Here is an 85,176-nt window from a genome sequence, read left to right on the forward strand (position 1 = left end):
CAACAACAACCAGCGCCGATCCGCCTTCAAATCCGACCAATCGATCAGGATGATCGGCTCCACGCCGGGCCCCACCAGAAGACCACACAAGACCCGATAATTTGCTGGCGCGCATGGCACGGGCTCCTCGGGTAGTTTGGTGACTTCCGAAGAGATACAAGCCGTGCCCTGCGCGTACTTCAGGCGCAGTTTTATCTAAACAATACCTCGCAATTCGCTGAAAATAAACAGATCATCAGAACAATTTGAGGGGAAACCTCAGACCAGGACCTCAACTCATCCACAGATTCTGCTGACGAACCAAAAAAGACGGCCGCGAATGCGGCCGTCTTTTTTCGAACCGAAGTCCGATTGCAGCTGGTCGCTTACAGCGAGCCTTCGATGGTCCAGCCTTCGAACCACAGCGAGGTGGCGTCCGGATCGACCGCGCCCATGTAGTCGGTCGCGTCGAGATACTCGGGATCAGCGCTCAGATCAGCATAGGTACCCATGAGGGCCACGAAATCGATCGGCCCGGCAAGCGAGGCCTCGGCGGCACCCGGAACATAGTTGTCGTCCAGCGCAGGGTCGACCGTAGCCACTCCCATGAGCGTGAGGGCGAAACCCGTCTCGCTCACGGTTTCGGTCTCTCCGTTGTAGCCACCGATACCATTGAGCCCGCAATCAAGAATCGAATCCTCGACGACCAAATGCGTGTTCTGCTCGCCCTGCGCGTCTCCGCCGTTGACGAAGATGCACGCCTGATAGATCGTGCTATCGAGGTCTGCGGTCAGAATCGAGTTGAACACGTAGCCGCCCGTACCCGCTTTGAAGTTGAAAAGCGCGGGTGGTGACGATTCGCCCGATTTGGCGACAAAGGTGGCATTCAGGATCGTCGGCTGAGACAAAAATGCGTCAGAGCCGAAGGTGTCTGCCTCAATCAGCGTCCCGAACGTGTCCGGGGTGTTCTGAACAACCAAGACGTACTGGAGGTTGCCAGAGAACCCTTCGTCCCAGTCGACCGAGTCGTCCAGATTGTTGGTCAGTACGACGTGCTTCATGTTGACGGTGCCACCGAAGAATTCGATGCCGTCATCCGAGTTGGAGTTGACTTGCACGTAGTCGACTTCGGTGCCGGCACCTACACCGACCAGCGAAATGCCGTTGATTTCGTCGCCCGGAGCGAATTCATAACCACCCTCGGTCACGACGACGTACTTCAGCACACCGCTGCTGTCGTCCGCATCGTAGCCAGCCGCGAAGCCGGATTCGCCTTCGGCGTCGATGTTGCAAGCCGAGTCGGCCGCGGTCGGACATTCATTGTGCGGCGCATAGCCGTGAAGAATCAGGCCGCCCCACTCACCCGAACCGGTGTCGTCAGCGTCGTCAGAGCTGAACACGATCGGCGCGTCGGCAGTACCTTCGGCCATGATCTTGGAGCCACGCGTGATCAGCAGATTGGCAAAGGTGCCCTTCTTGCCCTTGATCGCAGTGCCGGCATCGATCGTCAGCGTGACATCCGCCACAGCTACGCCACTGGCGAGTTCGCCCTGCGTCGCAGACATCTCACGGTTGCCGTTGCCGACCGTCACGCGGTCTTCGAGGTACCAAACGATATTGCTGCTCAGCGTGCGGTCTTCCATGATCGTCGACGGAAGGGCACAGACATCGTTGCCGTCGTCGTCCTTGTTCTTCGCCGAGGCCCATTCCGGGCAGTTCTCGGAGACGGCCACATCGCCGCCGTCGGTGTCACCACCACCACCATTGGTGTCGCCCTCGATCAGAATCGACGTTTCGTCACCGTCGGAGCAACCGTAAAGAGCACCCAGGGCGCTCGCCATCGCTGTAATCAGCACAAGCTTCTTGAAAGTCATAACCACTCCGTAAGTCTCAATAGGTTGTTTCTGTCTGAAACGAACTGCGCCTTGGCTCAGAAATTCCAGTCGAATCCGGCTTCCAGCTCCATGCCCTTGTCATAGCTCTGGAAGACCTTTCCTCCCTGCGTGAATTCGACTTCCGAATCCAGCAGATTTTTTACCTTCGCCTTCAGCGCGAAGTCCGCGGTCACGTCGAACTTGTAGTTCACGTCGAGCGCCAGCCGGGGTTCCTCGATGACGTCCGGACGGCCGGACACGCCGACGTCGACGATGTTGTCGCCGCTCTGGTTGAGCAGCAGCGTCAGCTGCTGACGGGTCGGCAGGTCGTCGTAACCGAGAACCACGTTGAGGGTGTAGTCCGGCTGGCCCTGCAACTTGCGCTTCTCGCCGGTCGCCAGGGTCACCTCGGAATCGATATAGCTGCCGTTGAAGGCAATGAAGAACGTCCGGTCATAACGTTCGTCGAAGCTGAAGTCCTTGCGCAGGTCCAGCTCGATGCCGTACAGCTCCGCGGAATCCGCATTGCTGAAGGTTCGCGAATTTCCAGCGGTCCCTGAAGCAGGTTGCACGACGCGCTCAATGGGGTCCTTCAGGTCCTTGTAGAACAGGGCCACGCTGAGGCTCTCGGTATCCGAGAAGTAGCGCTCCCAACGAAGGTCGACGTTGACGACCTCCGACAACTTGAGGTTCGGGTTGCCGCGAACGCGGAAATCGAATTCCTTGTCGTAGAACACCGCGTTCGAGGTTTCCTTGAAGTCCGGACGCGACACGGTCTTGGACACCGCGAAACGCAGCTGTTGCTCTTCCGACACGAACCAGTTGAATGAGAAGCTCGGCAGGAATACGCCTTCGTCGATCTTCGAGCTCACCGGTCCCCGGTCCCCCGCCAGTTCGAAGGTATCGGTGGTCTGCGTGTAGTCCTCGTAGCGCCCGCCCACAACAATCTGATAGCTGTCCAGAAACATCAGGTCATACGACAGATAGGCGCTGTCGAGATCCATTTCCGCTTCGTAGCTGTCGCTGGGTTGAGTCTTGTCCTGAAAGGCGAAACCCGTCCCGGAATCGCCGGTGATGTTGTCCACCGTCAGCACTTCGCTGACCAGGAGGTTGGGCGCGTTGTCGTCCACACCGGACTGCAGGCCGCCGTCGTAACCGTAGCTTTCCGAATCCGCATCACGTTCACGGCGGATTACCTGGACGCCGAACTGAATCTTCGAGCTGCCAAAGCTGTTGGAGTCGAAGGCGTATTCAAGGTCTGAGGAAACGTCGACGTTGTCGTCGACCAGATCGTCGTAACGACGCAGCAGGTTGGGAACCTGCAGATTGTAGATACCATCGCCCTCGCGAAGGTCGAATCGGACTTCGCGGCGGTCCGGCGCGTAACGCCGCGCCTGGGAACCGGTCACCTGCCAGTCCGCGACCAACTTGCCGGAGTCGCCGATCACGTGCTCGCCGGAGAACTGCTGCGACAGGAACTGCCGCTCGGTCCAGTCGATCGTGTACCGATACGATTGGAAATTCGAATCGCCGTCCAGGCCCTGCGAGACGCGCGTCTTGCTCTCTGTAACTCGCGATACCAGGCTGTTGGACTGGTAGGTATTGCTGCCCATGTTCAGGCCGAGGGCCAGCAAGGCACTTGCATCGATGTTGTTGCTGGCTTCCTCGAAGGTAAAGTCGTCGAACACTTCGCCGCTGCCTGCGGTGTAGGTGCGCGACACACCCGATTCCTTCTGACTCCAGCCATTGCGATAGTTGCCGGCCGCGAAGAACCCGAACTCATTGCCGTCGAAATCGAAGACATCACCGTAGTTCAGACCCAGCGACACCTTGGGCGTTGCGGTCGTGGTATCGAGGTCGAGATTGTCCTTGAGCAGCAGACCGCCGATCTGACGCAGCTCCGTCTCGGTGCTGTTCGAGTAATAGTCGTCATATTTCAGAACTTCGGCGATGCCCGGCACAGCCGCCGGAACGTCTCGCGAACCATCATCCCAGCCCAGGAAATCGAGATCGCTGCGGCTCGGATCCGAGGCCACGTCATCGCCTGTGAGACCAGGCACATAGCCGAGGGACAGCGAAACTTTGCCGGTGCGCTCCAGCGGGAAGGTACGCGTGTTGATCACCAGGTTGCCGCCGGTGGACTCGCCCGGCATGCTCGCGACGAAGGTTTTCTTGACGTCGAGCTGGCTGACCATGTTGGTCGGGAACAGATCCAGCGGTACGGTGCGCTTCGAAGGATCGGTACTCGGCAGCGTCGAACCATTGAGTGTCGTCGTGATATAGCGCCCGCCCAGACCGCGGATGAAGACGTACTTGTCGTCCTGAATCGTCACACTCGGCACGCGTACCACCGAGGCGGCCACGTCGGTATCACCGAAACGCGCCAGTTCCTCGATGCCGATCGTATCGATCACATTGACGGCGAAGCGCTCGCTTTCCTCGAAGGCGTTCGGCTGCAGTTTGGCGGTGACGACGATTTCCTCAAGCGAGGCGTCCTGCGAACCCGAAGTGCGGCCACCCAGGCGAATGTTCTCGTTCCTGGACACGCCGCTGACCACGCGCACGTCTTCCGCCATCGGCGCGGCGAAACCGTCGTGATTGATTTCAAGCTCATAGACGCCGCGCGGCAGCTCAAGACTGTAGCGACCATCGGTGTCGGTGGTGGCCGTGGCGCCAGTGCCGCGAACCGTGATCGTGGCGCCGGCCAGGGGCACGCCGTTGTTGGTAATGCGACCGCCCAGCGATCCCCTGGGGGCCTTGGCCGTCTCGACCGCAGTCTCCGCGCCGAAATAGGGCTCCACGGAAACCTGCGCCTCGGCACCGGGCTTCAGCGCGACGTTGATGTCAACGTACTGACCCTTGGCCGAGTTGAAGCGGATGGTCTGGACCGGTGTGCCCTGGTCCGAGAACACGACACTGTGCGAACCGGCCGCCAGATCGAACATGACCGAACCGTCGGCGCCAATTTCTGCTCGCGCTTCGCCGTCCAGCACCGCGGTCAGGCCGCTGGCCGGCTTGCCATCCTGGAACGCATAGATAACCAGCTCATCCTGCGCGATCGCAACCACGGCGTGACAGGAAATCGCTGCCGCCGCGATGTGCTTCAACCCGAATCTTCTCATTTAGACCTCTGGAAATCCGCAAGCAATGGCCGCACAACCCAAAAGTGATGCGATCGAACCAGGCGGGGGATCATTCCGAGCCGCGCCGTCGCGCCGGGTCCTTGGCGCGTCGAAGTCATGCGGTCTCGACGTCTGGTTGCGCGACGTGGCGCAATACCGAACGGTCTTTCGGTGTGGCGCTGTGGCGCCGATGACCGAAAATTGTTTCGAAACGAGTGACCCCCGATGTCGCATTCAGATGAAGTGCGTCGTTCCGTCAACGCGACTTGCGGACAAGGCTTTCGTCCCCAAGCACTCCAAATTCATGGCTGCGCAGGCTAGAGGTGTTCGATGACAGGATGGTTACGAAACGATGACGAATCGACGTCACGGCGCCGCATGGCTCGGGCGATCCGGTCGTGGTGTCAACGGAAATCAGGCCGCAGTGAAATCGCCGGGCGTCCTGCGCCGGCTCGCAACTGTCACAACAGTGAAACCTTTGGTGTGCGGCCGGCGGCGATGGCCGCTAGATCGTCCGCGTTCCGGAGTCCGGAGTACCGAAAGGCAGCGCCCGCAGTCCGCTGCGGAAACGACGCGCGTTCTGCACATAGTGCTGTGCGGACATGGCAATGGCCGCCTTTTCCTCAGCCGTGAGCGCGCGCACTACCTTGGCCGGCGCTCCCACGACCAGAGAGCCGTCGGGAATTTCCTTGCCTTCGGTGACCAGGGCCCTGGCGCCAATCAGACAATGACGTCCGATACGGGCGCCGTTGAGTATCGTGGCCTGCAAACCGATCAGACTGTCGTCGCCGACGGTGCAGCCATGGAGCATCGCCAGATGACCGACGGTCACGTTCCGCCCGATTCGAAGCTTCACACCGGCATCGGTATGCAAGACCGCACCATCCTGGATATTGCTGCCCTCGCCGATCTCGATATCGTCACAGTCACCGCGCAACACCGCGTTGAACCAGACGCTGCTGTTTCGGGCCAAGGCGACGCGACCGATCACGGTCGCGTTGTCGGCTAGCCATACGCTGTCGTCGGCAAGACTTGGGCTGTGTCCCTCGAATTCGTAGATCAAGTGTTGCTCCGCACAGGCTTCCATCAATGAATCCAAGCATACCGCAGCTGAACCGGAATGCCGCGCGCCCGGCTGCACCAGACGCCACAGCGAATAGGCCGCCAGGCCCAGGACCAGGACCAGCGCAATTGCGATCAGGCCTCCGAATCGATGGGTAAGGTCCCGCTCCAGCGCCTCTTTGCTGTCCATCGTCTCGTCGGCCCCGAGCGCCGCCAACGCCGCGCCGCAAAGAAACCGATCATCAGCTAGACAAAGCCATATGCGGCGTAGCCCGCCGTTGCGGCGACCCGGAAGACGCCGCGGGCGGGATGCAGGAACAGGCTGACTTCGCGCCGGCTCGGTGTTTCGGTGCGCCTCTAGCGCAGGACCAACGCGGCCACGGGACTCGATCGCAGCAGGCTGGCCGTGGTGCTGCCGATGATCAGCTGACGGATGCGCGAATGTCCGTAGGCACCCATCACCAGCAGATCCAGATCCTGCTCTCGCAGATAGTCGATGATCGCGACTTCCGGCTCGCCGCTCAGAATCCGGACAGTCGGATCGAAGCGCTGCAGCGCGGCTTTCGCCCACTCCAGGGCTTCGCCGGCTTCCGAATTGCCGTGGCTCACGTTCACCAGATGACAGCTCAGACCGCTCAGCAAGGGACTCATCGCAAGCTTGTCGACCATCTTGCGGCCGGTCTGGCTGCCATCGAAGGCGATCAGGAAGCTGCGCGGCTCGCGGAAGGCCTCGGCGGCGACCAGCACCGGCTGTTGTACGGCGCGAATCGCGCGTTCCAAGGTGTGGTCGAGATGGACTTTGCCCGGCGTGTCGAGGTGGTAGTGCTGACCCAGTACGAACAGACGCGTCTGCGCCTGCACATCGAGCAGAGTATCGACCAGGGCGCCATGCCGCTGGCGCAGGTCCACGGCGGTGACTCCGGCGGCGGCAACCCGTGTGCGCGCGCCTTCCAGTAACTGACGGCCATGTTCCTGTGCCAGACGGCTGCGCTGTTCGTCCAGTTCGCTCAGTTGGGACAGCAGCGCTTCGCTGGCGCCCAGGCCAATGCTGCCGCTGAAATCCATGACCGGCGCGTGCTCGGGATGCCGATCCAGCACGTGCAGGAGTTCCACCGGAATCTCCAGCCGCAGCGCGGCCCAGGCCGCGAGATCACAGACACTCGGGGTGTAGGCGGCTCCATCCACACAGGCTCTGAGCTTTTGCATTGTCATCTCCTCAGTGCTCGATCAGCCGTTCGACGGCGTCGGGCTTGTCATGGGTCGCAAATCGGTCGACCAGGGTGAGGCTGGCCTCGTCCAGACCCAGTACTTCCACCTGGGTTCCCTCGCGACGGTACTTGAGCACGACCTTGTCGAGCGCGGCAACCGCCGAGATGTCCCAGAAGTGCGCGCGGCTCACGTCGATACACACGCGTTCAATGACTTCCTTGAAATCGAAACTCGACACGAAGCGCTCCGAGGAGGCGAAGAACACCTGTCCCACCACGCGATAACTGCGCTGCCGCCCCTCGTCTTCGGTCGCGGAATCCACACGCAGTACCCGACCGACCTTGTGCGCAAAGAACAGGCCGCTGAGCAACACTCCCACGAGCACGCCGCGCGCCAGGTCGTGGGTGGCGACCACCACCACCACGGTGGCGAACATCACGATGCTGGAGCTGGCCGGGTGGCTGCGCAGGTTCTTCAGCGAGTCCCAGTTGAAGGTGCCGATCGAGACCATGATCATCACCGCCACCAGCGCCGCCATCGGAATCTGACTGACCCAGGGCCCCAGGAACACCACCATGATCAGCAGCACCACACCGGCGACCAGGGTCGACAGGCGGCCGCGGCCACCGGATTTCACGTTGATCACGGACTGCCCGATCATGGCGCAACCCGCCATGCCGCCCAGCAGTCCCGAAGCGATGTTGGCGACCCCCTGCCCCGCGCATTCGCGATTCTTGTTGCTGTTGGTGTCGGTGAAGTCGTCGACGATAGACGCCGTCATCATCGATTCCAGCAGGCCGACCACCGCCAGCGTCGCCGAGTACGGCAGGATGATGGAGAGGGTCTCCAGCGTCAGTGGCACGTCCGGCAGCAGGAACACCGGCAGGCTGTCGGGAAGCTCGCCCATGTCGCCGACGGTATGGATGTCCAGGCCCAGCAGCATCGACACCGCCGTGAGCACCACGATGCAGATCAGCGGCGACGGGATCGAGCGTGTCAGCAGCGGAAACAGGTAGATGATCGCCAGTCCGGCCGCGACCATCGGATAGACGATCCAGCTCACGTGGATCAGCTCGGGCAGCTGCGCCATGAAGATCAGAATGGCCAGCGCGTTGACGAAGCCGGTGATTACCGAGCGCGATACGAAACGCATCAGGCCGCCGAGCTTCAGAGCACCGGCCACGATCTGCAGCAGACCGGTCAACAGCGTGGCCGCGAGCAGGTATTGCAGCCCGTGCTCCTTGACCAGGCCCACCATCAACAACGCCATCGCGCCGGTCGCTGCCGAGATCATGCCGGGACGACCGCCGGCGAAGGCGATGACCACGGCGATCGAGAACGAGGCATAGAGACCGACCTTGGGGTCGACACCGGCGATGATCGAAAACGCGATCGCTTCGGGAATCAGGGCCAGGGCAACGACAAGCCCGGCAAGCACATCGCCGCGCAGATTGGACAGCCAGGTTTGACGCAGGGAACGGATCAGCATGAGTACACGCAGCGGTTCAGCCGGAAGGCCGCTCGCAGCGATGCGGGCTGACGGATTATCCGGCGGGAATTGGATCGGAAGACCAGCGTTGCAAGGATGACGCCGGGTCGGAGCGGCGCGAGTATACCGGCTCAGTCGCGCCCGGCCGAACGCTGCTCACGCAGCTGCGCCTGCTCGACCATCGTTAGGGCCACCTGGTTGCGAACGTAGAGCGGCTCCAGTGCATCGGCGCTTTGTGCCGTGCCGTTGCGCAAAGCGGCTTCGGCCACCCGCAAGGCGGCCGCGGCATCGGGCAATGCGTTCACGTCCACTGAACTCAGATACTCGCCAAATCGAGTGGCCAGGGCGCCCTCGGCTGCGGTGTATCCGCTCCCGGCGCCCCGAACCGAACCCGCGGGCAACGGCGCTTGTCGTGGGTCACATACGATCGGCGCCTGCGTCTCCAGCGCCAGGTCGTCCTCACCACGCTCGAACATGGCGAAATAGACTTCGCCCATGCGCGCATCGATCGACACCGCCAGCGGTCCGTCCGCACCCCGATCGAAAGCCTGTTGCGCGATCAGCAGCAGCGAACTGACGGCCACCACCGGTCGCTCCAATGCCAGCGCCAATCCCTTGACGATGCCGACGCCGATGCGCACACCGGCGAAACTGCCAGGGCCGACACCGCAGGCGAACAGCTCGATCTCGGCCGGACGAATGCCTGCCTCGGTCAGCACCTCGTCGAGCATCGGCAACAGCACTTGGGTATGTCCTCGCCCGACCACTTCGAAGCGCGCATGAACCTGTCCGTTCCGGCTCACGGCCACGGAACAGGCTTCGGTGGCGGTATCGATCGCAAGAATATTCATGGCGCCAGTGTCCTGAGCCAGTCCTGAGCTTCCTGCGAGCTGTTCACCCGGGTCATCGGTGGCAGACTGTCGAGCACCGTCCGACCATAACCGCGCGTACGCAGGCGTGGATCGCCCAGCACCAGCAGGCCGAGATCGGTCTGATCACGGATCAGGCGCCCGCTGCCCTGTCGCAGCGCCACGATCGCTGCGGGCAGCTGCAATTGCATGAACGGCTGACCACCGGACTGACGCAGGGCATTGATCCGCGCATCGAACACCGGATCGCCCGGCGCCGCGAACGGCAGGCGGTCGATCGCCACCAGGCGCAGGGCAGAACCGCGCACATCCACGCCTTCCCAGAAACTGGCGGCGCCCACCAGCACGGCGCGCCCCGATTCCGAGAAGCCCTCCAACAAGGTGGCGCGGTCGTTCTCGCCCTGCACGAACAAGGGGAAGCAGGTCTCGCGCTGCAGGCGCTGCGCCACCCGCTTGAGCGCGCGATGGCTCGTGCACAGCACGAAGGCTCCGCCCTGGGAGGCTTCGAGCAGGGGCAGCAAGGTGTCGACGAAGGCGTCGGTGAATGTGGGGTCGTTCGGGTCCGGCAAACCCTGCGGCAGCCACATGCGCGATTGCCGTGCGTAATCGAACGGGCTTTCCAGCTGCACTTTCTCGGCGTCGTCGAGCCCCAGCGTCCCGGTGAAATGCGAGAAATCGCCGCCGGCAGCGAGTGTCGCCGAGGTATAGACCCAGGACGTGGCCTGGGCCGAAACGGCCGTGGCATATCGGGATTCCACGCGAATCGGCGTGGTGTGTAGCGCCCCGCCATTATTCAGCGGCTCCACCCAACGCACGCTGTCGTTCTCGCGCTGGTCCAGAAACTCGGCGAGCCGGCGCTGTGCGTCGGCCGTGCGGTCGCGCGCCGCAGCCACGCCCTGGGCGCGATCCGCAATCAAATCGAGTGCGACGAACAGTTGCGCCAGCGCCTCCTCGACCTGGACCAGCGCCTCGCCGGCACCGCCTACGCGCCGGTAGGCCGCCGCCGTGGTGCGCGCCGATACGTTCAGGAATACGCGCTCCAGCGCCACCGCCGCGTCGGTCACCGCGGCGGTGGCGTCGGCCGCGTCCGGCACGTCGCCCAGCTCCGAGAGTTCGCGCGCGGTATCGCGCGACAGGTCCAGCAGTTGTCGCGTCGACAGACGCGAACCAAAGAAGCGCAGCGCCAATTCGGGAACCTGATGCGCTTCGTCGACGATGACCGCGTCGGCGCCCGGCAGGATCTGCCCAAAGCCCTCCTGCTTGAGCACGAAATCGGCGAACAGCAGATGATGGTTGACCACGACCACGTCGGCCGACGCGGCGTTGCGGCGCGCGTGCACCACATGACAGCGCTCGAAATCCGGACAACGCGCGCCGAGGCAGTTTTCCACGGTGGAGGTGATGCGCGGTACCAGCGGATCGGCCTCGTCGCCGAATCCGAGTTCGGCGATTTCGCCGCTGCTGGTCGCGGACAGCCATTGCCGGACACGCATCAGGCGTTCGATCTCCGCGCCATTGCGGGCATCGTTCAGGGCCCGCTTGCTGCGGTAGATACAGGCGTAGTTGCCGCGCCCCTTGAGCAGCGCGCGCCGCACCGGTACGCCCAGCGCCTCCGCGACGCGTGGCAGGTCACGATGAAACAGCTGGTCCTGCAGGTTCTTGGTGCCTGTCGAAATCACCACGCGGCGTCCGGCCAGCAGGGCTGGAACCAGATAGGCGAAAGTCTTGCCGGTACCGGTTCCGGCCTCGACCACCAGCGTGCCGCCGCGATCCAGGGTGCGTGCCACGGCACCGGCCATGGCGACCTGAGCCGGACGCGCGGAAAAACCTTCGATGGCCGCCGCCAGCGCGCCGGCTTCGGCGAACGCCTGGACCGCCCGCTGCTCCAGAGGCACGGCATCACGCCCGTTCACGACAGCCCCGGCGTCGCCGCTGTGGTCCGCGGTGTCGATGGAGCCGCCTTTCAGGACGACGGCAGCATGCGCGCGATTTCACCGGCCTTGGCCCGTGCGGCGCTGGCGCCACCGGCGTCACCCAGCTGTTCCCGGGCCGCAGCGATCACTTGCCACAGGTCCTGGTCGATGTAGGGATTGCCGCGTGAGTAGGCACTGGCGCGCTGGGCCGTGGCCTCGGCGTCCTGCGCCTGGTCCTGGGCCAGCTGGGTCTTCGCCAGCTCCAGCCAGACGAACGGATTGCGCGGTTCGATGCGGCGTGCCCGGTCCAGCGTGGCGGCGGCGACATCGCCATTGCCGGCATCGCGCTGTGCCTGCGCCTGCTGGATCAAGGCCATCACCGCCGGGCCGCTGACTTCGGTGGCACTGCGCGGGAAATTCTGTACCGGCGGCTGCGCGGGCTGCTGCGGAAGCTCGACGCCGCCCTCGCTGCCCGGCTCGGGCGGCCAGCTTGGGTAGACCGGCGCGTTGGGATCGTCCGGACGCGGTTGCGGCCAGTCCTGGCGTGGCTGCCGCGTCGTGGTGCAGGCCGCGAGCCCGCACAGCAGCAGGCTGATCAGCGGCCAATACAGGCCGCGTCGGTAAGTTCGACTCATCTGAATATGTCTCGAAACCACTGTAGCGCTCCAGGCCGGTAGGCATTGGCGCAGGGGGCGTAGTCTTCCGGCGAATAATCCGCGACGAAGGGTACCGCAATCGGATTCATGCAGCCCTCGTCGGCACGCAAACCGCTCTGCGGTTCGACCAGCACGGTCTCGACCTTGGACGGCGGCAGCGGATCGAAGCTGGACACGCGCAGATCGCTCATCACCTGTGACCAGATCGGCAAGGCGCCGCTGCTGCCGGACAGGCCGGTGGATTTGTTGTCGTCGCGCCCCACCCAGATCACCGTGGCGCGGTCGCCGCCGTAGCCGGCGAACCAGGCATCACGGTAATCGTCGGTGGTGCCGCTCTTGCCGGCCAGCCGCGTCGCGGGCGAAATCACGTTGTAGGCACTGGCGCCGGTGCCGAAGATCATCACCTGCTCCATCGCCCAGTTGAGCAGGAACACCGGCGCATCCGGCAGCGCGGTCTTGCCGCGCAGCGGATAGCGATTGAGCGGCTCGCCGTCGACCGTGGTCACATCTCGAATCGCCGTCAGCGGGTACTGATAACCACCGTTGCCGATCGTGGCATACATCTGCGCCACGTCGATCGCCGGAATCTCCGCCGCGCCGAGCATGATCGACGGCAGCGGCGTCATCGTACCGGGATAGCCCGCAGCCTCGAACATCCTGGCCACCTTGTCCACACCGATGTCGAGGCCCACCTTCACCGTGGCGAGGTTGTAGCTCTTGGCGAGTCCGAGATACAGCGGAAACACGCCGTGCAGCTCATGATCGTAATTCTGCGGCGTCCAGATGGAGCCATTCGGCAGCTTCAGCGACACCGGCTGCTCGTCCACCGGCGTCAGCAGGTTGTAGCGCCCGGGTTCGGACAGCGCCGCCAGGTAGACAAAGGGTTTGGCCAGAGAGCCGATCGGACGGCGTGCGTCCAGCGCACGATTGAATCCGGCATAGTGCGAATAGCGCCCGCCGACCAGGGCCTGCACCTCTCCGCCTTCCAGGCTCACGACCACACCAGCGCCCTGCAGCGAGTCTTCAACCATCTTGCGGCTCGTTTCGATCCGGTCCAGCCCTTCAGTCATGCGTCTTTCCAGGGATTCCTGGGCGCGCGGGTCCAGTGTGGTGAAGATGCGCAGACCTTCGCTGAGCAGATCCTCGTCCTGATAGTCACGACGCAGTTGTCGCTTCACCAGCTCGATGAACGCAGGGAAACGCTCGACGCCGCCCTTGACGCCGGTAACGCCCAAGGGCTTTTCCAGACCAGTCTGGTATTCGGCCTCGTCGATGTAGCCCGCATCGCGGAACAGGTGCAGCACCAGCGCGCGACGCGCCTTGGCCCGTTCCGGATTGCGCCGCGGGTTGTAGTACGAAGCGCCCTTGGCGAGTCCGATCAGCAGCGCGATCTCGTGCGACTGCAACTCCGACAGTGGCTTGTTGAAATAGAAGCGGCTGGCCAGGCCGAAGCCGTGAATCGCACGGTCGCCGTCCTGCCCCAGAAAAATCTCGTTGAGATAGGCCTCCAGAATCTGATCCTTGCTGTAGTGCGCCTCCAGCAATAGCGACATCAGGGCCTCATTGGCCTTGCGCGCCCAGGTCTGATCCAGCGTCAGAAAGAAATTGCGCACCAACTGCTGAGTGATGGTGCTGCCCCCCTGCACCACCCGCCCTGCACGCAGGTTGGCGAGCGCGGCGCGACTGATGCCGCGAATCGAGATGCCGTGATGTTGGTAGAAATGCTGGTCCTCGACCAGCACCAGACCCTTGGGCAGCAGTTCCGGCACATCCGCGATCCTGACCAGTACACGATCTTCGCCGTGCGCCGGATGGATGCTGCCGATCAGCAGGGGATCGAGGCGCGCGATCACGCGCGGACTCGGCGCGCCGGGCTCCAGGATTTCGCTGATCGAGTGGCCCGAAAACCGGACGGAAAGACGGGACGAAGGCTGCGCGCCATCCCAGAAGCGAAAGGCGCGCGTGACCAGATCGATGGTCGAACCGGACACCGAGAATGTTCCGGGGCCGGCGGCGTCCGAGACAGGACGGTAACCGAGACGCCCCAACTCTCGCTGCAGCATCGCCGCGTCCACCCGCAGGCCGGGATACAGCTCCAGCGGCGCGGCGTAGACCTGTGCCGGCAAGGCCCAGCGTGCGCCGGCGAAGCGTGTCCGCACCACATGATCGAGCTGAACCAGATAGTAGGAGAACGCCGCGAGCGCAGCGCACAGGGCGAGAACAAAAGCGATCAGAAAGCCGCGGCGAACGCGAAACCAGCCGCGAAGCGGGGACCGGGATGAGGATTTGCGCATGGGTGCGCAATGATAATGAAATTGGCTCGCAGCCGCGCAGTCAGCGGCGGAGTTGGGCCTGTGTACTTCGGCGTCACCGCTGCCTTCCTGCTCAACAACTGGAACGCGGGACGCCAGCAACAGCATCGCGCCCTGGAATACCCGTAAGGCTTCGCGCAGGATCTGGCCAGTGATCGCCAGCCACTCGAACAGCTGCTTCCGAGCCTGGATACCAGGCTGAAGGCGTTGGACAGCTTGATTTTCGCTCCAGACGAGCCAACTCCATGAACGCCGGAGCAAGCCTTCGACGTCTTTCGCTACATCGTCGCGAATGTGGTCACGGTTCCCACACGAGGCACCCACGAAACGCTGCGCAACAGCGGCAGCCTGTCGCTGATCAGCGACTACGCGCTACGTGCAACGCTGGTGGAGTACTACGAGCAGCTTTCGCGGGCCGAAAACAAGGTCGACCTGCTGCAGGACTGGACCTTGAACCGGGTGATGCCGTTCGCCGATCCCGAAGCGATGTCCGGCCCAGGCTTGCGCAATCTGGCGCTGTCCCGGTCCTTGCTGCAACAGCAGCGCGGTGCCTATCGCGAACTGCTCGACGCGAACCGGCACACCGCCGATGCGGTCGCAGCCGCGCTGCCCAAGTCGCAGCGCTCAGCCGACACCGAACACCAGGAGTAGTTGCGCAAAGCCGGCCATGCAGCCGAGCGCGGCACCGACCAGGATCAGCTTCATCTCGTCTTCCTTGAAGCACGGCCGCAGCAGGTCCTGAAACTCCTCGGCCGGAAGCTGCTGCATGCGCCCCTGAATCAAGGAGCCGACCACGGCCGCGCGTTCGTGCGCGAACGCGTCATTGTTGAACGGCAGCGAGGCCTCGGCCAGCGCCTTGTCGCCAACCGATTCGCGAATCTCGGCGAAACGGCTCGGCCCCAGCGTGGTCTGGACCAGCAGTTTCATGGTGCCGCTGAGCGCACCGGCCACGCCGTCCACCAGCGGACGCATGTGGCGTCGCACGATCGCGGCAGTACGTTCCGATTGCGGCCCCTGCAGCATTGATTCGATCAGGCGGCGCAGCGTGACGATGTCCTCGACCATGATCCGGCAGAACGATTCGGAGACCGCGTCCTGGCGCTTGAGGAACAGTCCCTGGATGCGCAGGGGCCCGAGCCGGATCGGATTGAGCGGACGGAAGATCAGGTTCAGCGCGATCCAGTTGGTGGCGTAGCCCACCACCACGCCGCCGATCGGCAGGGTCCACCACACCGGAAACAGGAACCACTGCAACATCTGCAACAAGCCGAAAAAGCCACCAAAAAACCAACCGGAATGAACCAGAAAGCGGAACTCGGTCTGACCGCACTCCCAGAACACGCGGTTGAGCAGTTCCTTGTTCTTTTCAAGGTGATCCTCGACCAGGGTTTTCACATCCACCAGATGGTCGACATTGAGCGCAATGTCCTGCATCAGGTCGTCGATCAGGTGTGGCAGTTTGGCGCGCACGCGCACCCGCGTCATGCGACGCAGCGGGTCCGGCAGATTCGACCACAGCACCGGATGGTGCGCGATCATCATTTCATCGGTCCAGGCGTCCAGCAGCGGATCGACTTCCTCGATGATGTGCTCGGCGACCAGTCGCGGATCCATGACCTCGATGATCTCACGCATCGAGATCAGCTTGCTCAGGATCGACTGTACCGCCAGACCCGCCATGCGCCGCGCCTTGGACGGGATGATGCCCTGCCAGCCGAGCGGCAGCGGCCCGATATGCACGCCCCAGAAATCCAGCGGGTAAAAGGTCATGCGCACCGCGAGCCAGTTGGTCGACCAGCCCACGAAGGCCGCGACGAACGGAATCGAGATGATCTTCAACCCGTCCTGATGCGCCAATACCGCGTCGACGATGCTCATGCGCGCGCGACCGCCCGGGCACAGGCGTCGTTAGTGCCGGCACCTGCGCCAAAGTGTCTACACCGACCCTCCCCCATCTCACGCCTCCCGGATTCGCCCGTCATCGTCGGCCCCAGGGCCGACCTTAGCCTAATCGCTCGATGCCGCGCAGGTAAGGCTTGAGCGCGTCCGGCACGGCAATGCTGCCATCCGCGTTCTGGTAGTTCTCGAGGATCGCGACCAGCGTACGCCCGACCGCCAGACCGGAGCCATTGAGCGTATGCACCAGCTCCGGCTTGCGCGTGTCCGGATGGCGGTAGCGAGCAAGCATGCGCCGTGCCTGGAAGTCCTCGCAGTTCGAACACGAGGAAATCTCGCGGTAGCGCTGCTGTGACGGCAACCAGACCTCGAGGTCGTAGGTCTTGGCGGCAGCGGCGCCCATGTCGCCGGCGCACAGTGCCAGCACGCGATACGGCAGTTCCAGCAACTGAAGGACCTTTTCTGCATGTGCCGTCAGGGCTTCCAGAGCTTCGTAGGAGTCCTCCGGCCGCGTGATGTGCACCAGTTCGACCTTCTCGAACTGGTGCATACGGATCAGCCCGCGCGTGTCGCGGCCCGCCGAACCGGCTTCCGAACGGAAGCAGGGCGTATGCGCGACCATGCGCCGCGGCAATTCATCGGGGTCCAGAATCTCGTCGCGGCACAGATTCGTCACCGGCACTTCGGCGGTGGGGATCAGATACCAGTCGGACTCCGCGTCGAGCTTGAACAAATCCTCGCCGAACTTCGGCAGCTGCCCGGTGCCACGCAGCGAAGCCGCGTTGACGATATACGGCACATAGACTTCCTCGTAGGCATGCTCGTCCACGTGCAGATCCAGCATGAACTGGATCAGCGCACGATGCAGCCGCGCCAGATCACGCTTGAGCACCGCAAAACGGCTGCCCGTGAGCTTGGCCGCCACCTCGAAATCGAGCTGTCCCAGTGCCTCGCCGAGATCGGCATGGTTGCGAACCTCGAAATCAAACTCGCGCGGCGTGCCCCAGCGACGCACTTCGACGTTATCGTCCTCGCGGGTGCCGTCCGGCACGCTTTCGTGCGGCAGGTTCGGCAGCGCCATCACGAACTGCTCGATTTCGGCCTGCACGGCTTCGAGCGCGGACGCATTCGATTCGAGCTTGCCCTTGATCTGATCGACCGCCGCCAGCAGCGGCGTGATGTCCTCACCCCGGCCCTTGGCCTGGCCGATCGACTTGGACCGGGCATTGCGCTCGCTTTGCAGAGCTTCGGTTTCGATCTGCAACAGCTTGCGCCGTGATTCCAGGTCGGCGAAACCCGCCAGATCGAATTCGAAACCGCGGCGCGCCAGTCGCGCGCGGACCGTCTCGGGATCGCTACGCAGCAGTTTGGGATCCAGCATCGGAAAAGCTCTTCGGGCGTCAGAAAAGGACGCGCATTGTAGACGTTGAAACCGCCTTCACGCTTTCGCTCAACGCGCGATCCACAACCGCAGGCCATGCACGCTGGCCAGACCCAGCACCGTGGCCGCCAGCGAGCCCAGCACGTGAACGCCGATCAAAAGCATCGCGGCGCCGAACTGCTGGCGCAGCAACAGGCTGGTGGATTCGGCTGAGAAAGTGGAGAAAGTCGTCAGCCCGCCGAGGAATCCGGTGGTGATCATCAGCCGCGCCTCGGGTGACAGGCTGTGCAGTATCGGCAGCAGGCCCATTGCCACGCCCATCAAATAACCACCGATCAGGTTGGCCGCAAGCGTCCCCAGCGGCAGGGTGGCGATGATCGGGTTGAGCCACAGGCTCAGCGACCAGCGCAGACAGGCGCCCAGTGCGGCGCCGATGCCCACCACGAAAAATCCGAACAGGCTCACTTGGATTCCGGTCCTTTGCGCAGTTGCGCGAGTCGTTCGCCAATCTTGATTTCCAGGCCACGTGTCACCGGCTGGTAATACACCGTGCCCTCGATGCGTTCCGGCAGAAAGCTCTGCCCGGCGGCGACGGCGCCGGCCTCGTCGTGATCGTAACGGTAGCCCTTGCCGTAGCCGAGCCCCTTCATCAGTTTGGTCGGCGCATTGCGGATGTGCATCGGCACTTCCAGGCTGCCGTGCCGGTTCACATCATCGCGCGCGGCCTTGAACGCCGTATAGACCGCATTGGACTTGGGTGCCACCGCGAGATACACCGCGACCTGCGCCAGCGCCAGATCGCCTTCCGGCGAACCCAGGCGCTCGTACGCGTCCCAGGCCTGAAGACACATTGGCAGCGCGCGCGGATCGGCCAGGCCGATGTCTTCGACCGCCATGCGCGTCAACCGGCGTGCGAGATAGCCGGCGTCCGCGCCGCCGTCGAGCATGCGCGAGAACCAGTACAGCGCGGCATCGGGATTGGAGCCGCGCACTGACTTATGCAGCGCCGAAATCTGATCGTAGAAATTGTCGCCGCCCTTGTCGAAGCGACGCATGCCGCGCCCCAGCAGACGGTCGAGCGCGGCCTCGTCCGCACCACCGCCGGCACGCAGCCATTCGCCCACGGTTTCCAGCAGCACCAGCGAGCGCCGCGCGTCGCCGTCGGCGAGTTCGACAATGCGGCTCAGCCAGTCCTCGGGCACCTCCAGGCCGCCGAGACCCCGCTCCGCATCGTCGAGTGCACGCTGCAGGAGTCCGCGCAGATCCTCGGACGACAGGGTGTTGAGCACGAACACACGACCGCGCGACAACAAGGCGCTATTGAGTTCAAACGAAGGGTTTTCCGTGGTCGCACCGATCAGGATCAGGGTGCCGTCTTCGACATACGGCAGCAACGCATCCTGCTGGCTCTTGTTGAAGCGATGGATTTCGTCGATGAACAGCACGGTACGCATCGGCGGCTGCGCCTGGCGCGCCAGCTGCGCCTTGGCCACGGCCTCACGGATGTCCTTGACGCCCGCCATCACAGCAGACAGCGTCAGGAACTGCGCATCCACGTGGCGCGCGACCACGCGCGCGAGCGTGGTCTTGCCGGTGCCGGGAGGGCCCCACAGGATCATCGACGGCGGCCGCCCGGCTTCCAGCAGCGCCCGCAGCGGCGCCGCTTTTCCGACCAGATGCGCCTGTCCGACAATCTCGTCCAGGCTGCGCGGGCGCATCCGTTCCGCCAGCGGCGCGGCGTCGAGCGTCGCGGCACTCACCGCGCTGCCATGCGTGGGCCTGGGGGGCGAGGTTTCCAGTTCGAGGGCCATCGCGAAAGTTTACGCGCTGTTCCCGCGACGATCAGCGTTCCTGCGAAGCCTCGCCAAACTCGCTCAGCCGGCGTCGACGAGCTCCGCGTCGGCCGGCGGCGTGAACTGGAACTGCGCGGCGTCGATCGTCTGGTTGACGCTCAGATCGGTGAAGCGCACATCGGTCTGGCCGCCGAGCTGATCATGGAAACGCATGCGCACCGGCGCACCCTTGCGCAGCCACAGCTCGATCGATTTGAAATCGCTGTCGGTCTGAGTCGGCAGCAGCCGCACGTTTTGCAGGCCGTCACTGCGTCCGCCATCCTCGATCGTGAAGCTGTCCGACAGGCTGGCGCGCTGCGCCAGCAGTGCCGCCGGGGTTCCGCTCAGGGCCGCCTCGGCGGGACGGCGCGTGACCTGCGCCAAGTCCGGGTCGTAGACCCAGATCGATTCACCGTCACAGACCATGAGTTGCTCATACGGTGTGTCGTAGGTCCATCGGAATTTTCCGGGGCGCGACAGCGCCATGCTGCCGCTGGAACGTTGCAGCACTTCGCCCGAATCGTCGGTCTGCACCTGTTCGTAGTTGGCACTGAAGGTGCGCACGTCCTCGACGAAGCTGCGCAAGGCGCTTTCGGCCTCACTCGCATGAACCGGCGCGGCACCAAACATCAGGCTCAGCAACACACCCAGCGTGGACAGCAATTTTCTATTCAAGGAGAAGCTCCGGAACATCGAAATGGGCGCGATCATCGGATGCGGTACTGAACCGCCTATGAACCCGGTCCCTCAGCGGGGCGACCGCTCCAGCAGTCGATCAAGGTCCTCGGCCAGGGCGCGCTGGATTTTTTCGCCATAGCCACTGTAGACGTAACGAATCACGCCCTGTTGATCTATGACGAAGCTGAACGGTATTCGGTTGACACCGTACTGCGTGCCGAGCGCACCGTGCGGGTCCGAAGTGAGCATCAGATCGACATCGCTGAGCCGGGTCTTGAGTTCCGCGAACACTTCGGAGGACTGCGCGAAATTGATCGAGGCGATGACCAGACGGTCACGCCCTACGCTGCGCTGAACGCGCTCCAGAAGTTTCATTTCATCGAAACAGGGCGCACACCAGCTGGCCCAGAAACTGACGATGACGACGCGGCCGCGAAACTCCGCCAACTCGCGCATCTGCCCGTTCACGTCCACACCGAGCATCGGCGGCGGCGTATCGCCGGGCAGCAGCATTGCACGCGCCGGCGTCGCCGACAGGATCAGAACAAGAAAGACAATTGGGCCCGCCAGGCCGAGCAGTAGCCGCCTCAACGCTCGCCTGCTCCCGGCACCAGAATTTCCCGATTGCCGCCGGGCCCGCTGGGACCGACCACGCCGGAGGCTTCCATCTGCTCGATCATGCGGGCCGCGCGGTTGTAGCCGATCTTGAGGCGGCGCTGTACCCAGGATGTGGAGGCCTTGCCGGTTTCGATGACCAGGGCCACGGCCTGGTCGTAGAGCGGATCCTGCTCGGCATCCTCGGTCTCGGCACCGGTACCGGCATCGGGCTCGCCGGACACCACCGCCTCGATGTAGTCCGGTTCGCCGACCTGACGCAGGTAGGCGGCCACCTTGTGGACCTCATGGTCGTCGACGAAAGCGCCGTGCACGCGATTGATGCGGCTGGAACCCACCGGGCGATACAACATGTCGCCGTGACCCAGCAAGGTTTCGGCGCCCATTTCATCGAGAATCGTGCGTGAATCCACGCGCGAGGCCACCTGGAACGCCACGCGCGACGGGATATTGGCCTTGATCAGGCCGGTGATGACGTCGACGCTGGGGCGCTGGGTCGCAACGATCAAATGAATACCGGCGGCACGCGCCTTCTGCGCGATACGGGCGATCAGCTCTTCGACCTTCTTGCCGACGACCATCATCATGTCCGCAAGCTCGTCGATGATGACCACGATCGCCGGCACCGCGTCCAGATACACCGGTTCCGGCGTTTCGCCGTCCTCGAACAGATCCATGTCCGGCTTGGGCGCCAAGGGGTCGATCAGCGGCTTGCCGGCGGCCACCGCGTCCGCGATCTTGCGATTCAGGCCGGCCAGATTGCGCACCCCGATTTGCGTCATCAGACGGTAGCGGCGTTCCATTTCGCCGACACACCAGCGCAGCGCATTGGCGGCATCCTTCATGTCAGTCACGACCGGCGTCAGCAGATGCGGAATGCCTTCGTAGACCGACAGCTCCAACATCTTCGGGTCGATCAGGATCAGGCGCACCTGATCGGCCGTGGCCCGATACAGGATCGACAGAATCATCACGTTGATCGCCACCGACTTGCCGGCACCGGTGGTGCCGGCCACCATCAAATGCGGCATCTTCGCCAGATCGATCACGACCGGATGGCCCGCGATGTCCTTGCCCAGCGCCAACGTGACCGGTGAAGCCGAATTCTGATACGCCGGCCCGGATAGGATTTCAGAAAGCTGCACCATATCCCGGTGGTGGTTCGGGATTTCCAGGCCGATGACGGACTTGCCTTCGACCACCTCGATCACACGCACGCTGGCCACGGACAGCGCACGCGCAAGATCCTTGGACAGATTCGTGACCTGGGAGCCCTTGACGCCCGGTGCCGGCTGCAATTCGAAACGCGTCACTACCGGCCCCGGCTGTGCTGCGACCACGGTGGCGGTGACACCGAAGTCGGCCAGATGCTGCTCCACGTCACGCGAAATGCGCTCCAGATCAACCCCGCTGAAACCCTGCACCGACGGTCGCGGCGCATCGAGCATCGAAAGCGGCGGCAGCGGATCACCGGTAAACGGCGGCACCTCCACCTCGGCTTCCTCGGTGATCGGCAGACTCAGCTGCATTTCGGCCGCGGCGTTGGGAGCCTTGCGCCGCTTCTTCAGTTCGCGTTGCAAGGACGGCGAACTTTCGACCGGCGCCTCCGGACGTGCGCCGTTGGCGAGTGGCGGCGGCGACAGACTGAGCTCGCGTCGGTCCACGGCGAGCTTCGCGGAGTCCCGCGCCTTGTCACGTGCGGCGGCCGCCTCGGACCGGCGCCGGCGCCAGGACTGCCAGCCATTGAGCAGCACTTCACCCACACGGTCGAACAACATCAGCCAGGAGAACGTCAGCGCGATCGGCAGCGACGCGGCCAGCAAGGTCAGCAACAGCAGGCTCGCGCCGACCGTGCTCAATACGCCGACCAGCGTGTCCGCCAGCATCTGGCCGCTGATGCCGCCGCTGCCCTGCGGCACCCAATTGGGTGAGGCCCCCACGTGCTGCGCGAACAAGGCCGCGGTGCAGGCCACGGTCACGATGGCGGCGACGCCCCGCAGCGCCGCCGGTAGCCGGGCGATGAGTGGGTTGCGCAGGCTGCGGTAGGCATTGAGCCCCAGCGCAAAGACCAGCGCCGGCACCAGATAGGCCACATAGCCCAGCAGCGACAGCAGTACGTCGGCGATCCAGGCTCCGGTCACGCCAATCAGGTTATGGATGCGGCCGCCGTCACCACTCGACGACCAGCCGGGATCGCCCGGGCTGTAGCTGAACAGCGCGACCAGCAAAAATACGGACAGACCCAGCGCCGTGGCGAACAAGGCCTCGTGCAGCAGGCGTTCGATCCAGCCGGGCCCGGTATCTACGGCCTGAGATTTGGGCTTTGGCACAGAAACTGCGGAATTACGATACGTGGATGAATCAGTCGTGCAAGTATATCAGTGCGTCCGCCTGAGCCGGCTCAGGCGCGGGCCGACCTCGTACTTGAATAATTGCACCGGAACCCTCATCAATGAGGCAGGTCTACAGGAGCATACGAGGCTCCGGGGGTCCGCAGCATGCCAAACGAAATCCGCCATTTCATTCTCACGCCTGCCGGTACGGTGCGCGAGTTCTCGCCCGACGAGGCCGCCCAGGTCGCGACCGGCAGTGATACGCTGCCCGAATTCGCCAAGCACCGCCTGCGCTACCTGCAGGTCACCGTCGAAAGCGACAACGGCGCGGAAATTCGCGTGCAAACCGCCGGCGCCTGCATCGAATTCGACGAAACCGGGCGTATCGCCTCGGCCGATGCCCCGGAGAGCGCGGACGAACGCCTCAGCAAGTTCGAATATGACACCTGCATTCAATGGGCCTTGCGCGAAATTCCGGCGACTGCCATCACATTTCACTAGACGGAAATCACCGTTTTGCCGCAGCCTGAATCCATGAAGCTGCGGCATGTCTCCTCGATCAGTTCGGTTTCCGCCGAAGCCTGGGATCGCCAGTTCGATCCGGACTATCCGTTTACCCGGCACGCCTTTCTGGCGGCGTTGGAGCGTCACGGCTGCGTGGGCGCTGGAACGGGCTGGGAACCCTGCCATCTGCTGGCGGAAACCGAGGCCGGCCAACTGCTTGGTGCGGTCCCGCTGTACCTGAAAACCCATTCCTACGGTGAGTTCGTATTCGATTTCAGCTGGGCCAATGCCAGTCATCAGCTCGGCAAGCCGTACTACCCGAAACTGGTCAGCACGATCCCGTTTACGCCGGTCTGCGGCCCGCGGTTGGGCACGAGCGCAGCGGGTGTGCAATCGGCACTGGGCGAAGCCCTGCTGAACACCACGCGGGACAACAGGCTGTCGTCCACGCATCTGCTGTTTCTGGATGAAGCCGCGGCTTCATCCCTGGAAGATCAGGATTTCCTGACGCGCCTCGACGTGCAGTTCCAGTGGTGCAATCGAGACTATGCCGACTTCGCCGGGTTTCTCGGCGGTCTGTCCAGCGACAAGCGCAAGAAGCTCCAACGCGAGCGTCGCCGCATTCGCGAAGCCGGCCTGCACTTCCGGCATTGCCGGGGCGAAGACCTCAGCGAATCGGACTGGCATGACATCTACGCGCTTTATGCCAATACCTATGCCGAGCGTGGACAAAGCCCCTATCTGAGCCTGGATTTCTTTCTCGACTACGGCCGGACCGCCCATTCCCCGATGCGGGTATTGAGTGCACATGACGGCGAGCGACGCGTGGCCGCGGCCATCTGCCTGCACGGTGGCGACACGCTCTACGGCCGCAATTGGGGCGCACGAGGCTACTACCACAGCCTGCATTTCGAGACTTGCTACTATCAAGGCATCGAGTTCTGCATCCGCGAAGGCCTGTCGCGTTTCGACGCCGGTGTTCAGGGGGCGCACAAGCTGGCACGCGGCTTCGACCCGGTGACCACCCGCTCCGCGCACCATCTACAGGATCCGCGGCTGCACTCCGCAGTGGCGGCATTCTTGCAGCGGGAACGCGAAGCGGTGGAAGCCGAGCGCTGGGATCTGCTCGAACACAGCGCGTTTCGCGCCGCCGAGCAGGAGCGACAGCGAAGCACCGACGCATGACCACCGACAACCCCATCCGTCTGCACTGGCTGGACCCGCGCAACCCGCGGCAGGCGTTCCCGCCGCCGGGAAGCGCCATGCGCGACCCCAACGGCCTGCTTGCGATCGGCGGTGATCTCTCGGTCACGCGCATGGTCCGGGCGTATTCCCAGGGCATCTTTCCCTGGTACAACCCGGATGAGCCGATACTCTGGTGGTGCCCCGACCCACGCGCGGTGCTCGAACCCTCCGCCTTCCGGATATCCCGCAGCTTCGCCAAGACACTGCGTCGCGGCGATTTCGCCGTTACGCTGAATCATTGCCCGGCGCAGGTTCTGGACGCCTGCGCCGGCCCGCGCCGTGGCAGTCGCGGCACCTGGCTGGGGCCGGACATGCGCAGCGCCTATCTGGAGTTGCACGAGACCGGCTTCTGCCAGAGCATCGAAGTGTGGCGCCACGGCCGGCTCATCGGCGGGCTTTACGGAGTTTCGATCGGTCGCGCGTTCTTCGGCGAATCGATGTTTTCACGCGAGCCGGACGCCTCGAAGATCGCCCTCGCCTTTCTGTGTCGCCAGCTCCAGGACTGGCGCTATGAATTGATCGATTGCCAGATCAGTTCGGAACACCTGCAAAGTCTCGGCGCCGTCGATATCTCGCGCGAACGGTTTCTCGCGATGTTGCGTCAAGCGGTCGGCGTTCCCGGCAGGACCGGCAAGTGGCGCTTCGAGATTCCAGTGCCCGCGAGCCGCGAGCACCGCCCGGAGGGACCGTGACCGACGCCCGCATCCGGCTCTACCTGGGCACCGACCATGCCTGCGGCTATCTCGACACCCGCACCGCGCGCAGCCTGTTCATCGACCCGAAGCTGCCGCTGGATGCCCGGCGCTACGCGATGTTCCTGGATCTGGGATTCCGACGCAGCGGCGATTACGTCTACCGGCCGCATTGCCAGGGTTGCAGCGCCTGCATGCCAGCGCGGGTTCCGGTTCGGGAATTTGCCCCCGATCGCGCGCAACGGCGCTGCCTGCGGTCCAATCGCGCCGTCGACGTCACGACCGGCGACGACCTGGATGACGAACACTTCGCGCTGTACCGCCGCTATCTCGCCGCACGTCATCCCGGCGGCGGCATGGACGCCGATGACCGTGAAGCGTTTCGCAGCTTCCTGGGTTGCCGCTGGCAGCAGCCGCAGATCTGGGCGTTTCGTGAGCATGGCCGCCTGCTTGCCGGCGCCGTGGTCGACGTGCTGCCGCATGGCCTGTCGGCGGTTTACACCTATTTCGACCCTGAGCTGCGGCCACGCGGCCTCGGCACTTTCGCCGTGCTGACCGAGATTGCCAAGGCGCGTGAATCCGGTCTGGACTACGTTTATCTGGGCTATTGGGTGCCCGGCAGCGAGACCATGGACTACAAGCGACGCTTCAGGCCATTGGAGGTTCTCGAAAACGGCCATTGGTCACGAATTGCCGAATGCTGAGCGAATGCCGATAATGGCGCGCTTTTTTTCGAAACCCGAAGGCTCCATGCCCAAAGAAGATCATATTGAAATGGAAGGTACGGTCCTTGAGACCCTGCCCAACACCACGTTCCGTGTAAAGCTCGAGAATGGTCACGTCGTGACCGCTCACATCTCCGGCCGCATGCGCAAGCATTACATCCGCATACTCAGAGGCGACAAGGTCAAGCTGGAAATGACCCCCTACGACCTCAGCAAGGCCCGCATTACCTACCGGGACAAATAAGCGTCCCGGTGTTGTCGCCGCCTTCATCGTCAGAATGCGGCTGCTTCGATTCCCAAACTGCATGACTGCGACCGTCCCGAACGACGTTCGCGGTTTTGTCGTGTCCGTTGTCCGGATTCATGTCGGACACATTGGGGAGGCGGCCCGGAACCAAAGCGTCAATCGGTGGGCGGGTATGGATTCCACGTCCCCGCTGCGCGCGCGCCGGAAGGGCGACTTTGCCAGTCGCCTCGGCGAACGCGAAAAAAAGCGGCCCGAAGGCCGCTGTGATGATCAAGCTTGCTGAACACCCGATCAGGCGATCTCAAGCTGCGCAATCTGCTCGCGACTTTCGATCTCGAAGCTCAAGGCATCGTCAGTCACGCTGACCACAACCCGGCCGCCACCGGAGAGCTTGCCGAACAACAGCTCTTCGGCCAGCGGTCGCTTGATGTTTTCCTGTATGACCCGCGCCATCGGCCGCGCACCCATCTTGATGTCGAAGCCGTTGTCGGCCAGCCAGATGCGGGCATCCTCGTCCACCGTCAGGCGAACAGCCTTGGACCCCAGCTGTTCCTCGAGTTGCAGCAGGAACTTGTCGACCACCCGGAACACCGCTTCCTTGGGCAGCGCGGCGAACGGCACGATCGCATCCAGTCGGTTGCGGAATTCCGGCGTAAAGGCCTTGCGGATGATTTCCATGGCGTCGCTGGTGTTGTCCTGCTCCGAGAAACCGATCGAACGCCGCGCCACCTGTTCCGCGCCGGCATTGGTCGTCATGATCAGGATGACGTTGCGGAAATCCACGTGGCGTCCGTTGTTGTCCGTCAGCGTGCCGTGATCCATGACCTGCAACAACAGATTGAACACATCCGGATGCGCCTTCTCGACCTCGTCGAGCAATACCACGGCGTGCGGATGCTTGAGCACCTGGTCGGTCAGCAAACCGCCTTGGTCGAATCCGACGTAACCCGGAGGCGCACCGATCAGGCGCGAGATGGTGTGCCGCTCCATGTACTCGGACATGTCGAAGCGGATCATCTCGATACCGAGCAGTGAAGCCAGCTGGCGCGTGACTTCGGTCTTGCCGACACCGGTAGGGCCGGCCAACAGGAACGAACCGATCGGCTTGTCCGGATTGCCGAGGCCGGAGCGCGACATCTTGATGCTCGAAGTCAGCGCGTTGACGGCGTCGTCCTGCCCGTAGATCACGAGCTTGAGGTCGCGTTCCAGCGAGGCCAGACGATCACGATCGGAGCTGGTCACCGCCTTCGGCGGGATTCGCGCGATGCGCGCCACGGTGTCCTCGATGTCCTTGACCTGCACGGTCTTGCGCTTGCGGCCTTCCGGCAGCAGGCGCAGGCGTGCCGCAGCCTCGTCGATGATGTCGATGGCCTTGTCCGGCAGGTGCCGGTCGGTGATGTGCCGAGCCGACAGCTGAACCGCCGCTTCCAGCGCCGGGCGCGTGAAATGCACCTGGTGATGTTCTTCGAACCGTTCCTTGAGCCCTTCGAGAATCTTGATGGTGTCGGTGACGGACGGCTCGACCACGTCGATCTTCTGGAAGCGCCGCGCCAGGGCGCGGTCCTTCTCGAACACGCCGCGGTATTCCTGGTAGGTGGTCGAACCGATGCAGCGCAGTTCGCCGGAGGACAGCAGCGGCTTGAGCAGGTTGGAGGCATCCATGACGCCGCCACTGGCGGCGCCGGCACCGATGATGGTGTGGATTTCGTCGATGAACAGGATCGCGCCCTTGCGCTCGCCCAGCTCGGCGAGCACGCCCTTCAGGCGCTTCTCGAAATCACCGCGGTATTTGGTGCCGGCGATCAGCGAGCCGAGGTCGAGGCTGTAGACCACACCGCCCTTGAGCAGATCCGGCACGCGGTTCTGTGTGATCAGCCAGGCCAGACCCTCGGCGATGGCGGTCTTGCCGACACCGGCCTCGCCGACCAGCAGCGGATTGTTCTTGCGCCGCCGGCACAGCGTCTGCATGACGCGCTCGATTTCCAGCTCGCGCCCGATCAGCGGGTCGATCTTGCCCTTCTTGGCGCGCTCGTTGAGGTTGGTGGCGAACTGCTCCAAGGCGGGCTGCTCGCCGCCGGCGGCCGCTTCCTTGTCGGCGGACTCCCCGGACTGCGGGGCTTCGTTCTCGCCCGAGACCTTGGAAATACCGTGCGAGATGTAATTGACCACGTCGAGGCGCGATACCCCCTGCTCACCGAGCAGATAGACCGCCTGCGTGTCCTTCTCGCTGAAGATCGCGACCAGGACGTTGAGCGTGGAGACCTGCTTCTTGCCGGCCGACTGCACGTGGTAGATCGCGCGCTGCAGAACGCGCTGGAACGACAGCGTGGGCTGAACGTCGCGTTCCTCGCCGTCAGCCACCTTTTGCACGTTCTGGCGAATGTAGTCACGCAGACCCTGCTCCAGCGCTTCGAGATCGGCGCCCGAGGCGCCCAGCACCTCGTTGACATTGGCATCGGAGAGCAGCGCCAGCAGCAGGTGCTCGACCGTCAACAGATCGTGACCGTCTCCACGCGCCGACAGGAAGGCGGCGTCCAAGGCTTTCTGCAATTCATCGCTCAACATCAGGCTTTCTCCATCACGGTCAGCAACGGGTGCTGGTTCTGGCGGGCGAAGCTGTTGACCTGGGCCACTTTGGTCTCCGCTATTTCCGACGGGAAGATGCCCGCCACTCCACGGCCCTGCGTGTGTACCTGCAGCATGATTTGTACCGCTTTTTCATGTGCATGGTGAAAGAACTTCTGCAGAACCAGTACAACGAACTCCATGGGGGTGAAGTCATCGTTGACCACGATGACCTTGTACATCGGAGGCTGCTGCAGGCGAGGCTTGGCCTCGTCAGTGACGACATCGAGCAGACCTTCGCGTTGGTTCTCGGACATGGCTCCATCATAGCCGGCCCTCGGACAGTCTCAAGCCCCGTCCGCGGGATATTCAAGAAATGCGGCCAGGACGACACCATGGCCCGCCGGAATCGCACCGTCGATCGGGGGGAGAACGGCGCTGTCCACCATATTGGGTCGCCGCGCGCGGAATGCAATCCCAAGGCGCGCGGCCGCCGCGGCCGCTATTTGGTCTTGAACACGAACACGCCGTCCCAGTCGACGGGCGGCGGCGTCACGCGTAGCTGCCGCACCCGATCCAGGTACAGACCATACAATCTGCGCTCCGGTTCCCGCCTTGCAAGTTCGAGCCAGGCGGCCTCGGCCTGATTCCAGCGGGCGCCACGATAGGCCTGCAAGGCACCACGATGTCGCGCCAGCGACTCCCGCACGGAACTGCTCAGTTCCTCCTTGGGGCCCAAGGGTTCGAAGATCGTCACCGGGCGTTCCTTGCCCTTGACGCGCACGCAATCGAGCTCGCGCATCGCCCAATCGGACGGCAGCGCCTCACGCGTGATCTCGCTGATGATGATCGGCACGCCGTAGACCTTGGTCAGGCCCTCCAGACGCGAGGCGAGGTTCACCGGATCGCCCATCACGGTATAAGCCACCCGGAATTCGGAACCCATGTTGCCGACGCGCATGTCGCCACTGCCGATGCCGATGCCGATCCGGATCGCGGGCCAGCCGCGCGCCTCGAACTGCGGATTGAGCGCTTGCACCGCCGCCACCATGTCCAGGGCTGCACGGACTGCGTTCAGGGCGTGCGACTCGTCCGGCAACGGCGCGCCCCAGAACGCCATGATCGCGTCACCCATGTACTTGTCGATCGTGCCGCGATACTGCTGGATGCAGCGGGTCTGCGGCGTCAGGAACTGGTTCATCATGTCCGACAGCGATCTTGCGTCCAGTCGTTCCGAGATCGAGGTGAAATCCCGCACATCGGAAAACAGCACGGTCATATCGCGGATGTCGCCCTCCATCGACACCACCTGCGGCCGCGCCGCCATTTCCTCGACCAGTTGCGGCGGCACGTATTGCCCGAACAGCCGGGAAATCTCGCGCTTGCCGCGCGATTCCACGAAATAGCCGAACAGCTGCTGGGCCAGGAACAGAAACAGCGTGAACACCACCGGCACGCCCATCGGCAGGATCGCGCCGAGCTGCCAGGCCAGCAGGGCACCACCGACGACCGCCAGCGCCACCCCGGCGGCGAGTCCGGCACCCGCCAGCGGTGACAGGCGTGGAAACAGCAGGCCGATCAGCAACGCGATCAGCGCCAGCTCCACCACTTCCAGCCCCAGGTAATAGGACGGTTTCTTGCGGATCTGGCCCTCCAGCATGCCGGCAATCAGATTGGCGTGGATTTCCACGCCCGGAAATGCACGCGCCACCGGCGTGACCCGCAGGTCGAGCAGGCCCGGCGCCGTCGTGCCGAGCAATACGATGGCGTCCCGAAGCACGCCCGGCTCGACACTTCGGCGCAGGACATCGGTCGCCGAGACATAGGGAAACGAGCGATATCCACCGCGATACGGAACCCAGGCGGCGACCTGCTCGTCCACCGGAATCTCCAGCGGGCCGAGTTCAACGGCTTCCAGATTCAGCGAGCGGCGCTTTGCCGGGGGGTCGAACAGCAGCGAAACCGGAGCGCCGCCCAAGGCGGCACGGGTCACGCTGAGCGCCAGCGACGGATAGACCCGACCCTGATAGGCCTGCACCAAGGGCACGCGGCGGTACACGCCGTCGTCGTCCACCAGCGGGTTTTCGAAGAATCCGCCGAGGCCCGAAGGCGCTTGCAAGCCCTGGAGGTTGCCCGTAAACCCGTGCGGCGCGACGTAGTCCACGGCGTCCTCGACGGCAAACAGCGGTGGCCCCAGAACGCCCTGTTCCGGCGCTTCGTCCGATTTCACGGATTGCTTGAAGACGAAACCCATGACCACTGCGCGATCGCTCAGCGCCTCGGCGAACCGGCGATCATGATCGATCTGCGCCGAGACCGCCGCGCTCGCGGCCGCGAAACCCGGCAGACGGCCGACAGCACTGTCGCTGAGCCGAGACAGTAGCCGCGACGGTGACTGCCCGTCCGGCTCCGGAAACGTCATGTCCAGCCCGAGTACGCGAATGTTGTAGTCGTCAAACAGGCGGTCGACCAGGTCGGCCAGCAGATCGCGGGGCCACGGCCATTGGCCTTCGGCGGCCAGGCTCTTTTCATCGAGATCGACGATCACGATCGGGGCCTGGGATTGCGCCTGGGCCGGCAGGCGCATGCGGGCGTCGTAGGTGAAGGTCTCGATCCGGTCGAGCAGGCGCCAGCGCAGCTGGCCTGCGCTGTGCAGTGCGAACAATGTGAACACGGCCGCGCCAATCGCGAGCCGCACTATCGAACGCTGCATGATGCCCCGCCTCCCCCGTGATCCCCAACAGTCATTGTAGTGGTGCTGCGTACGGCCACCATGTTCGAGACTGGCGGCGAGCCGATCACAGACGAACACCAAGTCTTTCAACCGGATACAATTTCTGTCGTCACCGGGCTACGCGGCGTCACGGTCGCAAGGTATCATCGCGCGACATGAGCAGGGGACTCCCACCGATTATCGATCGCGGCCTGGCCGTGCTGCCGGCTGCGGTCAGCGCCGTACTCGCACTGGTGCTCGGCGTACAGCTGGCACATCTGGTGTGGGCGTTTGTTCCGGTGCCGACATGGACGCCGCCGCCAGTCACCGTTGACCGCAAGGATTCCGCGTCCAAGACCGTCGACCTCGACCTGATCGTCAGTGCCGCTCTGTTTGGCCGCTACGAAGTGCCCAAGACCCGTGCCGCAATCGAGGATGCGCCGGACACGCGCCTCAACCTAAAGCTCATCGGCATACTGGCGAACACCGATACCCATGGATCGCGCGCGCTGATCGAGAGCAGCGACGGCCAGGAAAAACCGTATGCGATCAACGATGACATTGATCGCGGCGTGTCCTTGCAGGCGATTTTCCCGGACCGGGTGATCCTGTCGCGGGCCGGTCAGCTGGAAACCCTGCGCCTCGACAAGGACAAGCCCAGCGCCGCCACCGACAGCCGCTACCTGCCCGGCCAGAGCGGCGGTGACAATGCCGTGGACGTCGCCGAACTGACCCAGATTCGCGAAACCCTGCTGGCCGATCCCAGTCGCGCCCAGGAATTCATCCGCGTGGTGCCGGCCAACGTGGGCGGCAACCAGCGTGGCTACCGCATCTATCCGGGGCGTAACCGCTCGCTGTTTTCGGCCGCCGGACTGCGCCCCGGCGACCTGGTCACGGCCGTCAACGGCGTAGAATTGAACGATCCGGCGCGAGCCTTGCAACTGCTGGGTGAACTGAGCCAGGCCACGAGCGTGAACCTTTCGGTGGAACGTGGCGGTCAACTCCAGAACTACACTCTAAGTATTAACTGACATGCTCGTCCGATCCCCTCGCCTGCGCCTGATCGCGCTGTTCGCCCTGACGCTCTCGTTCTCGGCCCACGCACAGAACGAAGTCACGCTCAACCTCAAGGACGCCGACATCAACACGCTGATCGCGACGGTCAGCGATGTCACCGACCGCAACTTCATCATCGATCCGCGCGTCAAGGCCAAGGTGACCGTGATCTCGTCGACGCCGATGTCGCCGGAATCGGTCTATGAGACCTTCCTCGCGGTGCTGCAGGTTCATGGTTTTGCAGCGATTCCGGCTGGCGACACGATCAAGATCGTGCCCGAAACCAGTGCGCGCCAGGACGGCGGCACCGGCACGCGGTCGATCCCCGGCGATGAGATCGTGACGCGCGTGATGTCGGTGGAGAACGTGCCGGCCGCACAGCTCGTGCCGATCCTGCGGCCGCTGGTGCCGCAATGGGGGCACCTCGCCGCGTACACGCCGTCGAACATGCTGATCATCGCCGACCGTGCCGCCAACGTGACGCGCATGGAGCGCATCATCGCAGAGATCGATCGCAGCGGCGATCAGGAAATCGAGATGATCAAGCTGCGCCATGCCGCGGCTGCCGAGGTGGTACGCATACTCAGCACGCTGGCGCAGCAGAACAAGCAGCAGGATCCGACCACCAACCCGGCCACAATCATCGCGGACGAACGCTCCAACGCGGTGCTGGTTGGCGGCGACAAGTCCGAGCGCCAGAAATACATCGAGATCATCCGCAGCCTGGATGTGGAGCTGGCCGACGACGGCGCGACCCAGGTCATCTACCTGAGCTATGCCTCGGCCGAGAATCTCGCGCCGATTCTGGAAGGCTATGCGGAACAGGCTGACCAGGCGCAGAGCGCGGCGCAAGGCGGTGCGGCGCAGGGCGGCGGCCGCGGCGTGGGCTCGCGCATCATCGCCGACCCGGATACCAATGCCCTGGTCGTCACCGCCAATCCCAAGACCATGCGCCAGATCCGCAGCGTGGTGGCACAGCTCGACATCAGACGTTCGCAGGTCATGGTCGAGTCGATCATCGCCGAGGTCAGCGCCAACAAGACTGGACAGCTTGGCCTCGACTGGGTGGTCTACAACCCCGATAACATCGCCGCCGCCGGCATATTCTCCTCAAGCACGCAAAGCGCCCTGAACTCGGCCTCGCAGGCTGCAACCGCCGGCGCCGATACCGAGGATCTCGCCGGCGCCGCGCTGAGCCTGCTCGGTGAAGGCGCCACCGCCTTTCTCGGCAAGATCAACAGCAGCGGAACCAGCTTCGGCGCCGTCCTGCACGCGCTGCAGGGGGACGGCGACACCAACATCCTGTCGGCACCGACGCTGTTGACGATGGACAACGAGGAAGCCGAGATCTCGGTGGGCCAGGAAGTCCCGTTCCTCACTGGCCAGTATTCAAGCACCGGCACCAGCAGCGGCATCAACGGCGCGGTCAATCCGTTTCAGACGGTCGAACGCAAGGATGTGGGTCTGACACTGGGCGTGACACCGCAGATCAACGTGGGCGATTCGGTCAAACTCAAGCTCAACCTCGAAATTTCCAGCCTGTCGGCCAGCGGCAGCTCGCTGACGCAGATCACCAACAAGCGCACCGTGACCAACACCGTTTCGGTGCAAAGTGGGCAGATGCTGGTTCTGGGTGGCTTGATCGACGACAACGTCACCGATTCGCAGTCTGCGGTGCCGTTCCTCAGCAAGATTCCGCTGCTGGGCAATCTGTTCAAGTACCGCTCGGTGGAAACCACCAAGCGCAATCTGATGGTGTTCCTGCGCCCGGTGATCCTGCGCAAGCGCGGTGAGGCGGATTACTACACCGCGCGCAAGTACAACGGTGTACGCGACGCACAGTTGCAGCAGGCCGGCCAGGGCGACGTGCCGCTGGTCGGTGGTCCCAAGCCGGTTCTGTTGCCGATCGAGCAGTATCTGCGCGACAACACCGCGCCGGACTTCCCGGACGAAGCGGCGGACGATCCGCGCGCGGGGAAGCCGGCCGAAACCGTGGCGCCCGGCAGCGTTGAAGGCGAATAAGCGGCTTTATGATGCTTGAACAGGAAGCACTGCGCCGGCCGAGTTATGCGTTCGCCAAGCGCCACGGCATCGTCGTGGCCGGCGTCGTCGACGAGCATGTCGAAATCGTGTGCCGGCGTGGTGTCGGGCTTGAATCCGTGCTGGAAGTGCAGCGCTTTCTGTCCCGTCCGGTCAAACCCAAGACCGTGGATGACGAGGAGTTCGACCGCTTCCTGCAGCGTACCTACGAGGAAAGTCGCGGCGCCGCCTCGGAACTGATGGAAGGCCTGGGCGACGAGGAAGACCCGGATCTGAATTCGCTGGCACAGGTGCTGACCGAATCGCAGGATCTGCTGGAGTCGCAGGACGATGCGCCGATCATCAAGTTCATCAACGGACTGCTGATCGAGGGAATCAAGGAGAACGCCTCCGACATTCACATCGAAAGCTTCGAATCGCAGTTGATGGTGCGTTTCCGCGTGGACGGCGTGCTGCGCGAAGTGATGACGCCGCCCAAGAGCCTGGCGCCGCGCATCGTCTCGCGCATCAAGATCATGGCCAAGCTCGACATCGCCGAAAAGCGCCTGCCACAGGATGGCCGCATCTCGCGCTCGGTGGCGGGACGCAAGGTCGACGTGCGCGTCTCGACGATCCCCACGGGTCAGCACAACGAACGCGTGGTGATGCGTATTCTCGACAAGCAGGCCGGCCGCATCGACCTGGAGCACCTCGGCCTGGAACCGCAACAGACCGCCGCGCTACGCCGCATCATCCAGCGCCCCTACGGGATCATGCTGGTCACCGGGCCGACCGGCTCCGGCAAGAGCACCACACTCTACGCCGCGCTGCAGGTGCTCAACGATCGCAGCCGCAACATCATGACGGTCGAGGATCCGATCGAATACAACATCGACGGTATCGGTCAGACTCAGGTCAACACCAAGGTCGACATGACCTTCGCGCGCGGTCTGCGCGCGATCCTGCGTCAGGATCCTGATGTGGTGATGATCGGCGAAATCCGCGACCTGGAGACCGCGCAGATCGCGGTGCAGGCTTCGCTGACCGGCCATCTGGTAATGTCCACACTGCATACCAATACCGCGATCGGCGCGATTTCGCGGCTGCGCGACATGGGCGTGGAACCGTTCCTGCTGTCCACCTCGCTGATCGGTCTGATGGCGCAGCGCCTGGTGCGCTCGCTGTGCCCGCACTGCAAGCAGTCCTACGAAGCCGATGCGGTCGAACGCGAGCAGCTCGCGATCCAGCATGCCGAGCCGGTGGTTCTTTATCGCGATGTCGGCTGTCCACAATGCCGCCATACCGGTTTCCAGGGACGTTCCGGCATCCACGAAATCATCGAGATCGACAGCACGCTGGAGTCGATGGTGCACGACAACAGTTCCGAGCAGATCATGGAAACGCACGCGCGCAAGTCCAGCCCCGGCATCATGCAGTCCGGGCGCAACAAGGTACTGGCCGGCGTAACCACCCTGCGCGAAGTGCTGCGCGTCACCTCGGAAGACTGATGGCTTCGCTGGTGAGTCGACAGGCGTCAGGCGTCAGGCGCGAAACGAACGTGCGACGATAAAATGGCCGCCTTCGAATACAGCGCGCTCAATGCCAAGGGCCGCCAGGAAAAGGGGCTGATCGAAGGCGATACCGCGCGTCAGGTTCGCGAGATGCTGCGCACGCGCGGCTTGATGCCGACCGAGATCAAGCAGGTCGCGGAGATCCGCAATGAGGATCGCAAGCTGTTTTCGCGCAAGGGCGCCAGCCTGTCGGCCAGCGAACTGTCGTTGTTCACACGTCAGCTGGCCACCCTGACACGCTCCGGGCTGCCGCTGGACGAGGCGCTCACCGCCGTTGGCGAACAATCCGAAGGCAAGAGCATCAAGCGCGTCACCCTCGGCGTACGCGCCAGCGTGGTCGAAGGTTCCAGCCTGGCGCGTGCGCTGGCCGAATTTCCTGGCGCGTTTCCGCCACTGTTTCGCGCGACCGTGGAAGCGGGCGAGCAATCCGGCAAACTCGACAATGTGCTCGAACGCCTCTCGGACTATGTCGAAGGCCGGCAGGAGTTGCAGCAGAAACTGGTCGTTGCCGCGATCTATCCGGCGGTGCTGGTGTCGGCATCCTTGCTGATCGTCTCCGCCTTGCTCGCCTACGTGGTTCCGCAGGTGGTCAGCGTGTTCGAAAGCAACGGCAGCCAGCTCCCGTTCCTGACGCGCATGCTGATCGCGATCTCCGACTTCATCCGCGATTACTGGCCGCTGCTGATCGCGCTCGCGGTCGGCATTCCCTGGGGCATTCGCGCGGCGCTCAAGCGCGAGCCGATCCGCCGGCGCTGGGACCGCCAGCTGCTGCGACTACCCTTGATCGGCCGCGTGGTTCGCACCAATCAGACAGCCCGCTTTACACGCACGCTCGGCATCCTCACCAATTCCGGCGTGCCGATACTTGACGGCCTGCAGATCGGCGCCCAGGTGGTGACCCACCTGCCGATGCGTGACGCCATCGATAGCGCTGCGCGACGTGTACGCGAAGGCAGCAGCCTGTCGAAATCCCTGTCGGAGAGTCGCTTGTTTCCGCCGATCTCCTTGCACCTGATCGCCAGCGGCGAGCAATCCGGCAAGCTCGACGACATGTTGGAACGCGCGGCGGAGAACCAGGAACGCGAACTCAATGCACTGATCAACGGCTTGATGGGGGCCCTGCCCCCATTGCTGGTGCTGCTGCTGGGCGCCATGGTGCTGATGATCGTGCTCGGCATTCTGCAGCCGATATTCGAGTCCTACGACCTGCTGGGTGCCTGATGTTCTTGCGCAGCACACGCATACGGCTGGCAGGATTCGAAACCCGTGCCTTGTGCCTCGACGCTCCGCCAGAGCGCCCTCGCCTGCTGTGCCTGCACGGCTGGGGGGATTCGGCAGACGCCTACAAGCCGCTGTTTTCGGCCATCGAGGGCGAGTTTTCGGCCGTCGCTCTCGACGCACCGGGTCATGGCGAAGCCTCGTCGGAGCGCGGCGGCGCACGGCTGCCCCAATGGATCGACCTGTGCCGCGCGGCCATCGGACACTACGAACAAGCCGCAGCACTGATACTGATCGGCCAGAGTTTCGGGGCGCGCGCCGTCCTGACCGCGCTCGCCGGCGACGCGGCGGCTCGTCGCCGCGTCGCGCGCGTCATCGCCATTGCCCCGGCACCGCTGCGACTTCCGCCCTGGCAACGGGTGTTCGTACGCAATCGGGCGCTGGCCGACGGCCTTGCCTCCCTGTCCGCCGACAGCAGCCCCGAACAGGCGATTGCTGCCGTGGTGGAACGCCATCGGCGCACCAGCTTTCACGCACCGGAGTCCCTGTCCGCCAGCGTTTTCGAGGACTACGCACGCCATGTCAGCATCGAACGCGCAGCCCGCTCGGTCGACGAACTCCGACAAATCGGGGAGGAGCTGCAGCAGCCGCTGTCGCTCGCGGAACTGAGCGTTCCGGTCGATATCGTCTGGGGACGCCAGGACCGGCTGGCGCCGCTGTCCGGCGCCCAGGACTATCTGGCCATGCTTCCGCATGCCCAACTTGAAGTGATCGACGACTGCGGACATCACGCGCACATCGAGGCGCCGCAGCGAATCGCGGCACTGCTGCGTCGCGCCGGATCAAGCGGCGATCAGGGATAGACGCGACGCACGCGCTGCGTCAGACCACAAAACAGCTCGTAGGACAGCGTCCCCGCGCGGTCGGCGAGTGCTTCGACCGGCAGGCCCTCGCCCCATAACAGCACCGAATCGCCGACGCGGGTCTGCGGGATCGCGGACACGTCGATCGTCACCATGTCCATCGAGACCCGCCCCACCATCGGCGCGCTCTGTCCGTGCACCTGAAATGGCGTGCCGTTCGGCAGACAGCGGAGCACGCCATCGGCATAGCCGACCGTGACCACGGCGATGCGCATGTCGCGCTCACAGTGGTAGATCGCGCCGTACCCGATCGGTTCACCAGCGCGGCAGTCCCGCAATGCGAGCACGCGCGACTCCAGGCGCATCGCCGGTCGCAGCCCCAGCTCGGCCCCGGTCCGGCCGGACAGCGGGCTCGCGCCATAGAGCAGCAGGCCGGGCCGGACCCAGTCGGCACGCGCCTGCGGCCAGGCGACAAGCCCCGCCGAATTGGCGATCGTGCGGGCACCTGGACGGTCCGCCAAGACGGCGTCGAAACAATCGATCTGCGCCTGGGTGGCCGCGCTGTCGGTTTCGTCGGCACGGGCGAGATGCGTCATCCAGCCACACAGCTGCCAGTCGCGCCGCGCCAGTATCCGTTCGTGAACGGCGGCTACTTTCTCGGGTTCGAAACCGAGCCGATGCATCCCGGTATCGATCTTGATCCACAAGCGCGCTCTCGCGCCACGCGGCAGCTGCTCCAACAGTGCGAGCTGCCAGTCATCGTGGACCACGATCTGCAGTTCGTGATGCAGGCACAGGCGCAGCTCTTCCAGCGACAACACGCCTTCGAGTACGACGATCGGCGCGTAGACACGCGCCTCGCGCAAACGCAGGGCCTCTTCGAGACAGGCCACAGCGAAGGCATCCGCCTCCCAGGGGTGGCGCCCGGCAAAATCGCTCTCGGAGCGCAGATCACGCAAGGCACGCGCCACCTGCACGGCGCCGTGTCCATAGGCGTCGGCCTTGATCACGGCCATCACACGGGAATCAGGCGTCCATTGACGTATCCGCGTCAGATTGTGGCGGATCGCGTCGAGGTCAATGCTGGCGGTGACGCGTGGAATCATCGGATCAGTGATCAGACACTGAAACTGTCGTAGCCTTGCGCCAGATTTTCAAAGCGCGTGTACTTGCCGATGAACGCGCACTTCACCGTACCGGTTGGGCCGTTGCGCTGCTTGGCGATGATGATCTCGGCGATATTGTCGTCCGCGCCCAGATCCTCGCCGGTCTTGCGCTTGTAGTAACCGTCGCGATAGATGAACAGAATCATGTCGGCGTCCTGCTCGATCGAACCCGACTCGCGAAGGTCGGACATGATCGGCCGCTTGTTCTCGCGCTTTTCGACTTCACGCGAGAGCTGCGACAAGGCCAGGATCGGGACATTAAGTTCCTTGGCCAAAGCTTTGAGATTACGTGATATTTCTGAAATCTCGTTGGTCCGGTTATCGCGTGAGCTGGGCACCTGCATCAGCTGAATGTAATCAATGACGATCAGGCCGATGTCATGCCGGTTCTTGAGGCGGCGTGCGCGTGCGCGCAGTTCCAGCGGAGACAGCGCGCCGGTTTCGTCGATGTACAGCGGTGCCTCGCGAATGTCGACGCCACCCTGCACCAGCCAGTCCCATTCGTGATCCTCGAGCTGGCCGGAACGCAGGCGTGTCTGGTCGAGGCGGCAGTGCGAGGCGAGCACACGCATCGCAAGCTGCTCGGCGCTCATTTCCATGCTGAACACGGCCGCGGGCTTCTTCAGCTTGATCGCGGCGTGCTCAGCGATATTCATCGCGAAACTGGTCTTGCCCATGCCGGGACGGCCGGCAATGATGATCAGGTCGCTGTTGCCGAAACCGTTGGTGCGCCGGTCCAGGTCGGTCAGTCCGGCCGACAGGCCGGCCAAGCTGCCAGGGCTGTTGCGCGAAGCCTCGACCTTGGCTTCGATGCGCGGCACCAGATCACCGATCGCGGTGTATTCGACACGGCCGCGCGCACCACGCTCGCGAATCGCGAAAACCTTCTGTTCCGCTACGTCGATCAATTCGCTCGGCGTACGGCCGTTGGGTCTGAAGCCGATGTCGGCAATATCGGTACCGGTTGCGATCAGGCTGCGCAGCACCGAACGTTCACGCACGATGTCTGCGTAGGCCACCACATTGGCCGCGCTCGGCGTGTCATTCGCCAAGGCGCCGAGGTAGGCCAGGCCGCCAGCCGCCTCCAACTGCTCCAGCGCACGCAGGTGCTCCGACAGCGTGACGAAGTCGCAGGGCTTGGCGTTGTTGAGCAGACTGATCATCGCGCGGAAGATCAGGCGGTGATCCTCGCGATAGAAATCGTCCTCGGAGACACGATCGGCCAGCTCGAACCACGAGCGGTTGTCGAGCATCAGGCCGCCGAGCACCGACTGCTCGGCCTCGATCGAATGGGGAGGTTGTTTCGGGGCTTGCGCCATGCTCGAAGTGTACTCGCTGGGGCCGGATTCGGGCGTCACCCCGGAATGCAAAACGCCGCGGATCTCCGCGGCGTTTTGGGTATGGAGCCCTGATGTTGCCGGGCTCGTACGCGTGGATCTCAAGCCTTGGCTTCGACCACGATCACCTTGACGCTGGTCTCGACTTCACTGTGCAGGTGCACCGCGACGTCGTATTCACCGATATTGCGAATCGGGCCTTCGCCCATGTCGATCTCGACACGCTCGATCTCGGCTCCGGCCGCCTTGGCGGCATCTGAGATTTCGTTCGGACCGACCGAGCCGTACAGCTTGCCCTCATCGCCGGCACGCATCGCGATCGTCAGCTCGAGGCCGGCGATCTTCTCGGCACGCAGTTTGGCGGCATTCACCGACTCCTGCGCGTTCTTCATCAACTCCGCCTTGCGTGCTTCGTAGACCTCAAGATTGGCATTGGTCGCCGGCAGCGCCTTGCCCTTCGGCAGCAGGAAGTTGCGGCCATAGCCCGGGCGCACCTTGACGGTGTCGCCCAGATCGCCGAGGTGCTTGATCTTCTCCAGAAGGATGACTTCCATTATCAGTCTCCCTTACTGGTGCTTGTCGGTGTACGGCAGCAACGACAGGAAACGCGCGCGCTTGATCGCGGTTGCGAGCTGACGCTGATAACGTGCCTTGGTGCCGGTGATGCGGGCCGGAACGATCTTGCCGTTCTCACCCACGAACTGCTTGAGCGTGGCGAGATCCTTGTAGTCGATCTCCTCGATGCCTTCGGCAGTGAACTTGCAGCTTTTCTTGCGGCGAAAGAAGCGTGCCATGCTCAGGCCTCCGTCTCGGTTTCAGTGGTGGTTTCGGTATCCGAATCGGAATCCGAAGACGAATCGTCATTCGAATTGTCGGACTCGTCCGAACGCGAGGCGCGCTCCGGCTTCTTGTCTTCTTCCGGGTTCTTGAACAGCGGGGACTGCACCGAGACCGCTTGATCCTTGCGCGTCACCAGACGGCGGATCACCGCGTCATTGAACTTGAAGGCGCCTTCCAGCTCTTCCAGAACGGCGCCGGAGCACTCCACGTTCATCAGGAAGTAGTGGGCCTTGTGCAGATTCGCGATCGGGTAGGCCAACTGGCGACGGCCCCAGTCTTCGAGACGGTGGACCTTGCCACCGTCGGCTTCGACCATCCCCTTGTAACGCTCGATCATGGCGGACACCTGCTCGGACTGATCCGGGTGCACCATGACCACGATTTCGTAATGCCTCATCGGGTCTCCAATTTGTGGATACGCAGCCGTTGAACTGCGTAGTCCCCCGCAGCGCGGTGGGACAAAAGCCAATCGGCCGGACGACCGATCGGGCGCGCGATTCTAGGGCCTGAAGCCTTGCAGCACAAGTATTTGCGCGAGTATTTTCGGACCACAGCGACCCATCAGCGGAAGTAGACGCAACATTGTCGCGTCGAAATCAGCTCCAGCGCCTCGGTTTCAGCTTCGGCGACTTCGACCGGGCGCATCGATTCGGCCAGATCGGCCACCAGACCAGCCACCCGATCCTCGATGTCGAACGACTGGCTGACGAGCTGGAACGCACGCAGGTGCGCATAGGCCTGGATCGTGTCCCGCGGCAGCATCTCGCCGTTGAGATAAGCCGCACCGACCTGCCACAGTGCATTGGCACTACCGCCGCGCCGGGCCTGCAGCAGCCACGCCGCCTGCTGTTCGCGCAATGCGAAGGTGTTGGCGCGCTGCGTGGCATCGCACATTTCAAGCTCGCGCTCGCGGCAGATATTGCCCGGCGGCAGCTGAAACACCATCGATTCCTGGGCCTCCAGGGAACCGGAATCGGCGGCCAGGCTCATCCATTCGTAGTACCGGTTGCGTGCCTCGGCCGGTACACCGCGACAGCGTTCATAGCGTCGTCGCAGCTCGGCCGCCATGCGGTCCGGATTCTCGACTGAAATACCGTCCAGACGACGCGTCTGATACATGGTCTGAATCACCGCATCGAGCGCCTCGGGCGCCGTCTGTATACGGCGACATTCCTTCAGCGCCAGACCGAGCTGGTAGGCCGCATCGGCGTCTCCGCCCTCGGCGGCTTCGGTCCGCTCGCGAATGAATGCTTGCAGTGGCCCAGTCGGCAACTGTGATCGCCGATCCACGATCAGGCGACGCAGGCGTGGTCCCCAACGCGCTGCGGGCGCGGGTTCGACGGGCACATCGGTCGTAGGCTCAGGCACGGCGTCCGGTGCCTCGGGCCCGATACGCCCCGCCTCCACAGATCGCTCCTGCTGCGATGCGGTACGGCTCGCATCGAGCCGGGTCTGGCTCCACCACCAGAGCAGGCAGCTCAGCAGTGCCAGGCCGGCTCCGGCGGCGACCCAGCGGATGTTCATCGCGTCTGGCGCTGCCTCACGGATTCGAACAGACAGATACCGGCGGCGACCGATACGTTCAGGCTTTCGATCTGGCCCTGCATCGGGATTTTTGCGAGCCGATCACAGTTTTCGCGTGTGAGTCGGCGCAGGCCCTCGCCTTCCGAACCCATCACCAGCACAGTCGGTCCGGTCAGATCGACGTCATAGAGCGATTCGGTGGCCTCACCGGCCAAGCCGGTGATCCAATACCCCAATTCCTGTAGTCGTTTCATCGAGCGCACGATGTTTGTGACCGCGACCACCGGCACACGTTCCGCCGCGCCCGCCGCCACTTTGCGTGCGGCTGGCGTCAGGCTGGCCGCCCGGTCCTTCGGAATGACCACGGCCGTGACGCCGGCCGCTTCGCTGGTCCGCAGACAGGCGCCGAGGTTGTGGGGGTCCTGAATGCCATCGAGTATGAGCACCAGCCGGTCCGGCGTCGCCGGCACCTCCAATGCCTCCTCGCCGCTGATGGAAGCGGCCGGCACCATCGCCAACACGCCCTGATGCCTCAGCCCCGGCGCCAACACATCAAGGTCCGAGCGTGAACGCGCGCGGACTGGAACCGACCTGGCGGCCGCGACCTTGCTGATCTGCGCCGCGCGCTCGCCACTACGGCTGTCGCTGATGTAAACCTCCAACGGCAGAACCTCGCTTTCCAGCGCTGCGAGAACGGCGTGCCAGCCGCCGATGTAGGTCGTATTGCTCAAAGGTACTCCATGGATGGATGCATCGATCGGGACGAAGTTCGGACAGCACCGCGATTGTCCGACGCGCCGCCGCACTCGCCAAGCAAAAAGGCGCCGGAACGGATTCCGGCGCCTTTCTGGCGGACTGGAGACTCGCCCGCGATCAACCGCCCAGGTACGGCGGCGGCGTCCAGGCCTCGGATTCGCGTCCCTCGATGACAGGCTTGATCACGATGTCCACGCGACGGTTGCGTGCTTCCTTGACGTTGTCGCCGGTGCGAACCAGCGGTTCACGCTCGCCGCGCCCTTCTTCGCGAATGCGTGCAGCGCTGACGCCCATCTGCGCGAAGTAGTTGCCCACGGCAGCGGCACGCTGCACCGACAGACTCTGGTTGTATTCGGCCGAACCGCTGGTATCGGTGTGTCCGACCACGTGAATCACGGTCGAATCGTAGCTTTGCAGCACGCTCGCGATCTTGCCGTAGGTCTGCAGCGCGGCCGGAGTCAGCTCGGCCTTGTTGAACTCGAATGAAATGTCGCTGGCGACTCCGACACGCAAGGAGCCGTCCGACATTTCACTGATATGCAGTTCATCGCGCGCGGCTTCCTTGGCGAGTTGCTGCTCCATCTCGGCGCGCTGCTTGTCCATGTAGTTGCCCACCGCACCGCCGGCGATGGCGCCGACCGCCGCCCCCACCCAGGGCGCCCCGCGCGCACCACTGACCGAATTGCCGAGCACCGCGCCGGCCACGGCGCCAACACCGGTACCGATGTTGCGGCTACGGTTGGGGTTGTCGGTGGCGCAGGCTGCCAGAGAAATGATGGCGACACCCGCTACGGCTGCCTTGAGGCTCGCGGTCTTCGTTTTCATCTTCATTTACCACTCCTTTTGGACGACCGCCGACGCTTCTTGCCGGCGTGTTCGCGCGAATTGTTGGGTGCTTTCGTGAATGGCTTCTGAACGCTTCGGGGCTGGCTGTGTTCGGGTTCCAGATCGATCTTGCGCTCGTCCAGGCTGACACGAACGACTTTGACCCGAATCGCGTCGCCCAGTGCGTACACCCGACCATTGCGTTCGCCAACCATGCGCATGCGCTTGGGGTCGAACTGGTAATAGTCGTTGTACAGCGTGGACACGTGCACCAGACCCTCGACGTAGAGATCCTTCAATTCCACAAACGCGCCAAAGCTGGTTACGCCGACAATCACGCCGTCAAAAACCTCGCCGACGCGATCGCGCATGTATTCGCACTTGAGCCACAGCGTCACATCGCGCGTCGCCTCATCGGCACGACGCTCGGTCATCGCGCAATGTGCACCCAGGGCTTCGAGCTGTTCCTGGTCGTAGGCGAAGGTCTTTTTCGCCTCGCGCCGGATCGCATGCTTGAGTGCGCGGTGCAGCACCAGATCCGGATAACGGCGGATCGGCGAGGTGAAATGCGCATATTCCTCCAGCGCGAGGCCAAAATGGCCATCGTTGCTCGGCGAATACCGAGCCTGCATCATCGAGCGCAGCAACATGCTCTGCGCCATGGACTGGTCATCGCGCCCCGGCAGCTGTGCCGCGACGGCCGCGTAGTCCTTGGGCGTCGGCGTTTCGCCACCACCGAGCTTGAGGCCGCGCGCCGCGAGGAACTCGCGCAACACCTTGACCTTCTCGACATCCGGCGTGGCGTGGACGCGAAACAGGCTGGGCCGCTTGTGCTTGACGACATAGCGTGCGGCCTGCACGTTCGCCGCGATCATGCACTCCTCGATGATGCGATGGGCGCGGTTGCGCTGCACCGGCACGATCTTCTCGATCTTGCGATTTTCGCCGAAACGGATCTTGGTCTCGGTGGTTTCGAAATCCATCGCGCCGCGCTTTTCGCGTGCGCTGAAAAACGCGCCGAACAAGGCGTCCAGATCCTGAAGCTGTGGCACCACGGCCTTGCGCGCCTGCGCCTCGGGCCCGTCCGGATTTTCCAGTATCGAATAGACCTCGTCGTAGGTGAGTCGCGCATGGGATCGCATCACACCCTCGTAGAAACGCGCCCGCGTCACCTCCCCGGCCTTGTTGATGCGCATCTCGCAGACCATGCACAACCGCTCGACATCAGGATTGAGCGAGCACACGCCGTTGGACAACGCCTCGGGCAGCATCGGGATCACGCGTTCCGGGAAGTACACCGAATTGCCGCGCTCGCGCGCCTCCACGTCCAGGGCCGAGCCCATCGGGACATAGGCATCGACATCGGCGATCGCGACCCACAGCGTCCAACCATTGCGCAGCGGTCCGCGCATCGGCTTGCAGTACACGGCATCATCGAAGTCGCGGGCATCGGCGCCGTCGATCGTGACCAGCGGCAGATCCCTCAAGTCGACGCGCCCCTGAGCCTGCTGCGCGCTGAGCTTCTGCGGCACTTTTGCCGCCTCCCGCTCGACCGCCTCCGGCCAGACATGCGGCAGACCATGCGCACGAATCGCGGCTTCGATTTCCATACCCGGCGCCAGATGATCGCCCAATACCTCGACGACCCGGCCAACCGGCAGACTGCGCGCGCCGGGATGAACCTCGATCGCCGCGACCACCATCTGCCCCTCGCGTGCGCCGTTGCGGCCTTTCTCGGGAATCAGGATGTCGTGATGGATGCGTGGATTGTCCGGGCTGACATGCGCCACGCCATGCTCGACGATGTAGCGTCCGACCACGGTCTGATTGGCGCGTTCGAGCACATCGACCAGAACGCCTTCGCGTCGCCCGCGGGCGTCCTCGCCATTGACACGCACCAGAACGCGGTCGCCCGACATCAGGCTGCGCATTTCGCGCGGCGACATGAAGACATCCTCGCCTCCTTCGTCCGGCGTGAGAAAGCCATAGCCGTCACGGTGCGCGATGACGCGTCCCGGTACCAGGCTCATGTGGCTGACTACACCGAAGGCGCCGCGGCGGTTCTGCGCCAGGCTGCCGTCGCGGACCATCGCACCGAGGCGGTGACGAAAGGCCTCGAAGTCGTCTCGGCTGCCCAGGCCGATGCAACTCGCCAATTCGTCGGCCTTGAGCGGCCCGTCCTGCGATTCGAGGACTTCGAGGATGTATCGTCGGCTTGGCGTCGGATTTTCGTAGCGTTGACGTTCCCGCTCGTATTCCGGGTCCAGCTTGCGCCAGTCTTGGCGTCGTTTGTTGCTGTTCGTGGGATGTTCCTTTTTCTGAAGCATTAAATGATTGACAAAGCCTGGCGCCGCCGATAGATTTGCGCGCCTCTTGCCGAGGTGGCGGAATTGGTAGACGCACTAGTTTCAGGTACTAGCGGGTAACACCGTGGAGGTTCGAGTCCTCTCCTCGGCACCAAATTAAGAATTTTGATGCATTGCGTTGCGACACCAAAAGCCCCGACTCGTTCGGGGTTTTTTGGTGTCCCCAAGGTTCTTGATGGCTAGCGCCGACGCAAAGCCGTTGCTCACTCCGGGTAAAACCTCACCGCCCATGCCGGCCTGATGCGCCGAACGCAGCCAGTCTGGCGCGCGTCGAATGCCAGGCGATCACTTGCCGCACCCGAAGCCGCACATGGGCGCTTCATTGTAACTTACCCGGCGCGGTTTCCCGCGCCTTGATCGCTTTGACTTGCAAACCTCAGGCGACCTCCAGACCGCTCGGTCTCGCCCCTGAGATCGGGTCATGGCCTTGTGAGGACGCTGGGGAGTCAACGAGGCCGCAACACCACAGCGAACAAGCCACCGCTATGACCGGCTTGCTGACCGGACGTCGGACGATGCGCGGAGGCGTGTATGGTGGGTCGTGTTGGATTCGAACCAACGACCTACTGGTTAAAAGCCAGCTGCTCTACCGACTGAGCTAACGACCCTGAAAACTGATTGATACGGCCGGACGGCGGCGCGGGGCGGGATCATACCCGATGAGTCCCTGCATCGGAACCCGTCAAGCCCGAGCGACGTAGCGGGTCGGGTCGGCAATGCCGGCGGCTTCGAACCCCTCGCGTCGCAGCCGGCAGGAATCGCAGCGTCCACAGGCGGCGCCGCTGCCGTCAGCTTGATAGCAGGAGACCGTCATCGCATAGTCAAGCCCCAGCTGCGTGCCGAGCTTGATGATCTCGTCCTTGCCCAGGTCGATCAGGGGTGCGTGGACACGCATCCCCTGCCCTTCGACGCCCGCCTTGGTCGCGACCGTGGCCAGACGCTCGAAGGCATCGATAAACTCCGGTCGGCAGTCCGGGTAACCGGAATAGTCCACCGCATTGACGCCGACGAATATGTCGTGCGCTTCCAGCACCTCGGCCCAACCCAGCGCCAGTGACAGAAACAGGGTATTGCGAGCCGGAACGTAGGTCGATGGAATTCCAGTCGACGGTGCCTCCGGAACGACCTGACTCAGATCGGTCAGCGAGGAACCTCCGATGCCGGCCAGATTCACATCCATCACCCGATGCTGGACAGCACCGAGGGCGGCGGCGACCCGGGCCGCAGCCTCAATCTCTGCGAGGTGCCGCTGCCCATACGACACCGACAATGCGTGACACTCGAATCCGGCATCGCGCGCCGCCGCCAGAACCGTGGCGGAATCAAGTCCGCCGGACAGCAGAATGACCGCAGGCTTCCTCATTTTCCGGCGACGTCTCCCCACAATTGCTTGTGCATTTGTACCTGCATGCGCACCGGCAAGCGGTCCGCAACGATCCAGTCCGCAAGCTCGCGCGGGCTGACTTGCTGATGACTGGGTGAAAACAGAATTTCGCAGCGCCCGACGAGACCGAGGCTGTCGACGCGGCAGCGCGCCCAATCGTAGTCATTACGGCTGCAGATCACGAACTTCACCTGATCGTGTGCCGTGAGGTCTTCGAAGTGATCCCAAAGCATTCGCTGGGACTCGCCGGAATCGGGTGTCTTGATGTCGACGATGCGCGCGACGCGGCGGTCGATGCCGGTGACGTCAAGCGCGCCGCTGGTTTCCAGTGAGACCGTCAGGCCGGCGTCGCAAAGCCTTTGCAGCAGCTCACGGCAATTGCGCTGTGCCAGCGGCTCACCGCCGGTGACGCAGACATGCCGCACACCATAGTCGCGGGTTTGATCGACGATTTCGTCAAGACTCTTCCAGTGTCCGCCGTGAAACGCGTAGGCGGTGTCGCAATACTGGCAACGTAGAGGGCAACCGGTAAGCCGCACGAAAACGCTTGGCAGACCCACATAGGTGGATTCACCTTGCAATGAGACGAAAATCTCGGTGATCTTGAGCCGCGCGGCCTGAGCTGCGGGCGCGGCGAGGAGGGTCGCGGTCGATGTTGCCGTCACTTCATCCCTGCTGCAGTCGCTGACGCGCGAGTCCGGCGGCCGTGGAATCGGGATATTCGCGCGTCACGCGTTCGAGCGTCGCTCGACCGGCGGCGGTCTGCTTCAACTCAAGCTGCGAGAACCCGAGCTTGAGCAAAGCGTCCGGCGCGCGCTCCGAGCGCGGAAAGCGGCTCAGCAAATCCCGGTAGCTGCCAAGTGCGGCATTGTAGTCGCGCTTGAAATAATTGGCCTCACCCATCCAGTACAGCGCATCGTCTGCCATCGGGCCTTGCGGCCAGTTGGCAAGCTGGTTCTGGAAGCCGAGCAGAGCGTCATCGAACTTGCCGCCACGCAGCAGTTCGAATGCCTTCAGATAGGCTTGTTGCTCACCCGGTGACGGTGTTCCGCCAGACGCGCCGGATGAGGAGGAGGACGCACCCGGCGATCCGCCGGGTGCGAAGCCCCCACCCCCGCTCTCGATTTTTTGCAGACGACCATCGAGATCGGTGTACAGCTTTTGCTGCTGCTGCTTCATGCGGTCAAGCTGATACTGCAACTGCTCGACCTGGCCGCGCAGATCGCGCAGTTCGTCGGACACGTTGACGCCATTGCCGCTCTGGGCAAGACGTGTCATTGCATCGACGCGCCGCGAGACGTCGGTGAGCTTGGTCTCGACCGATTGAAGCCGTCGTTCCTCGGGAGACAGATTGTCAGGGCTGCCGTTTATCGGTCCGCCAAAATCCGCGCAGCCTGCCAGTGACAGCGCGACGACCAGCAGGCTCGGTGTAATAAAGGATCGAATCAGCAGCATATTAACCTGTCTCCCTCAGGACGGGCGCTTGGAAAGCGCCGGATTGCCTTACGGATAAACGATTACGGATAAACGATTTCGACGCGACGGTTCTGAGTCCAGGCGGACTCGTCATGTCCCAGCGCAACCGGACGCTCCTCACCATAGCTGACGACGCTGATCTGCTGCGGCGACACGCCACGCAGTTCCAGCGCCTGCGCTACGGCAGAAGAACGACGCTCACCAAGTCCGACATTGTACTCGCGCGTGCCGCGCTCGTCGGTATGCCCTTCAAGCCGGACGCGGGTGTTCGGATTGGCGGTCAGGTACTTGGCGTGATTGGCGATGATCGTCTGGGATTCGGCGCCGAGATCAGCACTGTCGAACTCGAAGTAGATGAGGGTCTGGGAGATATCGGGACCGTTCATCGAGCTGTCGACCGGCCGACCGATCGGGCTGTCATAACCCGAGTTTCCGGAGGTACTCATTCCGGTGTCGGCGGGCGCGGTGGCGTCCGAAGACAGCTTCTTGCCGGAACTGGCGCAACCGGTGAGCACGGCCCCTGACAGCAGCACGGACACAACCAGCAGTTTCGTATTCATGGGACACAACTCCTTGCAGGACACAAAAACAAAGTGGCGCGTTTTATGGTGTGAAGGGAGACCATGCCGGTTCGCGCACATCACCGGCCTGTCTCAAACGCTGTCGGATACGCCCGTCGGCTGAAACTGTCGCCAGTTCCGCCCCCGAACGTCCCTGTGTTGCATAGATGATGACCTGACCGTTCGGCGCAAAGCTCGGACTCTCGTCCAGCGGCCCATTGCTGAGCACGCGCATGTCACGGGTCGCCAGATCCAGCAAGGCGATACGGTAACCACCACTGTTATTGACCAGGGCGAGACTCTTGCCGTCCGGCGAGAATTTCGCGTCCAGATTCTGCTTGCCTTCGAAGCTCAGGCGCACCGGCGTACCGCCGGTCGCCGGCACCTTGTAGATCTGTGCGGAGCCGCCGCGGTCGGACGTGAACACCAGGGTGCTGCCGTCCGGCGACCAGTCCGGCTCCGTGTCGATGCCCCAGTGGTCGGTGATCTGGGTCTTCTGCCCGGTCGCGAGATCGACCACGAAAATGTCGGGATTGCGCTCATACGACAGCGCGACCGCCAGCTTGCGCCCGTCCGGCGACCATGCTGGCGCGCCGTTGATCCCCTTTTCAGACAGCACCTTGCGGGCCTTGCCGCTCAGACGGTCCTGCACATAGATGCCGGAACGACCGTTTTCGAACGACACGTAGGCGAGTTGCTTCTTGTCCGGCGACCAAGCCGGCGACATGATCGTTTCGCGCGAAGTCAGCACCGGCTGCGGGTTGTAGCCGTCGGCATCCGCCACCAGCAGCTGATAGGTGCGGTTCTTGCCCGATCCGGCAGCCGTGATGTAGGCCACCTGCGTATTGAAATAGCCGCGAAATCCGGTGAGCTGCTCGTAGATCTTGTCGGCAATCGTATGCGCGGTGTAGCGCAGCGCACGCGGATCGCGCACCGGCGCCATCTGCTCGTTGAGCGTGGTCTTGGCACCAAACACGTCCAGCAGCGCGAAGCGCGCACCGTAGCCGCCGAGCGCGTTCGTCAGCGTACCGACCACGAGTTGCTCGGTGCCCAGGCTGCGCCAGTTGCGGAAATCGACCAGCGCCGGATCATTGGGTCGCTCCAGCATGTCGCGCCGCGCCAATGGCTCGAACAGGCCGGTGCGCGACAGGTCCGATTCGATGATCTGCGCCACATCCACCGGCACGTCCGGTCCGGACTGGAACGGCACCACGGCAATCGGCGTGGCGCGGATGTCACCACCGCTGATCGTGAATTCAAGCTGTGCCCCGACCTGCGGAATGAAACTCAGGGCGAGCAGAAGGACGGCGATTCGTTGTGCGTTTCGAATTTTCATTACGGCTCGAAGGTCGTGATCAACTCTCGTTCAAAGGCGCTGGGCTCACTCGGAAGTGGCAGCGGGCTCGATTTAAGATAGGCGTTTACGACCGACTGATCGATCAGGGCACTGCCGCAACTTTCCAGGACTCTCGCGCTGGTGACGGTCCCGTCTGGTAACAGATTGACCTGAACCCTGCATGAGAAATCCTGCCCGCCGGTGGCGGAGCGCTGCCAGTTGGGCCGCACCTTGGCGATGATTCTTGCGGCCCAGTCTCTCTGCGCGGAGGTGCGTGCACGGTCGGCTTCCTCGGCCAGCATCTGCTGGCGGAAGCGTTCCTCCTCAGCCTTGCGACGCGCCTCCTCGGCCGCCTTGCGGCGAGCTTCGGCTTCAGCCTTGCGCCTGGCTTCTGCTTCCGCCTTGCGCTTGGCTTCGGCCTGACGTTTGGCTTCCGCTTCGGCCTCCGCCTTACGCTTGGTCTCTTCTTCCGCCTTGCGCTTGGCCTCTTCCTCGGCCTTGCGCTGCGCTTCGGCCTCCGCCTGGCGCTTCGCCTCGGCCGCTGCTTCGGCCTTGCGCTGAGCTTCAGCCTCGGCCTTGCGCTGCTGCTCAGCGCGCCGCTTGGCTTCTTCCTGCGCGCGCGCCTTGTCGCGGGCCTCATCCTGCTTGCGGCGCTCGGCCTCGGCACGTTCGCGAGCTTCGTCGGCGGCCTGCTGGCGACGTTGCTGTTCGGCAATCGCCTTGCGCGCCTGTTCCGCCTCGGCACGTTTCTGAATCTCAGGATCCGGCTTTTCAGGTTCGGGTTCGACCTCCGGTTCTTCAAGCTGCGTCGGCTGCGGCGCTCCGGTGCGGTCGTCAATCAGAACGGCCTCGATCACGGGGAGAGCCTCGACCTTCTTCGACATGAACGGCAGGCCGAAAAACATCAGCAGCAACAGCGCAACATGCAATGCGCCGGCGATCAGCAAGTGTCGCGTGGAGATCATGACGAAAGCGTGATTACCGGGCTCAGTTGCGCGGCTTCGGATCAGGCGCGTCGGTGACGAATCCGATTTTTGACGCACCAGCGGCCTGCAGCAGACCCATGCCGCGCGCCACACTCTCGTAGTCCGCTCGCGCGTCGGCGCGCACCAGAATCATCGTTTCGGGCTTGTTGCGAAGCACCGCGCCTACACGATTCATCACCTCGTCCTCGGCCAGCGCCTGATCCCGGCCTTCACCGACGTCCAGAAAGAATTCACCCTTGCCATTGACGTACAGACTCACCGGCTCGTCGTTCTGCTGGATCGATTCGGCCGTGACCTTGGGCAGCTCCACTTCGATCCCCGGCGTGAGCAAGGGCGCGGTGACCATGAAAATGATCAGCAGCACCAGCATGACGTCGATATAGGGGACCACATTGATCTCATGCGACAGCTTGCGCTTGCGCAGCAGGCTCGGAACGGCGGCGCTCATTTCGCCGAGCCCCCGCCGCGCAGACCGCGCTCGAGGATACCGGTGAGCTCCTCGGCAAAAGTGGCGAAGCGCAAGGTGATGCGTTCAACCTGGGTGCTGAAGGCATTGTAGGCGACCACGGCCGGAATCGCCGCGAACAGGCCGGCGGCGGTGGCGATCAGCGCTTCGGCAATACCCGGCGCGACCATGGCGATCGAAGCCTGCTTGACGTTACCGATGGCGATGAATGCACTCATGATGCCCCAGACGGTGCCGAACAGACCGACGTAGGGGCTGACCGAGCCGATCGTGGCGAGCATTGGCAGACCGGATTCGAGCCGCTCGATTTCGCGGATCTGAGCCACCCGCAGCGAACGCTCGATCGAACTGACCGCGTCGGACGGGTCCACGCCGGGATTCTGGCGCTGGCGCAGGAATTCCTCGTAGCCCGCCTGAAACACCGCGGACATTCCACTTTCCGCCTTGTCGCGCCGCACCGCCTCGTGCAGGTCGTTGAGATTGCCGCCGGACCAGAAGCGTTCTTCGAAACGATCGGCGTTCTTGCGCGTGCGGCTCAGCAGAGCCCGCTTGCCGATGATCATCGCCCACGATAGCACCGATGCGATCAGCAGGACCAGCAACACAAACTTAGCCAGGACCGTGGCCTGCCCAATGAGATAGGGAATGGACAGCTGCGCGTTCAAGACTTCTCTCCTTGTAACAACTCAGGCGGTATCGCCCGTGGCCGGAACGTGTGGGTGTCGACGCACGCGATCTTGACGAGCGCGTCGCAGAGAACCTGCTCAGCGCCAGCACGTTGGATTCTCTGGTTGAAGGCAAGCGTCACACGCCCCATTCCGCCGATCTCGGTGTGGATGTCGAGTTCGTCATCGAGGCGTGCGGGCTTCTGGAAGCGCAACTCCATTCGCGCCACCGTAAAAGCGAAGCCTGCTTTCTCAAGTAGATACTGCTGTGAAAAGCCGAGCGCGCGCAACCACTCAGTGCGTCCGCGTTCGAACCAGCGCAGATAATTGGCGTGATAGACCACGCCGCTCAGATCGGTGTCTTCGTAGTACACGCGGACACGCCACGTCGACGGAATCACGTCCACTTCCCCTTTTTCTGATCGCGTGAGCGTGGTGAAGCAAAGGCTGTTCCGTGACGAACCGGCAATGGCGGCGCAGTATAGATTCGCTCTCTGACTGATGGCTGAATGCCAACGCGAAACTGTCGTGATTTCTGAAACAAGATGTCAGACTTCCGGTGGAAACAGTTCCGACGGCACCGGAGTCCTCGGCTTGAGCCCGAAATGGGTATAGGCGATGGAGCCGGCAATGCGTCCGCGTGGTGTTCGCATGAGGTAACCCTGCTGGATCAGGAAGGGTTCGATCACGTCCTCGACCGTGTCCCGCGACTCGCCGATCGCGGCGGCCAATGAATCGACGCCGGCCGGACCGCCCTCGAAGCGCTCGATCAGCGTCATCAGCAGCTTGCGGTCCATGACGTCGAAGCCGTGGGAATCGACGTCGAGCATGTCCATCGCATCATGCGCCACCGGTGCCGTGATGTCGCCATCCGCGCGCACCTGCGCGAAATCCCGGACGCGGCGCAGCAGGCGATTGGCGATCCGCGGCGTGCCCCGTGCACGACGCGCGATTTCCAATGCGCCCGCTGCGTCGATCGGAACATCCAGGATGCCGCCGGAACGGCGGACGATGGAGGTGAGATCTTCGATCGAATAGAACTGCAGGCGCTGGACGATGCCGAAACGGTCGCGCAGCGGGCTGGTGAGGCTGCCGGCACGCGTAGTGGCTCCCACCAGCGTGAAGGACGGCAGATCGAGCCGGATCGAACGCGCCGCCGGTCCCTCCCCGATCATGATGTCGAGCTGGCAGTCCTCCATCGCCGGATACAGCACTTCCTCGATGACCGGGCTCAATCGGTGGATTTCGTCGACGAACAAGACGTCGCGCGGTTCGAGATTGGTCAACAGCGCGGCGAGATCACCGGGACGCTCCAGAACCGGGCCGGAGGTCTGGCGCAGATTGACGCCGAGTTCCTCCGCCAGGATGTGTGCGAGCGTGGTCTTGCCGAGGCCTGGTGGGCCGTAGATCAGCACATGATCCAGCGCCTCGTTACGACGACGCGCAGCCTCCACGAAAATCTGCATCTGTTCGCGGACCACCGGCTGACCGACATAGTCCGCCAGCCGTTTGGGGCGGATCTGATGCTCGATGCCGGCCTCGTCTCCGGCGGCGTTCGGCGAGATGAAGCGGTCTTCGCTCATCGGACCGCGCGCTTGAGCGCTTCGCGAATGATCTGTTCAGCCGTCATGTCGTCCTTGTACACCGAATCGGTGAGTTTCTGCGCCTCCGGCACGCGGTAACCCAAGGCCAACAATGCACCGCGAGCCTCCTGCAGCGGCGAAGCGTAGGAGCCGGCCGCCGCCGAATCCGCGGCGGTGCCGCCCGCCGCGTCGCGATCACGCATTTCCACCAGCAGACGTTCACCGGTCTTCTTGCCGATACCGGGGACTTTCACGAGCTTGGCGGCATCGCCGGCATGCACACAGTTCCAGAATTCGTCGACGCTGATGCCTGACAGAATCGCCAGGCCGATTTTCGGGCCCACGCCCGAAATCCGGATCAACTGCCGAAACAGACTCTTCTCGTTCTCGCTGCCGAAACCGTAGAGCAGTTGGGCATCCTCGCGCACCACGAAATGCGTGTGCAGGCTGACACGTTCGCCGACCGGCGGCAATTTGAAGAACGTGGACATCGGCGCTTCCAACTCGTAGCCGATGCCGCCCACATCGATCAGCAATGACGGCGGCTGCTTGGCGGCCAGTACGCCGGTAATTCGCCCGATCATCGACGCCTCCATCGCAAGGCCGGCGAATCCACCGGCATGTGTTTCTGTGTGGCACTGACGTGGGCATGACACAGAGCCACCGCAAGCGCGTCCGACGCATCCTCCGCCGGCGACTCGTCGAGGTTCAGCAACACACGAACCATATGCTGAACCTGAACCTTCTCCGCGCGACCACGGCCCACGATCGCACGCTTGATCTCGGCCGGCGCGTACTCGGACACTTCCAGCCCCTGCATGCCGAGCGCGCAGACCGCGGCGCCGCGCGCCTGTCCCAGCGTCAGCGCGGACTGCACGTTGCGGTTGACGAAGACCTGCTCGACGGCGGCCTGATCCGGTTGGTGTTCGAGCAGCAATGCGGAGAGTTCACGAAAGATCAGAGTCAGACGTCGCGGCAGCGGGCCATCGCCGCAGCGAATCACCCCATGCGCCAAATGCCGTGTCCGCGGACCGTCGGTCAGGATCAGACCGTAGCCGGTCAGGCGCGATCCGGGATCGATTCCGAGTATCCGCGCCATCGAGCGCGGGGCTCAGGCCGCGTCGAGCAAGCTGTCCGGCAGCTGCGCGTTGCTGTAGACCTCCTGCACGTCGTCAAGCTCTTCGAGGCGGTCGAGCAATTTCATCAAAGTTTCAGCGTTCTCGCCTTCGCCGACTTCGATCATCGTCGCCGGCCGCATCGTCACGTCCGCTTGCTGGGGCTCCATTCCGGCCGCCTGCAAGGCGTTCTTGACCGCTTCGAACTGTTCGGGCTGGCTCAGCACCTCGGTCCAGCCACCTTCGCTGAGCACGTCCTCGGCACCGGCTTCGATGGCCAGCTCCAGAATCTGCTCCTCGACTTCGGGACGCGCTGCGGTCTCGAAACCGATCACCCCGAGCTTGCTGAATAGGTAGGCCACGGAGCCGTCCGATCCCAGATTCCCGCCGAACTTGTTGAAGGCGTGGCGGACTTCGGCCACGGTGCGGGTCCGGTTGTCGGTCATGCAGTCGACCATGATGGCGACACCGCCCGGACCGTAGCCCTCGTAGCGAATTTCCTCGAGCTGGTCGGCGCCCGCTTCGCCACTGCCGCGCTTGATGGCGCGTTCGATGGTGTCCTTGGTCATGTTGGCGGCCAGCGCCTTGTCCAGTGCCAGACGCAGGCGTGGATTGGTGCCCGCATCGCCACCGCCGGCACGCGCGGCGACCGTGATTTCACGAATCAACTTGGTGAAAATCTTACCGCGCTTCTTGTCCTGGGCGTTCTTGCGGTGCTGAATGTTCGCCCATTTGCTGTGGCCGGCCATGCAATCTACGATCCGATTGAGTACGTAATTTGAGAAGGTTCTGGGCCGGTCCGGAACCGCCCGATTGTTGGCGCATTCTAACAAGAAGCGGCCCGCCGACGTGGTGGACGCTGCGCCTCCGGGACGGATCGGCGACGCCCGAAAACGAGACGGGCGGGTGCGCAAGCACGCACCCACCCGTCCACTTCGGGACCGCGTCGTAGCCTGCGCCTTAAAACTCCAGCCGCAAACCGGCGATGATGCTGTCGTCCACCTTGTCTTCGCCGGCGTCGTCGAGTTCGAAGCGAATCTCGCGATAGCCGACGAACAGGGCGGCGTCACGAATCACTTCATAGTCGATCATCACGCCGAACTCGGTGTTCTGGTCGAAGTCGCCAAAGCTGATGATTTTTGGGGCATACCAACCATAGGCGGTGAGGCCGAGGCGGTTGAAGTTCGGAACACGAATCTCGACCTTGCCGCCGAGATCGATCGCACCGCCGGAACCGCCGTCGAAATCGGCGGCGACCGCGCGCACCCCGAGGCCGGCGTTGACATCCGCGTTCCGGGCGCCGGCGTCGCCGGTCACGAGCAGGCCGGCGTGCGCCTGCTTGAGTCCGACATCACGATCGTCGCTGTAGAGAAAGCCGAGGTCATAGGCGGCGTTGGCACGCCCACTGCGCAGCGGACCGCCGAGGGCTGCGCTGACACTGTCGCTGCCCAAGGAAAGGTCCAGGGTTTCGGCTGCAGCCATGCCGGGAACGAACATCAAGCACGCCGCGCTCAGGGCAAGCGAGACAATCCGGGCTTGGGCTGCGAATGTCACTGTCGAAGCTTTGGAGTACATAGGCATCACTTTTTCTTGTTGATGCCGTGGATCGCGCGTCCGTCGACGGTGAGCACGGCTTCGTGAAAGGTTTCGGCCAAGGTCGGATGCGCGTGCATCGTCAGCGCCACGTCTTCGGTGGTCGCCGCGTATTCGAGCGCCAGCACCGACTCGGCGATCATCTCCGACACATACGGTCCGACCATGTGCACGCCGAGTATGCGATCGGTCTTCACATCCGAAATCACCTTGACGAAACCCACGGCCTGTTCGAGCGCCTTGGCGCGGCCACTGGCCGCAAAGCTGCTGACGCCGGTCTTGATCTCAAAACCTTCTTCCTTGGCCTGCTTCTCGCTCTTGCCAACCCAGGCGACTTCAGGGGTGGTGTAGATGACCGACGGCACCGCATTGTAGTTCACCGTCGCCGCGTGACCGGCCAGACGCTCGGCCAGCACCACGCCTTCCTCGATACCCTTGTGCGCGAGCATCGCGCCACCGATGACGTCGCCGACCGCGTAAACACCATCGACGCTGGTCTTGTAGTTGGAATCGACCTCGACGAAACCGCGATCGGTAAGCTTCACGCCCAGTTCCTGAGCGCCGAGCTTGTCGGTGAACGGGCGACGTCCCACCGCAACGATCAGCTTGTCGAACTGCATGGTTTCGGTCTTGCCGTCGAGCTCGTATTCCACCGCCACGCCTTTCTTGTCGGCCTTGGCCGAGGCGACCTTGGCACCGAGCTTGATGTCCAGGCCCTGCTTCTTGTAGTGCTTGAGCGCTTCCTTGGCGACCTGCTCATCAACCATCGGCAGGAAGTTCGGCAGCGCTTCGAGGATCGTGACCTCGGCGCCCAGACGCGACCACACGCTGCCGAGTTCCACACCGATCACACCGGCGCCGATCACGCCCAGCTTGCCGGGAACCGCATCGAACTCGAGCGCGCCCCAGGAATCGACGATCTTGTCGTTGTCGAAGGCCGCGATCTTCTTGAGTTCCACGGGCGCCGAACCGGTGGCGATGACCACGTTCTTCGCCGTCAGCGTTTCGGTCTTGCCGTCATGCGCGGTGAATTCGACCTTGCCGTCACCGAGCATCTTGCCCCAGCCTTCGTAGCCGACCACGCCGGCGCCCTTGAACAACATCTTGATGCCGCTGGTCAGCGAGCGCGAGACGGTGGTCTTGCGCTTCTGCATCTGTGCCAGGTCGAGCTTCGCGCCTTCCACCGTGATGCCGTGCGCCGCGAATTCATGCTGGGCGCGGTGGTACAGCTCCGAGGATTCGAGCAGCGCCTTGGACGGAATACAGCCGGCGTTGAGGCAGGTGCCCCCGAACGCCGGCGATCCGTCATGGTTCAGCCAGGCGTCGACACAGGCGACTTTCATGCCGAGCTGTCCGGCACGAATGGCGCAGGGGTATCCGGCGGGGCCACCGCCGATGACGATCAGATCGTAGGTCTCGCTCATGGTCGAGTCATTTTCCTGAGGGGCGGCGCAGACGCCGCCGGTGAATGGGGGACGGCTCGAATACGACCCGTTTCGCCGACAGTCACCGGTGCGAGGCGCGCTGCCCGCACTTCACTGCACCGATGTTTCTGTCGACTTGCGGCGTTCATACCTGAAGCAGCAAACGGCCCGGATCTTCCAGAAGTTCCTTGATCGTACGCAGGAACAGCACTGCTTCGCGGCCATCGATGATGCGATGGTCGTAGCTCAGTGCCAGATACATCATCGGGCGCACCACGATCTCGCCGTCGACGACCATCGGTCGCTGTTGGATGCCATGCATGCCCAGAATCGCGCTCTGCGGCGGATTCAGAATCGGCGTCGACAGCAGGGAACCGAACACGCCGCCATTGGTGATCGAGAACGTGCCGCCGGTCAGATCCTCCATCGTCAGCTTGTTGTCCTTGGCGCGCTGGCCGTATTCGCCGATCGCGGTTTCAACCTCAGCGAAGGACAAGGCGTCCGCGTCACGAAGAATCGGAACCACCAGACCCCGCGGCGAGGACACGGCGATGCCGATGTCATAGTAGCCGTGGTAGACCACGTCGGTGCCGTCGATCGAGGCGTTGACCAGCGGAAAGCGCTTGAGCGCCTCGATCGTCGCCTTGACGAAGAAGGACATGAATCCGAGCTTCACGCCATGCGATTTCTCGAACTCACCCTTGAACTTGGCACGCAGTTCGGAGACGCCCTGAAGATCGACCTCGTTGAAGGTCGTCAGCATCGCCGCAGTCTGCTGGGCCTGGACCAGGCGTTCGGCAATACGCTGACGGATGCGCGTCATCGGCACGCGCTGCTCTTCACGCCCGCCGCTGGCGGCCGGTTTGCTCACGCTGGGCGTCGACGGCTTGGGGGCTTCGGCCTTGGCAGGCCTGGCGCCCGATTCGAGATAGCTTTCGACATCGCCCTTGGTCAGACGGCCGCCCTTGCCACTGCCTTCGATCTGATCGGCGGACAGGCCATGTTCTGCCAGCATCTTGCGGACCGCCGGGCTCTGAGACTCATCCGCTTCGGTTTCAGGGGCCGCGGTCTTCGGGGCCGGCTCGGGGGCGGGCTCTGATTTCGGCTCGGCGCTGGCGGCCGGCTTCTCCTCGGCACCGCCACCCTCGCCTTCGGCCAGAATCGCGATGATGTCGCCTGCCTTGACCGTGGCGCCGGCCTCGATCCGGATTTCCTTGAGCACGCCGTCCGCGACAGCGGGAACTTCCAGCATGACCTTGTCGGTCTCGAGATCGACAAGGTTGTCATCGCGACGAACCTTGTCTCCAGCCTTCTTGTGCCAGGTGGCGACAGTCGCCTCGCTGACGGATTCAGGGAGGTTAGGGACTTTAACCTCTGTGCTCATTTCTATTCCTTGTCAATTGGTTGTGTAACGCGCTCAAAGCTACTGTGACTTATCCGCCCTTCAACACTTCGCCACCATAGAGTCCGGCCTCGACCACGGCCGCCTGCTCGGCGTTGTGCACGCGCAGATACCCGGAGGCGGTGCTCGCCGAGCCCTTGCGGGTGGCGTACTTCATTCGGTGCCGATCACCCAGCGGCACCTGCATGCGGTGCTTGATCTGATACCAGGCTCCCTGATTCTCGGGTTCTTCCTGACACCACACGATCTCCTCGGCATTCGGATATTTGGCGATCTGCTCGGCATAGGCCTGGCGCGGGAACGGGTAGATCTGTTCGATGCGGACGATCGCCACGTCGTCGGACTTGTTCTCAGCACGCTTCTGGTACAGGTCGTAGTAGACCTTGCCGCTGCAGAACACGACGCGCTTGACCTTGTCGGCATCCAGATCGCCGACTTCCGGGATCACCGTCTTGAAGCTGCCGCTGGTGATGTCCTCCAGCGCGGACACCGAAAGCTTGTGGCGCAGCAGCGACTTCGGCGTCATCACGATCAGCGGCATGCGCAGACTGCGCTTCATCTGACGTCGGATCATGTGAAAGAACTGCGCGGGCGTGGACGGCACGCAGACCTGCATGTTGTCCCCGGCGCAGAGTTGCAGATAGCGTTCCAGTCGACCGGATGAATGTTCCGGGCCCTGGCCTTCGTAGCCGTGCGGGAGAAACATGACCAGGCCGCAGAGGCGACCCCACTTCGCGTAGCCGGACGCGATGAACTGGTCGACCACGACTTGAGCGCCGTTGCCGAAATCACCGAACTGCGCTTCCCAGATCACCAGGCTGTCCGGATCCGTGGTGCTGAAGCCGTACTCGAAGCCGAGCACACCTTCTTCCGACAGCAGCGTGTCATTGACGACGAAGGCGCTCTTCTCGGGTACCAGATGGCGCAGCGGCGTGATGCTCTGACCGGTCTTGCTGTCATGCACCGTGGTATGACGATGAAAGAAGGTGCCGCGCCGCGAGTCCTGGCCACACAGACGCACCGAGAAACCCTCATTGACCAGCAGCGCGTAGGCGGTGTTCTCCGCAAAGCCCCAGTCCATCGGCTGCTCACCGGCGGCCATCTTGGCGCGATCGCTCCAGATCTTGGCCACGCGCGGGTGCAGTTCGAAACCTTCGGGCAGGGTCAGCAGCTTGTCCCAGAGCGAACGGATGGTTTCGAGGCTGCCGGCGGTCTCGGCCGGCGTCTCCCAGGTGCCCTGGAGGTAGTTGCTCCAGTTCACGGTGTACTTGTTGCCAACCAGGCCCAGTGTGGTCCGCGCGATGTTCTCGCCCTTGTCGAGGCCGTCGCGGTAGGCCTGAACCATGGCGTCGCCGTCGTCGGCCGTGATCGTGCCTTCCTCGACGAGCTTCTTCGCATACAGCGTCATCGTGGTGGGCTGCTTGCGGATCGCGTTGTACATCAGCGGCTGCGTCACCGCCGGCTCGTCGGCCTCGTTGTGGCCATGGCGCCGGTAGCAGCACAGATCGATGAGCACGTCCTTGTTGAATTCGTTGCGGAATTCCATCGCCAGCCGCGTGACGAACACCACGGCTTCGGGATCGTCTCCGTTGACATGGAACACCGGCGCCTCAAGCATCTTGGCGAGATCGGTGCAATAACGTGAGGTTCTCGATTCGTGGCCGTCACGGGCCTCGATCGGATTCGGCGTGGTGAAGCCGATCTGATTGTTGACGATGATGTGCACCGTGCCGCCGGTGGAGTAGCCCTTGGCGTGCGACAGCTGCATCGTCTCCATGACCACACCCTGTCCGGCAAATGCCGCGTCACCGTGAATCAGCAGCGGCACCACGCGCTCGCCGCGCTCGTCGTTGCGCCGGATCTGACGCGCTTTGACCGAACCTTCGACGACCGGATTCACGATCTCGAGATGCGAGGGATTGAACGCGAGAACCAGATGCAGGCGCTTGCCGAGAATTTCCACGTCGGTCGAGAAGCCCATGTGGTACTTCACGTCGCCGGCCTTCTTCAGATCCTCGGCCTTGTACTTGCCTTCGAACTCCGCGAACAGGTCCTTCGGCGACTTGCCGAGGATGTTGACCAGCACATTGAGACGGCCGCGATGAGCCATGCCGATGACGATGTCCTCGACGTCGCGCTCGGCGCAGACGCGCATGATCTCGTCCATCGCCGGAATCAGCGAATCGCCACCTTCCAGCGAGAATCGCTTCTGCCCGACATACTTGGTATGCAGGTAGCGTTCGATGCCTTCTGCGGCGACCAGTTGCTTGAGCAGGTCCCGCTTGCGCTCGACGCTCGGCCGCTGCTGAAATGCGTTGCCTTCCAGGTGCTTCTGAATCCACCGCTTCTCGGTGGTTTCCGTGATGTACATGTATTCCGCGCCGATCGTGTCGGTATACACCGACTTGACGATGCGGATGATCTCCCGCAGCGGCAACTGATCGGCTGCGGCCAGGGTTCCGGTATTGAACACCGTGTCCATGTCGGCTTCGGTGAGGCCGTGGAACGCCGGATCGAGATCGGGAATGCTCGGCAACGCAGCAATGCCCAGCGGATCCAGTCGGGCGGCCTGATGACCGCGCATGCGGTAGTAGTTGATCAGGCGAAGGACCGCGCCCTGCTTTTCGAAGGCCTCGGCCGAGGCGCCACCAACCTCGGCGATGTGCGAGCCCGGCCGGCGATCGCGCGCCAAGCGCTCGAACTTGGCGACAATTTCGCTGTGCGGCTGTTCCGCGACAAGCTCCCCGCCCTGAATCCCGCGAAAATACGCGCGCCAGTGCGGCTCCACCGAGCCCGGATCTTCAAGGTATTGCTCGTAATACCCCTCGACATAGGCAGCATTCCCGCCGCTGATCGAGGATGTATCGACGAAGGTTTGATATTTGCTGCCACTCATGGGCTGTCAGGTCCTTGACTCCGTCATCGCTGGAGTCGTTCGTTACTGGCCGGAGGCTTGCGCCGGCGGGGTGTCGAGTTTCGAGGCTACGTCTTTCAGGTAGCTCCTGAAATCGTCCGCCAGTTCCGGGTGCTTCAAGGCATATTCGACGTTGGCCTTGAGATAGCCGAGCTTGCTGCCGCAGTCATAGCGCGTACCTTCGAATTCGTAGGCCAGCACCGTCTGCTCCTGGATCATCATGCTGATCGCGTCGGTCAACTGAATCTCGCCGCCGGCGCCGCGCGGGGTGCGCTCCAGCAGCTTGAAGATGCGCGGCGTGAGAATGTACCGCCCGACCACGCCCAGGTTCGACGGCGCGTCTTCGGGTTTCGGCTTTTCGACGATGCGACGAATCTCGCCCAGACCCGGCCCGACCGGCTGCACGTCGACCACGCCGTAGGCGCTGATTTCTTCCTTGGGCACGCGCTGCGTGGCGATCACGCTGGTGCCGTATTCCTGATAGACCCGCTGCATCTGCGCCAGGCAGGGGCGCAGGCGACCGTCGATCAGGTCGTCAGCAAGAATCACCGAGAAATCCTCGTCGCCGACAGCCGGCCATGCGCACAGCACGGCATGGCCCAATCCCAGGGCCTCGGCCTGACGGATGAAGATGCAGGTAATGCCGGGTGGCAGGATTTCGTGAACCACCTCAAGCAGCTTGGTCTTGCCGCGATTCTCCAACTCCGTTTCGAGTTCGTAGGCCTTGTCGAAGTGATCCATGATGGAGTTCTTCGAACGACCGGTGATGAACACGAGTTCTTCGGCACCGGCGCTGATCGCTTCCTGGACGGCGTACTGGATCAGCGGCTTGTCCACCACCGGAAGCATTTCCTTGGCGCTGGCCTTGGTGGCCGGCAGAAAGCGTGTGCCAAGTCCTGCAACGGGAAATACCGCCTTGCGTATGCGCATCGAGTCGTCCTCTAAGGGTTAGTGGGCGAAGAAGTGAAATCGCGATAATTCAGCACGATAGTCTAACGCAGCCCCGCTTGAAGATGGCCGAGCACATGAACCTCGCCCGCATTCCGTCCCAACAGGCCGTACTCGATCCCGGCCTCGCCTTCGGCCCATTTCAGCGTGGCTTTGCCTGGCAGAAAGATCGGCCGCTTGAATTCGATGTCCACGCTGCGGGTGGCCTGCGCGCAGGCGCGTTCAAGCTCGGCGCAGCACCGTGCCTGCGTCCACATTCCGTGTGCGATGGCACGTTTGAAGCCGAACAGTTTGGCGCTGAGCGCATGCAGGTGGATCGGGTTGTAGTCGCCGGCGACTTTCGCATAGCGACGGCCGGTGTCTTCGGCGATGTCGATCGTCAATGCGTTCTGGCTTTCAACCAGACTTGCCGGCGCACCCGGCGGTTTGCGGAAGCCGCCTCCGTTCTTTTCCTTGATGCGGTGCAGGATCGTCATGGTCGAACGCCAGACCGGCGCTTCGTCGTCCTTGCCGCGACATTCCGTATTGACGTCAATCTCCAGCCCCATCTTGACGCGGCGCAGCTGCCCCACGTCAACCGAGAAACCGAGCGTTTCAAGGGCCTCGATCGGACGCAATTGCTCAATCGAGTTGCGCAGATGCACCATGCCCAGCAAGGGAATCGGGAAACCCTTGCGATTCATCACCTGCAGATGAATCGGCGCAACCAGCACCTGCGGATAGCTGACCGGCAAGTGGGAGGTGGAGTCGAAACCGCAGACCGTCCGGTAGGCTGCCAAGGCGCGTGGATTCACGGAGACCCCGTCGATCCGCGTCGCGAGATCGGGCACCGGGGTGGACTCGTCGGGACGTCGGCGCACGGTCGTGAGCGCGGCGATCATCGCGGGAGCGACGGCCGGCATCGTCTGAAGCTGAGTGGTCATTGCGAAAACTCGCGAAGGATTGGAAATCGTGGATTCCGCTATTGCAGCACTTGGTCGATGACCAGGTCAACGCGATCGCCCGAAGATGAGGCATCGATCGTTTTTTGCGCCTGCAGATCACCCGGCCCCGGGATCGCGTCACCGTCTTCGGAGAGGCGCGCGGTCAGCACCCAGCGATCGAATTGCGAAAGACGCGCCGACGGGATCATCGCCATCGAATCATCGAGCCGCACCTCGACCGGCCAGTGATCGACGGCCAGACGTTGCACCGCCAGGGGCATCGGCGGCCCCGACTCGGCCTTGGCGAACACGAACAGCTTCATGCCCTGCGCGCGCTCGCGCAATTCCGGCGACAGTTCGATCCGCAGATTGACACCGACCGTTTCGGCCGGGTTCGGCCGCGCGCCATCCGCCCGGGCGGAGGCCGTTGAATTCACCGGCTCGTCCGGCGACAGGGGGGCGGCTTGTTCATCACGAGCTTCGACCTGGGCCAGCCGCTGACGCAGCGATTCGCGTACGTCATCGGGCAGCTCGGGCTGCGCCAGCAGACGCCGCCAGTACACGGCAGCGTTGTCGTTGTCGCCGGCCTGCAAGGCGGCCAGGCCGGCATAGAACAAGGCCTTGCCCTGCTCGGGTGCGATGTCCAGCGCCTGGTCCAGCAGCATGCGCGGGCGGCCACTCCAGGCATTCCCGTTCGACAGCGCGACGGCTTCAGCCTCATCGGTCAGCCAGTCGGCCGACTGCTTGTTCGAAAGGCGGTTGGCCTGCGCAAACGCCTGCGCGGACGCGGCGTAGCGCTGCATCGTCCCATAGCTGCGCCCCAGCAGAGCATAGCCTTCCGCGTCCGGAGACTGCTGCATGCGCGTGGCCAGGCTTGCCACCAGATCGTCGATCTGCTGTGGAGACGCCGCAACCTCCGGTCCGCCGCCGACCTCCAGCCCGATCGAGCGCCATTGTCCGCCCAGGGCGTAACCACCCAAGCCCAGCGCCGGAAGCAGCACGAGCACCAGCCAGGCCGGCCCCAGGCCGCCGCGGTCCTGAGCAGCCTTTGCCGCAGGTTCGGGCGAAGGGGCGGCCGGCGATTCGGCGTCGTCAAGCAGCCGCCGCCCGAGTTCGGCCTTGGCATTGTCGAATTCATCGGCCGCAAGCGTTCCCGAGGCATGCTCCAGCTCCAGCTCGGACAGGCGTTGCCGGTACATCGCGATATTGGCGCCAGCGCGATCGACACCGGCGTCCTCCGGTGCCGGGCGCCACCACGGCCGCGTGACCACGGCGGCGGTGGCAAACGCCAGAAACGTCAGTAACAACCAGATCACGGATTCTCTCTTTCCAGAAGTCGACGCAGACGCTCCTGATCCGGAGCCGAGGGTTCGCTTTTGGCGGTACGTCGCCCGCTTCGCCAGGCGATGAATGCCGCCAGCAGCAGAATCAGGAACGGCCCGACCCAAAGCACAATCGTCTTGCGTTCCAGCGGCGGCTTGTACAGGACGAAGTCGCCGTAGCGATCCGACATGTAGTCCAGAATCTCCTGGTCGCTACGACCGGCCTCGATCTGCGTCCGGACCTGTTCGCGAAGGTCGTTGGCGAGATCCGCGTTGGATTCGGCAATGCTCTGGTTCTGGCAGACCAGACAGCGCAACTGATGCACCAGCGATTGGTAGCGCGCTTGCTGTTCCGGGTCCAAAGCCCAGGCCGAGCTCATCGCGCCCATCCAGAGCCCCGCAATCATCGCGGCGGAAAGGCCCATGCGGGTCATGGGCGGACCCCCAGGCGGGGCGCCACTTCGGTCTGCCAGTCGTGCACGGTCATGGGTCCGATCTGTTTGTAGACGATGCTGCCAGCAGCGTCGATCACGAAGGTTTCCGGAACGCCGTAGACGCCCCAGTCGAGTCCGGCGACCCCTTCGACATCCTGAGCAATCTCGCTGAACGGGTTGCCGTGGCGCGCCAGCCAGCGCTGCGCATCCGCGCGCGAATCCTTGTAGTTGATGCCGACGATGTTCACGTCACTTCTCGCTGAGAGTTGCATCATCAGCGGATGTTCTTCCAGGCAGGGGCGACACCAGCTCGCCCAGTAGTTGATGAGCAACGGACGTCCGCGCAGCGCCGCATCGTCGATCGTCCGCGAACCGTCGAGGCTGGGGAGCGAGAACGCCGGCATCGGCTTGCCGACCAGCGGCGAAGGCACCTTGCGCGGATCAAGCTCCAGACCCACGGCGAGAAAGCCCACCAGGACCAAGACCAGCGCGATCGGTATGAGATATCTCATCGGGGCTTATGCACGCGCTCCGGCGAGCGCTGCCACGGCCTTGCGCTGTGCCGCGCTGACCGTGCGATAGCGACGGTCCGCAATCGCCAGCAGCCCCCCAATCGCCATCAGACTGGCGCCGCCCCAGACCAGCCGCATCATCGGCTTGTAGTAGAGGCGCAAGGCCCACTCGCCGCTGGGATCGTCGGTCAGAGGCTCGCCCAGAGAAGCGTACAGATCGCGAATCGGGCTGTGATCGACATCGGCATCGGTCATTACATTGCGCTGGACGCGGTACAGGCGCTTTTCCGGATGCAGGACCGCGATCTCGCGATCATTGCGCGAGATCCGGATGGTGCCGGTATCGGCGACATAGTTCGGTCCCTGCGACTCGACCACGCCATCGAAGCGGAACCGATAGCCGGACAGCTCGGTTTCCTCACCGGGGCCGAGACGCACGTCACGCTCCAGACTGTAGCTCGACACGATCGTCACGCCGAGCACAAAAACGCCAAGCCCGACATGCGCCAGGCTCATCCCCCATATGGCGGGCGTGATACTGGAAATGCCGTGACCGCTGCGTGCGCGCCGCCAGATTTCATGGACCGCGCCGAGCATCGCCCATACGGCCAGGCCGGTGCCCAGGCAGGCGCCGAGACTGGCGCGGTCATAGACGGCCCAGGGCAGCAAGGCGCCTACCACCAGCGCCGCCACCGCGATACCCCGCAAGCGCCGCACACTTTCGCGCCAATCCCCGCGCTTCCATGGCACCACCGCAGCCAGCCCCACCAGGAACGCGAGTGGCAAGGTCAACGGCGCAAACACCGCATTGAAATAGGGCGGACCGACCGAAACCTTGCCCGCGTTGAGCGCATCGGCGAACAGCGGATACAGCGTACCGATAAAGACTGCGGCGGCGGCGGCGGTCAGAAACACGTTGTTGAGCAGCAGAAATCCCTCGCGCGAATACATGCGCATCGGCGCGTCCGTGGTCAGCTTCGGTGCCCGCCAGGCATACAGCAGCAGGGCGCTGCCGATCAGCAGCGTCATGAAACCCAGGATGAACACGCCGCGAGCCGGATCGCTGGCGAAGGCGTGAACCGACACCAGTACGCCGGAACGGACCAGGAAGGTACCGAGCAATGACAGCGCGAAGGCCAGGATCGCCAGCAGCACGGTCCAGCTCTTGAACAGGCCGCGCTTCTCGGTGACCGCCAGCGAATGGATCAAGGCCGTTCCGACCAGCCATGGCATGAACGAGGCATTCTCCACCGGATCCCAGAACCACCAGCCGCCCCAGCCCAGCTCGTGATAGGCCCACCACGAGCCCAGCGTGATCCCGATGGTCAGGCACAGCCAGGCGGCAGTGGTCCACGGACGCGTCCAACGCGCCCAGGCAGTGTCGAGCCGTCCGGTGACCAAGGCGGCGATGGCGAATGCAAACGCCACCGAGAATCCGACATAGCCGAGATAAAGCATCGGCGGGTGGAAGACCAATCCGGGGTCCTGCAGCAGCGGGTTGAGGTCCCTGCCCTCGACCGCCGCCGGAAACAGGCGTTCGAACGGGTTCGAAGTGAACAGGATGAACAGCATGAACGCGGTGCTCACGGCACCGAGTGTCGCCAGGACGATCGCCGCGACATCCGCCGGCAGGCGATGGTGGTAGCGCGCCACAGCAAGCGTCCAGCCCGACAGCATCAGCATCCACAGCATCAGGGAGCCTTCGTGCGCGCCCCACACGGCGGCAAGCCGATACATCAACGGAAGCTCGGAATGGGAGTTCTGCGCGACGTAGACCACGCTGAAGTCATTGGCATAGAACGCCCAGCTCAGACACAGGTAAGACAGCAGAACCAGGGCGAACTGCGCATGCGCTGCCGAAGTGGCGGAGGCGATCGCGCGACGATCGCCGCGAATCAGGCCGTAGCTTGGCAACAGGGCCTGAACCAGCGCCACGATCAAGGCGAAGATCAGGGCGCCATGCCCCAGTTCGGGAATCACGAACGCCCCCCCATCACGGGCCCGCTCGCGGCGGTAACCGGCTTGAACGGCGCGCAGGAATGACCAGTCTCGGTTTTCAGGGATTCGGCGAGATCCGGCGGCATGTAGTTTTCGTCGTGCTTGGCGAGCACCTGCGCTGCGACAAAATGCCCGTCCGCGCCCAGCTTTCCGGTGGTGACCACGCCCTGCCCTTCACGAAACAGATCCGGAAGTATGCCTTCGTAGCTGACCGGAATCTGGTGGCTGCAGTCCGCCAGCGTGAACAGCACCTGTAATCCTTCGTCGCCACGCTTGACACTGCCGGTTTCCACCAGACCACCCAAACGTATCGTCGCGCCCTCGGGGACGCTGCCCTCGGCAAGATCGCTGGGCGTGTAGAAGTACATCATGTTGGCGCGGAACGCGCTGAAAGCCAGCGTCGCGGCGATCGCCACCCCGGCGACCAGCGCCGCGATCCACACCATGCGTTGTTGTCGTCGCGTCATTGCTCCTCAGCCTCCTCGTTCAGCTCGCGAATGATGCGGCGCCGCCGCGCACCGGGCGTCAGCAGGTTCCAGACAAACACCAAAGCGGTGATCCCGAAACTGCCCCACACGTACAGCGCATAACCGCCCATCGCCCAGAATCCAGCGTCGCCCTCAGTCACCGGACATCTCCGGCAAGGACACGAAGCGCTCGCGAACCCAGCGCGTGCCACGTTCCCGCCACAACAGTTCGGCCTGGATACGACGCAGTATCGTCCACCCGAAAAACAACATGAATCCCAGTGTCATGGACAACAGCGGCCAGGCCATGTTCGCCGAAATCGACGGCTTGCCGATTTTCGACACCGTCGAGCCCTGATGCAGGCTGTTCCACCACTCCACGGAATAGTGGACGATCGGCACATTGATCACGCCGACGATCGCCAGCAGCCCGGCTGCGCGGGCCGCCGCGCGCGAATCGGCGACCGCCTGCTGCAGCCCGATCACGCCGAGATATAAAAACAGGAGCACGAGTTCGGATGTGAGACGCGCATCCCAGGCCCAGTATGCGCCCCACATCGGCTTGCCCCAGAGCATTCCGGTCATCAGGGCCAGAGCGGTGAAACTGGCGCCCACCGGCGCGATCGCGACCACCGCGCATTCGGCGATCTTCATCCGCCAGATCACGGCGACGATCGCCGCCAGCGCCATTGCGGTATATCCGAACAACGACAGCCAGGCGGCCGGCACATGCACATAAATGATGCGGAAGGCGTCACCCTGCTGGTAATCCGCCGGCGCCAGCCACAGGCCGCCGACCACCCCGTACAACAGCAAGGGGATCGCGGCCGCGAGTACCCACGGCGACAGTCGTTCCGCGAGCGCGAAAAAGCTCGGCGGCGATGCAAGGCGATGGAACCAGACCCAGTTCATTCGTAGGCGTTACGTAGCGCGGCGGCCGCAGCGAGCGGCAACACACAGATCGAAAGCATCAGGATTGCAGCAAGAAAGTATAACGAAGCGTCGATCGGAAGGCCGCTTTGCGCGACCCGCACCGCGCCGGCGCCAAATATCAGCACCGGTACCGCCAGGGGCAGGATCAGAATCGGCAGCAGGATGCCGGCGCGCGGCAGGGCCACCGTCGCCGCCGCACCAAAGCCACAGATCAGGGCCAGGCTCGGCGAACCCAGCAACAAGCCCAGGAACAAGGCCCAGCTCGCGTCATGCGAAAGCTGAAAGGCCCCGGCGATCAGCGGCGAAATCAGGACCAAGGGCAGCCCACTGACCAGCCAGTGCGCAGCCAGTTTGAATCCGACGGCCACCGCCAGCGGCGCCGGCGCCAGCACCAGTTGCTCCAGCGTGCCGTCGTCGAGATCGTCGCGGAACAGTCGGTCGCCGCCAAGCAGCAGCGCCAACAATGCGGCGACCCACAGCACCGTGGAGCCAAACTGACGCAGCATCGGACTGCCTGGATCGGCTCCCAGCGCGAACAGGGTGATCACGATGCCGTAGAACACCAGCGGCTGCGCCCATTCCGTCTGGCGGCGAAACGTCAGTCGCAACTCGCGCTGAAAGATGGCGAAGGCCGCGTTCATTTACAGATCGATGATCCGGTGCGGTGCGACGCGGTCCGGCAAGGCCTGATGCGTCGTCAGGATCGCAGCACCGCCGCGGGCTTCGTGTGCGGCCAGCAGATCGGCGACCAGCGGCAAGGCTTCGACATCCAGGCCGGCCAGCGGTTCGTCGATCAGCCACAGCCGCGCAGGCGACACGATCAGGCGTGCGATGGCCGCGCGACGCTTCTGCCCGGTCGACAGCAAGCGGCTTGGCCGGCTGCGGCTGCGGCCGACCAGGCCCATGCGTTTGAGCGCATCGGCCACGCCCGTATCCGGCAGGTCATTGAGCTTGCACCAGAAGCCGAGGTTCTCCTCGGCACTGAGGCCCGGATTGAGTCCGTTCCGGTGTCCGACCCAGACCAGTGTCGCCAGCCGTTCGACCCCGCCCAGGGCTGGCGCGCGCACCCCGGCCAGGGTTTCGAGCAGGCTGGTCTTGCCGGCACCGTTACGCCCCCGCAGCAACAGACGCTCCCCGGCGACGAGCTTCAGGCTCAGCTGCTCGATCAACACACGGTCGCCTCGCGCAACCGACAGGTCACGGGCGTACAGGAGGATGTGGGGTTCCGGGCCGGACATGATGCCGCGATCAGCCGTCCGAGCGGCAAGGCCGCTTCGATACCGCGACGCATGCTGTCGAGCGTGTCGCTGCATGATCAGGCGCGGAGTCTGGTGCCCGAGGCCGGACTCGAACCGGCACGACCTTGCGGCCACAGGATTTTAAGTCCCGTGCGTCTACCGATTTCGCCACTCGGGCAGACCCTCTGACAGACACTACTGAATAGCCGGTCCGACCGGTGTCAGAATAACCGCTGACCGCAGACCTGTCGCTCAAGCCTTGGGCCAGCCGACATGCAATGGAGGCTAGGGCGGGAATCGAACCCACGTACGCGGCTTTGCAGGCCGCTGCATGACCACTCTGCCACCTAGCCGCACGTTGCAATGAACATCGGCCCCATAAGCCAAAAAACCCCGCGATTACGCGAGGTTCAGGCAAAACTGGAGCGGGAAACGAGATTCGAACTCGCGACCTCAACCTTGGCAAGGTTGCGCTCTACCAGCTGAGCTATTCCCGCAAAACGGACGCGCATTGTAGCGTTCGGCGAACCGCTGTCAAGCAGTATCCGCCCCGCCGAGCCGCTTGATAATGCGGCGCTTCTGTCAGGCCGCAGCGGAGACCTCAGGAAGCATCCTTCATCATCGGCCAGGCGGCGCGCAGGTACACCAGCATCGACCAGATCGTCAGCGCCGCCGCGACCCAGAGCAAACCCAGGCCGATCGTGTAGATCGGAATGCCGAAAAACGGGGTGCCCCACAACAGCATGCCAATCGCCGTCATCTGGAAGCCAGTTTTCCACTTGCCGATCCAGTTCACCGCGACGCTGGTGCGTGAACCCAGCTCGGCCATCCATTCACGCAGCGCCGATACCGTGATTTCGCGACCGATGATCACCGCACAAAGAAACATCAGTTCTCCACCCGGCCGCTCGTGCAGCAATACGATCAGGCTTACCGCGACCAGCAGCTTGTCGGCGACCGGATCGAGGAAAGCACCGAACTTGGAGGTCTGACCCCAGCGCCGCGCCAGCCAGCCGTCCAGCCAGTCGGTGATGCCGGCCAGGGCGAACACCACGGTGGCCCAGTGTCCGCGCTGCGGCAGATCGGTCAGAAAAAGACCGAACACGATCGGAATGGCTGCGACTCGGGCGATCGTCAGCGCCAATGGCAGATTGATATTCATTCAGACGGAGGCCAGTTGAAGTCACCAGCGTAGTCTAAAGTGACTGGCGCAGGAACGGACCCGAGTGTCGACTGCGACAAACCGCTTTCAATGGAAATGCGCATAGATTCGTTCGGCGAGGCGGCGGCTCAAGCCATCGACGCGCGCCAGGTCGTCCACGCCCGCGCCCTTGATCTGCGAGAGACCTCCGAAAGCCTGCAACAAGGCGCGACGACGCGACGGCCCGAGCCCCTCGATGGTTTCCAGCCCCGAGGTCGTACGGGCTTTCTCGCGCCGGCCGCGATGTCCGGTGATCGCGAATCGATGAGCCTCGTCGCGAATGCGCTGAATCAGATGCAGCGCCGGCGAGTCCGGCGCCAGACGCAGCGGCGATTCGCGCTCGGGCAGCAACAGTTCCTCCAGACCCGGCCGACGCGTCGGCCCCTTGGCAATGGCGACGACCCGCAGGTTCACGAAGTCCACTTCTTCCAGCGCTTCCAGCGCGGCGCTCAACTGCCCTCGTCCTCCGTCGATGAACAGCACATCGGGCGCCTGAACCTCACCGCGCTTGACGCGTGCGAATCGCCGCAGCACCGCCTGCCGGATGGCCGCGTAGTCGTCGCCGGGGGTAATGCCGTCGATATTGAACTTCCGGTAGGCCGACTTGAGCGGCCCTTCTTCGTTGAAGACCACGCAGGAGGCCACAGCCAGTTCCCCACGCGTGTGGCTGATATCGAAGCATTCGAGCCGGCGTGGGACCCCATCGAGATCCAGTGCGTCCCGCATTTCGAGCAGGCGCTGATCCATGCTGGCGGCCTCCGCCAAATAGGCGGACAGCGCCTGCTCCGCGGTTTGCAAGGCCATCGCCATCAACCGCTGTTTGGCGCCACGTTGCGGTTCGCTGACACGTACCCGACGTTTCGCGCGCGCGCTGAGCGCTTCTTCGAGCCCGAGCTCGTCGTCCACCGCGTGGCTGATCAGAATCTCGGGCGGAATCGGGGGTTCGCTGTAGTGCTGGCTGATGAAGCTGTCGATCAGCTCGACGGCGTCGGTGCCCTGCGGATGTTTTGGGAAGAAGCTGCGGTGCCCGAGATTGACGCCATCGCGCACCGTCACCACCACCAGGCAGGCATGTGCGGCATGCGGCACACAGGCGACGACGTCGATGTCGGCCGCGCCGCCGGTAATCGCACGGTTTTCGCGCACACGCTTGAGTGCGCCCAGCTGATCGCGCAGACGCGCCGCGTGCTCGAACTCCTGCGTTTCGGCGGCCCGCACCATCTCGGCTCCGAGCTCACGGACCAGCTCGTCGCTCTTGCCTTCGAGCAGGCGCATGCCGTTGCGCACATCACGGGCGTAGTCCTCGGGCGAGATCAGGCCCACGCACGGCGCCGAGCAGCGCTGAATCTGGTGTTGCAGGCAGGGCCGCGTGCGATGTGCGAAGTAGCTGTCGCGGCACGGTCGCAGGTGAAACAGCTTTTGCAGCGTCGCCAAGGTGTCCTTGACGCTGCCGGCACTGGGAAATGGTCCCAGATAGCGGTCCTTGCCGACCTTGCTGCCGCGGTAGTAACTGATCCGCGGGTACTCGTGGTCGGAAAAGCGCAGATACGGGTAGCTCTTGTCGTCGCGGTAGACGACGTTGTATCGCGGACCTTGCGACTTGATGAGGTTCGATTCGAGCAGCAGCGCTTCGTCCTCGGTCCCGGTGACGGTGACTTCGACGTGATGGATCTGGTCCACCATGGCCTCAATGCGAGGATCGCCCGAGGCGCGCAGGAAATAGCTGGAAACCCGCTTCTTGAGGTTGCGCGCCTTGCCCACATACAACAGCTCGCCGGCCGCGTCGTACATTCTGTAGACGCCCGGGCGAGCAGTGAGTTGGGAGAGAAACGCTTTCGGATCGAAGGCGCCGGTCGACGCGGTCATCTGCCTAGGATAGTCGTGCGCCGACGTGCAATCTACGCCTCGGATGCGCGCCGTTGCCGCTGGCTTCGAATCATCCGGTGGCAACGGCGGTATTGACGTCGTCGAGAATGCCGTAGCGCATTGCCACCCGAATCAGTTCCACATCGTTGTTGACGCCGAGCTTCTCGAACAGCCGAGATCGATAGGTGCTCACCGTCTTGGGCGACAGACACAGACGATCCGAAATCTCCTGGGTCGAGTAGCCGCGCGTGAACATCAGCATCACCTGCATTTCACGCTGCGACAGCCGGTCGAACGGGGAGCCACCGCTTCCGCCCTTGACCAGGGCCGCGGCCAGATTGCCGGCCACGGAGGCGGCGACATAGTGACCACCCTGCGAAACCCGCCGGATCGCGGTAACCACTTCGTCCGCCGCCGCATCCTTGCTGAGGTAACCTGCCGCACCGATCGACAGCAGGCGGCTCGGATAGGGTTCGTCGATATGCATGGTGACGGCGATCACCTTGATCTCCGGCGCCCGCTGCAACAGCCGGCGCGTCGCTTCGAGTCCGCCGATTCCTGGCATGTTAATGTCCATCAGGACTATCGCAGGCCGATGGTTGCGCGCCAGTTCCAGCGCCTCCTCACCCGAGGAGGCCTCTGCGACCACGACAATGTCGGGGTGGGCCTCAAGCACGTGACGCAGTCCAGCGCGCACGAGTCGGTGATCGTCCACCAACATCACGGTTATCAGCGATGCCCCCGATCGATCACGTGGGAACACGCGATGCAAAATGTCATCCTTCATCGCTATGTTGATCCTTTCCCCAAACGGAAAGTCGTCTTGAACCGCAAGCTCGCCCTTCTGGCTGCCTATGCCGCCTTCGGACTGACCTCGGCCTGTGCTGACGGGCTCCGCCCTGAACCCCTGCACTCGACGAATACGATCAACATCCCGGTTAATCGCCAGTCTCCATTCTACGCTGAAGATCGCCGTCGTTTGTCGGCTGTGAAGCGCCGTACACCAGTTGTTCACGCCAAAAACGTCATTTTGTTTGTCGGCGACGGTATGGGCATCCCCACGATCACGGCCGCGCGTATCCGTGCTGGACAACTGGCCGGCGGCAACGGTGAAGACCATTCCTTGTCGTTCGAAGCGTTCCCATCCCTGGGTCTGATCAAAACCTACGAAGTCAATCAGCAGACCGCGGACTCCGCCGGCACCGCCACCGCGATGATCACCGGGGCCAAGACCAAGGCCGGAATGCTCAGCGTGGCGCCGGATGTGGAACTGGGTGATCCCCACGCCTGCACGCCACAGCATGCGTTGACCACGCTGTTCGAAGTCGCCGAGCAGGCGGGCCTTGCGACAGGCCTGGTTACCACCGCGCGACTGACGCACGCCACACCGGCGGCGATGTATGCGCACAGTCCGCACCGCAACTGGGAAAACGACAGCCAGGTGCCACAGGGCAGCAATTGCCGCGACATCGCGCGCCAGCTGGTCGAGTTCGCGCCGGGCGACGGGCTGGATGTCGCGCTGGGCGGCGGTCGCGCGCAATTCCTGCCGCAAACGGTCGGAGGCAAGCGCTTGGACGGTCGCGACCTCGAAGCACAATGGCGCCAGCGCTATGGTTCTGACGGACAGGTGGTGAACGATGCGGAAACGCTCAAGGCAAGCGCAGTCACACGCTCATCCCATCTGCTGGGTTTGTTCACGGCATCGCATGTGCCCTACGTGGAGGATCGGCCGCCCACGGTACCGAGCCTGGTGGACATGACCGAAGCTGCGATCTTGCGTCTGCAGGCAAACGACAAGGGCTTCGTGTTGATGGTCGAAGCCGGTCGGATCGATCACGCGCACCACGCCGGCAATGCATATCGCGCACTCGCGGAAGCCATCGAATTGTCCGCTGCGGTCGAACGTGCGCTGGCAATGACGGACCCGGCCGACACGCTGATACTCGTGACGGCCGACCACAGCCACACGCTGATGATCACCGGCTATCCCACACGCGGGAACCCGATCCTCGGCAAAGTGGTGTCGAACGATGCTCACGGCAATCCGCGAACGGAGCCGTCGCTGGCGCTGGATGGCAAGCCATACACCACCTTGTCCTACGTCAACGGCAACGGCTACGCCGAGCACCGCTCGCCGGATGCGGACGACGAACCCGAAGACGAGGTGATTCTGGCGGCCAGCGGCCGCCGGCTCGGCCTCGATGTCGACACCGAAGCTCCGGACTATCATCAGGAAGCCTTGGTGCCGCTGCGCGCCGAAACCCACGGCGGAGAGGATGTCGCGGTGTTTGCGACCGGTCCGGGCGCCGCCTGGATCCACGGAGTGCAGGAGCAGAGCTATCTGTTTCAGGTGATGGCGACGGCACTGGGATTCGAACTGCCGGAACCTCTGCCGGCGAATTCGACACCTTAGGAATCGCCAACGAAAAAGGCCCGGAAAGTTTCCGGGCCTTTTTCTTCCAATTGAGTACGGAACTCAGTGGAACTGCTCTTCCTCGGTGGAGCCGGTCAGCGCCGTGACCGAGGACGTGCCGCCCTGAATCACGGTGGTGACGTCGTCGAAATAACCGGCGCCAACTTCCTGCTGGTGCGATACGAAGGTATAGCCCTTGTCGCGCGCCGCGAACTCCGGCTCCTGCACCATGTTCACGTAGTGCTTCATGCCTTCGCCGCGCGCGTAGTTGTACGCCAGCTCGAAGGTGTTGTACCAGTTGGTGTGGATACCGGCCAGGGTGATGAACTGGAACTTGTAGCCCATCTCCGAGAGCTTGTCCTGGAACACCGCGATGGTCTTGTCGTCGAGGTTCTTCTTCCAGTTGAAGCTGGGCGAGCAGTTGTAGGCCAGCAGCTGGCCGGGGTTTTCCTTGCGCACCGCATCGGCGAATTCCTTGGCGAAACCGAGGTCCGGCGTGCCGGTCTCGCACCACACCAAGTCCGCATACGGCGCATAGGCGACACCCCGCGAGATCGCCTGCTCCAGACCGTTCTTGACGCGGTAGAAGCCTTCGTTGGTACGCTCGCCGAGCAGGAACGGCGCATCGTTCGGATCGTGATCCGAGGTCAGCAGATTGGCCGCTTCGGCGTCAGTACGCGCCAGCACGATCGACGGCACACCAAGCACGTCGGCCGCCAGGCGGGCCGCCAGCAACTTCTGTACGGCTTCGCCGGTCGGCACCAGCACCTTGCCGCCCATGTGACCGCACTTCTTCACCGCGGCCAGCTGATCCTCGAAGTGCACGCCCGCGGCACCGGCCTGGATCATGTTCTTCATCAGCTCATAGCCGTTGAGCACACCACCGAAACCGGCTTCGCCATCGGCGACGATCGGCAGGAAGAAGTCCTTGGCGTCCTCGTCCTTGATCTTGCCGTCACAGATGCCCTTCCACTGAATCTCGTCAGCGCGCTGGAAGGTGTTGTTGATGCGGCGAACCATCGTCGGCACGGAGTTGTACGCATACAGCGACTGGTCCGGGTACATGGTTTCAGAGGTGTTGCCGTCCGCGGCGACCTGCCAACCGGACAGATACACGGCTTCCAGGCCGGCCTTGGCCTGCTGCATCGCCTGCCCTGCGGTGATCGCGCCGAATGAATTGACATAGCCCTTCTTGGCCGTGCCGTTGACGAGTTCCCAAAGCTTCTCGGCGCCACGCTTGGCCAGGGTGTATTCGGTTTTCAGGCTACCGCGCAGGCGAACCACGTCCGCTGCGGTGTAACCACGCTTGACACCTTTCCAGCGGGGATTGGTCGCCCAATCCTGCTCCAGGGCCTTGATCTGCTCGTCGCGGGAATTACTCATATTAAAGAAGAACCTCTGTCAGTCAAAAAAATCCGGGTGGAAAGTCATCACTCAAGTATTCGGGAGCATTCCTTGACCGTGGATGACACGGCCGCGGCTGCCCCACTCGTTTTGAATCGCGTAACTGGCACGCGAAAAGCCGTCAAACAGCGTCGCAGAGACGACCGTACTGCTGGATTGAATTCAATGGTCTGACGGCACTTGAACTCGAATGCCGTGGTGGTGCCCAGCGGTGCCGTCAAATTGAGCAGGCCTGCGCGGCCCGCAGGCTGGCGCTGACTGAATGGAACGGCCTCTGGCCTGGAGTTGCATGCCAGACTCGAAACAAAGTCGAACCCGGGACGGGTCGGATCAGCTGATTTCGTTTCGGGGCGCAACTCGCCCATCCGCAGACTCCGTACTCAATCGTAGGGGGCGCGAATATACCGAAGCGGTCTCTACGACGCAATGCAACATAGCTACGACGAGGGGCGGAGCCGGCGCTGCGCAAACGCCCGAAAGCCTGTCAGCTCGGCGTCGGACGCAAACTGAAATTCTCAGTCGGTGTGGATCGCCTTGTCCGAAACCACGATCCCGTCCTGGTCCGCGTATAGCCAGGCGCCCGGCGAAAAGCTGACGTTGGCAAATGTCAGCACGCGATCCCGTTGCGCGCCGTGTAAGCCTTTTTCACTCTTTCGCGGATGCAGGCCCAGCGCCTTGATCCCCAGATCGCACTGCTCCAGTTCGCTCGAATCACGGACGCAGCCAAACACCACGATGCCCGCCCAACCATTCTTGACACCGAGCACGCCGAGGTTGCCGCCGACCAGCGCGCAACGGTCCGACCCTCCGCCGTCGACCACCAGCACGCGGCCCTCGCCCGGCTCTGCAAGCATCGCCCGGACCTCGGCGTTGTCCTCGAAGACTTTCAGCGTGGCGACCGGCCCGTGAAAGGCGATGCGTCCACCGAAATCCGCAAACACTGGCTGACAGACCTGCGCCTCGGGATGCGCATCGGATAGATCGGTGGTGGCAAAGCTCATAGATAGTTCCTGTATTGGTTCTTGGAAAGAATGGGTATCGCGATCCAGTAAAGGGTGATGCCGGCAAATGCTGCAAGCGTCCATCCCGGCAGCGATACACCGATGAATTGGGCATCGATGATTGCGCAGTTGCCATCGCCGCTGAGCACTGTGGTCACCACCTGCTTGAGTGGCAACACATCCATCAGATAATCCAGCGTCGGACCGCAGGCTGGCACCTGGTCCGGTGGCAGCCCCTGCAACCAGACATGTCGCGCGGCGATACCGGCGCCTGCCAGTGACGTGAGCATGCCCAGAACCGAATAGAAACCCCGTGCGCCGCCTCCACGTGGGGCGTGCACGGCCGCCACGAAAAACACCAGTCCGGTCGCGATCATCGCAACGCGCTGAAAGATGCACATCGGACAGGGTTCCAGGCCTTGGTAGACCTGCAGGTACAGCGCGAAAGCCATGGCCGCGGCACACACGACGAAGCCGAGTAATGCCAGCCTACGGTAGGGAATCGTCATCGGGCGCCGTGTCGATCGAACAGTGAAGAGAAGTCGCCACGCAATGTAGCGGCCGACGCACGCAGTCGCAATGCGGCTTGCAAGGCCGTGACGGTCTGTGCTCCCCTTTGGCGATCAGGGAGACCAGAACATGGACAAGAGATGACCCATCTCGAATGGCCGGACTACGTCACGATCGCGGTTTATTTTCTGATCACGGCCGCGATCGGATTTTCCGTCAGTCGCCGCAAGACCACATCCGAGGATCTGTTTCTGGCAGGGCGCTCGCTGGGGCCGGCGGCGGTCGGCTTTTCGCTGTTTGCCTCGAACATCTCATCGGACACCCTGGTCGGACTGCCCGGCGCCGCCTATCAGACCGGGATTTCTGCAGCCAATTACGAATGGATGGCGGGCCTGGTCCTGATCTTCGCCGTGTTCCTCGTACTGCCTGCCCTGATGCGCTCCAAGGCGCAGACGATGCCGGAGCTGATGGGTGCCCGCTTCGACCGGCGGATGCGTCTGTATCTGTCGGCGATCACGCTGTTCCTGTCGATCGTGCTCGATACGGCGGGCACGCTCTACGCAGGGAGCCTCATCACCACGACCTTCCTGCCTCATCTGAACATGACCGAGGTGTGCTACGCGATCGCCCTGTTCGCGGCCGTGTACACCGCCGCGGGCGGTCTGCGCGCAGTGGTGTACACCGACTTCATGCAGGCCATCGTGCTGCTGTTCGGGTCAGGCTGTCTGGCCTACATCGTGTTCGGCAAGTTCGACTTCTCGTGGGCCAAGGTCACCGCCGAAATTCCGGGTGACAAGCTGTCGCTGATCCGCCCGATCGACGATCCCGGCGTGCCCTGGTTGGGGCTGGTCACCGGCCTTCCGATCGTAGGCTTCTACTACTGGACGATGAATCAGTACGTCATCCAGCGAGTCTTCGGTGCCCGCGACCTCAGGACCGCCGGCCGCGCCTCGCTGATCGCTGCAACTCTGAAGTTGCTGCCGTTGTTCCTGATGGTTCTGCCTGGCGCGATGGCGATCAAGCTTCTGCCCGATCTTGAACACGCCGATCAGGTGTTCCCACGCATGGTGGCGGAGTTCACGCCGACAGGTCTCACCGGGCTGATTGTCGCCGGCATCATCGCCGCACTGATGTCCACCTGCTCATCCACGCTCAATTCCTCAGCGACACTGATCACGCTGGACTTCGTCCAGCCGCACAAACCGCAGTGGTCCAGCGAAAAACTGGCCTGGTTCGGTCGTATCACCACCATCGTCGTGGCCCTGATCGCCGCCACCTGGGCGCCGATGATCCAGCATTTCTCGGGACTGTGGGCCTACCTGCAGCAGATTTTCGCGTTCGTGGCCTCGCCGCTGGTGGCGGTGTTCCTGTACGGACTGCTGTCGACCCGGCTGGGTTCCAGGGCGGCGTTCCGTGGCCTGGTCAGCGGACACGTTTTCAGCGCCCTGCTGTTCATCCCGTTTCTCAAGGATTGGGTTCCGATCCACTTCACCATCGTCGGCGGCGTGATCTTCGCCGCGACCGTCCTGCTGACGGCGATGTGGGCGTGGATTCTCGGTGATGCGGATCGTCCGGCACCCGGCGATGCACACATTGCCGTGTTCGCGCGACAGGGCCTGGAGCGGATCACTATGGACGTGAAGATCGGCGCCTTCACCATCATCGCGGTGATCGCGGTGATCCTGTACCTGTTTCGATAGGCGCCAAAGCCGTCCGCCCGGAATCACCGGCACCCGCTTCACAGAGGATTCAGTGCGCGCCTGCACACTGCGGATCATCGAATGATCCATATGAGAGGAGCGGCGCTATGAAAACGATCATGGCGGCCAGCGGGATGATTCTGATGCTGTCATCGGGCCTTTGGCTGTCGGCCTGCAACACCATTCAGGGTGCCGGTGAGGATCTGGAAGCCGGCGCGGAAACCGTGCAGGAATGCGCCAATGAAGACGGTGACGGGTGCGACAAGTAAGCAGGCAAGCACCTCGATGAAAAAGGCCGGAACGCGAAGTTCCGGCCTTTTTCATGACCGCAGCCATCAGGCCGCGACGACGGGAATCTTGCCGATCATCGCTTGCCACTTCTTCGGACCGGTCTGGTGCACCGACTCTCCGCTGGAATCCACCGCCACGGTGACGGGCATGTCTTCCACCTCGAACTCGTAGATCGCCTCCATGCCGAGGTCCTCGAAGCCGACCACCCTGGCCGACTTGATCGCCTTGGACACCAGATAGGCCGCACCACCGACCGCCATCAGATAGGCGCTCTTGTGCTTGCGGATCGCCTCGATCGCGACCGGGCCGCGTTCTGCCTTGCCGACCATCGAAATCAGGCCGGTCTGCGCCAGCATCATTTCGGTGAACTTGTCCATGCGCGTCGCCGTGGTCGGGCCGGCCGGGCCGACAGCCTCGCTGCGCACCGGGTCGACCGGCCCCACGTAGTAGATCACACGATTGCGGAAATCCACCGGCAGCGATTCGTCCTTGGCCAGCATGTCCTGAATGCGCTTGTGCGCGGCATCGCGGCCGGTCAGCATCTTGCCGTTGAGCAGCAGAATCTGGCCTGGCGTCCAGCTGGCGACCTGCTCGGGCGTCAGGGCATCCAGATTCACGCGTGTGGCGACCTCGGTGTTGGCTTCCCAGGTCACCTGCGGCCAGTCTTCCAGCTTCGGCGTCGGCAGCACGGCCGGACCGGTACCGTCCAGATGGAAATGCACGTGGCGCGTCGCCGCGCAGTTCGGGATCATCGCCACCGGCAGGTTCGCCGCGTGGGTCGGGTAATCCAGCACTTTTACATCCACCACCGTGGTCAGGCCTCCGAGCCCCTGTGCACCGATGCCCAGCGCATTGACCTTCTCGTAGAGTTCCAGACGCAGTTCCTCAGCCCGATTCGCAGGCCCGCGCTCGATCAGCTCCGAGATGTCCACTGGCGCCATCAGCGATTCCTTGGCCAGCAGCATCGCCTTTTCCGGCGTGCCACCGATGCCGATGCCGAGGATTCCGGGCGGGCACCAGCCGGCGCCCATGGTCGGCAGCATCTTGAGCACCCAGTCCACGACCGAATCCGAAGGATTGAGCATCACCATCTTCGACTTCGCCTCGGAGCCGCCGCCCTTGGCCGCGCAGATCACTTCGAGCTCGTCGCCGGGCACGATCTCGTAATGGATCACCGCCGGCGTGTTGTCCTTGGTATTGCTGCGCCTGCCGGCCGGGTCGGCCAGCACCGAGGCACGCAGCTTGTTGTCCGGATCGTTGTAGGCGCGGCGCACGCCCTCGTTGACCATGTCCTCGACCGACAGCGTCGACTCCCAGCGCAGGTTCATGCCCACTTTCAGAAACACCGTGGCGATGCCGGTGTCCTGGCAGATCGGCCGGCGGCCTTCGGCGCTCATGCGTGAGTTCGTCAGGATCTGGGCGATCGCATCCTTCGCCGCAGGATTCTGTTCGCGCTCATAGGCGCTGCCGAGCGCCTGGATGTAGTCGAGCGGGTGGTAGTAGCTGATGTACTGGAACGCGTCAGCAATGGACGCGATGAAATCTTCCTGGCGGATCGTGGTCATGTTCGGCTAGGTGTCTGTCGTCGGAAAAAGCGCGCAAATGCTACTACCACATTCATCGGAGCGCGACGCACGCCGTTTTGCGCCGTCGGCCAAC

At 63.4% G+C, this 85,176-nt stretch carries 78 protein-coding genes and 5 tRNA genes; 16 read left to right on the forward strand and 67 right to left on the reverse strand.

Annotated elements, in window-relative coordinates; all coding sequences use genetic code 11:
* Positions 1 to 365: 365 nt before the first annotated feature.
* The 9 genes from RM530_RS13165 to mrcB all read right to left on the reverse strand — a co-directional run bounded on the left by RM530_RS13165 (position 366) and on the right by mrcB (position 14,467).
* On the reverse strand, positions 366 to 1,853 hold the full coding sequence (locus RM530_RS13165; protein WP_311365711.1) for a hypothetical protein: 1,488 nt from the start codon (positions 1,851 to 1,853) through the stop codon (positions 366 to 368).
* 56 nt (positions 1,854 to 1,909) lie between these two features.
* Positions 1,910 to 4,975, reverse strand: coding sequence for a TonB-dependent receptor (locus RM530_RS13170; protein ID WP_311365712.1), 3,066 nt, complete (start codon positions 4,973 to 4,975; stop codon positions 1,910 to 1,912).
* A gap of 505 nt (positions 4,976 to 5,480) precedes the next feature.
* On the reverse strand, positions 5,481 to 6,062 hold the full coding sequence (locus RM530_RS13175; protein ID WP_349256243.1) for a gamma carbonic anhydrase family protein: 582 nt from the start codon (positions 6,060 to 6,062) through the stop codon (positions 5,481 to 5,483).
* A gap of 332 nt (positions 6,063 to 6,394) precedes the next feature.
* Complete coding sequence (locus tag RM530_RS13180; RefSeq protein ID WP_311365713.1) at positions 6,395 to 7,243, reverse strand: universal stress protein; 849 nt, start codon at positions 7,241 to 7,243, stop codon at positions 6,395 to 6,397.
* Between the two features lie 10 nt (positions 7,244 to 7,253).
* Positions 7,254 to 8,735, reverse strand: coding sequence for a SulP family inorganic anion transporter (locus RM530_RS13185; protein WP_349256241.1), 1,482 nt, complete (start codon positions 8,733 to 8,735; stop codon positions 7,254 to 7,256).
* A gap of 131 nt (positions 8,736 to 8,866) precedes the next feature.
* On the reverse strand, positions 8,867 to 9,586 hold the full coding sequence (gene tsaB, locus RM530_RS13190; protein WP_311365715.1) for a tRNA (adenosine(37)-N6)-threonylcarbamoyltransferase complex dimerization subunit type 1 TsaB: 720 nt from the start codon (positions 9,584 to 9,586) through the stop codon (positions 8,867 to 8,869).
* Positions 9,583 to 11,517, reverse strand: coding sequence for a DNA repair helicase YoaA (yoaA, locus tag RM530_RS13195; RefSeq protein ID WP_311365716.1), 1,935 nt, complete (start codon positions 11,515 to 11,517; stop codon positions 9,583 to 9,585). The genes tsaB and yoaA overlap by 4 nt, the downstream gene beginning before the upstream one ends.
* A gap of 50 nt (positions 11,518 to 11,567) precedes the next feature.
* Positions 11,568 to 12,152, reverse strand: a complete 585-nt coding sequence (locus RM530_RS13200; RefSeq protein WP_311365717.1) for a tetratricopeptide repeat protein — start codon at positions 12,150 to 12,152, stop codon at positions 11,568 to 11,570.
* Positions 12,149 to 14,467, reverse strand: a complete 2,319-nt coding sequence (gene mrcB / locus RM530_RS13205; RefSeq protein WP_311365718.1) for a penicillin-binding protein 1B — start codon at positions 14,465 to 14,467, stop codon at positions 12,149 to 12,151. Before mrcB ends, RM530_RS13200 begins: the two co-directional genes overlap by 4 nt.
* Before the next feature lie 15 nt (positions 14,468 to 14,482).
* On the opposite strand from mrcB, the gene RM530_RS13210 reads away from it, so the two are divergent.
* Both RM530_RS13210 and RM530_RS13215 read left to right on the forward strand, forming a co-directional pair.
* On the forward strand, positions 14,483 to 14,614 hold the full coding sequence (locus RM530_RS13210; protein WP_311365719.1) for a hypothetical protein: 132 nt from the start codon (positions 14,483 to 14,485) through the stop codon (positions 14,612 to 14,614).
* Between the two features lie 165 nt (positions 14,615 to 14,779).
* Positions 14,780 to 15,136 (forward strand): hypothetical protein, encoded by a 357-nt coding sequence (locus tag RM530_RS13215; RefSeq protein ID WP_311365720.1) that lies wholly within the window; start codon positions 14,780 to 14,782, stop codon positions 15,134 to 15,136.
* Here the strand turns inward: RM530_RS13215 and RM530_RS13220 are convergent.
* The 7 genes from RM530_RS13220 to RM530_RS13250 form a co-directional block, all read right to left on the reverse strand.
* Positions 15,110 to 16,363, reverse strand: a complete 1,254-nt coding sequence (locus RM530_RS13220; protein WP_311365721.1) for a DUF445 domain-containing protein — start codon at positions 16,361 to 16,363, stop codon at positions 15,110 to 15,112. The genes RM530_RS13215 and RM530_RS13220 overlap by 27 nt on opposite strands.
* Positions 16,364 to 16,487: 124 nt before the next feature.
* The gene (gene serS / locus RM530_RS13225) at positions 16,488 to 17,762 is read right to left on the reverse strand and encodes a serine--tRNA ligase (protein ID WP_311365722.1); all 1,275 of its coding nucleotides are present in this window, start codon (positions 17,760 to 17,762) and stop codon (positions 16,488 to 16,490) included.
* A 69-nt stretch (positions 17,763 to 17,831) separates the two neighbouring features.
* Positions 17,832 to 18,227, reverse strand: a complete 396-nt coding sequence (gene crcB, locus RM530_RS13230; RefSeq protein ID WP_311365723.1) for a fluoride efflux transporter CrcB — start codon at positions 18,225 to 18,227, stop codon at positions 17,832 to 17,834.
* On the reverse strand, positions 18,224 to 19,480 hold the full coding sequence (locus tag RM530_RS13235) for a replication-associated recombination protein A (RefSeq protein ID WP_311365793.1): 1,257 nt from the start codon (positions 19,478 to 19,480) through the stop codon (positions 18,224 to 18,226). The genes crcB and RM530_RS13235 overlap by 4 nt, the downstream gene beginning before the upstream one ends.
* 156 nt (positions 19,481 to 19,636) lie before the next feature.
* Positions 19,637 to 20,269: an outer membrane lipoprotein periplasmic chaperone LolA gene (lolA, locus tag RM530_RS13240; protein WP_311365724.1), complete on the reverse strand. Its 633-nt coding sequence runs from the start codon at positions 20,267 to 20,269 to the stop codon at positions 19,637 to 19,639.
* Between the two features lie 72 nt (positions 20,270 to 20,341).
* A complete protein-coding gene (locus RM530_RS13245) occupies positions 20,342 to 20,785 on the reverse strand; it encodes a TlpA family protein disulfide reductase (RefSeq protein ID WP_311365725.1) in 444 nt (147 codons plus the stop codon).
* A 74-nt stretch (positions 20,786 to 20,859) separates the two neighbouring features.
* Entirely contained in the window at positions 20,860 to 23,217 is a 2,358-nt protein-coding gene (locus tag RM530_RS13250; protein ID WP_311365726.1) for a DNA translocase FtsK, read from the reverse strand.
* A 168-nt stretch (positions 23,218 to 23,385) separates the two neighbouring features.
* Here RM530_RS13250 and RM530_RS13255 point away from each other — a divergent pair, with 168 nt between their 5' ends.
* The 5 genes from RM530_RS13255 to infA are packed head-to-tail and all read left to right on the forward strand — an operon-like array spanning position 23,386 to position 26,630.
* The gene (locus tag RM530_RS13255) at positions 23,386 to 23,721 is read left to right on the forward strand and encodes a hypothetical protein (RefSeq protein WP_311365727.1); all 336 of its coding nucleotides are present in this window, start codon (positions 23,386 to 23,388) and stop codon (positions 23,719 to 23,721) included.
* A 33-nt stretch (positions 23,722 to 23,754) separates the two neighbouring features.
* Positions 23,755 to 24,909: a GNAT family N-acetyltransferase gene (locus tag RM530_RS13260; protein ID WP_311365728.1), complete on the forward strand. Its 1,155-nt coding sequence runs from the start codon at positions 23,755 to 23,757 to the stop codon at positions 24,907 to 24,909.
* Entirely contained in the window at positions 24,906 to 25,661 is a 756-nt protein-coding gene (aat, locus tag RM530_RS13265) for a leucyl/phenylalanyl-tRNA--protein transferase (RefSeq protein ID WP_311365729.1), read from the forward strand. The genes RM530_RS13260 and aat overlap by 4 nt, the downstream gene beginning before the upstream one ends.
* Complete coding sequence (locus RM530_RS13270; protein ID WP_311365730.1) at positions 25,658 to 26,365, forward strand: arginyltransferase; 708 nt, start codon at positions 25,658 to 25,660, stop codon at positions 26,363 to 26,365. Before aat ends, RM530_RS13270 begins: the two co-directional genes overlap by 4 nt.
* A 46-nt stretch (positions 26,366 to 26,411) precedes the next feature.
* On the forward strand, positions 26,412 to 26,630 hold the full coding sequence (gene infA / locus RM530_RS13275; RefSeq protein WP_311365731.1) for a translation initiation factor IF-1: 219 nt from the start codon (positions 26,412 to 26,414) through the stop codon (positions 26,628 to 26,630).
* 294 nt (positions 26,631 to 26,924) lie between these two features.
* On the opposite strand, the gene clpA is transcribed toward infA, so the two are convergent.
* From clpA to RM530_RS13290, 3 genes are all read right to left on the reverse strand, one after another.
* Positions 26,925 to 29,198 (reverse strand): ATP-dependent Clp protease ATP-binding subunit ClpA, encoded by a 2,274-nt coding sequence (gene clpA, locus RM530_RS13280; RefSeq protein ID WP_311365732.1) that lies wholly within the window; start codon positions 29,196 to 29,198, stop codon positions 26,925 to 26,927.
* A complete protein-coding gene (gene clpS / locus RM530_RS13285; protein ID WP_311365733.1) occupies positions 29,198 to 29,515 on the reverse strand; it encodes an ATP-dependent Clp protease adapter ClpS in 318 nt (105 codons plus the stop codon). The genes clpA and clpS overlap by 1 nt, the downstream gene beginning before the upstream one ends.
* A 185-nt stretch (positions 29,516 to 29,700) precedes the next feature.
* Entirely contained in the window at positions 29,701 to 31,911 is a 2,211-nt protein-coding gene (locus RM530_RS13290; RefSeq protein WP_311365734.1) for a CHASE2 domain-containing protein, read from the reverse strand.
* A gap of 176 nt (positions 31,912 to 32,087) precedes the next feature.
* Here RM530_RS13290 and gspC point away from each other — a divergent pair, with 176 nt between their 5' ends.
* From gspC to RM530_RS13315, 5 genes are all read left to right on the forward strand, one after another.
* A complete protein-coding gene (gspC, locus tag RM530_RS13295) occupies positions 32,088 to 32,942 on the forward strand; it encodes a type II secretion system protein GspC (protein WP_311365735.1) in 855 nt (284 codons plus the stop codon).
* A gap of 1 nt (position 32,943) precedes the next feature.
* Entirely contained in the window at positions 32,944 to 34,989 is a 2,046-nt protein-coding gene (gspD, locus tag RM530_RS13300) for a type II secretion system secretin GspD (protein WP_311365736.1), read from the forward strand.
* An 11-nt stretch (positions 34,990 to 35,000) separates the two neighbouring features.
* On the forward strand, positions 35,001 to 36,494 hold the full coding sequence (gene gspE, locus RM530_RS13305; protein WP_311365737.1) for a type II secretion system ATPase GspE: 1,494 nt from the start codon (positions 35,001 to 35,003) through the stop codon (positions 36,492 to 36,494).
* A gap of 63 nt (positions 36,495 to 36,557) precedes the next feature.
* Positions 36,558 to 37,778, forward strand: a complete 1,221-nt coding sequence (gene gspF / locus RM530_RS13310) for a type II secretion system inner membrane protein GspF (protein WP_311365738.1) — start codon at positions 36,558 to 36,560, stop codon at positions 37,776 to 37,778.
* The gene (locus tag RM530_RS13315; protein ID WP_311365739.1) at positions 37,778 to 38,638 is read left to right on the forward strand and encodes an alpha/beta fold hydrolase; all 861 of its coding nucleotides are present in this window, start codon (positions 37,778 to 37,780) and stop codon (positions 38,636 to 38,638) included. The genes gspF and RM530_RS13315 overlap by 1 nt, the downstream gene beginning before the upstream one ends.
* On the opposite strand, the gene alr is transcribed toward RM530_RS13315, so the two are convergent.
* From alr to rnr, 9 genes are all read right to left on the reverse strand, one after another.
* Positions 38,629 to 39,744 carry an alanine racemase gene (alr, locus tag RM530_RS13320; protein ID WP_311365740.1) on the reverse strand — a complete coding sequence of 372 codons (1,116 nt, stop codon included), beginning with the start codon at positions 39,742 to 39,744 and terminating at the stop codon, positions 38,629 to 38,631. The genes RM530_RS13315 and alr overlap by 10 nt on opposite strands.
* An 11-nt stretch (positions 39,745 to 39,755) precedes the next feature.
* Positions 39,756 to 41,123 (reverse strand): replicative DNA helicase, encoded by a 1,368-nt coding sequence (gene dnaB / locus RM530_RS13325; RefSeq protein WP_311365741.1) that lies wholly within the window; start codon positions 41,121 to 41,123, stop codon positions 39,756 to 39,758.
* A 119-nt stretch (positions 41,124 to 41,242) separates the two neighbouring features.
* Positions 41,243 to 41,695: a 50S ribosomal protein L9 gene (gene rplI, locus RM530_RS13330; protein ID WP_311365743.1), complete on the reverse strand. Its 453-nt coding sequence runs from the start codon at positions 41,693 to 41,695 to the stop codon at positions 41,243 to 41,245.
* A gap of 12 nt (positions 41,696 to 41,707) precedes the next feature.
* A complete protein-coding gene (rpsR, locus tag RM530_RS13335) occupies positions 41,708 to 41,935 on the reverse strand; it encodes a 30S ribosomal protein S18 (RefSeq protein ID WP_311365745.1) in 228 nt (75 codons plus the stop codon).
* Between the two features lie 2 nt (positions 41,936 to 41,937).
* Positions 41,938 to 42,378, reverse strand: a complete 441-nt coding sequence (gene rpsF, locus RM530_RS13340; protein ID WP_311365746.1) for a 30S ribosomal protein S6 — start codon at positions 42,376 to 42,378, stop codon at positions 41,938 to 41,940.
* A 164-nt stretch (positions 42,379 to 42,542) separates the two neighbouring features.
* Entirely contained in the window at positions 42,543 to 43,505 is a 963-nt protein-coding gene (locus tag RM530_RS13345) for an SEL1-like repeat protein (RefSeq protein WP_311365747.1), read from the reverse strand.
* On the reverse strand, positions 43,502 to 44,236 hold the full coding sequence (gene rlmB / locus RM530_RS13350) for a 23S rRNA (guanosine(2251)-2'-O)-methyltransferase RlmB (protein WP_311365748.1): 735 nt from the start codon (positions 44,234 to 44,236) through the stop codon (positions 43,502 to 43,504). Before rlmB ends, RM530_RS13345 begins: the two co-directional genes overlap by 4 nt.
* A 142-nt stretch (positions 44,237 to 44,378) precedes the next feature.
* Positions 44,379 to 45,092, reverse strand: a complete 714-nt coding sequence (locus RM530_RS13355; protein WP_311365749.1) for a YiaD family glycine zipper/OmpA-like lipoprotein — start codon at positions 45,090 to 45,092, stop codon at positions 44,379 to 44,381.
* Complete coding sequence (gene rnr / locus RM530_RS13360; protein WP_311365750.1) at positions 45,089 to 47,413, reverse strand: ribonuclease R; 2,325 nt, start codon at positions 47,411 to 47,413, stop codon at positions 45,089 to 45,091. The genes RM530_RS13355 and rnr overlap by 4 nt, the downstream gene beginning before the upstream one ends.
* Positions 47,414 to 47,461: 48 nt before the next feature.
* Here rnr and RM530_RS13365 point away from each other — a divergent pair.
* Positions 47,462 to 47,546 (forward strand) — tRNA-Leu (locus tag RM530_RS13365).
* A 438-nt stretch (positions 47,547 to 47,984) separates the two neighbouring features.
* Here the strand turns inward: RM530_RS13365 and RM530_RS13370 are convergent.
* From RM530_RS13370 to RM530_RS18760, 35 genes are all read right to left on the reverse strand, one after another.
* A tRNA-Lys gene (locus RM530_RS13370) sits at positions 47,985 to 48,060 on the reverse strand.
* A 74-nt stretch (positions 48,061 to 48,134) separates the two neighbouring features.
* Positions 48,135 to 48,815, reverse strand: coding sequence for a 7-cyano-7-deazaguanine synthase QueC (gene queC, locus RM530_RS13375; RefSeq protein ID WP_311365751.1), 681 nt, complete (start codon positions 48,813 to 48,815; stop codon positions 48,135 to 48,137).
* Entirely contained in the window at positions 48,812 to 49,501 is a 690-nt protein-coding gene (gene queE, locus RM530_RS13380; protein ID WP_311365752.1) for a 7-carboxy-7-deazaguanine synthase QueE, read from the reverse strand. The genes queC and queE overlap by 4 nt, the downstream gene beginning before the upstream one ends.
* Before the next feature lies 1 nt (position 49,502).
* Complete coding sequence (gene ybgF / locus RM530_RS13385) at positions 49,503 to 50,291, reverse strand: tol-pal system protein YbgF (RefSeq protein ID WP_311365753.1); 789 nt, start codon at positions 50,289 to 50,291, stop codon at positions 49,503 to 49,505.
* A 62-nt stretch (positions 50,292 to 50,353) separates the two neighbouring features.
* Positions 50,354 to 50,872, reverse strand: coding sequence for a peptidoglycan-associated lipoprotein Pal (gene pal / locus RM530_RS13390; protein ID WP_311365755.1), 519 nt, complete (start codon positions 50,870 to 50,872; stop codon positions 50,354 to 50,356).
* A gap of 43 nt (positions 50,873 to 50,915) precedes the next feature.
* Complete coding sequence (tolB, locus tag RM530_RS13395; protein ID WP_311365756.1) at positions 50,916 to 52,208, reverse strand: Tol-Pal system beta propeller repeat protein TolB; 1,293 nt, start codon at positions 52,206 to 52,208, stop codon at positions 50,916 to 50,918.
* Entirely contained in the window at positions 52,208 to 53,155 is a 948-nt protein-coding gene (gene tolA, locus RM530_RS13400) for a cell envelope integrity protein TolA (protein WP_311365758.1), read from the reverse strand. The genes tolB and tolA overlap by 1 nt, the downstream gene beginning before the upstream one ends.
* A gap of 40 nt (positions 53,156 to 53,195) precedes the next feature.
* Complete coding sequence (tolR, locus tag RM530_RS13405; protein ID WP_311365759.1) at positions 53,196 to 53,642, reverse strand: protein TolR; 447 nt, start codon at positions 53,640 to 53,642, stop codon at positions 53,196 to 53,198.
* On the reverse strand, positions 53,639 to 54,325 hold the full coding sequence (gene tolQ / locus RM530_RS13410; protein WP_311365760.1) for a protein TolQ: 687 nt from the start codon (positions 54,323 to 54,325) through the stop codon (positions 53,639 to 53,641). Before tolQ ends, tolR begins: the two co-directional genes overlap by 4 nt.
* Entirely contained in the window at positions 54,322 to 54,732 is a 411-nt protein-coding gene (gene ybgC / locus RM530_RS13415) for a tol-pal system-associated acyl-CoA thioesterase (RefSeq protein ID WP_311365761.1), read from the reverse strand. The genes tolQ and ybgC overlap by 4 nt, the downstream gene beginning before the upstream one ends.
* 141 nt (positions 54,733 to 54,873) lie before the next feature.
* A complete protein-coding gene (gene ruvB, locus RM530_RS13420; protein ID WP_311365762.1) occupies positions 54,874 to 55,908 on the reverse strand; it encodes a Holliday junction branch migration DNA helicase RuvB in 1,035 nt (344 codons plus the stop codon).
* Positions 55,905 to 56,492, reverse strand: a complete 588-nt coding sequence (gene ruvA, locus RM530_RS13425; RefSeq protein ID WP_311365763.1) for a Holliday junction branch migration protein RuvA — start codon at positions 56,490 to 56,492, stop codon at positions 55,905 to 55,907. Before ruvA ends, ruvB begins: the two co-directional genes overlap by 4 nt.
* Complete coding sequence (gene ruvC, locus RM530_RS13430) at positions 56,489 to 57,007, reverse strand: crossover junction endodeoxyribonuclease RuvC (RefSeq protein WP_311365764.1); 519 nt, start codon at positions 57,005 to 57,007, stop codon at positions 56,489 to 56,491. Before ruvC ends, ruvA begins: the two co-directional genes overlap by 4 nt.
* 12 nt (positions 57,008 to 57,019) lie before the next feature.
* Positions 57,020 to 57,772 (reverse strand): YebC/PmpR family DNA-binding transcriptional regulator, encoded by a 753-nt coding sequence (locus tag RM530_RS13435; protein ID WP_311365765.1) that lies wholly within the window; start codon positions 57,770 to 57,772, stop codon positions 57,020 to 57,022.
* Between the two features lie 211 nt (positions 57,773 to 57,983).
* A complete protein-coding gene (locus RM530_RS13440) occupies positions 57,984 to 58,604 on the reverse strand; it encodes a YfaZ family outer membrane protein (RefSeq protein ID WP_311365766.1) in 621 nt (206 codons plus the stop codon).
* On the reverse strand, positions 58,604 to 60,040 hold the full coding sequence (gene lpdA / locus RM530_RS13445; RefSeq protein ID WP_311365767.1) for a dihydrolipoyl dehydrogenase: 1,437 nt from the start codon (positions 60,038 to 60,040) through the stop codon (positions 58,604 to 58,606). The genes RM530_RS13440 and lpdA overlap by 1 nt, the downstream gene beginning before the upstream one ends.
* Before the next feature lie 145 nt (positions 60,041 to 60,185).
* Positions 60,186 to 61,424: a 2-oxoglutarate dehydrogenase complex dihydrolipoyllysine-residue succinyltransferase gene (odhB, locus tag RM530_RS13450; RefSeq protein WP_311365768.1), complete on the reverse strand. Its 1,239-nt coding sequence runs from the start codon at positions 61,422 to 61,424 to the stop codon at positions 60,186 to 60,188.
* A gap of 49 nt (positions 61,425 to 61,473) precedes the next feature.
* Entirely contained in the window at positions 61,474 to 64,338 is a 2,865-nt protein-coding gene (locus RM530_RS13455) for a 2-oxoglutarate dehydrogenase E1 component (protein ID WP_311365769.1), read from the reverse strand.
* Positions 64,339 to 64,380: 42 nt separating this feature from the next.
* Entirely contained in the window at positions 64,381 to 65,286 is a 906-nt protein-coding gene (galU, locus tag RM530_RS13460) for a UTP--glucose-1-phosphate uridylyltransferase GalU (protein ID WP_311365770.1), read from the reverse strand.
* Positions 65,287 to 65,348: 62 nt separating this feature from the next.
* On the reverse strand, positions 65,349 to 66,227 hold the full coding sequence (locus RM530_RS13465) for a MaoC family dehydratase (protein WP_311365771.1): 879 nt from the start codon (positions 66,225 to 66,227) through the stop codon (positions 65,349 to 65,351).
* Between the two features lie 38 nt (positions 66,228 to 66,265).
* Entirely contained in the window at positions 66,266 to 67,543 is a 1,278-nt protein-coding gene (gene ccmI, locus RM530_RS13470; RefSeq protein WP_311365772.1) for a c-type cytochrome biogenesis protein CcmI, read from the reverse strand.
* Positions 67,540 to 67,983 (reverse strand): cytochrome c-type biogenesis protein, encoded by a 444-nt coding sequence (locus RM530_RS13475; protein ID WP_311365773.1) that lies wholly within the window; start codon positions 67,981 to 67,983, stop codon positions 67,540 to 67,542. The genes ccmI and RM530_RS13475 overlap by 4 nt, the downstream gene beginning before the upstream one ends.
* Positions 67,980 to 68,495 (reverse strand): DsbE family thiol:disulfide interchange protein, encoded by a 516-nt coding sequence (locus tag RM530_RS13480; protein ID WP_311365774.1) that lies wholly within the window; start codon positions 68,493 to 68,495, stop codon positions 67,980 to 67,982. The genes RM530_RS13475 and RM530_RS13480 overlap by 4 nt, the downstream gene beginning before the upstream one ends.
* Before the next feature lie 6 nt (positions 68,496 to 68,501).
* Positions 68,502 to 70,475 carry a heme lyase CcmF/NrfE family subunit gene (locus tag RM530_RS13485; RefSeq protein WP_311365775.1) on the reverse strand — a complete coding sequence of 658 codons (1,974 nt, stop codon included), beginning with the start codon at positions 70,473 to 70,475 and terminating at the stop codon, positions 68,502 to 68,504.
* Positions 70,472 to 70,960 (reverse strand): cytochrome c maturation protein CcmE, encoded by a 489-nt coding sequence (gene ccmE, locus RM530_RS13490; protein WP_311365776.1) that lies wholly within the window; start codon positions 70,958 to 70,960, stop codon positions 70,472 to 70,474. The genes RM530_RS13485 and ccmE overlap by 4 nt, the downstream gene beginning before the upstream one ends.
* Entirely contained in the window at positions 70,957 to 71,121 is a 165-nt protein-coding gene (gene ccmD, locus RM530_RS13495; protein ID WP_311365777.1) for a heme exporter protein CcmD, read from the reverse strand. The genes ccmE and ccmD overlap by 4 nt, the downstream gene beginning before the upstream one ends.
* Positions 71,114 to 71,872, reverse strand: a complete 759-nt coding sequence (gene ccmC / locus RM530_RS13500) for a heme ABC transporter permease CcmC (RefSeq protein WP_311365778.1) — start codon at positions 71,870 to 71,872, stop codon at positions 71,114 to 71,116. Before ccmC ends, ccmD begins: the two co-directional genes overlap by 8 nt.
* A complete protein-coding gene (gene ccmB, locus RM530_RS13505) occupies positions 71,869 to 72,534 on the reverse strand; it encodes a heme exporter protein CcmB (protein ID WP_311365779.1) in 666 nt (221 codons plus the stop codon). The genes ccmC and ccmB overlap by 4 nt, the downstream gene beginning before the upstream one ends.
* The gene (ccmA, locus tag RM530_RS13510) at positions 72,535 to 73,131 is read right to left on the reverse strand and encodes a heme ABC exporter ATP-binding protein CcmA (RefSeq protein WP_311365780.1); all 597 of its coding nucleotides are present in this window, start codon (positions 73,129 to 73,131) and stop codon (positions 72,535 to 72,537) included.
* 91 nt (positions 73,132 to 73,222) lie between these two features.
* Positions 73,223 to 73,309: transfer RNA gene (locus RM530_RS13515), tRNA-Leu, on the reverse strand.
* Positions 73,310 to 73,410: 101 nt separating this feature from the next.
* Positions 73,411 to 73,484, reverse strand: a tRNA-Cys gene (locus tag RM530_RS13520).
* A 68-nt stretch (positions 73,485 to 73,552) separates the two neighbouring features.
* Positions 73,553 to 73,628, reverse strand: a tRNA-Gly gene (locus RM530_RS13525).
* A 104-nt stretch (positions 73,629 to 73,732) separates the two neighbouring features.
* The gene (gene pgsA / locus RM530_RS13530; protein ID WP_311365781.1) at positions 73,733 to 74,293 is read right to left on the reverse strand and encodes a CDP-diacylglycerol--glycerol-3-phosphate 3-phosphatidyltransferase; all 561 of its coding nucleotides are present in this window, start codon (positions 74,291 to 74,293) and stop codon (positions 73,733 to 73,735) included.
* Positions 74,294 to 74,380: 87 nt separating this feature from the next.
* Positions 74,381 to 76,198, reverse strand: a complete 1,818-nt coding sequence (uvrC, locus tag RM530_RS13535; protein WP_311365782.1) for an excinuclease ABC subunit UvrC — start codon at positions 76,196 to 76,198, stop codon at positions 74,381 to 74,383.
* Between the two features lie 70 nt (positions 76,199 to 76,268).
* Positions 76,269 to 76,931 carry a response regulator gene (locus RM530_RS18760; RefSeq protein ID WP_349256244.1) on the reverse strand — a complete coding sequence of 221 codons (663 nt, stop codon included), beginning with the start codon at positions 76,929 to 76,931 and terminating at the stop codon, positions 76,269 to 76,271.
* A gap of 33 nt (positions 76,932 to 76,964) precedes the next feature.
* Between RM530_RS18760 and RM530_RS13545 the strand changes: the two genes are divergently transcribed.
* Positions 76,965 to 78,611 carry an alkaline phosphatase gene (locus RM530_RS13545; protein WP_349256242.1) on the forward strand — a complete coding sequence of 549 codons (1,647 nt, stop codon included), beginning with the start codon at positions 76,965 to 76,967 and terminating at the stop codon, positions 78,609 to 78,611.
* Between the two features lie 63 nt (positions 78,612 to 78,674).
* On the opposite strand, the gene aceA is transcribed toward RM530_RS13545, so the two are convergent.
* From aceA to RM530_RS13560, 3 genes are all read right to left on the reverse strand, one after another.
* On the reverse strand, positions 78,675 to 79,994 hold the full coding sequence (gene aceA / locus RM530_RS13550; protein ID WP_311365785.1) for an isocitrate lyase: 1,320 nt from the start codon (positions 79,992 to 79,994) through the stop codon (positions 78,675 to 78,677).
* 536 nt (positions 79,995 to 80,530) lie between these two features.
* Positions 80,531 to 81,016, reverse strand: a complete 486-nt coding sequence (rraA, locus tag RM530_RS13555) for a ribonuclease E activity regulator RraA (RefSeq protein ID WP_311365786.1) — start codon at positions 81,014 to 81,016, stop codon at positions 80,531 to 80,533.
* Complete coding sequence (locus RM530_RS13560) at positions 81,013 to 81,525, reverse strand: disulfide bond formation protein B (RefSeq protein WP_311365787.1); 513 nt, start codon at positions 81,523 to 81,525, stop codon at positions 81,013 to 81,015. The genes rraA and RM530_RS13560 overlap by 4 nt, the downstream gene beginning before the upstream one ends.
* Before the next feature lie 141 nt (positions 81,526 to 81,666).
* Between RM530_RS13560 and RM530_RS13565 the strand changes: the two genes are divergently transcribed.
* Entirely contained in the window at positions 81,667 to 83,226 is a 1,560-nt protein-coding gene (locus RM530_RS13565; RefSeq protein ID WP_311365788.1) for a sodium:solute symporter family transporter, read from the forward strand.
* 107 nt (positions 83,227 to 83,333) lie between these two features.
* Positions 83,334 to 83,495 carry a hypothetical protein gene (locus RM530_RS13570; protein WP_311365789.1) on the forward strand — a complete coding sequence of 54 codons (162 nt, stop codon included), beginning with the start codon at positions 83,334 to 83,336 and terminating at the stop codon, positions 83,493 to 83,495.
* Positions 83,496 to 83,561: 66 nt separating this feature from the next.
* On the opposite strand, the gene RM530_RS13575 is transcribed toward RM530_RS13570, so the two are convergent.
* Complete coding sequence (locus tag RM530_RS13575) at positions 83,562 to 85,082, reverse strand: fumarate hydratase (RefSeq protein WP_311365790.1); 1,521 nt, start codon at positions 85,080 to 85,082, stop codon at positions 83,562 to 83,564.
* Positions 85,083 to 85,176 lie beyond the last annotated feature (94 nt).

The organism is Banduia mediterranea (assembly GCF_031846245.1).
Lineage (GTDB): Bacteria > Pseudomonadota > Gammaproteobacteria > Nevskiales > Nevskiaceae > Banduia > Banduia mediterranea.

What these genes read in the sequence shown, in the direction of transcription:
- infA (WP_311365731.1), top strand. Translation starts at nt 26,412, where the DNA reads ATGCCCAAAGAAGATCATATTGAAATGGAAGGTACGGTCCTTGAGACC.
- ybgF (WP_311365753.1), bottom strand. Translation starts at nt 50,291, where the DNA reads ATGCTGCTGATTCGATCCTTTATTACACCGAGCCTGCTGGTCGTCGCG.
- RM530_RS13255 (WP_311365727.1), top strand. Translation starts at nt 23,386, where the DNA reads ATGCCAAACGAAATCCGCCATTTCATTCTCACGCCTGCCGGTACGGTG.
- rpsR (WP_311365745.1), bottom strand. Translation starts at nt 41,935, where the DNA reads ATGGCACGCTTCTTTCGCCGCAAGAAAAGCTGCAAGTTCACTGCCGAA.
- RM530_RS13185 (WP_349256241.1), bottom strand. Translation starts at nt 8,735, where the DNA reads ATGCTGATCCGTTCCCTGCGTCAAACCTGGCTGTCCAATCTGCGCGGC.
- ccmB (WP_311365779.1), bottom strand. Translation starts at nt 72,534, where the DNA reads ATGAACGCGGCCTTCGCCATCTTTCAGCGCGAGTTGCGACTGACGTTT.
- aat (WP_311365729.1), top strand. Translation starts at nt 24,906, where the DNA reads ATGACCACCGACAACCCCATCCGTCTGCACTGGCTGGACCCGCGCAAC.
- RM530_RS13315 (WP_311365739.1), top strand. Translation starts at nt 37,778, where the DNA reads ATGTTCTTGCGCAGCACACGCATACGGCTGGCAGGATTCGAAACCCGT.
- RM530_RS13245 (WP_311365725.1), bottom strand. Translation starts at nt 20,785, where the DNA reads ATGCTGCTGCCCGGCGATACGCCGCCGCCGATGCTCGGTGTGGACGTG.
- ruvC (WP_311365764.1), bottom strand. Translation starts at nt 57,007, where the DNA reads ATGGCGCGGATACTCGGAATCGATCCCGGATCGCGCCTGACCGGCTAC.
- RM530_RS13180 (WP_311365713.1), bottom strand. Translation starts at nt 7,243, where the DNA reads ATGCAAAAGCTCAGAGCCTGTGTGGATGGAGCCGCCTACACCCCGAGT.
- RM530_RS13200 (WP_311365717.1), bottom strand. Translation starts at nt 12,152, where the DNA reads ATGAGTCGAACTTACCGACGCGGCCTGTATTGGCCGCTGATCAGCCTG.
- RM530_RS13575 (WP_311365790.1), bottom strand. Translation starts at nt 85,082, where the DNA reads ATGACCACGATCCGCCAGGAAGATTTCATCGCGTCCATTGCTGACGCG.
- RM530_RS13545 (WP_349256242.1), top strand. Translation starts at nt 76,965, where the DNA reads ATGCAAAATGTCATCCTTCATCGCTATGTTGATCCTTTCCCCAAACGG.
- ccmC (WP_311365778.1), bottom strand. Translation starts at nt 71,872, where the DNA reads ATGAACTGGGTCTGGTTCCATCGCCTTGCATCGCCGCCGAGCTTTTTC.
- pgsA (WP_311365781.1), bottom strand. Translation starts at nt 74,293, where the DNA reads ATGAATATCAATCTGCCATTGGCGCTGACGATCGCCCGAGTCGCAGCC.
- galU (WP_311365770.1), bottom strand. Translation starts at nt 65,286, where the DNA reads ATGCGCATACGCAAGGCGGTATTTCCCGTTGCAGGACTTGGCACACGC.
- RM530_RS13210 (WP_311365719.1), top strand. Translation starts at nt 14,483, where the DNA reads ATGAAATTGGCTCGCAGCCGCGCAGTCAGCGGCGGAGTTGGGCCTGTG.
- ruvB (WP_311365762.1), bottom strand. Translation starts at nt 55,908, where the DNA reads ATGAGCGAAGACCGCTTCATCTCGCCGAACGCCGCCGGAGACGAGGCC.
- RM530_RS13435 (WP_311365765.1), bottom strand. Translation starts at nt 57,772, where the DNA reads ATGGCCGGCCACAGCAAATGGGCGAACATTCAGCACCGCAAGAACGCC.
- pal (WP_311365755.1), bottom strand. Translation starts at nt 50,872, where the DNA reads ATGAATACGAAACTGCTGGTTGTGTCCGTGCTGCTGTCAGGGGCCGTG.
- RM530_RS13475 (WP_311365773.1), bottom strand. Translation starts at nt 67,983, where the DNA reads ATGACCCGCATGGGCCTTTCCGCCGCGATGATTGCGGGGCTCTGGATG.
- RM530_RS13355 (WP_311365749.1), bottom strand. Translation starts at nt 45,092, where the DNA reads ATGAAGATGAAAACGAAGACCGCGAGCCTCAAGGCAGCCGTAGCGGGT.
- ccmA (WP_311365780.1), bottom strand. Translation starts at nt 73,131, where the DNA reads ATGTCCGGCCCGGAACCCCACATCCTCCTGTACGCCCGTGACCTGTCG.
- odhB (WP_311365768.1), bottom strand. Translation starts at nt 61,424, where the DNA reads ATGAGCACAGAGGTTAAAGTCCCTAACCTCCCTGAATCCGTCAGCGAG.
- tolR (WP_311365759.1), bottom strand. Translation starts at nt 53,642, where the DNA reads ATGAGCGCCGCCGTTCCGAGCCTGCTGCGCAAGCGCAAGCTGTCGCAT.
- rraA (WP_311365786.1), bottom strand. Translation starts at nt 81,016, where the DNA reads ATGAGCTTTGCCACCACCGATCTATCCGATGCGCATCCCGAGGCGCAG.
- RM530_RS13175 (WP_349256243.1), bottom strand. Translation starts at nt 6,062, where the DNA reads ATGGAAGCCTGTGCGGAGCAACACTTGATCTACGAATTCGAGGGACAC.
- RM530_RS13290 (WP_311365734.1), bottom strand. Translation starts at nt 31,911, where the DNA reads ATGCAGCGTTCGATAGTGCGGCTCGCGATTGGCGCGGCCGTGTTCACA.
- lpdA (WP_311365767.1), bottom strand. Translation starts at nt 60,040, where the DNA reads ATGAGCGAGACCTACGATCTGATCGTCATCGGCGGTGGCCCCGCCGGA.
- ruvA (WP_311365763.1), bottom strand. Translation starts at nt 56,492, where the DNA reads ATGATCGGGCGAATTACCGGCGTACTGGCCGCCAAGCAGCCGCCGTCA.
- alr (WP_311365740.1), bottom strand. Translation starts at nt 39,744, where the DNA reads ATGATTCCACGCGTCACCGCCAGCATTGACCTCGACGCGATCCGCCAC.
- serS (WP_311365722.1), bottom strand. Translation starts at nt 17,762, where the DNA reads ATGCTGGATCCCAAACTGCTGCGTAGCGATCCCGAGACGGTCCGCGCG.
- dnaB (WP_311365741.1), bottom strand. Translation starts at nt 41,123, where the DNA reads ATGGCGCAAGCCCCGAAACAACCTCCCCATTCGATCGAGGCCGAGCAG.
- ccmE (WP_311365776.1), bottom strand. Translation starts at nt 70,960, where the DNA reads ATGACGCGACGACAACAACGCATGGTGTGGATCGCGGCGCTGGTCGCC.
- RM530_RS13565 (WP_311365788.1), top strand. Translation starts at nt 81,667, where the DNA reads ATGACCCATCTCGAATGGCCGGACTACGTCACGATCGCGGTTTATTTT.
- RM530_RS13235 (WP_311365793.1), bottom strand. Translation starts at nt 19,480, where the DNA reads ATGCGCCCGCGCAGCCTGGACGAGATTGTCGGACAGGCGCATCTGGTC.
- tolB (WP_311365756.1), bottom strand. Translation starts at nt 52,208, where the DNA reads ATGAAAATTCGAAACGCACAACGAATCGCCGTCCTTCTGCTCGCCCTG.
- RM530_RS13465 (WP_311365771.1), bottom strand. Translation starts at nt 66,227, where the DNA reads ATGACCACTCAGCTTCAGACGATGCCGGCCGTCGCTCCCGCGATGATC.
- rpsF (WP_311365746.1), bottom strand. Translation starts at nt 42,378, where the DNA reads ATGAGGCATTACGAAATCGTGGTCATGGTGCACCCGGATCAGTCCGAG.
- RM530_RS13440 (WP_311365766.1), bottom strand. Translation starts at nt 58,604, where the DNA reads ATGCCTATGTACTCCAAAGCTTCGACAGTGACATTCGCAGCCCAAGCC.
- mrcB (WP_311365718.1), bottom strand. Translation starts at nt 14,467, where the DNA reads ATGCGCAAATCCTCATCCCGGTCCCCGCTTCGCGGCTGGTTTCGCGTT.
- clpS (WP_311365733.1), bottom strand. Translation starts at nt 29,515, where the DNA reads ATGTCCGAGAACCAACGCGAAGGTCTGCTCGATGTCGTCACTGACGAG.
- RM530_RS13260 (WP_311365728.1), top strand. Translation starts at nt 23,755, where the DNA reads ATGAAGCTGCGGCATGTCTCCTCGATCAGTTCGGTTTCCGCCGAAGCC.
- RM530_RS13170 (WP_311365712.1), bottom strand. Translation starts at nt 4,975, where the DNA reads ATGAGAAGATTCGGGTTGAAGCACATCGCGGCGGCAGCGATTTCCTGT.
- gspD (WP_311365736.1), top strand. Translation starts at nt 32,944, where the DNA reads ATGCTCGTCCGATCCCCTCGCCTGCGCCTGATCGCGCTGTTCGCCCTG.
- gspE (WP_311365737.1), top strand. Translation starts at nt 35,001, where the DNA reads ATGCTTGAACAGGAAGCACTGCGCCGGCCGAGTTATGCGTTCGCCAAG.
- gspC (WP_311365735.1), top strand. Translation starts at nt 32,088, where the DNA reads ATGAGCAGGGGACTCCCACCGATTATCGATCGCGGCCTGGCCGTGCTG.
- rnr (WP_311365750.1), bottom strand. Translation starts at nt 47,413, where the DNA reads ATGCTTCAGAAAAAGGAACATCCCACGAACAGCAACAAACGACGCCAA.
- RM530_RS13480 (WP_311365774.1), bottom strand. Translation starts at nt 68,495, where the DNA reads ATGAGATATCTCATACCGATCGCGCTGGTCTTGGTCCTGGTGGGCTTT.
- clpA (WP_311365732.1), bottom strand. Translation starts at nt 29,198, where the DNA reads ATGTTGAGCGATGAATTGCAGAAAGCCTTGGACGCCGCCTTCCTGTCG.
- RM530_RS13165 (WP_311365711.1), bottom strand. Translation starts at nt 1,853, where the DNA reads ATGACTTTCAAGAAGCTTGTGCTGATTACAGCGATGGCGAGCGCCCTG.
- RM530_RS13220 (WP_311365721.1), bottom strand. Translation starts at nt 16,363, where the DNA reads ATGAGCATCGTCGACGCGGTATTGGCGCATCAGGACGGGTTGAAGATC.
- RM530_RS13560 (WP_311365787.1), bottom strand. Translation starts at nt 81,525, where the DNA reads ATGACGATTCCCTACCGTAGGCTGGCATTACTCGGCTTCGTCGTGTGT.
- aceA (WP_311365785.1), bottom strand. Translation starts at nt 79,994, where the DNA reads ATGAGTAATTCCCGCGACGAGCAGATCAAGGCCCTGGAGCAGGATTGG.
- tsaB (WP_311365715.1), bottom strand. Translation starts at nt 9,586, where the DNA reads ATGAATATTCTTGCGATCGATACCGCCACCGAAGCCTGTTCCGTGGCC.
- queC (WP_311365751.1), bottom strand. Translation starts at nt 48,815, where the DNA reads ATGAGGAAGCCTGCGGTCATTCTGCTGTCCGGCGGACTTGATTCCGCC.
- uvrC (WP_311365782.1), bottom strand. Translation starts at nt 76,198, where the DNA reads ATGACCGCGTCGACCGGCGCCTTCGATCCGAAAGCGTTTCTCTCCCAA.
- RM530_RS13455 (WP_311365769.1), bottom strand. Translation starts at nt 64,338, where the DNA reads ATGAGTGGCAGCAAATATCAAACCTTCGTCGATACATCCTCGATCAGC.
- RM530_RS13345 (WP_311365747.1), bottom strand. Translation starts at nt 43,505, where the DNA reads ATGAACATCCGCTGGGTCGCCGCCGGAGCCGGCCTGGCACTGCTGAGC.
- gspF (WP_311365738.1), top strand. Translation starts at nt 36,558, where the DNA reads ATGGCCGCCTTCGAATACAGCGCGCTCAATGCCAAGGGCCGCCAGGAA.
- rplI (WP_311365743.1), bottom strand. Translation starts at nt 41,695, where the DNA reads ATGGAAGTCATCCTTCTGGAGAAGATCAAGCACCTCGGCGATCTGGGC.
- RM530_RS13570 (WP_311365789.1), top strand. Translation starts at nt 83,334, where the DNA reads ATGAAAACGATCATGGCGGCCAGCGGGATGATTCTGATGCTGTCATCG.